Origin of the sequence: Sorangium sp. So ce119 (genome assembly GCF_051524405.1) — a bacterium.
GTDB classification, from domain to species: Bacteria; Myxococcota_A; Polyangia; order Polyangiales; family Polyangiaceae; genus Sorangium; species Sorangium cellulosum_G.
In genome coordinates this window covers 1089258-1204600 of record NZ_CP150310.1, presented here as the reverse complement: position 1 = coordinate 1204600, position 115343 = coordinate 1089258, and the positions used below count along the sequence as shown (strand labels likewise).

At 72.3% G+C, this 115343-nt stretch carries 88 protein-coding genes and 1 pseudogene (2 of these 89 cut by a window edge); 29 read left to right on the top strand and 60 right to left on the bottom strand.

What is annotated here, in order from left to right:
* Window positions 1-339 carry the start of a hypothetical protein gene (locus WME76_RS04790; protein WP_437959021.1) on the bottom strand. Its footprint begins 795 nt before the window's first position, so only the first 339 of its 1134 coding nucleotides appear in the window; it begins with the start codon at window positions 337-339; its stop codon lies beyond the left edge, outside the window.
* Window positions 340-601: 262 nt separating this feature from the next.
* Here WME76_RS04790 and WME76_RS04785 point away from each other — a divergent pair, with 262 nt between their 5' ends.
* The gene (locus tag WME76_RS04785; protein ID WP_437959020.1) at window positions 602-1984 is read left to right on the top strand and encodes a sigma-54-dependent transcriptional regulator; all 1383 of its coding nucleotides are present in this window, start codon (window positions 602-604) and stop codon (window positions 1982-1984) included.
* A 495-nt stretch (window positions 1985-2479) separates the two neighbouring features.
* On the opposite strand, the gene WME76_RS04780 is transcribed toward WME76_RS04785, so the two are convergent.
* Window positions 2480-5293: a tetratricopeptide repeat protein gene (locus tag WME76_RS04780; protein ID WP_437959019.1), complete on the bottom strand. Its 2814-nt coding sequence runs from the start codon at window positions 5291-5293 to the stop codon at window positions 2480-2482.
* 201 nt (window positions 5294-5494) lie between these two features.
* Here WME76_RS04780 and WME76_RS04775 point away from each other — a divergent pair, with 201 nt between their 5' ends.
* Window positions 5495-6310, top strand: coding sequence for an SDR family oxidoreductase (locus tag WME76_RS04775; protein ID WP_437959018.1), 816 nt, complete (start codon window positions 5495-5497; stop codon window positions 6308-6310).
* 10 nt (window positions 6311-6320) lie between these two features.
* Here the strand turns inward: WME76_RS04775 and hemH are convergent, their stop codons facing one another.
* Together hemH and WME76_RS04765 are read right to left on the bottom strand one after the other, a co-directional pair.
* The gene (gene hemH / locus WME76_RS04770) at window positions 6321-7223 is read right to left on the bottom strand and encodes a ferrochelatase (RefSeq protein ID WP_437959017.1); all 903 of its coding nucleotides are present in this window, start codon (window positions 7221-7223) and stop codon (window positions 6321-6323) included.
* Window positions 7224-7306: 83 nt separating this feature from the next.
* Window positions 7307-7687, bottom strand: a complete 381-nt coding sequence (locus tag WME76_RS04765; RefSeq protein WP_437959016.1) for a hypothetical protein — start codon at window positions 7685-7687, stop codon at window positions 7307-7309.
* A gap of 211 nt (window positions 7688-7898) precedes the next feature.
* Between WME76_RS04765 and WME76_RS04760 the strand changes: the two genes are divergently transcribed.
* Complete coding sequence (locus WME76_RS04760) at window positions 7899-9071, top strand: hypothetical protein (RefSeq protein WP_437959015.1); 1173 nt, start codon at window positions 7899-7901, stop codon at window positions 9069-9071.
* A 24-nt stretch (window positions 9072-9095) separates the two neighbouring features.
* Here WME76_RS04760 and recO read toward each other — a convergent pair whose 3' ends face one another.
* From recO to tsaB, 5 genes are all read right to left on the bottom strand, one after another.
* Entirely contained in the window at window positions 9096-9818 is a 723-nt protein-coding gene (gene recO, locus WME76_RS04755) for a DNA repair protein RecO (RefSeq protein ID WP_437959014.1), read from the bottom strand.
* Between the two features lie 57 nt (window positions 9819-9875).
* Window positions 9876-10310 (bottom strand): helix-turn-helix domain-containing protein, encoded by a 435-nt coding sequence (locus WME76_RS04750; protein WP_061608668.1) that lies wholly within the window; start codon window positions 10308-10310, stop codon window positions 9876-9878.
* Between the two features lie 107 nt (window positions 10311-10417).
* Window positions 10418-11257, bottom strand: coding sequence for a tetratricopeptide repeat protein (locus WME76_RS04745; RefSeq protein WP_437959013.1), 840 nt, complete (start codon window positions 11255-11257; stop codon window positions 10418-10420).
* Window positions 11258-11490: 233 nt separating this feature from the next.
* Window positions 11491-12318, bottom strand: a complete 828-nt coding sequence (locus tag WME76_RS04740; protein ID WP_437959012.1) for a Crp/Fnr family transcriptional regulator — start codon at window positions 12316-12318, stop codon at window positions 11491-11493.
* The gene (tsaB, locus tag WME76_RS04735; protein WP_437959011.1) at window positions 12315-13133 is read right to left on the bottom strand and encodes a tRNA (adenosine(37)-N6)-threonylcarbamoyltransferase complex dimerization subunit type 1 TsaB; all 819 of its coding nucleotides are present in this window, start codon (window positions 13131-13133) and stop codon (window positions 12315-12317) included. Before tsaB ends, WME76_RS04740 begins: the two co-directional genes overlap by 4 nt.
* 125 nt (window positions 13134-13258) lie before the next feature.
* On the opposite strand from tsaB, the gene WME76_RS04730 reads away from it, so the two are divergent.
* From WME76_RS04730 to WME76_RS04710, 5 genes are all read left to right on the top strand, one after another.
* The gene (locus WME76_RS04730; protein WP_437959010.1) at window positions 13259-14203 is read left to right on the top strand and encodes a hypothetical protein; all 945 of its coding nucleotides are present in this window, start codon (window positions 13259-13261) and stop codon (window positions 14201-14203) included.
* Window positions 14204-14323: 120 nt separating this feature from the next.
* Window positions 14324-15736: a trypsin-like peptidase domain-containing protein gene (locus WME76_RS04725; protein ID WP_437959009.1), complete on the top strand. Its 1413-nt coding sequence runs from the start codon at window positions 14324-14326 to the stop codon at window positions 15734-15736.
* Window positions 15737-15818: 82 nt separating this feature from the next.
* Window positions 15819-16058 (top strand): DNA gyrase inhibitor YacG, encoded by a 240-nt coding sequence (locus WME76_RS04720; protein ID WP_437959008.1) that lies wholly within the window; start codon window positions 15819-15821, stop codon window positions 16056-16058.
* Entirely contained in the window at window positions 16055-16930 is an 876-nt protein-coding gene (locus tag WME76_RS04715) for a hypothetical protein (protein WP_437959007.1), read from the top strand. The genes WME76_RS04720 and WME76_RS04715 overlap by 4 nt, the downstream gene beginning before the upstream one ends.
* Before the next feature lie 40 nt (window positions 16931-16970).
* Window positions 16971-18137: a PrsW family intramembrane metalloprotease gene (locus WME76_RS04710; protein ID WP_437959006.1), complete on the top strand. Its 1167-nt coding sequence runs from the start codon at window positions 16971-16973 to the stop codon at window positions 18135-18137.
* A gap of 143 nt (window positions 18138-18280) precedes the next feature.
* Here WME76_RS04710 and dnaJ read toward each other — a convergent pair whose 3' ends face one another.
* The 24 genes and pseudogenes from dnaJ to WME76_RS04590 all read right to left on the bottom strand — a co-directional run bounded on the left by dnaJ (window position 18281) and on the right by WME76_RS04590 (window position 47161).
* Window positions 18281-19366 (bottom strand): molecular chaperone DnaJ, encoded by a 1086-nt coding sequence (gene dnaJ / locus WME76_RS04705; protein WP_437959005.1) that lies wholly within the window; start codon window positions 19364-19366, stop codon window positions 18281-18283.
* Window positions 19367-19519: 153 nt separating this feature from the next.
* The gene (ftsZ, locus tag WME76_RS04700) at window positions 19520-20782 is read right to left on the bottom strand and encodes a cell division protein FtsZ (RefSeq protein WP_437289676.1); all 1263 of its coding nucleotides are present in this window, start codon (window positions 20780-20782) and stop codon (window positions 19520-19522) included.
* A 244-nt stretch (window positions 20783-21026) separates the two neighbouring features.
* Entirely contained in the window at window positions 21027-22346 is a 1320-nt protein-coding gene (gene ftsA, locus WME76_RS04695; protein ID WP_437959004.1) for a cell division protein FtsA, read from the bottom strand.
* A 141-nt stretch (window positions 22347-22487) separates the two neighbouring features.
* Window positions 22488-23510, bottom strand: coding sequence for a cell division protein FtsQ/DivIB (locus WME76_RS04690; protein ID WP_437959003.1), 1023 nt, complete (start codon window positions 23508-23510; stop codon window positions 22488-22490).
* Entirely contained in the window at window positions 23507-24919 is a 1413-nt protein-coding gene (murC, locus tag WME76_RS04685; RefSeq protein ID WP_437959002.1) for a UDP-N-acetylmuramate--L-alanine ligase, read from the bottom strand. The genes WME76_RS04690 and murC overlap by 4 nt, the downstream gene beginning before the upstream one ends.
* Window positions 24919-26133 carry an undecaprenyldiphospho-muramoylpentapeptide beta-N-acetylglucosaminyltransferase gene (murG, locus tag WME76_RS04680; RefSeq protein WP_437959001.1) on the bottom strand — a complete coding sequence of 405 codons (1215 nt, stop codon included), beginning with the start codon at window positions 26131-26133 and terminating at the stop codon, window positions 24919-24921. The genes murC and murG overlap by 1 nt, the downstream gene beginning before the upstream one ends.
* Complete coding sequence (ftsW, locus tag WME76_RS04675) at window positions 26130-27449, bottom strand: putative lipid II flippase FtsW (RefSeq protein WP_437959000.1); 1320 nt, start codon at window positions 27447-27449, stop codon at window positions 26130-26132. The genes murG and ftsW overlap by 4 nt, the downstream gene beginning before the upstream one ends.
* Window positions 27449-28819, bottom strand: a complete 1371-nt coding sequence (gene murD / locus WME76_RS04670) for a UDP-N-acetylmuramoyl-L-alanine--D-glutamate ligase (RefSeq protein WP_437958999.1) — start codon at window positions 28817-28819, stop codon at window positions 27449-27451. The genes ftsW and murD overlap by 1 nt, the downstream gene beginning before the upstream one ends.
* Before the next feature lie 4 nt (window positions 28820-28823).
* Window positions 28824-29954 (bottom strand): phospho-N-acetylmuramoyl-pentapeptide-transferase, encoded by a 1131-nt coding sequence (mraY, locus tag WME76_RS04665; RefSeq protein ID WP_433934727.1) that lies wholly within the window; start codon window positions 29952-29954, stop codon window positions 28824-28826.
* Window positions 29951-31555 carry a UDP-N-acetylmuramoyl-L-alanyl-D-glutamate--2,6-diaminopimelate ligase gene (locus WME76_RS04660; protein WP_437958998.1) on the bottom strand — a complete coding sequence of 535 codons (1605 nt, stop codon included), beginning with the start codon at window positions 31553-31555 and terminating at the stop codon, window positions 29951-29953. Before WME76_RS04660 ends, mraY begins: the two co-directional genes overlap by 4 nt.
* Entirely contained in the window at window positions 31552-33639 is a 2088-nt protein-coding gene (locus WME76_RS04655) for a penicillin-binding protein (protein ID WP_437962074.1), read from the bottom strand. Before WME76_RS04655 ends, WME76_RS04660 begins: the two co-directional genes overlap by 4 nt.
* Window positions 33636-33989, bottom strand: a complete 354-nt coding sequence (locus WME76_RS04650) for a hypothetical protein (RefSeq protein WP_437289668.1) — start codon at window positions 33987-33989, stop codon at window positions 33636-33638. Before WME76_RS04650 ends, WME76_RS04655 begins: the two co-directional genes overlap by 4 nt.
* Window positions 33946-34909: pseudogene (gene rsmH, locus WME76_RS04645) on the bottom strand (16S rRNA (cytosine(1402)-N(4))-methyltransferase RsmH); the annotation flags it as partial. The gene WME76_RS04650 and the pseudogene rsmH, both read right to left, overlap by 44 nt.
* A gap of 20 nt (window positions 34910-34929) precedes the next feature.
* On the bottom strand, window positions 34930-35478 hold the full coding sequence (mraZ, locus tag WME76_RS04640; protein WP_437958997.1) for a division/cell wall cluster transcriptional repressor MraZ: 549 nt from the start codon (window positions 35476-35478) through the stop codon (window positions 34930-34932).
* A 460-nt stretch (window positions 35479-35938) separates the two neighbouring features.
* The gene (locus WME76_RS04635) at window positions 35939-36343 is read right to left on the bottom strand and encodes a cobalamin B12-binding domain-containing protein (protein ID WP_437958996.1); all 405 of its coding nucleotides are present in this window, start codon (window positions 36341-36343) and stop codon (window positions 35939-35941) included.
* A 96-nt stretch (window positions 36344-36439) separates the two neighbouring features.
* Window positions 36440-38608, bottom strand: coding sequence for a GYF domain-containing protein (locus WME76_RS04630; RefSeq protein WP_437958995.1), 2169 nt, complete (start codon window positions 38606-38608; stop codon window positions 36440-36442).
* Window positions 38609-38683: 75 nt separating this feature from the next.
* The gene (locus tag WME76_RS04625; RefSeq protein ID WP_437958994.1) at window positions 38684-40345 is read right to left on the bottom strand and encodes a response regulator; all 1662 of its coding nucleotides are present in this window, start codon (window positions 40343-40345) and stop codon (window positions 38684-38686) included.
* Between the two features lie 322 nt (window positions 40346-40667).
* Window positions 40668-41789: a tRNA guanosine(34) transglycosylase Tgt gene (gene tgt / locus WME76_RS04620; RefSeq protein WP_437958993.1), complete on the bottom strand. Its 1122-nt coding sequence runs from the start codon at window positions 41787-41789 to the stop codon at window positions 40668-40670.
* The gene (queA, locus tag WME76_RS04615) at window positions 41786-42907 is read right to left on the bottom strand and encodes a tRNA preQ1(34) S-adenosylmethionine ribosyltransferase-isomerase QueA (RefSeq protein ID WP_437958992.1); all 1122 of its coding nucleotides are present in this window, start codon (window positions 42905-42907) and stop codon (window positions 41786-41788) included. The genes tgt and queA overlap by 4 nt, the downstream gene beginning before the upstream one ends.
* Before the next feature lie 9 nt (window positions 42908-42916).
* Window positions 42917-43324 (bottom strand): response regulator, encoded by a 408-nt coding sequence (locus WME76_RS04610; RefSeq protein ID WP_437958991.1) that lies wholly within the window; start codon window positions 43322-43324, stop codon window positions 42917-42919.
* 438 nt (window positions 43325-43762) lie between these two features.
* Complete coding sequence (locus tag WME76_RS04605; RefSeq protein ID WP_434046283.1) at window positions 43763-45118, bottom strand: sigma-54-dependent transcriptional regulator; 1356 nt, start codon at window positions 45116-45118, stop codon at window positions 43763-43765.
* 208 nt (window positions 45119-45326) lie between these two features.
* Window positions 45327-45797, bottom strand: a complete 471-nt coding sequence (bfr, locus tag WME76_RS04600) for a bacterioferritin (RefSeq protein WP_437958990.1) — start codon at window positions 45795-45797, stop codon at window positions 45327-45329.
* Window positions 45798-45989: 192 nt separating this feature from the next.
* Entirely contained in the window at window positions 45990-46205 is a 216-nt protein-coding gene (locus WME76_RS04595; protein ID WP_437958989.1) for a (2Fe-2S)-binding protein, read from the bottom strand.
* Between the two features lie 191 nt (window positions 46206-46396).
* Complete coding sequence (locus WME76_RS04590; protein WP_437958988.1) at window positions 46397-47161, bottom strand: SDR family oxidoreductase; 765 nt, start codon at window positions 47159-47161, stop codon at window positions 46397-46399.
* A 152-nt stretch (window positions 47162-47313) separates the two neighbouring features.
* On the opposite strand from WME76_RS04590, the gene WME76_RS04585 reads away from it, so the two are divergent.
* Window positions 47314-47736, top strand: coding sequence for a hypothetical protein (locus WME76_RS04585; protein WP_437958987.1), 423 nt, complete (start codon window positions 47314-47316; stop codon window positions 47734-47736).
* Window positions 47737-47785: 49 nt separating this feature from the next.
* Here WME76_RS04585 and WME76_RS04580 read toward each other — a convergent pair whose 3' ends face one another.
* The 3 genes from WME76_RS04580 to WME76_RS04570 all read right to left on the bottom strand — a co-directional run bounded on the left by WME76_RS04580 (window position 47786) and on the right by WME76_RS04570 (window position 49286).
* Entirely contained in the window at window positions 47786-48454 is a 669-nt protein-coding gene (locus WME76_RS04580) for a sigma-70 family RNA polymerase sigma factor (protein WP_437958986.1), read from the bottom strand.
* A gap of 1 nt (window position 48455) precedes the next feature.
* Window positions 48456-48707, bottom strand: coding sequence for a hypothetical protein (locus tag WME76_RS04575; RefSeq protein WP_061614075.1), 252 nt, complete (start codon window positions 48705-48707; stop codon window positions 48456-48458).
* Between the two features lie 84 nt (window positions 48708-48791).
* On the bottom strand, window positions 48792-49286 hold the full coding sequence (locus WME76_RS04570; protein ID WP_437958985.1) for a hypothetical protein: 495 nt from the start codon (window positions 49284-49286) through the stop codon (window positions 48792-48794).
* A gap of 248 nt (window positions 49287-49534) precedes the next feature.
* On the opposite strand from WME76_RS04570, the gene ftsH reads away from it, so the two are divergent.
* Window positions 49535-51355, top strand: a complete 1821-nt coding sequence (gene ftsH, locus WME76_RS04565; protein WP_437958984.1) for an ATP-dependent zinc metalloprotease FtsH — start codon at window positions 49535-49537, stop codon at window positions 51353-51355.
* Window positions 51356-51379: 24 nt separating this feature from the next.
* Here ftsH and lepB read toward each other — a convergent pair whose 3' ends face one another.
* A complete protein-coding gene (gene lepB / locus WME76_RS04560; RefSeq protein WP_437958983.1) occupies window positions 51380-52114 on the bottom strand; it encodes a signal peptidase I in 735 nt (244 codons plus the stop codon).
* 116 nt (window positions 52115-52230) lie between these two features.
* Between lepB and WME76_RS04555 the strand changes: the two genes are divergently transcribed.
* The 3 genes from WME76_RS04555 (at window position 52231) to WME76_RS04545 (ending at window position 56408) form a co-directional block, all read left to right on the top strand.
* A complete protein-coding gene (locus tag WME76_RS04555; protein ID WP_437958982.1) occupies window positions 52231-53007 on the top strand; it encodes a shikimate dehydrogenase in 777 nt (258 codons plus the stop codon).
* 144 nt (window positions 53008-53151) lie between these two features.
* Window positions 53152-54195, top strand: a complete 1044-nt coding sequence (locus WME76_RS04550) for an arginine N-succinyltransferase (protein WP_437958981.1) — start codon at window positions 53152-53154, stop codon at window positions 54193-54195.
* A gap of 125 nt (window positions 54196-54320) precedes the next feature.
* Window positions 54321-56408, top strand: coding sequence for an FAD-dependent oxidoreductase (locus tag WME76_RS04545; RefSeq protein WP_437958980.1), 2088 nt, complete (start codon window positions 54321-54323; stop codon window positions 56406-56408).
* Here the strand turns inward: WME76_RS04545 and WME76_RS04540 are convergent.
* The 7 genes from WME76_RS04540 to WME76_RS04510 all read right to left on the bottom strand — a co-directional run bounded on the left by WME76_RS04540 (window position 56397) and on the right by WME76_RS04510 (window position 65143).
* Window positions 56397-57131 carry an ABC transporter ATP-binding protein gene (locus WME76_RS04540; RefSeq protein WP_437958979.1) on the bottom strand — a complete coding sequence of 245 codons (735 nt, stop codon included), beginning with the start codon at window positions 57129-57131 and terminating at the stop codon, window positions 56397-56399. The genes WME76_RS04545 and WME76_RS04540 overlap by 12 nt on opposite strands.
* Before the next feature lie 8 nt (window positions 57132-57139).
* The gene (locus WME76_RS04535) at window positions 57140-58867 is read right to left on the bottom strand and encodes an FtsX-like permease family protein (RefSeq protein WP_437958978.1); all 1728 of its coding nucleotides are present in this window, start codon (window positions 58865-58867) and stop codon (window positions 57140-57142) included.
* Window positions 58851-60533, bottom strand: coding sequence for a lysine--tRNA ligase (gene lysS / locus WME76_RS04530; protein ID WP_437962073.1), 1683 nt, complete (start codon window positions 60531-60533; stop codon window positions 58851-58853). The genes WME76_RS04535 and lysS overlap by 17 nt, the downstream gene beginning before the upstream one ends.
* 44 nt (window positions 60534-60577) lie before the next feature.
* A protein-coding gene (gene prfB / locus WME76_RS04525; RefSeq protein ID WP_437958977.1) for a peptide chain release factor 2 occupies window positions 60578-61721 on the bottom strand; the annotation gives its coding sequence in 2 pieces (ribosomal slippage) (window positions 60578-61651 and window positions 61653-61721; 1143 coding nt in all).
* A gap of 263 nt (window positions 61722-61984) precedes the next feature.
* A complete protein-coding gene (locus tag WME76_RS04520; protein WP_437958976.1) occupies window positions 61985-62461 on the bottom strand; it encodes a hypothetical protein in 477 nt (158 codons plus the stop codon).
* A 294-nt stretch (window positions 62462-62755) separates the two neighbouring features.
* Window positions 62756-63292 carry a hypothetical protein gene (locus WME76_RS04515; RefSeq protein ID WP_433934702.1) on the bottom strand — a complete coding sequence of 179 codons (537 nt, stop codon included), beginning with the start codon at window positions 63290-63292 and terminating at the stop codon, window positions 62756-62758.
* A 108-nt stretch (window positions 63293-63400) separates the two neighbouring features.
* Window positions 63401-65143, bottom strand: a complete 1743-nt coding sequence (locus WME76_RS04510) for a DUF885 domain-containing protein (protein WP_437958975.1) — start codon at window positions 65141-65143, stop codon at window positions 63401-63403.
* Between the two features lie 95 nt (window positions 65144-65238).
* Between WME76_RS04510 and WME76_RS04505 the strand changes: the two genes are divergently transcribed.
* On the top strand, window positions 65239-66396 hold the full coding sequence (locus WME76_RS04505; protein WP_437958974.1) for a S1C family serine protease: 1158 nt from the start codon (window positions 65239-65241) through the stop codon (window positions 66394-66396).
* Window positions 66397-66471: 75 nt separating this feature from the next.
* On the opposite strand, the gene WME76_RS04500 is transcribed toward WME76_RS04505, so the two are convergent.
* The 12 genes from WME76_RS04500 to WME76_RS04445 all read right to left on the bottom strand — a co-directional run bounded on the left by WME76_RS04500 (window position 66472) and on the right by WME76_RS04445 (window position 88072).
* The gene (locus WME76_RS04500; protein ID WP_437958973.1) at window positions 66472-69693 is read right to left on the bottom strand and encodes an efflux RND transporter permease subunit; all 3222 of its coding nucleotides are present in this window, start codon (window positions 69691-69693) and stop codon (window positions 66472-66474) included.
* A gap of 43 nt (window positions 69694-69736) precedes the next feature.
* A complete protein-coding gene (locus tag WME76_RS04495; RefSeq protein ID WP_437958972.1) occupies window positions 69737-70828 on the bottom strand; it encodes an efflux RND transporter periplasmic adaptor subunit in 1092 nt (363 codons plus the stop codon).
* 685 nt (window positions 70829-71513) lie between these two features.
* Window positions 71514-73112, bottom strand: a complete 1599-nt coding sequence (locus WME76_RS04490; protein ID WP_437958971.1) for a glycoside hydrolase family 57 protein — start codon at window positions 73110-73112, stop codon at window positions 71514-71516.
* A 112-nt stretch (window positions 73113-73224) separates the two neighbouring features.
* Window positions 73225-74121, bottom strand: coding sequence for a hydroxymethylbilane synthase (gene hemC / locus WME76_RS04485; protein ID WP_437958970.1), 897 nt, complete (start codon window positions 74119-74121; stop codon window positions 73225-73227).
* Window positions 74122-74126: 5 nt separating this feature from the next.
* On the bottom strand, window positions 74127-75725 hold the full coding sequence (gene hemA / locus WME76_RS04480; protein ID WP_437958969.1) for a glutamyl-tRNA reductase: 1599 nt from the start codon (window positions 75723-75725) through the stop codon (window positions 74127-74129).
* Between the two features lie 6 nt (window positions 75726-75731).
* On the bottom strand, window positions 75732-76634 hold the full coding sequence (locus WME76_RS04475; RefSeq protein WP_433934694.1) for a cytochrome C assembly family protein: 903 nt from the start codon (window positions 76632-76634) through the stop codon (window positions 75732-75734).
* Window positions 76635-76805: 171 nt separating this feature from the next.
* Window positions 76806-77207: a hypothetical protein gene (locus tag WME76_RS04470; protein ID WP_061609196.1), complete on the bottom strand. Its 402-nt coding sequence runs from the start codon at window positions 77205-77207 to the stop codon at window positions 76806-76808.
* Between the two features lie 69 nt (window positions 77208-77276).
* Window positions 77277-78095 (bottom strand): CDP-diacylglycerol--serine O-phosphatidyltransferase, encoded by an 819-nt coding sequence (gene pssA, locus WME76_RS04465; protein WP_061614979.1) that lies wholly within the window; start codon window positions 78093-78095, stop codon window positions 77277-77279.
* A gap of 237 nt (window positions 78096-78332) precedes the next feature.
* Window positions 78333-81848: a hypothetical protein gene (locus WME76_RS04460; protein ID WP_437958968.1), complete on the bottom strand. Its 3516-nt coding sequence runs from the start codon at window positions 81846-81848 to the stop codon at window positions 78333-78335.
* Entirely contained in the window at window positions 81845-83017 is a 1173-nt protein-coding gene (locus WME76_RS04455) for a hypothetical protein (RefSeq protein WP_437958967.1), read from the bottom strand. The genes WME76_RS04460 and WME76_RS04455 overlap by 4 nt, the downstream gene beginning before the upstream one ends.
* Window positions 83018-83077: 60 nt before the next feature.
* Entirely contained in the window at window positions 83078-83872 is a 795-nt protein-coding gene (locus tag WME76_RS04450) for a hypothetical protein (protein WP_437958966.1), read from the bottom strand.
* 192 nt (window positions 83873-84064) lie between these two features.
* Window positions 84065-88072 carry a protein kinase domain-containing protein gene (locus tag WME76_RS04445; RefSeq protein WP_437962072.1) on the bottom strand — a complete coding sequence of 1336 codons (4008 nt, stop codon included), beginning with the start codon at window positions 88070-88072 and terminating at the stop codon, window positions 84065-84067.
* Between the two features lie 376 nt (window positions 88073-88448).
* Here WME76_RS04445 and WME76_RS04440 point away from each other — a divergent pair, with 376 nt between their 5' ends.
* The 11 genes from WME76_RS04440 to tnpC all read left to right on the top strand — a co-directional run bounded on the left by WME76_RS04440 (window position 88449) and on the right by tnpC (window position 107976).
* Window positions 88449-92789 carry a tetratricopeptide repeat protein gene (locus WME76_RS04440; RefSeq protein WP_437958965.1) on the top strand — a complete coding sequence of 1447 codons (4341 nt, stop codon included), beginning with the start codon at window positions 88449-88451 and terminating at the stop codon, window positions 92787-92789.
* Window positions 92786-93382 (top strand): hypothetical protein, encoded by a 597-nt coding sequence (locus WME76_RS04435; protein ID WP_437958964.1) that lies wholly within the window; start codon window positions 92786-92788, stop codon window positions 93380-93382. Before WME76_RS04440 ends, WME76_RS04435 begins: the two co-directional genes overlap by 4 nt.
* Entirely contained in the window at window positions 93370-94452 is a 1083-nt protein-coding gene (gene tsaD / locus WME76_RS04430) for a tRNA (adenosine(37)-N6)-threonylcarbamoyltransferase complex transferase subunit TsaD (RefSeq protein ID WP_437958963.1), read from the top strand. Before WME76_RS04435 ends, tsaD begins: the two co-directional genes overlap by 13 nt.
* 317 nt (window positions 94453-94769) lie before the next feature.
* Entirely contained in the window at window positions 94770-95801 is a 1032-nt protein-coding gene (locus WME76_RS04425; protein WP_437958962.1) for a hypothetical protein, read from the top strand.
* Complete coding sequence (locus tag WME76_RS04420; RefSeq protein WP_437958961.1) at window positions 95791-97746, top strand: hypothetical protein; 1956 nt, start codon at window positions 95791-95793, stop codon at window positions 97744-97746. The genes WME76_RS04425 and WME76_RS04420 overlap by 11 nt, the downstream gene beginning before the upstream one ends.
* An 11-nt stretch (window positions 97747-97757) precedes the next feature.
* Complete coding sequence (locus WME76_RS04415; protein ID WP_437958960.1) at window positions 97758-98798, top strand: PEGA domain-containing protein; 1041 nt, start codon at window positions 97758-97760, stop codon at window positions 98796-98798.
* Between the two features lie 33 nt (window positions 98799-98831).
* The gene (locus tag WME76_RS04410; protein WP_437958959.1) at window positions 98832-100418 is read left to right on the top strand and encodes a PGRS family protein; all 1587 of its coding nucleotides are present in this window, start codon (window positions 98832-98834) and stop codon (window positions 100416-100418) included.
* Between the two features lie 148 nt (window positions 100419-100566).
* The gene (locus WME76_RS04405; RefSeq protein ID WP_437958958.1) at window positions 100567-101664 is read left to right on the top strand and encodes a tetratricopeptide repeat protein; all 1098 of its coding nucleotides are present in this window, start codon (window positions 100567-100569) and stop codon (window positions 101662-101664) included.
* Window positions 101665-103955: 2291 nt separating this feature from the next.
* Window positions 103956-105116 (top strand): serine/threonine-protein kinase, encoded by a 1161-nt coding sequence (locus WME76_RS04400; RefSeq protein WP_437958957.1) that lies wholly within the window; start codon window positions 103956-103958, stop codon window positions 105114-105116.
* Window positions 105117-105338: 222 nt separating this feature from the next.
* Window positions 105339-105662: an IS66 family insertion sequence element accessory protein TnpB gene (gene tnpB / locus WME76_RS04395; RefSeq protein ID WP_437954403.1), complete on the top strand. Its 324-nt coding sequence runs from the start codon at window positions 105339-105341 to the stop codon at window positions 105660-105662.
* Window positions 105663-105933: 271 nt separating this feature from the next.
* On the top strand, window positions 105934-107976 hold the full coding sequence (tnpC, locus tag WME76_RS04390) for an IS66 family transposase (RefSeq protein ID WP_437954404.1): 2043 nt from the start codon (window positions 105934-105936) through the stop codon (window positions 107974-107976).
* Between the two features lie 514 nt (window positions 107977-108490).
* Here tnpC and WME76_RS04385 read toward each other — a convergent pair.
* Together WME76_RS04385 and WME76_RS04380 are read right to left on the bottom strand one after the other, a co-directional pair.
* Window positions 108491-109342, bottom strand: a complete 852-nt coding sequence (locus WME76_RS04385; protein WP_437958956.1) for a Hint domain-containing protein — start codon at window positions 109340-109342, stop codon at window positions 108491-108493.
* 9 nt (window positions 109343-109351) lie between these two features.
* A complete protein-coding gene (locus WME76_RS04380; RefSeq protein ID WP_437958955.1) occupies window positions 109352-109795 on the bottom strand; it encodes a hypothetical protein in 444 nt (147 codons plus the stop codon).
* 358 nt (window positions 109796-110153) lie between these two features.
* Here WME76_RS04380 and WME76_RS04375 point away from each other — a divergent pair, with 358 nt between their 5' ends.
* Window positions 110154-110792 (top strand): hypothetical protein, encoded by a 639-nt coding sequence (locus WME76_RS04375; RefSeq protein WP_437958954.1) that lies wholly within the window; start codon window positions 110154-110156, stop codon window positions 110790-110792.
* A gap of 126 nt (window positions 110793-110918) precedes the next feature.
* Here the strand turns inward: WME76_RS04375 and WME76_RS04370 are convergent, their stop codons facing one another.
* Window positions 110919-111860: a cupin domain-containing protein gene (locus WME76_RS04370; protein WP_437958953.1), complete on the bottom strand. Its 942-nt coding sequence runs from the start codon at window positions 111858-111860 to the stop codon at window positions 110919-110921.
* A gap of 183 nt (window positions 111861-112043) precedes the next feature.
* Here WME76_RS04370 and WME76_RS04365 point away from each other — a divergent pair, with 183 nt between their 5' ends.
* From WME76_RS04365 to WME76_RS04355, 3 genes are all read left to right on the top strand, one after another.
* Complete coding sequence (locus tag WME76_RS04365) at window positions 112044-112535, top strand: nuclear transport factor 2 family protein (RefSeq protein ID WP_437958952.1); 492 nt, start codon at window positions 112044-112046, stop codon at window positions 112533-112535.
* Window positions 112532-113440, top strand: a complete 909-nt coding sequence (locus tag WME76_RS04360; protein ID WP_437958951.1) for an ergot alkaloid biosynthesis protein — start codon at window positions 112532-112534, stop codon at window positions 113438-113440. The genes WME76_RS04365 and WME76_RS04360 overlap by 4 nt, the downstream gene beginning before the upstream one ends.
* A 224-nt stretch (window positions 113441-113664) precedes the next feature.
* Entirely contained in the window at window positions 113665-114075 is a 411-nt protein-coding gene (locus tag WME76_RS04355; RefSeq protein WP_437958950.1) for a PAS domain-containing protein, read from the top strand.
* A gap of 142 nt (window positions 114076-114217) precedes the next feature.
* Here the strand turns inward: WME76_RS04355 and WME76_RS04350 are convergent, their stop codons facing one another.
* Window positions 114218-115343 carry the 3' portion of a hypothetical protein gene (locus WME76_RS04350; RefSeq protein ID WP_437958949.1) on the bottom strand. The gene runs 1547 nt beyond the window's last position, so 1126 of the gene's 2673 nt are visible here — the last part of the coding sequence; its start codon lies off the right edge, out of view; the stop codon is at window positions 114218-114220.

The following is a 115343-nucleotide window of genomic DNA, read 5'->3' as shown; positions in this document are numbered from 1 at the left end:
GAACTGGACCTGCGCGAGCGAGTCGAGCGTCGGGGCGTCGAGGCACCCCGAGAGCAGCAGCACATCGCCGAGGAGGCCCCTCGTCGCGAGCGCGTCCGCCAGGATCTCGGCGGAGATCGCCCCCTCTTCGAGCAGGATCTCTCCGAACCGCGCGTAGCCGTCGCTCGGACGGATCTTGACGGGGGCCCCCCGGACGATCCGCACCGTGTGCTCGGCGCCCGTGGGCTCCACCAGGATGAGCGCGCCGGTCAGCCGGTGCTCGACGGCATACACAAAGAGATGGGCGAACGGCGTGCGCTCCAGATCTCCTTCCGCCGTCGCGGGGCCGTCGGCAGACATCCCACGCCAAGCTATCATAGCGTCCGCGGGCCGGAGCCCCTTTCTCCGCGCACAGAGGCGCCGAGGCGGCGCAGATGTCGCGCTCGTCCTCATGGAGCCGGCGGCGCTTCGGCGGCGGTTGTCGCCTTCGTTTCTTGCCGGTTCCGACGCGCGCTCGACGCATTCCCTTCACCTCCGGGTGCGCGCGGCGGCGTCGGGGCGGGGCGCGCGTACCCGGGCCAGCGCCCCTCCGCCGCGGCGGTTCCGCGCTACGGTGGCAGACATGCCGCGCGGACATGTGCTGGTGCTCGACGACGAGCGGGCGATCTTGACGACCCTGCAGAAGGCCCTGTCGCTGGAGGGCTACACGGTCGACGTCGCCGGCGGCGTCGGGGTGGCCGAGGAGAAGCTCGCGAAGCGGAGCTACGACATCGCGCTCTTCGACGTCTCGTTGCCCGACGGCGACGGCGTCGAGCTGCTCCAGCGGATACGCACCGCGGGGTCGGAGCTGCCGGTCGTCATGATGAGCGGCCACGCGACGATCGACGCCGCCGTCCGCGCGACGCGGCTCGGCGCGATCGACTTCCTGGAGAAGCCGCTCTCGACCGATCGGCTGCTGCTCGTGCTCGACAACACGCTGCGCCTCGTCCGGGCGGAGGCCGAGGCGAAGGCGCTGCGGACGCAGACCGGTCAGGTCGGCGAGCTCATCGGGGAGAGCCGGGCGATGCTCGATTTGCGCGAGCAGATCGCGCGCGCGGCGAGGGCGACCGCGACGGTGTTCGTGACGGGCGAGCGCGGCACCGGCAAGGAGCTCGTCGCGCGCGCGATCCACGGCGCGTCGAAGCGGGCGCGCGGGCCGCTGGAGAAGATGAACTGCGCCGCGGTGCCGAGCGAGCTCATCGAGAGCGAGATGTTCGGCCACGAGGCGGGCGCGTTCACCGGCGCGACGAAGCAGCGACGGGGGAAGTTCGAGCGCGCGAGCGGCGGCACGCTGTTCCTCGACGAGGTCGGGGACATGCCGCTCGCGATGCAGGCGAAGCTGCTCCGGGTGCTGCAGGAGCGGGAGATCGAGCGCGTGGGCGGGCACGAGACGATCAAGGTCGACGTGCGCGTCGTGGCGGCGACGAACCGCGACATCGAGGCGGCGTGCCGCGAGGGGCAGTTCCGGCCGGACCTCCACGACCGGCTCAACGTGCTGCCGCTGTCGCTGCCGCCGCTCCGGGCGCGGCGCGAGGACATCCCGCTGCTCGCGCGGCACTTCCTCGCGCTCGCGACGCAGGCGAACGACAGGCCGGGGATGGCGTTTACGAGCGGCGGGATGGGGATGCTCGTCGCTTACAGCTTTCCGGGCAACGTGCGGGAGCTGCGCAACATCATCGAGCGGCTGGTGATCCTGACGCCGGACGACACGATCGACGAGGGCGACGTGAAGGTGTGCCTCGGCGGGCAGCAGGCCTCGATGAAGGGGGGGCTCTTCCGTCCGGGCGTGCCGTTCCGGGTGCTCGCCGAGGAGGCGGAGCGGGCCATCCTGGAGGAGGCGCTCGGCCATCACGGAGGGCAGATGGCCGCGACGGCGCGGGGGCTCGGGCTCGAGCGGAGCCACCTCTACAAGAAGTGCAAGGCGCTCGGGTTGCGCGGGGACAAGGGGGAGGCGGAGGACGAGTAGCCGGAGAGGAGGCCCTGCCGGGGGCCGCGCCGAGGGGAGGGTCTGCGCGGCGGCCGCGGGTGGGCGCTCGGCCATCCGCCGAGGCGGGAGCGTGGAGCTTGCGCATGCACCACCGCCCGGCATGTCTCCCTTCGGGCCTTGCCACCTGGGACGTTTCGTCGCGCGCCACAAAGGCGCGCCTGAGACGTGGAGCCCCCTGGGACCTCATGGCACCTCGGTCGGTGCTCGCCGCGCCCACCCGCGGCCGCCGCGCAGACCCTCCCCTCGGCGCTTCGGGTGTCGAACGACAGGCGTACCGGCAGCGCGATACATGCCAGGTACTGGCAACCGCTTCCGGTCCCTCGAGGGCTCCCGGGTGCCTCCCTCGGACCGTTTCCGGTCTGCCGGCGGGGCGGGGACCACGAACCTCCAGCCTATCGCGCGGCGAATTGACCTGACACCACGCGAGCGCCGGAGGGGGTCTCCGCGTCCTCCCCTCGCCCCGAGCCCCGAGCCTCAGTCCGGCATGGCCCGCGGGGCTGGCGGCGACGCCCCCCGCATCGCCTTCTGGTACTCCAGCGCCTGCTTCGCGTAGTCGTCCCGCTTCATCTTCGCGTACGCCTTGGCGAGCTCCCCGTAGATCTCCGCCGCGTCCGCGGGCCTCGCCCCGGACAGCAGCGCGCTGTTCAGCTCGTAGATCGCCGACACGTGCCGCCCCGTGCGCGCCAGCGCCCGCGCGTAGAGCCGGTGGATCTCCGGGTTGGCCACGTCGACGTAGATCGCGCTCTCGCCGACCTTGCGCGCCTCGTCCCACGCGCCGCGCCCCACGAGCAGCCGGAGGAGCCGCCGCCACACACGGCGATCGTGCTGGTCGAGCAGCGCGAGCCGGCGCAGCGCCGAGAGCTCCCCCGCGGCGTCCTTCTGCCGGCGCGCGAGATCGTAGAGCCCCTGGAGCGGCTCGGCTTGCGACGGATCCAGGCGGGACGCCGCCTCGAGGTTCGCCTTCATCCGCGCCGCGTCCTTCTTCAACTCGGCGAGATCCGCGAGCTTCATCCGCACGACGTAGCCGTCGTGGCCGTCGGCGATCATCTTGCTGAGGAGCCTCGCCGCCTCGTCAGGCTTCTTCTCGGCGAACGCCGCCCGCACCTTGAGGTACGCGGCGTCCGGCTGCTTCGGGTCGACCCGGAGCGCCTCGGCGAGCACCGCCTCGCCCTCCTGCCGCTGCCCGTCCTCGAACAGCGCGAGCGCGAGCTCGACGAGCCGCTTCGCGTCCTTCGGGGCGCGCGCCGCCGCCTTGCGCGCCTCGTCGAGCGGCGGCGCGTGCAGGTCGGGCACGTACTGCTTCTCGTAGCGCTCGAGGCGGGGCTTCAGCCACGCGCGGAAGCGCCGATCCAGCTCCTCGGTGCCGATGGCGAGGGACTCCTTCACGACCTCCGGCGTCCGCTTGCCAGCGGCCCACCGGGGCAGCATCGACACCACCTTCGGGAAGCCGAACTCCTCGACCATGAAGACCACGATCTGGCTCGCCGCGAAGTAGGCCATCGTCACGTCCTCGATGCTGTCGACGTGCGTGAAGGCCCGGTTGAACCCCTCGACCGCCGGGACCCTCCCGCCCTTCAGGGCGGCGAACAGCGCGGGATCTTCCTCGCGGTGCCACTCGGGCCGCCGCACGATCGTCTCGTACTCGCTGAGCCCCTCGGTGAACCAGCGCGGGACGTGGTTCTTCGAGAGCTGGATCGCGAAGACGTGCCCGAGCTCGTGCCACAGCACGTTCCCCCAGTTGAACTCCGCCGCCGCCGGGCTCAGCGCCGCCAGCGTCTGGCCGAAACAGACGCCCTGGATGCCCACGTTCGGCAGGCCGCTCGTCCTCACGCTGAAGTTCTCCGTCGACGCGTAGAGCTCGATCGAGACCGGCACCTTCGGCGTGAAGCCGTAACGCTTCACCATCGAGCCCCACGCCTCCTCGAGCATGCGCGGCACGTACCGCTCGAGGATCGGCTTCTCCTGCTTGTGATAGCGGACGCGGAACGTCTGCCCCTCCACGGTCACGTACTGGGTGGCGATGTCCTTCTCGTAGAGGTTCAGGGTGTTGAACACCCGCACGTTGAAGCGGTCCTTGTCCCACGCCTTCTGGAGCGCGACGAGACCGCTCTTCTCGTCGCCGGCGCGGATCAGGTTCAGCCCGAGCGTGGCGTACGCCTTGGCGTCGTTGGGATCGACCTTCGTCGCCTCCTCCATCATCTTGACGATGTCGTCGTAGCGGTGCTCCCACTCCGCGAACTCGCCGACGATCTGGAAGAACCGCGAGAACTCCGGGTTCAGGCCGAGCACCTTCGCCTTGAGGGCGTCGAAGCCCGCCGCGTCGTCGGCGAGGAAGCGGGCCGCCGCCTTGATCGAGAGCAGCTCGAGGTCGTTCGGGTTGACCTTGAGCCCGCGGTCCGCCGCGGCGTCCGCGGCGTCGATGTCCATGTCGCGGAGCGCGAGCCCGGCCCGCACGAAATAGGCCTCGGCGAGGTTCGGGTTCACGGAGAGCGCCTGCGCGATCTCGCTGTCGGCGCCGCCGAAATCCATCGCGCTGTCGAGCTTGACGCGCGCCATGGCGACGCGGACCAGCGGGTCCTTCGGGGCGAGCTTGAGCGCCTCCTTCACGACCTGCCCGCCGTGGCCGGGGTCGTACTTGTCGAGGAACAGCTCGGATCGCCAGAGCAACGTCTCCACCCGCTGCTTGCCGCCGACCTTCTCCGCCGCGTTGAACGCGTCGTTCGCGTCGCGCGCGCTCCGGAGCAGGTGCGCCGCGCGCCCGACCAGCGACATCCCCTCCGCGTCGCTCCCGGTGATCTTGTCGTCGTTGTAGTCGTCGATGATCGTCATCAGCGGCGCGCGCGCCTCGCCGCGCTTGCCCGACTGGATCAGGAGCTCGCCGAGCACGAGCCGCGCGCGGCGCGCCTCGTCTTCCCGCTCGACCTCGCGCGCGGCCGCGATCGCCTCGGCCATCTTCCCGCGGCGCGCGAGCGCCTCGGCCCGGAGCGGCGCGGCGGCGATCCTCGCCTCCTTGCCGATCGCGGCGGCCGCCTTCGCCGTCTTCGCGGCCTCGTCGTAGCGCCCCGTGAGCAGCTCGATCCGCGCCTTCGCGATCAGCGCCGGGGCGCGCTCCGCGCCCCCCTGGAGGGCGGTGAGCACCTTCTCGGCGCCGGCGTAGTCGCCTTGCGTGAGGAGCGCCTCCGCGCGCGCGAGCGAGGCGGGCGGCTCGGCGGAAGCGGGCGCCTGGGCCGCGCAGGCGGCGGCGACGAGGAGAGCGGAGAGAGAGCGGCGGATCGAGTGGCTTCGCATGACACCCCGTACGCGACCGCACGTAACCGTGCGTAACCCTGCGTAACTACGCGTGACTGTTGCGTGACAGCGCTGATGAAGAGCGGCGCCCGGCGAGGCCGGGCAAGCCGATCCTAGCCGAGAGAGGAAGGGCCGAGCATGAGCGAGCGCCCGAGGGCGCGCCAGGCCTGGCCCCCGCGCGATCGTGGTATGCGGGGGTCCATGGAAAGCGGGCTCGCAGGAAAGGTCGTGCTGATCACGGGCGCGTCGTCGGGCATCGGCGAGGCGCTCGCCCGGGAGGTCGCCCGGCGCGGCGGCCGGAGCGTCCTCGCGGCGCGGCGGACCGAGCGGCTCGAGGCGCTCGCGGCGGAGGTCCGCGCGTCAGGCGGCGAGGCGATCGCGGTCCAGTGCGACGTCACGCGCGACGGCGACGTGGAGCGCGCCGTCGAGGAGGCGCGCAAGACGTTCGGCGGCCTCGACATCGCCATCGCGAACGCGGGGTTCGGCGTGGCGGGGCGCGTCGAGGAGCTCTCGCTCGACGATTTCCGCCGGCAGCTCGAGACGAACGTCTTCGGCGCGCTGCGCACCGTCAAGGCCGCGCTGCCGGAGCTCAAGCGATCGCGCGGCGGCGTCGCGCTGATGGGCAGCGCGAGCGGCTACCTCGCGTTTCCCGGGATGGGCGCCTACAGCATGAGCAAGTTCGCGGTGCGCGCCCTCGCCGAGACGCTGCGCGGCGAGCTCCACGCCGATGGCGTCGCGGTCACGCACGTCGCCCCGGGGTTCGTGGCGAGCGAGATCCGTCGGATCGACAACCTGGGCACGCTGCGCGACGACGCCCGGGAGCCGGTGCCTCCCTGGCTCGTCATGCCGACGCCCAAGGCGGCGCGGCAGATCATGGACGCCATCGCCGAGCGCCGCGCCGAGGCCATCATCACCGGGCACGCGAAGCTCGGGGTGTCGCTCGCGAGGCACGCTCCCGGGCTCCTCAACGCAGCCTTCTCGCGGCTCGGGGGCAGGAGCAGGGGCGTTCGCCGCTGAGCCGGTCCGCCTACGGCGCGTCCGCCCCGAGCTCGCGCCGGACGAGCGCCTCCAGGGCGTCGATGAAGCGACGGCGCGTGTTCACGGCCGGCGCCCGCTCCAGCCGAGCGAGGCCCGCGTCCCGGGCCAGGACGTGCGCCTCCACGTCGAGATCGTAGAGGGTCTCGACGTGGTCCGCGACGAAGCCGATCGGCGCGATCAGCGCCTCGCGCGCGCCGCCCGCGGCGAGCCGCTCGAACGTCGACCGGAGATCCGGGCCGAGCCACGCATCGCCGGTCATGCCCTGGCTCTGGAAGGCGACGAGCACGGGGTTCCCCCGCGGCGCGACGCGGCGCTCCACCTCGGCGGCCATCGCGCGGAACTGGCGCTCGTAGGGATCGCCCGCTTCGATGATCCGCTGCGGCAGGCTGTGGGCCGAGAGGATGACCGTCACCTTCGCCCGGCTCTCCTCGGGGAAGCGCGCGAGCGCCTCGTCGATCACCTCGACGAAGGCGTCGATCAGCGCCGGCTCTAGCCCCCACGCCGGCGCGCACCGGACCTCCATGCCGTCCAGCCTGGCGGCCGCGTCGCGCACGACGGCGTGGTAGACGTCGACGGACTGCGGCGCGAGCGGCAGCGAGACGACGCGCCGCACGCCGCGCGCGTGGAGCGCGCCGAGCACCTCCGCCGGATACGGGTGCCAGAGCCGCCCCGCGATCGCGACCGGGAGACCGAGCCGCTCGGCGAGCGCGTCCGCCTGGGCCCGCGTGATGCGCAGGAGCGGCGAGCCGCCGATCGTCTCGAAGCGGCGCCGCACCTCCTCGACCAGCTCCGGCGGGGCGGGCCTGCCGCGGCGAATGTTGGACAGGAAGGCGGGCAGATCGTCGAGCCGCTCGACGGTGCCGTGGCAGCTCAGGAGGACGGCGGTGGTCACGGCGCCACTCTACATCGCCTGCGCGCGAGCAGCGCGGCCGTCGCCAGCGCGCGGCCACGGCGCGGCCGCTCGCCGGCGAAGGCTCACTTCGCGTCCCAGACGACCACGACGCGGTCGTGGCCGATGAGGCCCCCCTTCTTGCGAGCCAGGTGCTGGGCGACCACCCGATCACCCGCGGCGTAGACCCGCACCTCCATGAACGCCAGCCCCTCGTCGGTCTCGATGCCGTCCACGATCTCCGTGGCGTCGAGCTGGCGCGACCACCCCGAGACGGGATCGTGGAAGAGCTCGTTCTTGAGGTGCTCCAGGATGGCCTGCCTTCCGCTGGTGACGCTGGGGTGGGCCGGAGGATTGCGGTTGCTCACCACCTCGATGACGGCGTCGTCGGCGTAGATCCGGGACAGCGCCTCGATGTCCTGGCCCCGCAGGGCGCGCTCGATCTCCGCGAGCAGTCCATCGCGCACCCGGTGAGCCAGAGGTCGCGTCCGTGCCGAGCCTTCCATACATGCTTGCATGGGACGCAGCGGCGCGGTCGTCGAGCCCGGACAGCGGCGCGCTCGCGGCGATCGCGGCGCACAAGGGCCGAACTCGGCGGGCTGCCACCCTCCGCCCCCGACGTCGCACGGCGGGTGGCGAGTTGCAGCGCCCGGACGGACGTGATGAATATGGTGGGTTATGACGCAGCGCCGCACGGTCGTTCTCGCCGATCTCCACCTCGTGCGCCAGACGCCGCGCGACGTGACCGCCGACCTCGCGCGGTTCGTGGCAGCCCACCGGGGAGCGCGCATCGTCGTGGCGGGCGATCTGTTCGACCTCTCGTCCGAGTCGCCGCGGATGCCCCGGCCGCTCGCGCTGCGCGAGGCGCTGTTCGCTCACCCGACCGCGCGGGCGGCGCTCGCCGAGCACCTCGACCGGGACGGCGAGCTCTGGCTCTCGGGAGGCAACCACGACGCCGAGGTCGGCGCGCCCGATTTCCCCGAGGCGCTGGCGGAGGCGCTCGGCGTGGGCGGCGAGGCCCGGGCCCGGATCCGGACGACGCCCTGGTTCTTCCGCGACGGGGCGATCCACATCGAGCACGGGCACCTGTACGATCCGGACAACGCGCCGGCTCACCCGCTCGTGGTCGGCGAGCGCAGCCTCGGCGTCCACTTCGTCGAGGAGTTCATCGCGCCGACCGGCGCGCACCGCTACCTGCAGGCGAACGACCAGACGCCGCTCCACCTGTTCCTGTCCGCGTTCACCTGGTACGGCCCCCGGGCCCCCTACGTCATCTACCGCTACTTCCACGCGGCGATCGGCGCGATGCTGAAGAGCGGGCCCCTCTACCGCGCGCGAGGCGAGGCGACGGTCGGCGCCGCGGTCATCGAGCGTTTTGCGCACGAGCTCGAGGTGCCCCGCGCGATGGCCGACGAGCTCCTCGGCCTCGCGGCCACGCCGACGCTCGAGAGCGCGGCGAGCACGTTCACGCGGCTGTACTTCGACCGCGTGATCGCGACCTTGTCGATGGGGGCGGGGATCGCGGCGCTCGGGCTCGGCGCGCGGGAGACCGGCGCCGCGGCGCTGGGGCTCGGCGCGCTGCTGATGGGCGTGAGCTGGGCGAACGGCCACAACCGGTACGCCGGCACGGTCGCGGAGCGGCTGGCCGAGAGCGCCGGCCACGTGGCGAAGGCGACCGGCGCGAAGCTCGTCGTGTTCGGCCACACGCACCGGGAGGCGCTCGGCGACGGCTACGCGAACACCGGTAGCTTCTCGTTCCCACGCAACGCGCCCGGCAGGCCGTATGTGGAGATCGAGGGGTCTCCGGAGGCGCCGCGCGCGGTGAGCCGCTTCTGGAGAGCCGTGGCGTGAGGTGACGCGCGGGATCTGCTGGCGCTAGCTCCCGCTCGCGTGCGCGGTGAGCGCGCCCTCGACGAGATCGAGCGCGATCGGGGCGTCCTCTTCCGGGATCTCGGGGGCGTCGCCGAGCATCGCGGCGAGCAGGCGCTCTCGCGGCTCCGGCCGCAACAAGAGGGGCCCTCCCCCGCACGCCCGGCACACGAGGCCGCCCCGCGCCGGGTCGACCTGGGCCGACTGCGTCGCGTCACAGGCGCGCCCGCACCGGACGCACTGCGTGAGCTCGAGGCCCCAGCCGAAGGCGACCAGCAGCCGCAGGCCGGTCTCCGCGAGCAGCGCCTGCGGGGACGCCGTCGAGGCGCCGTCGAGGCGGTCGAGGAGCCCGTTCAGCTCGCTCCAGGCCGCCTGCTCGGCCGTGTGCGCCGGAGCGATCTCGCGCACCCAGCGCAGCGCGCGCCCGGCGACCTCGAGGCGCGCGAGATCCCCCGCGAGCCGCAGGCGCGGGCGCTCGATCGCGGCCTCGGTGAGCTGGGCGAGCTCGGCGCCGGGCCGCATCTCCAGCGTCACGCGGAGCAGGTGCATCGGCTCGAGCGACGGGAATCGCTTCGCCGAGCGGCGCGCGCCGCGCGCGGTCGCGGAGAGGAGACCACCCTGCTCGGTGAAGAGCCCGACCAGCAGATCGGCCTCACCGAAAGGGATACGTCGGACCAGGAGCGCCTCGGTGCGGAGCCGCTCCGTCCGCGGACGAACGGATCGAGGCATGGCGGGTTCGAGGGTGACAGCGCGCGCCGCGACGAGCACGCGGCGAAAATTTGGCCCTCAGGTCGAGAGGGAGGTACGAGCCCTCGAAAGGGTGCCCTCCGACAGCTCCGGCGGCATGTCGTGGCCGCGCGGCCGGAGCACGATGCTGAGCGCCAGCGTGAACAGGATGAGCAGCAGCACGAACGCGATCGCGACCCCGAAGCGCCTGCTCTGCGTGCGGCGCGCGGGCGCTGCGATGGGCAGCGGCGTCACCAGCGCGATCCGGCGGCTGGCCGTGTACCGGGCCAGCACCTCCTCCATCGGAAGCGAGACGGCGCGAGCATACGCCTTCAAGAACCCGCGGACGAACACCTCGCCCGGCAGGTCATCGAAATGATCGGCCTCGATCCGTTCGATGGAGATCACGGGGATGCGCGTGGCGCGGGCGACCTCCTCCACGCTCATGGCCCGGGCCTCACGCGTGCGTCTCAGGTAGCGTCCGATCGACTCCATCCCATTCCACCCATCGTCATTCGGTCGTCACTCTACTCACCCCGAGAACCGTTGCTCAAGCCCTAGCGCGCCCCGAAGTTCCTCTCGGAGGGAGAGGCGCCGCGAGCCTATTGCAACGTCTGTAACTGTGCAGCGCAGCGCTGCCCGACCGGCGTCGTCGCGGCGATCTCGCGGCACCGCTCGAGGTCGGCGCGCGCTTCGTCCAGGAGCCCTCTCTTCTCGGCGACGCGGGCGCGCGCATCGAACGCGTCCTGAAGCCGCTTGCACTCCGGCTGGTCGGTCTCGACCGCCCTGGTGAACGCCTCGCGCGCGAGATCGAGCTCGCCTCGCTTCTCGTAGGCGAGGCCGAGGCGGTACTGCCCCACGCAGAAGAGGGGCTGCGCGGCGACGGCGCGGCGGAGCGCGTCGATCGCCTCGTCGTTGCTGCCCTTGAGCAGGTACGCCCAGCCCAGGTTACCCCACGACTTCTCCGGCGAGGCGTAGAGGATATCCTCGGTGAGCGGCCTGAGCACCGCGATCGCCTCGTCGTAGCGCCCCTGATGCACGAGGACGACCCCGAGCGTGTTCTTCGCGTCCCGCATCTCCGGGTTCGCCTCGAGGGCACGCCGCGCCATCTTCTCGGCGCTGTCGAAGCGGCAGTCGCTCGAGCGCGCGTCGCTCGCGCAGAAGCCGAGCAGGATCACCGCACCGAGATAGGCCGCCTCCGCGTTGTCCTCGTCGAGCGAGAGCGCCTCCTCGATGTGGCCCAGCGCCTCGCGCAGCCGGCCGTGCTGGAAGGCGTCGCGCGCGAGATCGTACTCCGCGACCGATCGCGCCTCGCTCGCCTGCGCCGCAGGCTGCGCGCCGCCGCACGCGGCGAGCGAGAGCGACGCGAACGGCAGCAGAGACCCGAGCGACAGGACAACAGCCGCGCCGCGGATGCACCCCGCGCGGGTCGCTGCTGTCATGTGTCGCTGCGATGTCATGTGCGATTGGAGTCCGCTGCTGAGCAATGCCGCAGCGCGGCAACACGTCAGGACGGGATGTCACCTGCCCTGCGGGGACCCCTGAGTAAACCAGGCCGCTGGTCACGTCAACCCGCGAATCCGCCCTGAAGACGCAGCGCGTTCTCGGGATCTCGATTCGGCTTCCCGCAAGCATCAGGTCGGCCTAGGATGGAGAGCAAGGGGGCTCCCGCTCGTCACTGTTCGCCGCGGATCTCGTCCTTGAGTCCAAGGAGGCTGAACAACCTCCGCAGCGCGTCGATGTCGGGGATCTCGAGGCGCTCGTCGGCGACGCGCAGGTACTGCCCCTCGCGGAGCTGCTGCACGGCGCGCTTCACGGTGTCGACGTCGAGGCCGACGCGGGTCGAGAGCTCCATCGGCGAGATCGCGAACGAGGCGCCGTTCGAGGAGGAGCCGCTCGCGGCGCGCGACTGCTGCGCGAGCTTGAGCAGCGCGTTCACCACCTTCGACTGCGTGTCGGTGAGCATCATGATCTCGATCTGGTCCTCCGCGTCGCGGAGCCGACCCACGAGCTGCTTGATGATGCGCAGGGCGACGGCCGGGTTGCGCTCGACGAGGTTCTGCAGCGTGCCCTGGTCGAGCGCGAGCGCGACGCCGCGGGACAGCGCGATCGCCGTCGACCAGCGCGCAGCGCCGCCGAGGAGCGCGGACTCGCCGAACAGATCGCCCGGCTTGAGGACCATCAGGCTGCGCTCGGCGCCGCGGACCTTCTTGATGAGGCGGACCCGCCCCTCCTCGAGGAGGTACGCCTCCGTCCCGGGCTCGCCCTCGCGGAAGATGACGTCGCCCGCCTCGAAGGGGCGGCCGAACCGGGCACGGAGCCGCTCGGGATCTGGCACCGACTCGGCCGGCTCGGCGCGGCCAGCGACGTCGTCGGGCTCCTCGGGCGCTCCGGCGACGTCGGGAGAGCGCGCGGCGTCCGCGGCCGCGGCGGGCTCCGCGTCGCTGGAGGCCTCGCGCTCCGCGTCGGGTGCGACGCCGTCCCCTTCAGGCGAGCTGGTCATCGGGGCGGAGTGTATCCCAGCTCGGCTGGCTTCGCGTCCGGCGCGCGCACGTAGAGCGGCTCGAGGAGCGCCGCATCGTGCTCGGTGACCGCTCGCCCGCGCTCGCCGCCCGCGGCGGCGGTCCGGAGCCGACCGATCGCGATGCGCCCGATCCAGACCGCGTCGGGAAAATCCAGCGCCTCGCCGCGGGCGGCGAGCGGCCGGAGCGCCTCGATCTCCTCGGCGACCGCGCCGACGACGACGATCCGGCGCCCGGCGGCGAGCGCGGCGATGGCGTCGAAGGCCGCGTCGCGAGGCAGGTGACGCGGCGGGCCCTCGGGCGGCGCCGAGGGCCGGTCGAACGCGGCGAGGAAGACCTCTCCCTTCTTGGCGTCGATCAACGGGACCAGCAGATCCCCGGGGCTCGCCGCGCCTGCGGCGAAGGCGGCGGCGGCCATCGCCTCGAGCGAGGTGACGCCGGCCGTCGGGACGTCCAGCGCGAGCGCCACGCCCTTGGCCGCCGCGACCGCCACCCGGACCCCGGTGAACGAGCCGGGCCCCACGTCGCAACCGAGCGCTCCCACGGCCGCGGCCGGCACGCCCGCGGCGGCGAGCACCTCGTCGATGGCCCCGAAGATGCGCTCTGCGTGCCCGTGCAGCTCGGCGTAGGTCGTCGCCGCGAGCACGCGCGCGCCTGCGTCCGGCGCCGACGCGAGGCCGGCGGAGGAACCGCCGCTCGGGGGCGCGGCGGTCGAGGCCGGGCCGTCCAGGTCCGCGGCGTCGAGGAGCGCCGCGCTGCCGCGCGGGGTCGAGGTCGAGAGGGCGAGGAGCTTCAAGGCGCGCTCGGGAACGTTGCAGCCGCGGTGCTGTCTGGCAGAACCTCGAGCCACGGGCAACGAGCTTCAGCGAAATGAACGGGGCCGCGGCCCCTTCGTGTAACCCGAGGGCGGAGTGCGAGCCGATGCGCGATCAACGAGCGATGCTGCCGGCGCTCCTCGTCTCGGCGCTCGTCCACCTGGGCGCATGGGAGTCCGCGGGGCTGTCGCGGAGAGAGGCAGCGGCCCCGCCCGCGTCGCCGCCGGAGGAGCGCGATCCCATCGACATCTGGACGGGGACCACCGCCGCCCTGCCAGGCAGCGGCGATTCCTCGCGTCCGGTCGACAACCCCAGCCGGCCGGACGGCGCCCCGGCCACGCGCGCTCCGGCCGATGCCGCCCAGCCGTCCGCGGAGCGCCGCGCAGAAGCCGACCGCGAGCCGGCGCCGCCCGCGACCGCCGCGCCGCGTAGCCAGGCAGCGCCGCGGCCCAGAGCGGCGCCCCGGCGCGAAGAAAAGCGCGAAGCGCGCGCGGCCGACGAGCAGGCCGGCGCCCCGTCGCGCTCCACGACCGTGCGGACGAGCCCTGGCGCGGGCGAGGGCGGCGAGGGCGATTTCGGGGCAGCCGGCAGCAGCGCGGTGCGCAGCCTCGGGCGCGCCTTCACGAGGGCCATTCCGCCTGCATGCCAGGCGGATCCGATCTGGGCGACGCTGCCGCTGGGCAGCGCCGGCAAGGCGCGCATCGTGATCGACATCGACGACGCCGGGCACATCGCGTCGTGGCGTCCAGAGGGGGAAGAGCCGCTCGCTCGGCACCTCGGCAACCTGGCGAAGCGGACGATCGCGTTGCTCGGGAGCGGGACGTTCGCCGTGGCGCGCGGGGCCGTGACGGCGGGGAAGCAGACCCTGGAGGTCAGCGCCGTCATCCGCGCCGGGGCGGAAGACGGGGAGACGGGCGCTCCGGCCGATCTGGCGTGGCGCTTCGAAGGCGGCCGCGGCAAGGCGTCGTTCGCCCAGTCCGGCGGCCGCGTCGTGGAGGTCGTCGTCCTGGTGGTGCGCACGGAGGTCGCGCGACGCGCGCCGCCCGGCTGATCGCCCGGCGCCCCGCGCCGTGCAGGCGGACCGTCGTGTCACCCGCCCGCCCGCGAGGCGCCTTCCAGCGCGGGTCCTGGCGCTCCTTGCGGTCGCGCATCGAGGCTCTACGTCCGGCGCGTGGGACGGCTCCGCGCTGCCGCATGGGCGTGTGTCGGGTTCCTCGGGGCCGCACCGCTCGCCGCCTGTGGCGACCGGGCGGCCGCGCTCTCACCGCCTGCAGCGCCACACCGCGAGGCGAGCGCGCCGTGCTCGATCCTCCGCGCGGAGGCGCCGCTGGCCGCGGCAGCCGCGCCGACCCTGCCCGCGCTGATCGAGCAGGTGCGGCCCGTGGTGGTGACGGTCGCCACCCTGCGCGTCTCCTCGCTGCCGGACGGGCGCGCGACCCCGAGGTTTCCCTTCCGGGGCGGGGCGTCGCGGGTGGAGCGGGCGATCGGATCCGGGCTCGTGATCGCCGCGGAGGGGCTCGTGCTGACGAGCGATCACGTGATCGGCGACGCGCTCGCCATCGAGGTGCAGCTCTCAGATGAACGCGCCTTCGAGGCGAGCGTGGTCGGGCGGGATCCGACGCTCGACGTGGCGCTGCTGAAGCTGCTCGGGGCGGAGTCGCTGAGCGTCGCGTCGCTCGGATCGAGCGCTCCGGTCCGGCCCGGCGACGACGTCATCGTCCTCGGCAACCCGTTCGGGCTCGGGCCGACGGTGACCCGGGGCATCATCAGCGCGACCTCGAGGCCGATGGGCACGGGGAGCCTCGACGGCTTCCTCCAGACGGACGCCGCCATCAACCCGGGGAACAGCGGCGGGCCGCTCTTCAACGCGGCGGGGCAGGTGATCGGCATCGCGACCGCGATCCACGCCGACGGCCGCGGCATCAGCTTCGCCCTGCCGATCGACGAGGTCGTGGAGATCCTCCCCGAGCTGCGCGAGACGGGCCGCGTGGACCGCGGGCGCATCGGGATCACCTTCCAGGAGGTGAGCTCGCCGCTCGCGCGGGTGCTCCGGCTGCCAGGCCGGATGGGCGCGCTGATCACGGAGGTCGAGCCGGAGAGCCCCGGGTCGCGGCTGGGCTTCCAGCCCGGCGACGTGATCACCTCGCTCGAGGGGCGCCGGGTCGAGCACGCGCGCGAGCTCGCGCGCGCGCTCCGCCGCTCGAAGCCCGGAGACGAGGTGAAGCTCACGTACAAGCGCGGCGGCGCCGATCGGCGGGCCACCGTGAGGCTCGAGCGATCGGCAGCACAAGAGCGTCCGAGGCCGCTCTTGCGAGGCGATGGCGCGGAGAGGGACGCCGAACAGCCGCCGCTCGGCGTGCTCGCGAGCGACGCGCCGGAAGGAGCGCGCATCGAGTCGATCGCGCCGCAGAGCCCGGCGGCGGGCCACCTCGATGTGGGCGACGTGGTGCTCGACCTGAACGGCGTGCCGGTGCGCGGCGGCGCCGATCTGGCCGAGCGCCTGCGCGCCGCGGGGCGCCAGGACCTGCTGTTCCGGGTGCGGCGCAACGGATCGGCCCGGTACGTCGCTGTCCCGGCGCGCTGAGCGAACGTCGCTCCCACGCGCTCGGCTCGGCGCGCCGAGCGCGGGCTACATGCCCGCGATGGACGCTGCTACGTTACGCCGCATGGGAGCTTCGGCAGGCGCAAGGTGCCCGATTTGCCGCAAGTCGGCGGGGCCCAGGCCCGAGAACCCGGCCTTTCCGTTCTGCTCGCCGCAGTGCAAGCTGGTGGACCTCGGCCGCTGGCTCGAGGGCAGCTACCGGGTGCCTGGCCCACCCGTCTCCTCGTCAGAGGATGCCGAGCTCCTGGAGTCGAGGGGACGGATGGACGGGCTCGACGGGAACATTCAGGAAGAGGACGAATGATCGCTCGCCGCGCGCTTTGTCTCCTCACGGTTCTCACGGCAGCCACCACGGCGTCCCTCGCCGCGGCGCAACAGGGCCAGCCGGCCCCGGGGACGACGCCCTACGGCGCCGCCTCGACCCCCGGCGCCGCGCCTGCCCAGCCGAACCCCTACGACCCGTCGATGCAAGCCGGAGGGCTGGCGCCGCCTCCCCCGATGACGACGCTCGAGCCGGAGCCCGTGCCGCCCGACGGCGGCACGGCGCGGCGCCTCGACGAGGCGAAGGAAGAGGACTCGGGGCGCGGTCTCGAGATCGTCTGGTTGAACTTCGAGGGAGGCTACGAGAACGTCGGCCTCCAGACGTTCAACATCGACGAGGACGAGTTCACGGCCGGGTTCATCTCGAGCGCGGCGAACGGCGGGGTCATCGGGGCCGGGGTCGGCGTCCGGCTCCTCTACTTCACGCTGGGCGCGCGCGGGCGGGTCGGGCTCTTCAACGACTGGCAGCTCTTCAGCGCCGGCGGCGAGGTCGGCATGCACCTGCCGCTCGGCAGGCTCGATCCGCACGTCGACCTGGGCTTCGGGTACGCGGGCCTCGGCAGCTTCAAGAGCGCGGTGCGCGGCGCGGCCGACGCCATCGCGATCCGCGGCTTCTACGGGAGGATCTCCGGCGGGCTCGACGTGTACCTGTCGCCGGTCTTCTCGATCGGCGCGAACGCGAGCTGGGAGCTCCTGGCGCTCACCAGGCCGGGGCTCACCTCCGCGCAGATCGATCGCATCAGGAGCGAAGCCGCCACCACGCCCCAGCAGGCCAAGGCCGATCTGCTCGCGGCCGAGGGCTCGAGCGTCGGCTCGGCGCTCGCCCTGACCGCGGTCGCCGGGCTCCACTTCTAGCGGCCGCCGAGCGAGCGTCGCCTCCCCTGCCCTCCCGCCCATGACCGCAGTCGACGCGCTCATCTGGCTCGCCACCGTCGCCGCGCCGCTCGGAGGACTGGCCGCGCTCCTCCTCGGGACCCAGCGGCTCTATGGCAGGCGCCGGTTCGTGGTGGGGACCGCGCTGCTCGGCGCGATCGCGTTCGTGCCAGCGCTGCTGCTCGAGGGCTTCCTCCAGCGCTGGCAAGGGCTCGACAAGGCCGCCGGCACGCTCGACGCCGTCACGCTGATCTACCTCTTCGTGGTCGTGGCGCCGCTGGAGCAGGGGCTCAAGGTGGCGGCGGTCGCGCCGATGGCCCGGCTGCGCACCGTCGACGAGCCGTTCGACGGGCTGGTCTACGCCGCCGCCGCGGCGCTAGGGTTCGTGTCGGCCCACAACGCCGTGTACCTCTGGGGCCGGCCGCTGTCGTCGATCGACGTCGTGCGGGCCGCGCTCGCCGTGCCGGCGCACCTCTTCTTCGCGTCGCTCTGGGGTTACGCGCTCGGTCGCGAGCGCAAGCGGCCGCTGGGAGGCCGCCGCTTCAACGCGGCGTGGCTCGCCGCGATGCTGCTCAACGGCGCCTACGACTACATCGTCTTCGCGTGCCGGCCGGTCGCGCTCTTCATCGCGGCGCCGATCCTCCTCGGCATCGGCTTCGTGACGTTCCTGGCCGCGCGCGATCTGCTCCGCCGGAGCGCGTCACCGCACAGCTCGCAGCGGCGGGAGCGCCGCTTCCTCCCGCACCTCTCGCCGCCGTCGCTCGGCACGATGCGCGAGGCGCTGCGGCGCACCGAGCGGCCGCTGATGCTGAGCTGGATCGCCTTCGGCGCGCTCGTCACGGTCGGGGTGATGACCACCGCGCTCGCCCTCGCCGTCGCGCTCGGCCATCGCTTCGGCGTCGATTTCGCCGCGGTGGATCGGGGGGACGCCTCGACCGCCGCGGCAGCGCCGCTCCTGCTGCTCGTCGCGGCGGCGATCACGGCATTCCCTGTTGCCGGCTACCTCGTCGCCCGAGCCTCCTCGACGGGCAGCGTCCTGGAGCCGGCCGCCTCCGCGGCGCTCGCCATCCTGGGCTCGCTGGTGCTGCTCGGCCTCGCCGCGCCCGTCGCCGTCGTGTTCGCGACCGCGCTCGCCCCCATCGCCTTCAGCCTCGCGTGCGCGGGCGCCTGGATCGGCACCACGCGCTGAGCGCGATCGGCACGACGCGCTCAGCGCGCCGGTCACCCGACGCCGCGCCGCGGCGCACCAGCTGGACGCTCCGCGCCACGCGGCGTGATGCGCGCGGCCCCTGTTCTCGCCGGTGCTGGACCTCGTCCCGAGCCCGGCGATCGCTACGCCGTCGCCGCCTTTGCCGCGGGCTGGTGCTTCGCGACCTCGTCCTGGAACCTGCGGAGCAGCTCCTGCGCCGCGGGCGAGAGGTTCCTCGGCACCTCGACCTGGACGATCACCTGGAGCGCGCCGCGACCGCGGCCATCGATCCGGGGCGCCCCCTTGCCCTTCACCGAGATCACCTCGCCAGGCTGCACGCCCGCCGGGATCTCGACGTCGACCGCCGTGTCGTCCGGCAGGTCGATCTTCACCGTGCTGCCGAGCGCCGCGTCGACGAAGGAGACGGGCGCTCGCGTGATGAGGTCGAGGCCGTCGCGCTCGAAGCGCTCGTCGGCGGCGAGATCGACGTCGACGTACAGATCACCAGGCGGCGCGCCCTGGGCGCCCGGCATCCCCTGGCCGGGCACCCGCAGCCGCTGGCCGCCGTCGATGCCGGCCGGGAAGTTGACAACGACCTTCCGCGTCTTCTCGACCGCGCCGAACCCCTTGCAGGCGGCGCACGGCGTCTTGATGACCGACCCCTCACCCGAGCACTCGGGGCAGGTCTGGGTGAACATCACGAAGCCGCGCGAGGTCGAGACCTGACCGGCGCCGCCGCACGTGCCGCACGGCTTGCGCTTCGTCCCCGGCTTCGCGCCCGAGCCGGAGCACTCCTCGCACGCGACCGGCGTGCGAAGGACGACCTCCCGCTTGCAGCCGAGCAGGGCGTCGCGCAGCGAGAGCCGCTGCTGAACCCGGATGTCCTGGCCGCGCGCCGGGCCGCGCCGCCGGCGCTGCCCGCCGCCGAAGCCGCCGAAGAACTCCGAGAAGATGTCCTGGAAGTGAGAGAAGATGTCGCTGTCGACCCCGGCGCCCATCCCCTCGAGCCCGGCGTGCCCGAACTGATCATACCGCCGGCGCTTCTCCTCGTCGGAGAGGACCTGGTACGCCTCGGTGGCCTCCTTGAAGCGCGACTCCGCCGACGCATCACCGGGGTTTCGGTCCGGGTGGTACTTCAACGCAGCCTGACGATAGGCCTTGCGAATGTCGTCAGGCGTCGCGTCTCGCGCGAGGCCAAGAACTTCGTAGAAGTCGCGCTTTTCACTCATGAATGGTGGACCGCCGCGTCGATCCTGCCCGACAGGGGGCATAGGCGCCGGCTGACCATAAGTCCTCGCCCGCGCCTGTCAACGCGCAATACAGCGTGAACGCCCAGGATGGGCCGTGGCTTCGCGAGGTCTTCCGTGCGGGCCGAGACGCTGCTACTGGCCCCGGCGCTGGAACGCGGGCGTGTCCCAGTCGGAGTCGAGCGGGGGGACGAAGCTCGCGCGATCGCGCGGGCCGCCGCCTGCCGACTGGACCTGCGGCGCGGGCCGGCGGGTGGTCGGGTACGCGACCTCTTCATGACGGTGCGGCTGGCGCTGCGTCATGGGAGGAGCGCTCGGGGCGGAGCGCGCCGACATCGGGCCGGCCGCGGCGGCGAGCGACGCGCCGATCGAGTGCGCGGTCGCGCGGGGCTGCGCGGCGCTCGCGAGCTGGTGGGGGACCTCGGCGACGAGGTGATCGAAGCCGGTCGCGATGACCGTGACCTTGATCATCTCGCCCATGTTCTCGTCGATCGTCGCGCCGAAGATGATGTTCGCGTCCTCGTGCGCCTGCTCCTGCACGAGCGTCGCGGCCTCCTCGATCTCGCGCATCCGCATGTCGGGTCCGCCGACGATATTGATGAGCACGCCCGTCGCGCCCTCGACCGAGATGTCGTCGAGCAGCGGCGAGCTGACGGCCATCTCCGCGGCGAGGCGGGCGCGGCCCTGCCCCTTCGCGCAGCCGGTGCCCATGAGCGCGCGGCCCATGTTCGACATGACCGTCTTCACGTCCGCGAAGTCGACGTTCACGATCCCGTTCTGCGTGATGAGATCGCTGATGCCCTTGATCGCCTGATAGAGGACCTCGTCCGCCTTGCGGAACGCCTCGACGAACGAGAGGTCCTCGTCGCCCAGCGAGAGGAGCTTCTGGTTCGGGATCGTGATGAGCGTGTCGACGTGCTCCGCGAGCATCGCCAGGCCGAGCTCGGCGCGGCGCGAGCGCTGCTTGCCCTCGAAGAAGAACGGCTTCGTCACGACGCCGACGGTGAGGCAGCCCTCCTCGCGCGCGAGCTGCGCGATGACCGGCGCGGCGCCCGTGCCGGTGCCGCCGCCCATCCCCGCGGTGACGAACACCATGTCCGCGCCCTGGATGCACTCCTTCACGCGGGTCACGTCCTCGAGCGCCGCCTTGCGCCCCTTCTCGGGATCGGCGCCGGCGCCGAGACCGCGCGTGACGCTCGCCCCGATGTGGAGCTTGGTCGGAGCGAGGCTCGCGCCCAGCGCCTGGGCGTCCGTGTTGACGACGATGAACTCCACGCCCTCGAGGCCGAAGTTGATCATCGTGTTGACTGCATTGCCGCCAGAACCGCCACAACCGATGACCTTGATCCGGGCGTCGTACCCGGTGTGTTCGTCGGCAAACTCGATGGAGAAACTCATGAACTCCTCCCGGGGATGTACAGCTAGCCGCTCGGCCCGGCGCCGACCCCCGCGAAGGTCGAGCGGCACGGAACCCTAATGCGCGAGGACGTCCTCGCTCCGGACGGTGCTCAGAGGGGCGCCTCTTCCCCTGTGAACGCCGTTTTTCAAACCCTCTTGACTTCGTCTTCAAGAGGGATCGCCGGTGCGCTCTTCGACCCTCTCAAACCCAATTCTCTAACAACTTTCTCTTGCTACGTCATGCCTAGAATGCAGCTCGGAGCCAGTTCCAGAACCTCCCGCTCGACCTCTTTTCAATCGGCATTTCTTCGACGATTTCTCGGCGCGACTCGCGCTCACGGACCTTCTCGCGGCGGCCCTCGCCGCGCCCAGCGTGACCGATGTGGCCGACGTCGAGCGCCACCGGCGTGAGCGCGCGCGCCTGCGCGAGCGCGTTGGCGCCGTACTGCACGAGGCCCACGCCGGTCGCGTACTGCGGGCCGGCCACGAGCTGCGTGATGCCACGCACGCCGACCGGTACACCGAGGCGCACCGGCATCCCTAGGATCTCCTCGGCGAACTCCGTCATGCCCTCCATGAGGACGCCGCCGCCGGTGAGCACCGCGCCGGCCGAGAGCTGCTCGAGCATCCCGGTGTCCTCGATCCGCTTGCGGATGACCGCGAAGATCTCCTCGACGCGCGGCTCGATGATGTCCGACAGGACGCGGCGCGCCGCCTTGCGCGGCATGTGCCCGCCGACGCCGGGGACCTCGATCTCCTCCTCGTCGCCGACCATGCGGCCGAGGGCGCAGCCGGCGTTGCGCTTCAGGCGCTCGGCCTCGCCCATCGGCGTGCGCAGCCCGGCGGCGATGTCCGCGGTCACGTTGTTGCCGCCCGCCGGGATCACGCTGGCGTGCGCGATGCCGCCGTCGACGTAAAGAAGCAGGTCGGTCGTGCCGCCGCCGATGTCGATGATGGCGACGCCGATCTCCTTCTCGTCCTCCGAGAGCACCGCCTCGGCGCTGGCGAGCGGCTCGAGTACCACGTCGGCCACGGTGAGGCCGCAGCGCTCCGCGCAGCGGACGACGTTCTGCACGCACGAGGTCGCGGCGGTGATCAGGTTCACCTTCACGCCGAGACGGACGCCGCTCATGCCGACCGGGTCGCGGATGCCGTCCTGGTTGTCGACCGTGAACTCGCGCGGCAGGACGTGGAGGATCTGACGATCGGCGTCGACGGGGATCGCCCGCGCGCCCTCGAGGACGCGCTCGACGTCCACCCGCGTGACCTCGCCGCCCGAGACCGCGGCGACGCCGTCCGACTGCTGGCAGCGGATGTGGCTGCCAGCGACGCCGGCGTAGACGGTGCGGATCTCGACGCCGGCCATCGTCTGCGCGGCCTCGATGGCCTCGGCGATGGAGCGCACCGTCCAGTCGATGTTGCTCACCACGCCCTTTCGCAGGCCGCGGCACGGGACGTTGCCCACCCCGAGGATGGTGATCCCATCAGCGTCGATCTCGCCCACGACCGCCGAGACCTTGGTCGTCCCGATGTCCAGGCCGACGACGATCTCAGAAGTCTCCATCCGGCTCTTCATTGCGTGCACCACCTCATGCGGGGACGAGCCCCCTGCGCGTGTCAGGCGGGCACGACGCTGCCATGAGCCAGCGGAACCGGCCAAGTTTTGCTCGGCGAACGCCGGCGACGGTGACGAGGGCGGCGGCGCTCATTTCATCCTCACCACGACGCGCTCGGGGTGCGCGTCGTTGTCCAGGAAGATGACCGACGCGCTCGCCTTCCGCTGGGCGAGCTCGGTGAGCACCCGCGACGCCTGGCCGACCTTGTCGCGGTAGGGCGGCTGCCCGAGGTGGAGCGCGATCCCCTCCTTGCCGATGGTGACGACCACCGACCCGTCCCGTTCGATGTGGAGCTCCTGGATCGGGTAGCGGCGGGCGACGCCGGCGCGCGCCATGTCCTCGACCACGTCGAGCAGGCGCCGGACCGCGATGACGACGCCGGCGCGATCCCGCGCCACCTGCTCGCCGGTGATCCCCGTGACGACGGGGAGGTCGACCGGATCGTCCTCGGCGAGCTCCTTGAAGAGCTCGCCGTCGCGCGTCGCGAGGTAAAGGTCGCCGCCGATCGCGACCAGGGCCTGCGCGTCCCGCTCGACCACGTTGACGTGGACGGTCGAGGGGAGCGTGCGGGTGACGGTCGCCTTCTCGATCCAGGGATCGGCGGCGATCGAGGCGCTGGCGAGCTCGAGATCGAGCGTGAAGATGTTCTTGCCCACCTCGATGCCGCCGGAGCTCGCCACCTGCTCGGCCGTGCGGCGCTGGACGCCGTCGACGAGCACCGTGCGGACGGCGAAGCGCGGGCTCGACACGATGTAGCGACGCGCGCCCCACGCGACCGCGGTCGAGGCGACGAGCACGACGGCGGCGCCGGCGAGGAGCTGCAGCGCGCGGAAATGGCGCGACAGCGGCCGCGCGGAGCGCGCCGCCCCCGGCGAGCCGCCCTTGCCAGGCGGGCGCGGGGGGCGCACCGAGACGCTCGTCGCGGGCGGGGCAGGCGACTCGTGCGGCGGGGTCGTCGCGCGCACGCGCTCGTTCTTCGGCGCCGGCGCCGCGGCCACGGGCTCCGGCTTCGAAGCGCGCGCGGGCGCCGCGCGGTTGGGCGGCGCCGCGGCGGACGGCGACGACGCGCGGCGGCGGTTCGGCGGCGGCGGGGCGCTGGGGCGCTCGGTCATGAGCTGCCCTCCTCGGGCGGCAGCCCCTTGGCCTCGAGCCGCGCCTTGAGATCCCGCACGCACGCGTTCACGTCGCCCGCGCCGAGCGCGATGACCACGTCGCCCGGCCGCACGATCTGCTCGAGCGCCTCGGGGAGGTCGGCCTTGTCCGCGACGAAGCGCGCGTCGTGGTGGCCGTGCTCGCGGATCGACTGGACGAGGCGCTCGGCGGTGACGCCGGGGATCGGCGGCTCGCCCGCCGCGTAGATGTCGGTGACGAGCAGCACGTCGGCCTGATTGAAGGCGCGCGTGAACTCGTCGAAGAGATCGCGCGTGCGGGTATGGCGGTGCGGCTGGAACGCCACGACGATCCGGTGATCCTCGCCGGGGAACGCGCGCCTGGCGGCGTCGACGGTGGCGCGGATCTCGGCCGGGTGATGGCCGTAATCGTCGACCAGCGTGATGCCGCCGATCGAGCCGACGACGGTGAAGCGGCGCGCGACGCCGCCGAACGTGGCCAGCGCCTGCTTCGTGACGTCGAGCGGGACCTCGAGCTCGTCCGCCACCGCGATCGTGGCGAGGCAGTTCAGGACGTTGTGCGCGCCGGGCATCCTCACCGTGAAGCCGCCGAGCGGCTCGCCCCGGCGGTAGGCGTTGAAGCTCGTCTCGAGGCCGCGGAACTGGATGCCGCGCGCGGAGTAGTCGGACTGCGGCGAGACGCCGTAGGTCACGTGGCGGCGCGGGATGCGCGGGAGCAGGTCCTGGACGTGCGGGTGGTCGAGGCAGAGCACGGCGAGCCCGTAGAACGGGACGCGCGCGGCGAACTCGACGAAGGCGTCCTTGATGCGCTCGTGCGTCCCGTAGTGATCGAGGTGCTCGGGATCGATGTTGGTGACCACCGCGATCGTCGGCGTGAGCCGCAGGAACGATCCGTCGCTCTCGTCGGCCTCGGCGACGAGCAGATCGCCGGCGCCGAGCCGGGCGTTCGTGCCGAGGGCCGCCATCTTGCCGCCGACGACGACGGTGGGATCGAGGCCGGCGGCGCGCAGGACCGTGGCGACCAGGGAGGTCGTGGTGGTCTTGCCGTGCGAGCCCGCGATCGCGACGCCGTATTTCACGCGCATCAGCTCGGCGAGCATCTCCGCGCGCCCGATCGCCGGGATCCCGAGCGCGCGCGCCTCGGTGAGCTCGGGATTGTCGGGCCGGATGGCGCTCGAGTAGACGACGACGTCCACGCCGCGGACGTTCTCGGCGCGGTGGCCGATGTCGATCCGGACGCCGAGCGACGTGAGCCGCCGCGTCGTCGAGCTCTCCTTGAGGTCCGAGCCGGAGACCTCGAACTCGAGCGAGCGCAAGATCTCGGCGAGGCCGCTCATCCCGACGCCCCCGACGCCGACGAAATGGACGTGGCGAACGCGACCGCGGAACATCAGCCTGCCTCCTCCCAGCCGAGGGGAGCGCCCGGCGGCGCGGCCCCTCTCATCGCGGCGCGACGCGGCGCCTCCTCTGCTGCGCGCTTCGCGCGAGCGCCGCCGATGGGGAAGCGCAGCGCGCGGTGGCGCGGAGCGCGCGCGAGCTCGAGCAGATCGGCGGCGACGCGCGCGGCGGCGTCCGGCGTGCCGAACGCCGCCGCGGCGTCCGCCATGCGGGCGCGGAGCGCCGGGGCCGCCGCGAGGCGGGCGAGCTCGCCCGCGATGCGCGCCTCGGTGGCGTCGGCCTGGGCGATGGCCACCGCGGCGGAAGCCCGCTCGAGGGACTGCGCGTTCTTCATCTGGTGATCGTCGGCCGCGAACGGGTACGGAATCAGGATTGAGGGGCGGCCCACGGCGCAGAGCTCGGCGAGCGTCGACGCGCCCGCGCGGGCGATCACCACGTCGGCCGCCGCGAGCGCCTCCGCCACGTCATCGATGAACGGGACGACGCGAGCGTGTTCGGAGAGGCCGAGCTCGGCGTAGAGCGACCGCACGGCGGGCTCGCGATCCCTGCCCGTCTGGTGCACCACGACGAGATCGAGGCCGCGCTCGCGTCCCTGCGCGATGGCGCGAGGCACGACGTCGTTCAGCGCCAGCGCGCCCTGGCTGCCGCCGAGCACGAGCAGGCTGAGCCTGCCCTCGCGCGGAGCGTACGGCGCGCGGGCGAACGCGCGCCGGAGCGGGACGCCGAAGAGGCGCACCGTGCTCGGGCGCAGCGCGCGCCCCGCCTCCGGGAACGCGACGTACGCCCGATCGACGAGGGGCGAGAGGAGCCGGTTCGACAGCCCGAGGACGCTGTTCGGCTCCAGGATCGCGACCGGCACGCCGAGCGAGCGCGCCGCGAGGGACACCGGGCCGCCGGCGTAGCCTCCGAGCGAGAGCACCACGCGGGCGTCGAGCCGCTCGACCAGCCGCCTCGCCTCCGGGAGGACGCGGCCCGCGCGGGCAGCGCCGCGCACGAAGCCGGAGAGCCCACCCCCGCGGAGCGGCAGGACGTGGAGCAGCTCGAGGTCGTCGCCGCGCTCGCCCATCACGCGCACCTCGATGCCGCGCGCGGTGCCGACGTAGACCACGCGCGCCTCGGGCGCGGCGGCGCGGACGGCGTCGCCCACCGCGACCATCGGGAAGACATGGCCGCCAGTGCCGCCTCCTGCGATCAGCACGGTCGTCACGCGCCGCCCTCCTCGGCCGACGCGGCCACCAGGGCCGACGCGCTCGGCGCGTGCGGGACGGGCGCCCCTCGCCCCTCGCCCCTCGGATCGGGAGCGACCACGGTCCGCGATCGGCTGATGCTCAGCAGGATGCCCGCGGCCGCGGCGTTCACGAGCAGCGACGAGCCGCCGTAGCTGAGGAACGGCAGCGTGAGCCCCTTCGTCGGGAGGATCGCCATCGCGACCGCGAGGTTCGTCATCGCCTGCACGCCGAAGAGCGTCGCGATGCCGAAGGCCATGAAGCTGCCGTAGTCGTCGGCGGCCTCGAGGGCGATCTTCACGCCGCGCGAGACGATGACGAGGTACGCCGCGCAGAGGCCGACGATGCCGACGAAGCCGAGCTCCTCGCCGACGATCGCGGACACGAAGTCGGTGTGCGCCTCCGGCAGGTAGAGCACCTGCAGCCCACGCCCGAGGCCCAGGCCGAACACGCCGCCGGAGCCGAAGCTCATGACCGACTGGAACGGCTGGTAGGCGAGGTCGGCGCGGTTGTTGTCCATGTCGATCCACGCGAGGTAGCGCGCGTAGCGGTAGCCGCTGAAGCGCACGAGCGCGGCGCCGGCGAGCGCCAGCAGCATGGAGAACGCGGCGATGTACGGGACGCGCGCGCCCGCGACGAACAGCAGCGTGAAGGTCAGGAAGAGCAGCACGACGGCGCTGCCGAAGTCGGGCTGCTTGAGGCAGAGGAGCATCAGGAGCCCGACCACGATGAGGTGCGGGAGGAAGCCGACCGAGAACGACTTGATGCGATCGGCCTTCTTGGAGAGCGAGTACGCGAGCCAGAGCACGATACCGAGCTTCGCCATCTCGGCCGGCTGCACGTGGACCGGGCCGAGCGCGATCCACCGGTAGGCGTTGCCCGCCCTGTGGCCGAGGCCCGCCACGCACGCGACGAGCATCCCCGTCACGGTGATGAGCACCGGGTACGTGAGGACCTTGAGCCGCCGGTAATCGATGCGGCTCGTGATCCACATCGTGGCGATCGAGAGGACGGCGTAGGCGGCCTGGCGCTTGAGGAAGAACTGGGCGTCCTTGTAGCGGACCGTCGCCTCGACCGCGCTCGCGCTGTAGACCATCACCACGCCGAAGCCGATGAGCGCCGTGACGACCGCCGCGAGGAGGGCGTCGACCGGGCCCGAGGGGCTCGATCGCACCTTCCAGAACGCCTCGGCCGCCGCCGCGACCCCGCCCGGCTCGGCCTTTTCCTGCTCCGGGGGACCGATGTGCCGGTTCCTGGGTGCATCGGCGCGCGCGCCGAACCCTCCGCGCCACGACATCACGACGCCACCTCCCCGGCGACCCCGCCGGTCGACCTCTGGAGCTCGCGGACCGCGCGGACGAAGGCGTCGCCGCGGTCCTTGTAGTCGCGGAACATGTCGAAGCTGGAGCACGCGGGGCTGAGCAGCACCGCGTCGCCGGGCTGCGCGAGCGAGCGCGCGGCGAGCACCGCCTCGTCCATCGAGCTCGCCCGCGCGATCGGCAGGACGCCGCTCGCCGCGGCCGCGATGCGCTCCGCGGCCTCGCCGAGCACGACGAGCGCGCGGCCCCGGTCGCGCAGCGCCACCACGAGCGGCGCGTAGTCGCCGAGCTTGTCGCGCCCACCCGCGATCAGGACGGCCTTCTGCTCGCGCAGGCCGGAGAGCGCGGCGACGGAGGCGCCGACGTTCGTCCCCTTGGAGTCGTCGTAGTAGCGGACGCCGTCGACGTCGGCGACGAGCGCGGTCCGGTGCTCGAGCCCCTCGAACCGCGCGAGCGCCTCCGCGATCGCCTCGGCGGGAGCGCCGAGCCCGGCGGCCAGCGCCACCGAGGCGCAGGCGTTCGCGAGGTTGTGCGCGCCCGTGAGCCGGACGCGCTCCAGCGGGTAGCTCGCGCCCGCGACGCGATCGACGATCGCGCCGCCCGCCACGGCCACGTCGGCGCGGGGGTCGCTCGCGCTGAACGTCACGACACGGGCGCGCCCCCGCGCCGCCTGCCGCGCCACGAGCTCGTCGCCGAGCGGGACGACCGCGACGTCCTCCGGCGTCATGCGCACGAACGGGTTGCCCTTCGCGTCCGCGTACGCCGCGAAGCTCGGGTAGCGGTCGAGGTGATCGTCGGTGATGTTCAGCAGGGCATGCGCGCGGGCGTGCAGCGTCGGGACGCGCTCCGCCTGGAAGCTCGAGATCTCCAGGACGAGGACATCCCACGCCTCGCCCACGACCTCGGCGAGCGGGGTCCCGAAGTTGCCGCCGACGAAGGTGCGGAGGCCGGCGCGCTCGAGCATCGCGCCCGTGAGCGCCGTCGTCGTGCTCTTGCCGTTGGTCCCCCCGACTAGCACGATGGGCGCCGACACGAAGCGCGACGCGAGCTCGAGCTCGCCGATGACCTCGCGCCCGGAGCGCTCGACGGCGTCGAGCGCGGGGAACGACGGCACGCCCGGCGAGACCACCACGAGATCGGCGCCCTCGAACAGCGCCGGGTCGTGCCCGCCCGGCGCGAGCACGACGCCCTCCGCCTCGAGCGACGCAGCCGCTGCGGAGAGCCGCTCGCGCGGCGCGCCGTCGTTCGCGATGACGCGCGCGCCGCGCTCCATCAGGAGGCGCGCGGCCGCGACACCGCTCCGGCCGAGACCGACGACGATCACTGTTCGCCCGCGGACGTCCATCATGCCCTCAGCGCAGCTTCATCGACGCCAGGGAGACCAGCGCCAGGAGGATGGAGATGATCCAGAAGCGGACGATGATCTTGGGCTCCGCCCACCCCTTCTTCTCGTAGTGGTGGTGGATCGGCGCCATCAAGAAGACGCGCTTGCCGGTCAGCTTGAACGAGAGGACCTGCGTGATGACGCTGACCGTCTCGATGAAGAAGATCCCCCCGAGGATGATCGACAGGAGCTCGTTCTTGGTGAAGACGGCGAGCATCCCGAGCCCGCCGCCGAGGGCGAGCGAGCCGACGTCCCCCATGAAGACCTGCGCGGGGTACGTGTTGTACCAGAGGAAGCCGATCCCGGCGCCGATGACCGAGCCGCAGTACACCGAGAGCTCGCCGGCGGACGCGATCGCCGGGATGTCGAGGTAGGTCGCGAGCGAGAAGTTCGCGATCGACGCGCCGACGATGTACGCGAGGATGAGGTACGTCCCCGCGTTGATGATCACCGGGCCGATCGCGAGGCCGTCGAGGCCGTCGGTGAGGTTCACGGCGTTCGACGTCGCGACGACGACGAACACGGCGAACGGGACGTAGGCGTAGAGCGGCAGCTCGATCGGGTACTTCGAGAACGCGACGAACGGGATCGAGAGCCGCGTCCTGATCTCCGCCCAGTCCGGCGGGAGCTTCGAGGCGATCAGGAACGTGTAGGACACGGCCGCGCCGCCGATGAGCACCTGGCCGATGAGCTTGTAGCGGCCGGGCAGGCCGCCGCTGTTCCGCCGCTTGATCTTGAGGAAGTCGTCCAGGTAGCCGATGACGCCGTAGCCCGCGGTGACGGCCGTCGTCGCGAGGACGAAGGGGTTCCTGAGATCGGCCCACAGCACGGTGGGGAGCAGCAGCGAGAGCAGGATGAGCGCTCCGCCCATCGTCGGCGTGCCCGCCTTGATCTTGTGCGTCTCCGGCCCCTCGGCGCGGACCACCTGCCCGATCTGCTTGCGCCGGAGCTCGCGGATGAACCACGGCGCGAGCACGAACGTCAGCACCATGGCGGTGATCGTCGCCATGATCGTGCGGAACGGGATGTAACGCAGGACGTTGAGCCAGCTCAGCCAGCCGTAGTGGAACTTGAGCGGGTAGAAGAGCTCGTAGATCACGCCGCACCTCCGCGCGACTGCCGCGCGGCCATGGACCGGTCGCGGCGGGCCGCGAGCGCGCGGCGCGCCTCGTCGCGGTCGTCGAACGGCAGCGTGACGCCGCCGATGATCTGGTACGGCTCGTGGCCCTTGCCGGCGATGAGGACGAGGTCCCCGGGCTCCGCCTCGAGCACCGCGCGCTCGATCGCGCGCGCCCGGTCGAGCTCCACGACGACGCGCGCGCGCCCGGCCGCGAGGCCCGGCAGGATGGCGTCGGCGATCGCGCGCGGGTCCTCGCTTCGTGGATTGTCGTTGGTCACGACGGCGACGTCGGCGCCGCGGCCGACGGCCTCGCCCATCCGCGGCCGCTTCAGCGGATCGCGGTCGCCGCCGCACCCGAAGACGCAGAGGACGCGCCCCTCGCTGAGGGCGCGGACGCTCGCGAGCACCCGCGCGAGGGCGTCCGGCGTGTGGGCGTAGTCGACGAGCACGATCACGTCATCGGCGCCCGGCGTGTCGCAGCGCTCCAGGCGACCCGCGACCTGGATCGGCGACGAGAGCGCCGCGGCGGCGTCCTCGACGTCGAACCCGAGCAGGTACGCCACGGCGAGCGCGGCGAGCAGGTTCGACGCGTTGTGCGCGCCGAGCAGGTGGGAACGGATGGCGACCTCGCCGGCGGGCGTGCGCGCGCGGAGGAAGATGCCGCTCGCGGTATGCGCGAGCTCGACGGGGGCGATCTCCGCCGTGTCCGGGCCCGCGCCCACCTCGGTCGAGTAGCGCGCGAGCGTCGACGCGGCCGGCCGCGAGAGCCCGCCCGGCGCGATCATCTCGACGAGCTTCCGACCGAACGGATCGTCGACGTTGATGACGGCGGCGCCGGGGCCGAGATCCACGAACAGGCGCGCCTTCGCCGCCGCGTACACGTCCATCGTGCCGTGGTAGTCGAGGTGATCCTGCGTGAGGTTCGTGAAGACGGCGATCCGGAAGCGGGTCGCGTCCGCGCGCTTCGCCGCGAGCGCGATCGACGACACCTCCATCACGAGGTGCGTCGCGCCGCGATCGACCATCCCGGCGGCGACGCGGGCGAGCTCGTCCGCCTCGGGGCTCGTGTGCGACGCGGGGACGTCGAGATCGCCGAAGCGGTAGCCGAGCGTCCCGACGATCCCGGCCCGCCCGCCGCACCGATCGATGCAGGCCTGGACGAGGTGGGCGGTCGTGGTCTTGCCGTTGGTGCCGGTGATGCCGACGACCTCGAGCGTGAAGGTCGGGTGCCCGTAGACGACCGCCGCGGCCTGGGCGAGCGCGAGCGGCACGTCGGGCACCTCGACGCGGGCGGCGCCGAGCGTGTCGGCCGCGCTCCCGCGGGCGAGGATGACCGCCCGCGCGCCGCGCGCGACCGCCTCGGCGATGAACTGCTCGCCGTGCGCGCGCGCCCCCGCCCGCGCGACGAAGATGTCCCCCTCCGCCACCTTGCGCGAGTCGAGGTGCACGCCCGTCACGAGCAGGCCCGCGGCCTCCGCCGGCGAGAGCGCGGCGCCCGGGGTCTCGCGCAGCACGTCGCCGAGACAGAGCGCGAGCTCGGTCTCGGCGACGGCGGCGTCTCTGGGGTCGCGCTCTGTCATGTGGGGGGCTCGAAGATGAGCTTCAGGGGCGATCCTTTGGGCAGCACGGTCCCCGGCGGAGGCTCCTGGCGCGTGAGCCTGCCCGTGCCCTCGACGCTCGGGTCGAGCCCGAGCGTCGCGGCGCTCTTCACCGCCTCGCGCTGCGGCAGCCCGGTGAGATCCGGGACGCGCAGCTCCCCCGTCTTCAGCGGCGCGGAAGGCGTGACCACCGCGGTCGAGATCGGCGCCGCCGCGGATCGCGCCTCGTTGAGCACCTGGTAGGTGTTCGCCGCGATGTCCTCCCCCGACTGCTCGCCGATCTCCGACAGCTTCATCGGCACGCTCCCGCGCGGGGTGACGCCCAGGTAGCGCAGCGCCATCTCGCCGACCCGCCGGAAGATCGGCGCGGCGACGGAGCCGCCGGCGTAGGTGCCGCCCATCGGCTCGTCGAGCACCACCGCGATGACGAGACGCGGCTTCTCGGCCGGGATGAACCCGACGAACGACGCCACGTAGTGGGTGTCGGTGTACTTGCCCGTCGCGGGGTCGATCTTCTGCGCCGTGGCCGTCTTGCCCGCCACGCGGAACCCCGGGATGGCCGCCTCGACGCCGGTCCCGTCCCCCTCGGTCACCGCGACGAGCATCTCCGACAGCATCCGGGCGATCTGCGCGGGCACCGCGTCGCGGCGCACGCGCGGCGAGGGCTCCGACAGCGTGACGCCCGTGCCGTCGGTGATCCGCTTGACCAGGATCGGCTCGAGCAGCCGCCCGCGGTTGGCGATCGACGCCGTGGCCATCGCGAGCTGCAGCGTGGTCACGCTGATCCCCTGACCGAACGACGCCGCCGCCGTCTCGACCTGGACCCACGGGCGGCCGCGCGGCCTGAGCACGCCCACCGACTCGCCCGGCAGCGGCACGCCGGTCAGATCGCCGAAGCCGAACCGACGGAAGCCCTCGTAGAGCCGCTGCTCGCCGAGCCCGAGCGCGATCTTCGCCGTGCCGATGTTCGATGACTGGCCGAGGATCTGCGGGATCGTCAGCCACTTGTGCACGTGCGTGTCGTGGATCACGACGTTGTCGATCGCCATGTTCCCCTCCTCGCAGTAGATGGTCGCGCTCGGGGAGACGCTCTTCGCCGCGAGCGCGCTCGCGATGGCGAACACCTTCATCGTGGACCCGGGCTCGAAGCGATCGACGACGCAGCGGTTGCGCCGGGAGCCGGGGTCGCTCTGCGAGTAGTCGTTCGGGTTGAACCCCGGCGCGCTCGCCATGGCGAGGATCTCGCCGTTCTCGGGATCGACGACGACGATCGATCCGCCGAGCGCCTCGTACGTCTTCATCGCCGCCTCGAGCTCGCGCTCGGCGGTGAACTGGATGCCCTTGTCGATCGTCAGGTGGACGTTGTGCCCGGCGAGCGCCTGCTCGTCCGCGATCCCCTCGGAGAAGATGAGCCGGCCCGATCGATCGCGGAGCCCGCGCACCTCGGACGCGTTGCCGCGGAGCTCGTGCTCGAGGCTGAGCTCGATCCCCTCCTTGCCCTCGCCGTCGGTGGCGACGAAGCCGAGCAGCGGGCCGGCGAGCTCGCGGTTCGGGTAGAAGCGGCGCCCCTCGCCCTCGATCACGAGCCCGCGCACCGGGTAGCGCTGCCGCCGCTCCGAGAGCGCGCGGATGTTCTCGACCTCCTGCTCGGAGATGCGGCGCTTCAGCCACGCGAAGCGGCGCCGCCGGCCGAGCTTCTCGGCGACCTCCTCGACGGGCAGCGAGAGCGCCTGCGCGATGCGCTCGGCGTACTGCTGGATCTGCGTCGGGATGTACTTCTCCTCGATGCCGCGGAGCATCTCGACCGCGTCCACCGAGACGCTGGGCACCTCCACGCTCTCCGCGAGCGGCGCGCCGTTCCGGTCGTAGATCGTGCCGCGCTTCGGCGTGATGTGGAGCCGCCGCTGGCGCTGCCGCTCCGCGAGGTCGTACCAGGCGTCGCCGTCCTCGACCTCGATGCGGTACGCGCCGGACACGACGCCGCCGAGGCCGAGCGCCATCAGGCCGCAGAGCAGGCCCATGCGGATGCGGATCCACCGCGCGCGCCGGGGGTCGAGGTTCTTCATTCCTGCCGCCCCTCGCCCGGCGCCGCGCTGCCCGTCTCCCCGCTCGCCGCCTCGCGATCGCCGGAGGGCGCCGCGTAGCCCCGCACCGGGATGACCCGCTCGGGCGGCGGCGGCGTCATGCCGAGCAGCGTTCGGGCGACCATCTCCACGCGCTGCGGGGTCTCGTAGCTGGCCGCCTCGAGCGACAGCACCCGCTTGACCTCGCGCAGCCGCGCCTGCTCGGCGCGCGCCCGCCCGAGCCGGTAGCCGAGGTCGACCGTGCGCCCCCGCAAGGCGAGGTGCACGACGAACGCCGCCACCGTCGCGGCCACCGCGAGCGTCCAGAGCGCGAGGAACGGGCGCTGCGTCACGCGTGCGCCTCCGGGGGGCCGACGCGCCGCGCGGCGCGGAGCTTCGCGCTGCGGGCCCTCGGGTTGTCGGCGATCTCGTCGTCGCCCGCGGTCACCGGCTTCTTCGTGAGCGGCTGCCACACGTCCGGCTCGCGCAGCGCGCGCTTGACGATGCGATCCTCGAGCGAGTGGAAGGCGATGACGGCGAGCACGCCGCCGGGCGCGATGATCCGGGGCGCCGCCGCGAGCAGCGCCTCGAGCTCGTCGAGCTCTCCGTTCACGGCGATGCGCAGCGCCTGGAACGTGCGCGTCGCCGGATCGACGCCGCCGATGCGCGCCGGCCCCACGGCGCGCACCACGGCGCGCCGCAGGTCGAGCGTCGTCTCGAGCTCGCCGCTCTCGGCCGCCTGCTTGATGCAGCGGGCGACCCTGCGGCTGCGGCGCTCCTCGCCGTAGCGGTAGATCAGATCCGCGAGCTCCTCGTCGCTGAGCCGCTCGATCAGCTCGAGCGCCGTCTCGCCGCGGCTCGAATCCATCCGCATGTCGAGCGGCCCCTCGGCGCGGAAGCTCATGCCGCGGGCCGGATCGTCGAGCTGCATGGAGCTCACGCCGACGTCGGCCACGAGGCCGTCCACCTGCGCGACGCCGAGGGCCGCGAGGTGCCGCTCGATCTCGGAGAACTCGCCGTGAACGTAGGTCACCCGCTCCCCCATCCGGGCGAGCCGGGCGCGCGCGATGGCGAGGGCGCGCTCGTCGCGGTCGATCCCGATGACCCGGGTGCCGGGCGTCTCGAGGATCGTCTCGGCGTGGCCGCCGGCGCCAAGGGTTGCGTCGACGTAGATGCCCTCGCTGACCGGCGAGATCGCGGCGAGCACCTCGCGGCCGAGGACGGTGACGTGCGGCTCGCCGCGCGGGCGGGGCGGCGGAGGGGGAAGGTGCATGGGGACTACATTGACGACGTTCATAGGCGGAACTGCTCCGCGATTGCGGTCTTGAAGCTCTGGAGCTCGACCTCGCTCATCTGCTGAGCGGCCTGCCACCGCTCCTTCGACCAGAGCTCGATCGTCTGTCCCATGCCCGCCCACAGCACGTCCTTGGTGAGGCTGGCGTGCTCGCGGAGGGACGGCGGGATGAGGATCCGGCCCTGCTTGTCGAGGTCGCACTCGACGGCCGCGGACAGGTAGCGGCGCCGGAACGCGACCACGTTGGAATCAAATTGCGGCAATGCTGCAATTTTGGCCTCCAGCTCCTCCCAGGCCTTCATCGGGTAGGCATGTAGGCAAGGGTCGAAGAGGGCCGGTGTGATGACCATGCGCAGGTCGTTCGCGGCCGCGAGCACGTCGCGAAAACGCGAAGGGAGGCTCGTGCGCCCCTTCGCGTCGATCGCGTGCTCGAAGTGACCGCGAAACATCGTGCTCATCGACCCCAGCTGCGGCTGGCCTGTCCCGCCGAGGGCTTGCTGACGCGTTGCTGCACCGGGCGCGCACCGCGTCGTGACATTCTCTGCCACTTCTTCCCACGAAGCTCCGCCACGCTACGGAGGGAGGCGCCGAGTGTCAACAGATTGGGAGATTTCTGGACCCCGATGGCCACCTATGTAGGACATTCACCTCCAGGGTCGCACCCGTAAAAACCGCGGGGAATACCGCAACTTCCCGGGCCAGCGGGGTCCGTGGGAGGAAGTGGGGAGTGTCTCGGGGGTGGTGCGGGCACGTCAGGCGAAGGTCTGGCAAGTTCGAAATGAAGCAAGGCGGATCGCTGCCCACGGAGGCGGCCTTTCGCGCCCCGAACGGCGGAGGAACCCGCGCAAACCGGACGGGCTCAGCGGCTCAGCGGCCGGGGGAGGTCCGGTGGGAGCGGCGGGTGGTGGAGGAGAGTGGGGAGACCCCCGGCGCCGGCGGTCAGCTCGGGGAAGCCCGGCCGGGGAGGCGGGCGGTGGGGGAGAGTGGGGAGACCCGTTGCCCCGGCGGTCAGCCGTGGGGGGTCACATTGGTCTGGACCCACTCCACGATGCTCTTCAGGGTGGTCCCGGGGGTGAAGACGCCCTTCACGCCGGCGTTCTGGAGGCGCGCGATGTCCTCGTCCGGGATGATGCCCCCACCGAACACCACGATGTCCTCGGCGCCGTGCTTGCGGAGGGCCTCGATGACGGCGGGGAAGAGGGTGTTGTGCGCTCCGGACATGATCGACAGCCCCACGGCGTCGACGTCCTCCTGCACCGCGGCGGAGGCGATCATGTCCGGCGTCTGGTGCAGGCCCGTGTAGACCACCTCGAAGCCCGCGTCGCGGAGGGCCCGGGCGACCACCTTGGCGCCGCGGTCGTGGCCGTCGAGGCCGGGCTTCGCCACGAGGATGCGGACTTTGCGCTCTGCCATGATCGCGTCGATTACCGCCTGCCCGGGCAGGCGTAAAGCGCAGCGCCCCGGCGATGCGGCCTCCCCTCCCCTGCGCCGGCGCCGCAGGGGGCGCGCTTACTGGGCGGCGAACACGAACGGGATGGTCACCGGCGTGGAGCCCGACGAAGGGGGGAACCGCCAGGACTTGATCCGCGAGGCGATACAGCTCGACAGGCCGGGGTAATCCTTCTCCGACCCGGCGGCCGAGGCCGACTGGACGGCGCCCGAGGCGCCGATGACCACCGAGGCCGAGACGCGGGCCGTGGTGGACGCATTGCGATCGCGCGCGTCGAGGGCGGGCTGCCAGCAATGGCGCCGGACGCTGGGGCGGTTCCCCTCGACGACGCTGGAGATCTCCCCTTGAGAGAGCTGGCTCAGGCCAGCGCCGGCGCCCTGGCTGCCCGGCCCCGACGAGGGACCGGGGACCCCCGCGCCGAACCCGGACCGGTCGAACGGCGCAGGGCTCGCCGAGGCGACCGGCTTTTCGGGCTGGGGGCGCTGGCTCGCGGCGCCGCCTGGCTTGCCCGGCGAGGCGACCTCGGGTTTGGCCGACGCGGTGTCGGCCGGCGGAGGTGCGTCCGGCTCCACGCTCGGCGGAGGCGGAGGGGCCGCTGTCGGCAGCAGGTCGGCCGGCTGGAGCTGCGGGACGGTCACGACCTGCACGGGCTGCGGCTTGGGAGAAAGGAGGACGTACGCGGAGACGCCGCCGAACGCCGCTGCCATGGCGATGAAGGCATAGGCGAGCGGGCTCATGCCCGACCGGCGCCTCGGCGCGACCGTCTCCACGAGGCTGCCAGGCGTGGCCACCAAAGGGGCGGGCTCCGCAGAAGCGAGCGCGCTCGCCGGCGCCGCCGCCTGCGGTGAGGCGACCGCGGCCAGGCCGCCCGTGCGAGCCGCGCCGGAGGGCGGTCCGCCCACCGCCAGGCCGGCAGCGGACGCCGTCGCAGGCGGCGAGCCGCCCGCGGCCAGGCCACCCGCGGCAAGACCGGCGCTCGCCGAGAAGGGCGCCGCCAGCTCGGGCTGCGGCGCGGAGGCGACGTGGGCCGCCGGCGCGGTCGAGAAGGGATCGGCGAGCACCGCGATCGGCGCGCCGCCCGCGGCATGGGCCGCCGCGGCGCCCCCCGAGGCGCCCGGCCACGCGCCCGGCGCGCTGCCGGTCGGCGTGGCCGGCGTGACGCGCCCAGGGGACGCGGCCGGTGAGGTCGATGTGGCGGGCGTCCCCGCCGCCGTGAAGGCGGCGACCGAGCCGGCGACCGCCGGGGGCTGCTCCCTCACGCCGGGAGGCTCGGGCTCGCGCACCGCCGGGCGCGCTGGCGCGGCCCCGGCCAACGGGGGGACCCTCGCCGAGGAGGGGACCTTCGTCGAGGGCGGGACCTGCGCCTGAGCGACCGAGAAGCCCGTGCTGCTGGTCCGGCGCGCGGGCGTGGACACCCGGGTGGACTGGGCCTGGGTGACGATCTCGAGCAGCTCCGGGAAGTTCTTGAGCGGCAGCCACTCGTCGAACCCCTCGCGCCAGACGAGCGAGTCGCCATCCACGGCGCCCACCTGCGCCTTCTCGCGGATGACGGAGAGCCGCACCGGGCCGAGCGGGACACCGCCGACCCCGACGTACCAGTCCTCGCTCGACGCGGCGCGCGCGGTCGGCGCCTTGGCGAGCGGGCGGTCATCGGACATCGTCCGCTTGAACGCGCCGGCGACCCCGGACGGCGACGGCGTGGGATCCGCTCCCCTGGCGGCGGACGTGGCGGGCACCGCCGGCCTCGCGGGCGCCGGCTGGGCGGGGCGCGCCTCCGGCGGCGGCTGCGGCGCGGTCGCAGGGCGCGGGCTCGACGCGGGCGACGCGCTCGACGCCGGCCGCGCGACGGGCGCGGGCACGGCGCGCGGCGCGACCGGAGGTCGAGGCGCTCCCCCGGGGCGCGGGAGGGGCTGCGACGCCGGCCGGGGCGGCGACGGCGCGGCGCCCTGGGCCGAGGCCGGCGGCCTCACGGGGCTCGCGGCGCGGGCGGCCGGCGCGCCTGTCCCGGCGGACGGCGCCTCCTCGCTCGAAGGGGCGAGGTGCGCGTCGTCGCCCGCCGCGCGCGGCGGCTCGACGGGGAGCGCCTGCGCCACGGAGCTCTCGGTGACGCTCGCGCTGACCTGAATCAGGTGCCCGCAGCGCCGGCACTGCATCCGTACCGACTTGCCGGCGACCTTCTCGTCGCCGATCTGGTACTTGGCCTTGCAGTTATCGCAGATGAATTTCATCCAGGAACGCGCCTGCGGGTTGGAATCCGCGCACTCTACGACAGCTTGACCCCAAACGACATGGGGTAGGCGCGGTCAGAGCAACCCGAGCAGGTGTTCCTTGATGGATTGCCGCGTCGGGTCATCGGGCGCGACGCCCAGGGCGCGCTCCCACGTCTCGATCGCTTTGTTGCGGAACCCGGCCTTCTGGTACAGCACGGCGAGGTTTTTCAGCGCCGGGAAGTGCTTGCCGTTGATGTGCAGGGCGGTCTCCAGCTCCTGGATGGCGTCGTAGAGCTGGCCCTGCTTGCCGTAGAGCAGGCCGAGGTGGAAGTGCAGCCGGTACGCGAGCGGGTCGATGGCCGTGCCCTCGCGCAGGTGCCGCACGGCCTTGTCGAAATCGCCGGCGCGGTACGCCGCGATCCCCGCGGCGAGGAGGCGCTCCGCCTCGGCCGAGATCCGGTCCTGATCGCCGCGGATCGAGCGCGCCTGCAGGGCGTTCTCCACGGCGGCGACGACGTCCGCGACGCGGAAGGGCTTCTCGATGTAGGCCTCGACGCCGTAGCTCGACTTCAGGTCCTCGGCGAACCGCCACCCGCGGTACACGGCCGAGATCATGATGATCGGGATGTGGCCGTAGCGCTGCGTGCCCTTCATGCGGCGGGCGATGTCGAAGCCGTGCACCTCGGGCAGCATGGCGTCCAGGATCATCACGTCGGGCGGATTCTCCTTGACCATGCGCAGGGCGAGGAGCCCGCGGTCGGCCTCCTCGACGCGGTACCCGCGCTCCTCGAAGATGCGGCGGAGCAGCTTCCGGATCTCGGGCTCGTCGTCGACGACAAGGATCGTGGTCTGATCGCCCTGCGGCGCCTTGCCCGCGCCCGGGAGCGACTCGACGACGGACAGATCGCGATCGGCGGTGCCGAAATCCGTGTCCGTGAGCTCGTCGGCCGCCGCCGCCCTCCGCATGGCGTCGTCGACGACGAGCGGCGGGCCCGCCGAGGAGATGCGCGCCGGCGAAGGGGCCGCGGGCGGGCTCGGCTCGTCGGTGAGATCGGCGAACGAGATCTCCGCGTCGTCGCGCGGGCGCTCCGGCGCGCGCGCTGGCGGGGCGGCGCTGGGCGCAGGCGGAGCAGGCGCAGGCGCCTGGGCCACCGTCGACGGGGGCACGGCGGACGGCGGACGGCGCGCCGGCTGCGCAGGAGCAGGCGCGGGCGCGGGCGGCGCCTCGGTCGTCGACGCGGCGGCGCCGAGGCCGGCGCGCTTCAGCACCTCGGGCGGGCACTTCGCGCCGACGTAGAACGGCTCGCCCTGCTCCTTCATGTCGTAGGCGGCCGCGATGGTCCGCACGAGAGGGCCCGCGAGCGCGATGTACGGGAAGACGCGCTTGCCGGTCACGAACTCGAGCTCGTCGATCACCTTCTTGTCGGCGGGCGCGGCCATGGCCACGAGGATGCGGTCCTCGCGCACGAGCACGGGCAAGAGCTTGTGCTTCGCGGCGATCTCGCGGGGCAGGATCGAGAGGTCGCTCAGCTTGATGCAGACCTGGTTGAGGTCGATGCCAGGAACGCCGCTCTGCTCGGAGAGGGCCTTCAGCGCAGCGACCTCGGAGACGGTGCCGCTCTCGATGAGGTTCGTGGCGAGGGGGACCCCCTTCGCACGCGCCTCGAGGAGCGCCTGTTCGAGCTGGGGCTGGGTGACCGCCCTTTGCTGCAGGAGGATGCGTCCGAGCGGCTTCTTGTTGGCGTCTTGCGTCATTCCGCGGGCCGACTCCGAAGGCTAATGGACGAGGAATGCGCGGGCAAGCACGCGACCCGCGCGCAGAGACGGCCGTTCGGCTGGCACCACCGGCTCGGGCTCCTGGACCGGCGGCTCGAGCCCACGGCCTGGTCGAGCGCCCCCGAAGCACCGCTGGTGGCGCGCGGATGCCGGCGCGCGGCGCGAGGCGAACGGCCAGATATCACCATCCGCTCATCGTACCCCGGAACCCTCGGGACAGCGCGGACGTTGCGCTCGCCGGCGCGCGTGCCACGGCGCCTGCGCCGGGCGCCGTGGAGGAGCCCATGGCGACGATGTAGGGTCACTCGCTCGCGTCGGGCGCGCCGAGCCACCCGCGGGCGAACGCCGCATACCGCCCCTCGGCGATGGCCGCGCGCGCCTCGCGCATGAGGCGGCCGTAGAGGTGCAGGTTGTGCTCGGTGAGCAGGCGCAGCACGAGGATCTCGCCCGCCATGTAGAGGTGCCTCAGGTACGCGCGGCTGTAGCCCCCGGCGCAGGTCGGGCAGGCGCACGTCGGGTCGAGCGGCGACGGGTCTTCCTTGTAGCGCGCCTGCTTGATGACGATCTTGCCGTGCTGCGTGAGCGCCTGCCCGTTGCGGGCGTTCCGCGTGGGGAGCACGCAGTCGAACATGTCGACCCCGGCGCCGATCGCGTGGACGAGGTCGAGCGGCGTGCCCACGCCCATGAGGTAGCGCGGGCGCGCAGGGTCGAGGCGCGGCGCGATCTGCGCGACGACCTCGTGCATCATCGCGATCGGCTCGCCCACGGAGAAGCCGCCCAGGGCGAGCCCGTCGAACGGAAGGGCGCCGAGCTCCTCCGCGTGCGCCGTGCGCAGGGCGACCGAGGTGCCGCCCTGCACGATGCCGAAGAGCGCCTGCGTGGGGCGCTTGGCGGCGAGGCAGCGCTGCCCCCAGCGCGTCGTCAGGCGGCACGCCTCCTCGACCTCGGGGAGCGGCGCGCCGCCGGGCGGGCACACGTCGAGCTGCATCGCGATGTCGGCCCCGAGCAGCCCCTGCACCTCCATCGCGACCTCGGGCGTGAGCGCCTTGCGGGCGCCGTCGAGGTGCGACCGGAACACGAAGCCGTCCTCGACGAGGGTGCGCCGCTCGGCGAGCGAGAAGGCCTGGAAGCCCCCGGAGTCGGTGAGCATCGCGTGCGGCCACCGGGAGAACGCGTGCAGGCCGCCGAGCTGCGCGACGAGCTCGGGCCCCGGGCGGAGCCACAGGTGGTACGTGTTGCCGAGGACGATCCTCGCGCCGGTCGCGGCCACCTCGGCGGGGGTCAGCGTCTTCACGCTGCCCTGGGTGCCGACCGGCATGAACGTCGGCGTCGGAACCTCGCCGTGCGGCGTGGAGAGCACGCCCGTGCGGGCATGACCGTCCCGCGCGAGCTCCGTGAACGAGAAGCCAGGCGTGCGGCTCATGGCGCGCTCGCCCCGCGGATCAGCATGGCGTCACCGTAGGAATAGAAGCGGTAGCTGGCGTCGATCGCCGCGCGGTAGGCGCGCAGCGTGCGCTCGCGGCCGGCGAAGGCGAACACCAGCGCGAGCAGCGTCGATCGCGGCAGGTGGAAGTTCGTCAGCAGCGCGTCGATGACGCGGAACTGATAGCCGGGCTGGATGAGGAGGCGCGTCTCCCCGGACTGCGCCCGCACGAGGCCGGCGCGCGCCGGATCCGCGGCCGTCTCCAGCGCGCGCACGACGGTCGTGCCGATCGCGACAACCGGCGCGCCGCGCTCGCGCGCCCCCGCGACCGCGGCGGCTGTCGCTTCCGGGACGGAGTAGACCTCGGCGTGCATGGCGTGCACGTCGAGGTCGTCGACCGTGACCGGCTGGAACGTGCCGAGGCCGACGTGCAGCGTGACGCTCGCGATCTCGACCCCGTTCGCGCGGAGCCGCTCGACGAGGGCGGGCGAGAGGTGCAGGCCCGCGGTGGGCGCGGCGACGGCGCCCGGGACGCGCGCGAAGATGGTCTGGTACCGCTCGCGATCGGACGCGTCGTCGCCGCGGCCCAGGTAGGGAGGGAGCGGGATGTGCCCGTACGCGTCGATCGCAGCGGCGACGGACAGCCCTGCGGGCGACGAGAGCTGCACCGTGAGCACGCCGTCCTCCGCGCGCTCCAGCACCTCCGCCACCAGCGCCCCGTCGCGCTCGAGATCGAGCACGGCGCCCGGGCGGATCGGCTTCGACGCGCGGCCCATGGCCCGCCAGCGCTCGGGCCGCGCCGCGCCCTCCGGAGGGCCGGCGAGGTCGTCCCCGCCGGCCGGCGCCTCGTCCAGCCGGTGCAACAGGAAGAGCTCCACCTGCCCGCCCGTGCCGCGCTTGTTGCCGAACAGGCGCGCGGGGACGACCCTCGTGTCGTTGACGACCACGAGCGCGCCGCGCTCGACGTACCGGTCGAGATCGCGGATCGCGGCGTGCTCGATCTCGCGGTCGCTGCGGCCGCGATCGACCAGGAGGAGCCTCGCGCCGTCCCGCTCCTCGGGGGGCCGCGACGCGATGAGCGCTTCAGGGAGTTCGTAGTCGAGCAGCTCGCAGCGCACGCCGCGCTACTAGCACGACGCGGGCGAGAGCACGCTCGTCTTGGCGCGGAGGAAACGACAGATCTCCCCCACCTTGTAAGGCTTGGGGACGAAGGCCACGGCGCCGCAGTCGGCGCGCTCGACCTGGCGCGCGGAGAGGTGATACGCGCTGGAAAGCACGACGCGCACCCTCGGGAAGGCTTGCCGGATATGGCGGGCCAGCTCGAGGCCGTTCAGGTCCGGCATCATCAGGTCGATCATCGCGACGTCGATCGAAGACGAGCCGAGGATGCGCAGCGCATCCTGGAACGAGGCCGCGAACGCGACCTCGAACCCCTCGACGCTCAGCCCGGCCGAAAGAGCGCGACGCTGGGAATTCTCACCGTCCACGATCAGCATGCGGGCCATTAAGCGTCCTCCTGCGGCGGTCGCCGCCATCCATTACGCCTACCGGTTTAGCAATCGCCGGGCCAAGTTACCGAATCGTCGAGTTGCGGTTTCCGACGCCGGAGTGAAACGGAAGAACACAGTCTACATCAGCCGCCCCATTGCACTAAGGCAAATCCCGACGCTCCTACATTGCAGGGATGCAATCCATCGTGGGCTAGCTGCCCTGAATTGCTGCTGAGTCAGGTGGTTTGCTCTGTCCGGCCGTATGTGCCGGATGAACCCGGGTCGGTGGGCAGTTGCTGAGCCTGGTGGGCAGCAGGTAGCTCGGCCGGCGAGCACCGGCGCGCTGAGCAGGTTGGTTCGCGCTGCTGTACCCCGCGGATACGCGCTGCTGAGATTGCCTGACAGGCCGGTCGCGCTGCCCGGCACGGGCGGTCCGCTGCCCGGCGGAGCGCGTCGCGCTGCCCGGCACAGGAGAGAGCTGGCTCAGCCCGGCGGGTAGGTGATGGCCAGGCGGGTCATCTTGCGCCACAGCGTGGTCGCGCTGATGCCGAGCACCTCGGCGGCGCGCTCGCGGCTGCCGTCGCACTCCCGCAGCGCGGCCTCGATCGCCTGGCGCTCGGCGCAGTCGACCACGTCGGCGAGCAGCCTGCCGCCGCCCTCGGGCGGACGCTTCGGCTGCACCGCGGCGGGGAGCACGTCGTCGACGCTGATGACGCCACCGCCCGAGAGGGCGACCGCCTGCTCCACCATGTTCTCGAGCTCGCGGATGTTGCCGGGGAAGTCGTACTGCGTCAGCGCCTCGACGACGCCGTCGGCGGCGCGCGCGCGGCAGCTCATCTTGCGATTGTACTTCTCCAGGAAGAACTCCCACAGGATCGGGATGTCCTCGCGCCGCGAGCGGAGCGGCGGGAGCACGAAGCGCGCGACGTTCAGCCGGTAGTAGAGGTCCTGGCGGAACCGCTTCTCCGCGACCGCGGTCAGGAGCTCCTGGTTCGTCGCGGCGATGATGCGCACGTCGACCTGGATCGGCTTGTTCTCGCCCACCCTGCGGATCTCGTTCTCCTGGATCGCGCGGAGCAGCTTCGCCTGGAAGGTGAGCGGGGTCTCCGCGATCTCGTCGAAGAAGAACGTGCCCCCGTCGGCCTCCTCGAACAGCCCCTTTCGCGCCGCGACCGCGCCCGTGAACGAGCCGCGCGCGTGGCCGAACAGCTCGCTCTCGAGGAGCGTCTCGCTGATGGCGGCGCAGTTCACCGGCACGAACGGGCGGTCCGCGCGCTTGCTGTTGGCGTGGATGGCCTTGGCGACCAGCTCCTTGCCGGTGCCGCTCTCGCCCGTGATGAGCACCGTCGCGTCGGTGGGGGCGACCTTCACGATCCGGCCCAGCACCTCGCGGACGGCCTGCGAGCGGCCCACGATGTTCTCGAACCGGTAGCGCTCCTTGAACTCGCTGGCGAGCAGCTGCACCTCGCCGGTGAGCTTCCGGTTCTGGATCGCGCGCTCCACCTTCACGAGGAGCTCCTGCTCCGAGAACGGCTTCTGGATGTAGTCGAAGGCGCCGAGCCGCATCGCCTCGACCGCGCTCTCGATGGTGCCGTACGCGGTCATCACGATGACCTCGGTGTTCGCGTTCGACTCCTTCACCGCGCGCAGCACGCCGATGCCGTCGAAGCCGCCCATCCGGAGGTCGGTGAGCACGGCGTCGTACGCGCCCTTGGCGCCCAGGTCGGCCCCCTGGCTGCCGTCCGCCGCTTCATCGACGTCGTACCCGGCGCCACGCAGCATCATCGCGAGCGTGGTCCGCATGTTCCGCTGGTCATCGACGACAAGAATCTTCGACATGGATTTCCCCCGCCGTCCTCATCCCCCTGGTGGGACGAGGGCGGCGCGACGATCACGACCGACGCGCGCCGAGCTGGCGCAACACCGCACGAGCGCGGTCGTCCGCGGCGTCTTGGACATGCGTCCAGCGTATCGTACGTCAAGCACGGCCCCCGCCGCCAGGAGGCACGCGGGGCGCCGGCGCAGCGGGGGCGAGCCCTACCCTGCCCTACTCGCGGATCTGCTGGGACAGGTAGGCCGTCTCCCCAAGCTTCTCGATCAGCCCGATTTGCGTCTCGAGCCAGTCGATGTGCTCCTCCTCGGACTCGAGGATCTTGGCCAGGAGCTCCTCGGTCGTGCGATCGCCCTTGTCGCGGCAGAGGGCGATCGCCGTGTTGAGCCGCTTGACCGCCTGGTACTCGAGCTCGAGATCGCTCTTGAGCTGCTCCGGCACGCTCTGCCCGATGCGAAGCGTGTCCAGGCGCTGGAGGTTCGGCAGCCCCTCCAGGAAGAGGATGCGGTCGATGATCGCGTCGGCGTGCTTCATCTCGTCGATCGACTCGGCCCGCCCGTGCGCGGCGAGGGTGACGAACCCCCAGTGCTGGCACATCTTCGCGTGCAGGAAGTACTGGTTGATCGCGACGAGCTCCCCCGCGAGCACCTCGTTCAACGCGTCGACGATATCTTTCGCACCCTTCATCGGATCCTCTCGCGCTCGTGCCTGTCGTGCTCGCCCCGCCTCTCGGGGCGAGGGCGCGCCGGCTGGAGCGCCAGCGCCCAGGTCAAATGCGCAAGGTCGACGGAGGTGCGCAAGAAATTTCGAAGGAAACACGCGGCGACATCGGTCGCCTCACACGGGAAACCAGGGCGACGCCGGGTAACCCCCGGAGAATCAGGCTGCGCTGGAGACCGGCGCCATCGTCAGGCGGCGCGGCGTGGGAGCGGACTCACCATCGCCGCCGACGAGCTTGGCGATCGTCGGCCGGCAGGAGCCGCACCGCGTACCGGCGCCCGTGCATTCCATCACCTCCGAAACGGAGCAGGCCCCCTCGTTCATCGCTTCGCGAATCTCTCGGTCACAGACGCCCATACAGAGGCAGACGTACATGCAGACCCCCGGCTACGTTGACGGCCACGGTTGATATTGAACATAGCTTTCAATATCGACGCGTCAAGCACGAACGTCCTGCGGACGGATCGTCGGGCTGCCTCGCGGTCAGGAGCACGCTCGGATCGAGCGCGTCGGCGGCGCTGGGGAAGCGCCGGGGAGAGGGGCGGGCGGCAGGGCCGCCGGCGGCGTCACATCGTCAGGCCGCCGTCGACGTCGATGCAGCGGCCGTTGAAGTACTCGCACTCGATCACGAAGCGCACCGCCTGCCAGATGTCCTCGGGCACGCCGATGCGGCCGACGGGGATCATGGCGACCAGGGCGTCGCGGGCCTTCTGGTGCATGCCCTGGGTCATGGGCGTCTCGATCATGCCGGGGGCGACAGCGCCGACGCGGATGCCGAACGGCGCGAACTCGAGCGCCCAGGTCTTCGTGTTCGCCGCGAGGGCGCTCTTCGCGGCGGTGTAGTTCGACTGGCCGCGGTTGCCGTGGCGCGCGATGGAGCTGATGTTGACGATGACGCCCTTCTGCTCGGTCTCGACCATCTTCGCGACGACCTCGCGGACCATGAGCGTGGCGCCCGTCAGGTTGACGTCGATGACCGCCTGCCACTGCGCGGCGCTCAGCTTGACGACCGCGCCCGTCTGGCGGTCCTTCTTGACGAGCAGGCCGTCCCGCAGGATGCCGGCGTTGTTCACGAGGCCGTTCAGGCCGCCCATCGCGTCGTACGCGAAGCGGACGAACGCCTCGACCTCCGCCTCCACCGCCACGTTGAACGGGCGGGCGTGGATCTTCCCGGGGAGCCCCTGGGCCGCCTCGATCAGCGAGGCGAGCCCCTCCTCGTTCACGTCGCCCGCGGCGACCTGGCCCCCGAACTCCGCGAGCCGCAGCGCATAGTGGCGACCCAGCCCCTGGGCGGCGCCTGTGACGACAAACTTCGTGTCCTCGAGTCGCATGATCGCATTCCTCCAGGGATCGCTCCCGACCGCTGTCTCGGAGGCGCCGTCTACCACGAGGCAGCGCGGCGGCGGGAGGCGTTGCGGAGCGGAGATCCGCGCCGCCGCGGCGAGGCGCTTGCGCGGGGTCGCAGCGATGTTATTCAGCGCCCATGAGGTCGATCGCGCTCGCCGCCGCCGTGTGCGCCGGCACCCTGACGCTCGCGCCGGCCTGCGACCGCGCGCCCCCTGTTCCCGAAACCTCGGACCCGACGGGCAAGGATCTCGTCATAGGCGCCGTCGTGGCGGCCGCCGAGAAGAGCGGAGGCATCCGCCTCTACAAGATCGTCGAGGTGGAAGACCTGCCCCCGCCGTTCGGACGTGATCTGCACATGATCGCCTACGATCCCAAGGTGCAGACCTTCCAGGAAGCCGCGGAGCTCCGCCGCAAGGGGAACATGACCGTCGCGAAGGACCACATGACGGTCCGGCTCGTGAACTTCATGCCGCGCGATCACCGGGTGCTCAGCAACGAGCCGGTCAGCGACGAGGAGCGGGCCCCGTACATCCGCTCGTACCAGAGCCGGCAGCGCTAGCCGTCATCGCGGGTGGGACGTCGGCGCGGGCGGCGCGCCCGCGGCGCGATCAGCGCGCCGCGCGGAGCCGCTCGCCGAGGCGCTCGATGGCCTGGCTGTGCAGCCGGCTCGCCCAGCTCTTGCTGATCCCGAGATCCTGCGCGATCTGGTCGAAGCGCTCGCCGTCGAAGTAGTGGCGCTCCACGAGGGCGCGCTCGCGCTCGGGGAGCTCGCGGACGGCGTCGCGCACGACCTGCGCGAGCTGGGCGCGCGAGGCGCACTCCTCGGGGCTGTCCGCGGCGTCGGGGACGGCGGCGACGTCGCCGTGGGCCGAGACCAGGCCGAGCGCCATCGCGGCGGCGTGCCCAGCCAGCAGGCCGCTGAGCCGCGCGGCGTAGGCCTCCTGCGTGGCGGGCACGTCGGCGTCGTCGTCCGGGCCGCGCCCCTCCGCGAACCGCGCCGACGCGGCGAGCGCGCTCGCGCGCGCGGCCGCGGAGCGCCAGCGCGTCTCCCGCCGGATGCCGTCGAAGATCGCCCACCGGATCTTCCGCTTGGCGTACGCCTCGAACGTGGACCGGCTCGGGTCGTACGTCCGCGCCACATCGAGCAGCGCCGGGTGCCCGAGCGCGACGAGGTCCTCGACCGGGATGCGGCGACCCAGGCGGCGCGCGATGCGCTTCGCGACAAGGTCGAGGAGGTGGATCCCCTCGGCGACCAGCCGGTCTTCCGGAGCGCGCACGCTATCCCGCCTTCGTCGCCCTGGCGCGGCCCGCGGCGCCGAGCACCCCGAAGGCGCGCTCGCCGCTCTCGTCGACCTCGCGCGGATGCGCGCGCCGGAGCAGGCGGCTCGCCTCCTCGTCGTGCACCAGGACCTCCGCGAGCTGCTCGCGCATCCACGCGACCTCATGCGCCGGCAGGCGGCCCACGTAAGGCGCCACGGCGGCGTCGACCTGAGCGGCGATCCAGGGGTCATCGAGGAGCGAGGCGTCCATGCTGGCGGCCATTATATCTGCACCGGGCGCGCCGTCATCTCGCGCGCAGCCGGCGCGCGTTCGACGCGCGCCGGCGCGGGGGACTCACCTGGCCGGCGGCGACGCGTTGAGGCAGTCCTCGAACGCCTTGACGGTCCGCGCGTCGAAGGCGCACTTGAGCGACCTGGGATCGACGTGCTTGCCGACGTTCTGCTCGCACATCTGCGAGTACTGCTCGCCGAGCTTGGCCGCGACCGCGTCGATCTTCTTCTCGGTCTCGCCGCGCTGCTCCGCCGTGAGCTTGGCGCTCAGCGCCGCGACCTGCTCCGTGCGCGTGAGCACCGTGAGCTGCTTGCCGAGCTCCACGCAATCGCCGTGCATGAGCGCATAGTCGTCGGGCACGGAGTCGTCGCGCCGCGGCGCCGCCGGCGTCGCCGCGGCGGGCTCCGCTCCCGGCGCCTCGTCGCTCAGGGCGGCCGCTGGCGTGGGCTCCACGGGCGGCGCGGGCTCCTCCTGCGGCGCGGGCTCGGGCTGCTCGGCCGGAGGCGGCGGAGCCCCCGCGCACCCGAGCAGCACCATCGATACAGGACCAGTGATCAAGACAAGAGCTCTCCCCATGCGCCGAGACTTGATCGGTTCGCGCCGGGCGTCCATGCCGCGCCGGGCGCGCTCGGCGCTGTGGAGCTGTGAATGTGAAGCTGTGAAGACGAGCGTACCGCCGCCTGCTCGCCCTGCTCCGGAGTTGCCCCGGAGGTGCACGAACCGCCTTGGCAGGCTCCGTGCAGGGCGAACGAAGGCGGCAGGCCCGGCTTGCCGGCGAGGTCGCCTGTCCACGCGGAGGCGGGCACATGCGGTCGCTCTGGATTGTTCTCGTCCTGGTGCTCGGCGCGGCGCTGCTGCTTCAGGTGGTGGTCGCGGCCGACAGGCGCATTCCGTACGCGCGCTTTCGCGCGCTCGCGGAGAGCGGAGAGCTCGCCGAGGTCGAGATCGAGGGCGACGTGTACATCGGGCGAACGGTGCCCGGCCTGAGCACGCACGCGCAGCGGAGCTACCGCACGGGGCGCATCGAGCAGACCGAGAAGGATCTGCTCGCCGACCTCGACCGGCGCCGCGTCCCGTACACGCGCGTCGCGGACGAACGAGGGCTCTTGCCGCACCTCTGGCTCGTGCTGCCGCTCGCCGGCCTGATCGCGCTGATCCACCTCGCGTCCCGCCGGGCGACCGCGGCGGGGAACATCCCGACCGCCGCGACGACGTTCGGCAAGAACAGGGCGCGGCTCCACGAGGAGCGGGGGTCGACGGCGACGTTCCGCGACGTCGCCGGCAGCGCCGAGGCGAAGGCCGAGCTCGGCGAGGTCGTCGACTTCCTCAAGGCGCCCGAGCGCTACGAGAAGCTCGGCGGCCGGATGCCGAGGGGGGTGCTCCTCGTGGGCCTGCCCGGCACCGGCAAGACGCTGCTCGCGCGGGCGATCGCGGGAGAGGCGGGCGTCCCCTTCTTCAGCGCGTGCGGGTCGGAGTTCGTGGAGATGTTCGTCGGCGTCGGCGCCGCGCGCGTCCGCGATCTCTTCGCCCAGGCGCGCGAGCGGGGGCCATGCATCGTGTTCATCGACGAGCTCGACGCGGTCGGAAAGGCCCGGGGGCCGGGCGGCTCGGTCGGCGGCAATGACGAGCGCGAGCAGACGCTCAACCAGCTCCTGACCGAGATGGACGGGTTCGACGCGCGCGCCGCCATCGTCGTGATCGCCGCGACGAACCGCGCCGAGATCCTCGATCCGGCGCTGCTCAGGGCGGGGCGGTTCGACCGCCGGGTGCACATCGACAGGCCCGATCTCACCGAACGGAGGGAGATCCTCGCGGTGCACGGGAGGAAGGTGGTCCTCGATCCGGGCGTGGATCTGGACGCCATGGCCGCGCAGACCGCCGGGCTCGTCGGCGCCGATCTCGCGAACATCGTCAACGAGGCGGCGCTGCTCGCGGCGCGGCGCAGGGCGAGCGCGGTGGCGCAGGGCGACCTGGAGGCCGCGATCGAGCGTGGGATCGCGGGGCTCGAGCGGCGCGGGAGGCGGCTCGGCGCGCGCGAGAAGCGGGTGGTCGCCTACCACGAGGTGGGGCACGCGCTGACGGCCACGCTGCTGCCGACGCAGGACCCGGTGCGCAAGGTGTCCGTGGTGCCGCGCGGGCCGGGGGCGCTCGGGTACACGATGCAGCAGCCGCGCGAGGACCGCTACCTGTGGAGCCGGCAGGAGATCCTCGACCGGCTGGTGGTGCTGCTCGGGGGGCGCGTCGCCGAGGAAGAGGCCGTCGGGGATCTGTCGACCGGCGCGCAGGACGACCTCATGAACGCGATGGATCTCGCGCGGCGCATGGTGCGCGAGCTCGGGATGGGCCGCGGGGTGGGGCTCTCGGCGCTGGACCCGCGCCGGCCGCTGTCGTTCCTCGACGAGGCGCGCGGCGCGCCGCCCGGCGCGGGGGCGCGGGAGTGCAGCGACGCGACCGCGCGCGAGGTCGACGCGGAGGTCGCGCGCATCCTCGCGGACGCGGAGGCGCGGGCGCGGGCGATGATCCACGGGCACCGCGCGACGCTCGAGCGCATCGCCGCGCGGCTCCACGAGGTCGAGACGCTGAGCGGCGACGAGCTCAGGGCGATGATGGCGAACGGCGGTGCGTAGCGCGGGCGGGCGCTCAGTCGACGCTCAGTCGACGCTCAGCAGGGCGCGGGACAGATCGAAGCCCGCGGCGTCGTGGTGGTAGACGACCCGGAGCACGCGGCCGCGGAGGAGCTCCCGCGGCACCGCGCCCATCACCCGGCTGTCGAGCGACGCGGCGCGGTTGTCGCCCATCACGAAGAGGTGGTCCGCTGGCACCACGACCGGGCCGAACGCGGCGAAGTCGGGCTCGCCCGCGGCGTGCGTGACCCCGCCGAGGTGCTCCACCCGCGTGCCGTCCCCGAGCTGCTCGATCGGCTGCGCCGCGCCGTCGACGTACAGCACGCCTGCCCGGAGCATCACCGTCTGGCCGGGGAGCGCGATCACCCGCTTGACGAGGAGGGTGGAGCCGCCGCGCGGATCCGCGAAGAGCACGACGTCGCCGGCGCGGGGCCCGCTGCGCTCAAGCACGTAGCCATCCACGAGCGGGACGCGGAGCCCGTAGGCGACCTTGTCGACCAGGATGCGGTCGCCCGGCGCGATCGTCGGCCACATCGAGCCGGTGGGCACGTGGTACTGGTCCGCGAGCGTCGAGCGGCCCATCGTGAGGATCACGAGCGCCGCGACGACCTTGAGGAGGCTGCGCGCGAGCGGCGCGACCGTCTGGTAGGCGCGCCGGGTGAACGCGCGATCGGATCGAGGAATGAACAGATCGGCCTTGTCGGGCTGGAGGCACGCTGTCGCGACCTCCGCCGCGGGCCGGGGGGAGCCGGGCTCGCTCATCTCCGGCGGGGCTAGCATCCGCGCTCGAGACAGGCCAGCTTCGCCGCATGCACCGCTGTACTTCATCGACTGCACCATTCTCCCAGGCTCTGGGCCGCCTCACACTCTGCGGATCAATGTCGCGTCATCCGGTATCGACAGGGGCCGCGATGCACCTCGCCGGCTACCGCGCGCTGGGGCTCGATTTTACCTATATCCCTTTTGCGGTGACCGATGTTGAAGGCGCGACGCGCGGGATGCGGGCGCTCGGAATCCGCGGCCTCGGTGTGTCGATGCCCTACAAGCAGGCGGTAATTCCGCTCCTTGACGAGATCGACCCCGTGGCCGCGCGGATCGGCGCGGTGAACACCATCGTGAACGACGAGGGGCGGCTCCGGGGCTACAACACCGACTGGATCGGCGCGGTGCGGGCGCTCGAGGAGGTGACGCAGCTCGAGGGCGCGCGGGTGCTGCTCCTCGGGGCCGGCGGCGCGGCGCGCGCGGTCGCGTTCGGGCTCGCGGAGCGCGGCGCGGCGGTCACGATCGCGAACCGCGACGTCGAGAAGGCGCGGCAGCTCGCCGCGGCGGTCGGCGGGACGGCGGCGCCCCTCGACGGCGCGGCGCTCTCGCCCGAGCACGGCATCCTCGTCAACGCCACCTCGCGCGGCATGGCCGAGGTCGACCCGCGGAGCCCTGTCCCGGAGGAGGCGCTGCGGGAGGATCTGCTGGTCATGGACATCGTGTACAAGCCGATGATCACGGAGCTCGTGGAGGCGGCGCGGCGGCGCGGCGCGACCGCGGTTCACGGCGGGAGGATGCTCCTCCACCAGGCGGCGGAGCAGTTCCGGCTGTACACGGGGCGGGAGCCGCCGCTCGACGCCATGGACGAGGCGCTGCGCGCTCAGCTCGGCTGATTCACGCGCCTGCGGCCGCGACGCGCTGTCCGAGGCAGCTCCGCGGCCGGCGAGCGCGAGGCGACCTCTGTTGTACGCCGCGCGCGCCCCGCGCGCCGCCCCGGGTAATGGCCAACCGCGTGCGCCACGCGTAGGCTTCTGCCGATGATCTCGTTCGAAATTCGCGCAGCCGTGACCGGCGACGAGGAGCAGCTCCTCGATGTCGCGCGCCACCTGAACTCGGTCAACCTGCCGAACAACCGTGACGCAATCCACGAGATCGTCGCCGAGAGCTACAAGAGCTTCAGCGGGGCGATCCAGGACCCGCGCCTGCGCCAATACGTCTTCGTGCTCGTCGACCTGACGAAGGGGGGCAAGGGGACGATCGTCGGGACGTCGATGATCATCGCGCAGCTCGGGCGGCGCGGCGTCCCTTACATCTTCTTCGACGTGCTCGACGAGGAGAAGTACTCGGGCACGATCGACAAGCACTTCCATCACACCGTGCTGCGCATCGGCTACTCCTACAACGGCCCCACGGAGATCGGCGGACTCGTGCTGATGCCGGGCTACCGGCAGGGGCCGGAGCGGCTCGGCACGATGATCTCCTATGTTCGCTTCCTCTACATGGCCGCGCGTCCGGAGCTCTTCCAGGAAGAGATCCTCGCAGAGCTGATGCCCCCGCTCGAGCCGGACGGGACAAGCCACCTCTGGGAGGCGCTCGGACGCAAGTTCACCGACATGAGCTATGCCGACGCAGACCTGCTCTCGAAGAAGAACAAGGAGTTCATCAAGGGGCTCTTCCCGGAGGGGACCCTCTACGCCTCGCTGCTGCCCGAGGACGCGCAGCGCGTGATCGGGAAGGTGGGCGCGCAGACTCGAGGGGTCGAGAAGCTCCTGCGCCGCATCGGCTTCCGCTATGCCCACCGGGTCGATCCGTTCGACGGCGGGCCGCACTTCACCGCCCGCATGGACGAGATCTCGCTCGTGAGCGACACGCGCCGGGCGAAGGCGGGACGCCCGTTCGCGCCGGGCCCGTCGGACCCGAAGGGCATCGTCGCGCTCGAGCGCCCCGACGCCCCCTATTTCCGCGCGGTCACCGCGACCTTCCGCGATGAGGGCGCGCGCGGCCTGGCGATCGCCGAGGACGCCTGGCAGCACCTCGACCTGCAACCCCTCGCTTCGATCTGGGTCCTGCCCATGCCGTGACCACGGCCGGGGACGCCCGCGCGCTTCGTCCGGAACGCGCGGCGCCAGTGGCTCAGGCCGCCTTGCATTGTAACGATTCTGTTGCTACAGAATTAACAGAAGTCTCGAAGGAGGTTCGAACGGCGATGGCCCTGGGACTGGACCTCGATTTCAGGCGCTTGCCCGCGCTGGAGCGAAGGGAGCTCCGGGCCGGGGCGGCGAAGCACGACGAGCGCGGCGACGAGGGCGCGCCGGTGGCAGCGGGCGGCGCGGGCGCGGAGCCAGGGCTCTCGGAGCGGGAGAGGCGCATCGCCGCCGCGCTCGCCGAGGCGGCCATGCCGCCCGGGCGCTTCCTCGAGGGCGCGGGCGCGGCCACCGCCAGCCGCCTCGCGGGCTGGCTCGGGTCGATCCCGCCGCACCTCGCGCAGGGGCTGCGCGCGGCGCTGTGGGCCATGGAGCTCGCCCCGGTGCCGACGCGGCTCAGGCCGCTGTCGGCGCTGCCGCTGGAGGAGCGGATGGAGGTGCTCCGCGGCTTCGAGCTGAGCCGCGCGCGGGCCCTGCGCTCGCTGCTCCGCGCGGTGCTCACGCCGCTCCGGTTCCTCCACTACGACCGGCCCGAGATGTTCCAGCACGTCGGCTGCCGCTACGAGCTGCCCACGGTGCGCAACGAGGAGCCCCGCTGGCTGGCGCAGGTGACGAACGGCCGCGAGGTCGAGGAGGACCTGGAGCTCGAGTGCGAGGTGCTCGTGATCGGCACCGGGGCCGGCGGGGCGGCCGCCGCCTACGAGCTCGCGTCGCGGGGGCACGCGGTGCTCATGCTCGAGGAGGGCGACTACCACCGGCGGGCGAGCTTCACCGGACGGCCCGCGCGCGCGTACCGGGACATGTACCGCGATCACGGGCTCGACATGGCGGTCGGCAACGTGAGCATCCCGGTGTTCGCGGGGCGGGCCGTCGGCGGGAGCACGGTGATCAACTCCGGCACGTGCTACCGGGCTCCGGAGACCACCTTCGCGTCGTGGCGAGACGGGATGGGGATGCCCGCGGAGTTCTCGTCCGGTGGGCTCGCGCCGTACTACGAGCGCGTCGAGCGCATGCTCCAGGTCGCCCCGGCCGACCCGCTGCACCTCGGGGCGATCGGGCCGATCGTCCGGCGCGGCGCGGAGCGGCTCGGCCTGCGGCACGGGCCGCTCCAGCGGAACGCGCCGGACTGCGACGGCCAGGGGATCTGCTGCTTCGGCTGCCCCACCGGGGCGAAGCGCTCGACCGACGTGAGCTACGTGCCCGAGGCGCTGAAGCGCGGGGCGCAGCTGATCACGGCGGCGCGCGTCAGGACGATCGACATCGTGGCCGGGCGGGCGCGGGGGGCGACGGCGGTCCTCGGCGGCGACACGCGGGCCGGGAGCGGCGGCGGGCGGGCCAGGCCGGGACGGCGGCGGCCGCGGCTCGTGGTCAGGGCGGAGGCCGTCGTCGTGGCGGGGGGCGCGCTCATGACGCCGCTGCTCCTGCGCCGGAGCGGCGCGTGCCTGTCGAGCGGGATGCTCGGGAAGAACCTGTCGATCCACCCGGCCTCGAAGGTGATGGCGCTCTTCGACGAGCGGATCGACCAGTGGCAGGGCATCCCGCAGGGCTACCAGATCGATCACTTCGCCGACGAAGGGCTGATGTTCGAGGGAGGCTCGCTCCCGTTCGACGTCGCCGCGCTCGCCGTGCCGTGGACGGGGCACCGCTACACCGAGCTGATGGAGCAGTATCCGCACCTCGCGACGTTCGGGTTCATGATCAAGGACACGAGCCGCGGAGAGGTGAGGCCCGGGATCGGGGGCACGCCGCTCGTGCTCTACACGATGAACCAGGAGGACGTCGCGAGGATGCAGCGCGGGATCGAGCTGCTCTGTGAGGTGTTCCTGGCCGCGGGGGCGCGGCGGGTCCTGCCGCTCGTCGCCGGCTGCGACGAGGTGAACGGCCCGGGTGACCTGGAGCGGCTGAGGGCGCAGCCGATCAAGGCGGGGGACCTCGACATCGCGGCGTTCCACCCGCTCGGGACGTGCCGGATCGGGGTGGATCCGCGCTCGTCGTGCCTCGGGCCGGACCACCAGGCGCACGACGTCGCCGGGCTCTACGTGTGCGACGGGAGCGCGATCCCCTCGTCGCTCGGCGTGAACCCGCAGATGACCATCATGGCGATGTCGCTGCGCGCGGCCGAGCTCCTGAGCGAGCGGCTATCCGGCTGAGCCGGCGCGGTAGCCGATGGCCGCGGCGCGCTCGTTGCCGATGCGGTCGCTCTCGACGGCGCCGTCGCGCATGGTCACCACGCGCGGCATCGACTCGGCGAAGCTGAGGTTGTGCGTCACCACGACGATCGTGGTGCCGTGCTTGCGGTTCATCTCGAAGAAGAGCTGGTGGATCGAGTCGCTCGTCGCGGTGTCGAGGTTCCCCGTCGGCTCGTCGGCGAGGAGGAGCTTCGGCGACAGGACGAGCGCCCGCGCCAGGGCGACCCGCTGCTGCTCGCCGCCGGAGAGCTCCCCAGGGCGGTGCGTGGCGCGCTCGGCGAGCCCGACCTCGGCGAGGAGCGAGCGCGCGAGCGGCTCCATGTCGCGGCGGGTCTTCCCCTGGATGAGGCCCGGCATCATCACGTTCTCGACCGCGTTGAACTCGGGGAGCAGGTGGTGGAACTGGAAGACGAAGCCGATCGTCCGGTTCCGGATCGCCGCGAGGCGCGAGCTCGGGAGGCCGGTGAGCTCGTCGTTGCCGAGGCGGATGCGGCCGCTCGTCGGGAGGTCCAGCGTGCCGATGCAGTGGAGGAACGTGCTCTTGCCGGCGCCGGAGGGGCCCACGAACGCCACGACCTCGCCCTGGTTGATGACGATGTCGATGCCGCAGAGCACGTGGAGCTCGCGCCCCATGTGGACGAACGTCTTGCGGAGATCTTCGACGACGACGAGCGGAGTGGACATGGGATTGATTACTCGTAACGAAGCCCGTCGACCGGGGAGAGCTTCGAGGCGGCGCGGGCCGGGTAGAGGGTGGCGATGGTGCAGATGATCAGCGCCGCCACCGCGACCATCGCATAGTCGGAGCCGTTCACGTTCACGGGCAGCCGGTCGATGTAATACACGTCCGGATCGAGCCGGACGCCGAACCAGGACAGGCCCGTGCAGCACGCGAGCGCGGTGCCGACGCCGAAGACCGTGCCGATGGCGCCGATGATGATGCCCTCGAGCATGAACACGCGCATCACGGCGTTGTCGGAGGCCCCGAGCGCCTTCAGGATCGCGATCTCCTTGCCCTTCTCCGTCACCATGAGGAGCAGCGTGCAGACGATGCAGAAGCTCGCGACGGCGATGGCGATGGACAGGATGATGAACGTCGCGATCTTCTCGAGCTTGAGCGCGCTGAAGAGGTTCCTGTTCATCTCCATCCAGTCGCGGACGCGGAGCACCGGGGGCGGCTTGCCGCCGTCGGGCACCTCGTCCGCCGCCGGCGCGCTCGCGGCGACAGCGGCCTCGACGGCCGGGCGCACCTCCTGCACCCGCTCGGGATCCGGGACCCGGATGTCGATGTGCGTGATCTTGCCCTCGAGGCTGAAGAACCTCTGCGCCTCGTCCATCAGCACGTAGGCGTGCGTGACGTCGTACTCGTACATGCCGCTGTAGAAGATCGCCGCCACGCGGAACCTGCGGGAGCGCGGCATCACGCCGGTGGGGCCGAGCTCGCCCATGGGCGAGAGGAGCGTGATCTCGTCCCCTACGAGCACGTGGAGCGACTTCGCGAGCTCGCGGCCGATGATGACGCCCGGGTACACGCGGGTCTGCTGCTTGAGGTACTCGCGCACGGACGGGTCGACGTCCGTCGGCTGGCGGAAATCGGGCCCCTTGAAGTACGGCTCCCCGCCGGGCCCCCGGCCGATGATCTCCTCGGGGGGCAAGCTCGTCAGCTTCTCGGGATTGCGCAGGTACTCGAACTTGCCGACCTCGATGTTGTTGACGAGATCGATGACCTGGCTGATCGAGTCGGGATCGATGCCGCGCACGAGCGAGCCGGCCGTGTTCGAGGCGCTGGAGCCCATCGCCTCGCCCGCGACGACGGGCGTCGCGGCGCCGCCGCGCGAGGCGAGCGCGACGCGGACCCCCGTGAGCGTGTCCTCCCAGTCGCCGAACCCGCCGGGGCGGGTCGCGTCGATGACGATGTGCGCGTTGTTCCCCAGGATCTTGCGCTTCAGGTCGGCGCCGAAGCCGCCCATGATGCTCGTCACCGAGCAGAGCGCGCACGAGCTCACCGCCACGCCGGCCATCGAGAGCACCGAGATGACCGTGAGGAAGCCGCTCTTCGTGGCGCGGACGTGGCGCGCGCCCACGTAGGAGACGAAGCTCCGCCGCTCCAGGGCGTCGAGGATGACCGGGAGCAGCGCCGCGAGCGAGATGAGCAGGAAGATGACCCCGGTGCCGAGCGCGCCGAAGCGGACGAGCTCGTTCCGGAGGACGAACGGCGTGGAGCCGCGGGTCACCGGGAGGCGGGCCGCCATCGTCGAGAGGACGCCGAACGAGACGCCCAGCAGGCCGCCGAACCACCAGAACAGCGCGCGCGGCAGGCTCGTCTTCATGCGGCGGACGCCGCGGATGACGAGCAGCACGCTCACCACGGCCACCGCGACGAGGAAGGCGATGTAGACGGGCTTAGGTATCAGCGGCACTCGCTTCAGGCCTCAGGAGGGGGAACAGGATGACGTCACGGATGGACGTCGCGCCGGTGAGGAGCATCGTCAGGCGATCGATCCCCATGCCGAAGCCCGCCGTCGGCGGGAGGCCGTGCTCCAGGGCGCGGACGTAGTCGGCGTCGTAATCCATCGTCTCCTCCTCGCCCCGCGACTTCTTGGCGACCTGCGCGCGGAAGCGCTCGTCCTGGTCCTCGGGATCATTGAGCTCGCTGAAGGCGTTGCAGAGCTCGCGCCCGTCGATGAAAAGCTCGAAGCGATCGACCAGCGCAGGGTCGCTGTCCTTCTTGCGGGCGAGCGGGGAGACCTCGAAGGGATAGTCGATGATGAAGACGGGGACGCTCCTGTCGCCCGACTCGGTGCGGTAGTCCCTCGTCAGGAACGGCTCGACCACGTACTCGTAGGCGCAGAAGACGAGCTCGCCGGGCGACTCGCACTTCTTCGCGCCCGCGCGGAAGTTCGCCCAGTCGATCTCGCGCCCGCTCGCCTTCGCGGCCTTCGCCCACTCCTTGATCGGAGCGTCGTCCGCGGCGACGCGCTGCGGGACGTCCGCCGGGAGGCCCGACTTCGCGAGGGCGCTGGCGATCCCCTCGGCCATGGGGACGCGCGCGAAGCGCTCGAGCGAGAACGGGCGCTGCGCGGCCCAGGCCGCGTGCTCGGCCGGGAGCCGCTCGGCGAGGCGGGCGTCGACGTGGCGGAGCATCGCCTCGGTCGCGTCCATCAAGGTCTCGTACGTCGCGTACGCCTGGTAATACTCGATCATCGTGAACTCGGGGTTGTGCCGCGTCGACAGCCCCTCGTTCCGGTAACAGCGCGCGATCTCGTACACGCGCTCGAAGCCGCCGACCACGAGCCGCTTCAGGAAGAGCTCGGGCGCGATGCGCATGAAGAGCTCGAGATCGAGCGCGTTGTGGTGGGTCTTGAACGGCTTCGCTGTCGCGCCGCCGACGAGCGTGTGCATCGTCGGGGTCTCGACCTCGAGGAAGCCGCGCGCGTCGAGGAACTCGCGGAGCGCGGCGACGATCGCGGTGCGGGCGCGGAAGACCCCCGCGACGTGCGGGTTGGCCACGAGATCGACGTACCGCATGCGGTAGCGCGACTCGACGTCCTTGAAGCTCGTCTTGGTCGGCAGCGGGCGGTAGGCCTTCGTGAGCAGCCGGAGGCGCTCGGCGCGGATCGAGAGCTCGCCCTTCTGCGTCGCCATCGCGACGCCGTGGGCCTCGACGAAGTCGCCGAGATCCACGTCCTCGAGCCGCTCGAAGTCGGCGAGGCTCCCCTGCTCGCAGTAGAGCTGGAGCTCGCCGGTGCGGTCGCGCAGCCGGACGAAGGTGACGCCTCCGAACGAGCGCACGAAGAGGACCCGGCCCGCGACGCGGAACGGGATCGGCTCGACGCGCGCCGGATCGTAGCGGTCCGCCGTCGGCGCGGCTGTCCGCTCCGGCGCCGCGCCCTCCGGCCTGGGCTCGGCCGCGGCGCGCGCGCCGTCGAAGCGGGCGCGGACGGCCGCGAGCTCGGTGAGCGGCTCGCCCGCGGTGACGTCGTTGGCGAACGGGTTCTCGCCGCGGGCGCGGAGGCGCGCCGCCTTCGCCTTGCGGGTGGCGATCAGCGTCTCCTCCGCGCGCGCGGCCTCGGCGGCCTCCTTCATGAGCCGCTCGGTCTTCCTGTCGTTCGGCTTGTCTTTTTGCTGGCTCACGGAGCGTCGTCCTCCGCGACGGCGCCGCCCTTCCGGAGCGAGCCGCCCGCCGCGGCGAGCAAGTAGGCCTCGATGAATCGATCGAGATCGCCGTCGAGGACGGCGTCCACGTCGGTGGCGTCGGTGGAGGTGCGGACGTCCTTGACGAGCCGGTAGGGCGCGAGGACGTAGTTCCTGATCTGGCTGCCGAAGTTGATGGCGCTCTTCGAGGCGTTGTAGGCCTGGACCTCGGCCTCCCGCTTCTGGAGCTCCATCTCGTAGAGCTTCGCCTTGAGGACCTTCATCGCCATCGCGCGGTTCTGGTGCTGGCTGCGCTCGGCGCGGCACACGATGTTGAGGCCGGTCGGGATGTGCCGCAGGCGAACGGCTGTCTCGACCTTGTTCACGTTCTGCCCGCCCTTGCCGCCGGCGCGCATCGTCGTGATCTCGATGTCCTTCTCGTTCACCTGGATGTTGATCTCGTCGTCGCTGTCCGGGGTGACCTCGACGGCGGCGAACGCTGTCTGACGCGTATGATCGGCGTTGAACGGGCTCATCCGGACGAGGCGGTGGACGCCGGCCTCGGAGCGGAGATAGCCGTAGGCGGCGTCGCCGCTCACCGTGAAGGTGACGGCGTCGATGCCGGCCTCGTCGCCGTCCTGGTAGTCGATGATCTCCGTCTTGTAGCCCCGGCGCTCGCAGAAGCGCAGGTACATGCGGAGGAGCATCGACGCCCAGTCCTTCGCGTCGGTGCCGCCGGCGCCCGGGTGGATGCTGACGATGGCGTTGCCGCGGTCGGCGGGGCCGGACAGCATGCGATCGAGCTCGGCCTTGCGAAGGCGCGCGGCGATGGCATCGGCCTGCGCGTCGGCGTCGGCGATGACGCCCTCGTCACCCTCGGCGGCGCCGAGCTCGAGGTACTCCGCGAGATCCTCGATCTCGCGACCGAGCTTCTGCGCCATCTCGAGCTTCGCCTCGACCTGGGCGCGCTTGCGGAGGACGACTTGGGCTTTTTCCTGATCGTTCCAGAACCCCGGCGACAGCGTCGTCTGGGTCAGGTCCTGAAGCATCCGTTCGAGCTTAGGGACGTCAAAGATGCCCCCTTAGCGCCTCAAAGCGCCGTTTGATGTCCAGGACTTTCTCGCGGGTCTCGGAGAGCATGGCCGGGGATCTATTCGATCCGGGCGGCGATCGCCAGGAGAGACAGCCGCGCGCTCACGGGGACGGCGGGGGCCCCGCCGCGGCGCCGGCGGCGCCCTGCGACGCGGCGCGCGACGTGCCCGGCCCGCGTCGAGCGCTCCCCGCGCGCAGCGGTGTGGCGCGCATGACCCGGCGCCGCCGATTCCCTGGGCCCTGGTCCCGTCACCGCTGGACGCGGCGAGGCGGCGCGAGCTCCGCGCTGCCCATCAGCGGGACAGGGCCCCTCAACCCGCAGGAGCTGACACAGGGGCTGTTCTCCGGAGAACACGACGGATCCCGGACCAGACTCCGCGGAGCTCTCCACGCCGGAGCGGCCCTTCGACGGCGTCCCTGATGGTCCTCACGGAGACCGCGGGCGGTGACGCAGGGGTGCTCAGCGCGCCGTCGAGGTAGCGGGCCAGGAGCTCGGTCAGGGCGACGGCCGTGATCGCATTGGAGAAGAGACCGGCGACCGGGACGAGGCCGAGCGTGAAGTTGGCGAAGAGCCGCACGGCCGCTCCGCCCCAGATGATCTTGCTGACCTGGAGCCACGGGGCGGCGAGGAGCGGCACGCCCCGGTGCCGCGTCAGCGATACGGCAAAGTGGTAATGAATGGGAACCACGATCAGCTCATCTGCGCCGGGAATGGGCTGCGTGATGAAGCTCGTCACCGCGGCCACGGCAGAATACTTGTTGGTCATCCGGCGGATCTTCGGTTCCATCAGCCAACTATACGGCGCGTAGCCAGCCGCCGGGAGGCCGGGAGGAGCCTGTCGATGCGAGGCGCGAGGCGCCAGATCGAGGACGGATCACGCTTGCCCCGGACGAAGCACAGGAGTTCCGTGCACCGCCTCGTCGTGCAGGATCTACCGGTTCGCACGGGAGAGGGGCGATGGGAGATCTCCGCGAAGAGCGCTGATGAGATCCGTGAATCGATCCCATCGCGAGGAGACAGGAAACACCGCTCCCGATCTCCAGCCTCCTTGTTTCGGCGGCCTCCCGGGGCCCCCGGGTATCTACGGATCGAGCCCTTCCCTGCACGCGCCCCTGAGCTCATCGAGCGCGGCGACGAGCGAGGCCCGCTCGCTCCGCCATGCCGGCGACGCGTCCTCGGCGTCACGCCGGCGGAGGTGCTCGCGGGCCTCGTCCCAGAGCGGACGGGGAGGCTCCAGCGTGGGCACGCGCTGGCGCACGGCGTCCGCGAGGCGGACCACGCGCTCGACGCGGGACAGCGCCTCGCCGAGCGGCACCTCGCCCGCCTTGCAGCGCCGGAGCAGGCCGCACTCATAGCTGCTGCACACCGAGAAGCGCGTCTCGTAGACGGTGCACTTGCGGTCGAGATGGCAAGGGCACGGCAGCCTGAAGGCGTCGTGGTACTGGTTGCACGCGAGCGGCAGGCGCAGCTTCTCGGCGAGCGGAAGCTCGTGCTCCTCGAGCGGCGCGATGTCGAAGAGCAGCCCCGTGCAGCACAGGCCGCACGCGGTGCAGAGGTCCGAGCCGCTCGGCTGCGCCTCGGGGGCGTCGCTCGCTGCGCTCGCTGGAGGAGAGCTCACCCGCCTCGATTGGCACGCGCATGGCCCGGCGTCGAGCCATGAGGGCCGGCCAGGGCCACCCGGCGCCCCGGAACGAAGGCACGGCCGTGGAGCCGGGCGAAGCGCCGCTCAGGGCGCGGCGTCGTCCGCGTCGTCGCCGAGGACGATCTCGCGCAGGTGGTCGAGTCCGACCGATCCGGAGCCGATCACCCTCGCGTGGAACGCCTTCAGATCGAAGGCCTCGCCCTGCCGGCGCCGCAGCTCCTCGCGCAGCTCCAGGACGACCCGCTCGCCGACCTTGTAGCAGATCGCTTGCCCAGGCCAGCCGAGGTAGCGCGTCGCCTCGCTGTGCGCGTGCTCCGGCGTGAGGAAAGCCCGGCGGTGCATGTACTCGACGGCGGTCTCGTAGCGCCACGGCTCCCCGGCGTGGAGCGGGGCGCGCTCCGGGATCGGCAGATCGAGGTGCATGCCGATGTCGAGGACGACGCGGTAGGCGCGCGCGAGCTTGCCCGCGAGCATCCCGAGCACGTAATCGGGGCGTTCGAAGTAGCCGAGCTCGTACATCAGCTGCTCGGCGTAGAGCGCCCACCCCTCGGCATGACCGGAGTTCACCACCAGGAAGCGGTGGAGCCGGCTCAGCCGATCATCGAGGTACACCTGGAGCCCGCACTGCAGGTGATGGCCGGGAAAGCCCTCGTGGTACGCCGTGGTGATCTCCTCGTAGAGCGGGAACACGCGCTTCGAGCCAGGGGCATACCAGATGGTGCCGGGCCGCTTGAAACCGTCGCTCGGGGGCACGTAGTACGCGCCGAGCGCGCCGCCCGGCGGGGCCATCTTCACCTCGATATGGCGGATGGGCGCGGGGATGTCGAAATGGACGCCGTCGAGCTCGGCGAGCGCCTTGCGCTGGCGCTCGGACATGGTGCGGAGGAACTCATCGGGGCCTGGCGCGCACCGGGCCGGGTCGGTCTCGAGCACCTGGATCACCTCGGGCAGCGACGCGCCCGGAAGGATCTCGGCAGCGAGGCGGGCCATCCGGGCCTCGATCGCGTGCACCTCGGACCACCCCCAGGCGTAGGTCTCGATCGGGTCGATGTTCGCGCCGAGGAAGCGGCGCGCGTGGCGCAGGTAGCGCTCCTCTCCCACAGCGTCCTCGGCGCGGGCGCTGGGCAGGTACGTCTGCTCCAGGTAGCCGGCAAAGGCGCTGAACGCGGCCCGCGCCCGCTCGGCGCCGGCGGCGAGGCGCGCGCGGCCGGCGCCCGTGGCGAGCCCGGACGCCTCATAGGCGGCCGGCAGCGTGAGGAAGAACGACGCCTCGCCCGCCTGGTAGCGCGCCTGCTCGATGACGGCGCACACCTGGCGACGCGCGACGACCTTCCCCGTCCGGCGCCCCTCCTCCAGCGACGCACGGTAGCTGTCGCAGGCCTGCGGCAGGCCTTCCAGGCGCGACGCAACGGCGTCCCAGCCAGCGGCGCTCTGGAGGTCCATGAGGTCGAAGACCATCCGGAGGTGCTGGAACGCTGACTCGATGTTGTTGAGGTCGCGCAGGTGCTCGTCGTGGCGGAAATCGTCGAGCCGCTCGTCCAGGTATTCGGCCATGACACGGCGTGCGAGGCGGCCCCACCGCGCCTCCGGTCCGCGAGGAGGCGGCAGCGCCCGGAGCCGCTCCTGGAAGGACGCGATCGTGGAGGCCCAGGACGCCGCGCCGCTCGGGCTCCAGTCGTTCCACGCGCCGTCGTCGCACGGGAGGCCCGCCAGGGTGGCATGGGCAGGGCACTGGGCGGCAAAGGCTGCGACGAACTCGTCGCTGAGGGCGAAGATCGGATCGCGCGCGTCGTGGTTCTGGCTCACCGCGACAGCATATGCGGTCACGCCTCAATTTTCTCCGGGCGCGCGAGACGATCCGACGGGTCTTCGTTACGCTTGGTGGTGGGTGACCGTTCCTGAGCGGCGCCCCGGGGAGCGACATGAATCACCGCAGCCTGCCAGGCGAGCTCCATGACGACGACCGGCGCCCCTGCGCCGCTCCTCCCTCCCGCCACCGGCCCCCGCGACGACCCGGCTGGCCCCGGCTCTCCGGGCTCGTCGCCGCGGCGGCGCTCGCGGCGCTCGGCTGCGGCGCGGGCTCATCCGGCCAGCCGGCGGCTTCCGCGTCGCAGCCCGCCGCCGTGATGACGCCCGCCCAGATCGCGGCGCGCGCCACGCCGGCGGTCGTCACGATCCGCGGCGACGGCTCGCTGGGGGCGGGCTTCCTCATCCGCGAGGACGGCTGGATCGCGACGAATTTCCACGTCATCGCCGGGATCCCGGATCTCAAGGTCGTCCTCTGGGACGAGAGCGAGCACCCGGTGCTCGAGGTGCTCGCGTTCGACGAGGAGCGCGACCTCGCGATCGTCCGGATCCACGCGCCGCGGAAGCTCCCGCTGCTGCCCCTCGGCGACAGCCTCGCGGTCCGCCCGGGCGATCCGGTCGTCGCGATCGGCCATCCGCTCGGCCTCGCCGACACCGTGTCGAACGGCCTCGTGAGCGCGGTCCGCGTGGTCGATCCCGCGCTGACGCTGCTGCAGATCTCCGCGCCGATCGCGCCGGGCTCGTCGGGCGGACCGCTGTTCAACGAGCGCGGCGAGGTGATCGGCGTCGCCGCCGCGGTCGCGACGCAGGGGCAGAACCTCAACTTCGGCGTGCCCGCGGACTACCTCAAGAAGCTGCTCGTGCGCCCCGATCCCGTCCCGCTGTCGACGTTCGCGGCCGAGACGGCCGAGGAGGAGAGCGCGCTCCCGGCGGTCAAGCGGTCGGTCCCCCACCACGCCCTCACGGTGCTCCGCGGCTGCACGGAGGGCGATCTCCTCGTGCTGGCGCGGACGATGGACGGCGCGATCCAGGTCGGCTCGCCGCTCTACAACGAGGGAGATTTCGCGTCCTGCTATCACATCTACGAGGGAGCCGCGCTCGACATGGAGCGCCGGCTCGGCCGCGCGTGCAGGGGCCCGAAGCAGGCGCTCGCCGAGGGCCGCCGCAAGGCCGCCGGGCTCGACGACAACGCCGCCCAGGCCTGGGCGATGCGCGACGCGTTCGACGGTCTGCTGGATGTGATCTTGCGCAAGGTCCACGGCGACGCCGAGTGAGCGTCGCCGCGCCGCGGTCGCTCCGGGGGCCGGGCGCGGCGCGCCGCGGCCCCGGAGCGCAGCCGGCCGGCGCGGTCAGTCGAGGTGGGCCTGCGCCGGGCGGCCTCCCTCGTGCGCGACCGCGACGCGCGCCGCGGCGCCGTGAGGCTCCGCTGCGACGGGCCCCGCGCCGGGCGGCGCAGCGCCGCCCGCCCCGCGCGGGTCCCCCTGGTCGTCGCTGCCCCGCATGAAGGGCAGGACCCGCTTCAGCCACGACGAGGCGTCGTCGAAGAGCGAGTAGGCGACCGGGGTCGCGAGCAGCGTCAGGAGGAGCGCCAGCGTCTGCCCGCCGATGATCACGAACCCGGTCGCGCGGTTCGTCCCCGAGCCGGCGCCGCTCGAGGCGACCAGCGGGATCATGCCGGCCACGAACGCGAGCGTGGTCATGAGGATCGGCCGGAGCCTGTCGCGGTTCGCCTCCAGGATGGCCTGCGCCCGCGGCAGGCCGTGCTCGCGCAGCTTGATGGTGTGGTCGATCTGGAGGATCGAGTTCTTCTTCACGACGCCGAACAGCACGACGATGCCGAGCAGCGAGAAGATGTTGAGCGACTGCCGGAAGATGATGACCGCGATGAACGCGAACGGCACCGTGAGCGGCAGCGACAGGAGGATCGTGATCGGGTGCAGCCACGACTCGAACTGCGCGGCGAGCACCAGGTACATGAAGACGAGCGACAGGAGGAGGGCGACCAGGAAGCTCCTCATCATCTTGACGAGCTCCTTCGACGCGCCGACCGGACCGGCGGAGTAGCCGGACGCGAGGTTCATCTGCGACACGGCCTTGTCGAGCTCCTGGACGACGGTCTGCTGCGAGTAGCCCGCCTCCAGGTTGGCCGTGAGCATGACCTGCCGCTGGCGGTTGTAGCGCTCGATGCGCGACGGGCCGGTCCCCTCCGCGAACGTCACCACGTTGTCGAGCGTGACGGCGCCGAGCTTGGTCGAGGGCACCGTGATCTTCGCGAGGCCCTCCTTGTCGGAGCGGAAGCTCGACAGCGCGCGCGCGCGCACCTCGTACTGCTCGCCGCCCTCGTTGTAGGTCGACACCTTGTACCCGCCCACGAGCAGGCGCAGGGTGCTGGCCACGTCGCCGACCTGCACGCCGAGATCGGCGGCCTTCTTGCGGTCGATGATCACCCGGATCTCCGGCTTGCCGACGAGCAGCGACGTGTCCGGGTCGACGACGCCCGGCATCGCCTTGAGCTTCTCCAGGAGCGCGTCGGAGTACTGGCCGATCCGCTGCAGGTCGGGGCCCTGCACCTGGTAGGCGATCTGGGCGCTCTGGCCGCCGGAGAACGCGGGCACGGGGCCGATGTTCGCCCGGAGCTTCTCCGCGTCGAACTTCGGCTTGAGCTCGCGCCGGGCGCGGTCGATGAGGTCCTGCTGGGACAGATCGCGCTCGCCCGCGGGCTTGAGCTTCACGTAGATGTTGGCGAGGTTCGGCGTCTTCTGCGGGTCGTCGCCGATCGTCGTCAGCGTGTAGAGCACCCCCGGGATCTTCTCCAGGTCCGACGCGAGCCGCGTGGCGATGACGCGGGTGCCGTCGAGGCTCACGCCCTCGGGGGCGCGGATGCTGACCTGGAACTGCGACTCGTCCTCGACCGGGAGGAAGTTGAACTTCGCGAGGCCGCCCAGCACCGGGATCGAGAAGAGCGCCAGGAGCGAGGCGAGCACGATCACCCAGCGGTGCGCCATCGACCAGCGGAGCAGCGCCATGTAGCCGCGCTCGATGGGCCCGTAGAAGCGCGACTCCTTGGAGCTGTGGCCGGCGTGCTTCTCCGGCTTCTTCAGCCACCGCGCCGACAGCATCGGCGTCAGGGTGAAGCTCACGATCAGCGACACCAGGATCGAGAACGCCATCGTCAGGCCGAACGAGTTCAGGAAGCGGCCGACGATGCCGCTCATGAACGCGACCGGGACGAACACCGCGATCAGCGAGAGCGTCGTCGCGAGCACCGCGGGGCCGATCTCCCGCGTGCCCTGGAGCGCCGCCTCCCACGGGCTCACGCCCTTCTCCTCGATCCAGCGGTAGCAGTTCTCGAGGACGACGATCGCGTCGTCGATCACGATGCCGACCGCCAGGGTCAGCGCGAGGAGCGTGATCCCGTTGAGCGTGAAGCCCGCCACCTTCATCAGCGCGAACGTGGAGATGATGCTCGTCGGGATGGCGATCGCGGAGATCATCGTGCTGCGGGCGTTCGCGAGGAACAGCGCGACGATGATCGCGGCGAGCAGCGCGCCGAGCACGAGGTGCTCCTTCACGGCGTTGACGGAGTTCTTGATGAACTCCGACTGATCGCGCGCGATGACGATCTGGTAGCCCGCGGGGAGCCGCTTCTCGACCTCGCTGATGCGCGCCTTGAGCCCGTCGATGACCTGGACGGTGTTCGTCCCGCTCTGCTTGCGGATGCTGAGGAGCACGGCCGGGTCGAGGCCGCGGAAGCCGGCCGACTCCTGCTCTGCCATGCCGTCCTGGACCTCCGCGACGTCGCCGAGCCGGACGGAGTAGCCGTCGCGGTTCGCGAGCACGATGTCCGCCATCTGCTCGACCGACTGCACGCGGCCGCGCGTCCGCAGCGTGAGCGCCCTGCCCCCTTGCTCGATGCGGCCGGCCGGGATCTCGACGTTCTGGCTCGCCAGCGCCTGGGCCACGACGCCGCCCGTCAGCGAGTACTTCTCGAGCCTCTCCGGATCGATCCAGATGTTGATCTGGCGGCTGCGGCCGCCGATGACCAGCACCTGGCCGACACCGGGGAGCGACTCCAGCTCGCGCCGCAGCGTCTTGTCGGCGAACTCGGTCACCTCGCGGACGTTCGCCTTCGGGGACGAGATGGCGAGCGTGAGGATCGGAGCGGCGTCCGGATCCAGCTTGCCGACGACCGGCGGCTCGATGCCCTCCGGGAGCTCCGCGAGGACGCCCTCGACCTTGTCCCGGACCTCCTGCGCGGCCACGTCGACGTCCTTTTCGAGCTGGAAGGAGATCATGACCTGGCTCAGCCCCTCGACCGAGACCGAGCGCAGCTCGTCGATGCCGCTGATGGTGTTGACCGCGGACTCGAGCTTGTCAGAGATCTCTGTCTCCACCTCCTCGGGCGCCGCGCCGGGGAGGATCGTCGTCACGACGATGAACGGGAACTCGACCTTGGGGAACCGGTCCACGCCGAGGCCGAAGTAGGAGAACGCCCCGAGCACCGTGAGGAGCAGGACGATCACCGAGGCGAACACCGGCCTACGGATGCAGATTGCCGCGAGCCATTGCATGGTCGCTACCTTTCTTCAGTAATGAGACGCCGGTGCGCTCGGCTCACTGCGCCGCAGCGACCTCGATGCCGTCCGCGAGCTGGTCCACCTTGTCGATCGCGACCTCTTCACCCTCGGTGAGCGGGCCGATGACCTCGACGAGGCCCTCGATCTTGCGGCCCGTCTTGACCAGCCGCTCGGTCACGCGATCGCCCGACCGCACGAACACGCGCGCGCTCGTCCCGGAGGAGCCGACCGCCGCCTCGGGCACGAGGAGCGCCGTTCTTGACTCGCCGGTCAGCGCGAGCTGGCCTTGCGCGAAGAGCCCCGGGCGGAGCTTCCCCTCGCTGTTGTCGAACTCGGCCTCGACCGGGAGCGTGCGCGACGCCTCCTTGAGGCTCGCGCCGATCCGCTTCACGACGCCCGGGAACAGGCGGCCCGGGAAGGCGGCGACAGAGACGCTGACGGGCTTGCCCACCTCGATCTGCGCGATGTCCGACTCGGGCACGTCGATGCGGAGCCGCAGCGGGTTGTCGCGGACCACGACCGCGACGACGCGGCCCGGGCCCGCGAACTCGCCGACGCTGATCCGCTTCTCGGCGACGGCGCCGTCGAACGGCGCCCGGACCGTCGTGTCGGCGACCGACTTCGAGGCGAGCCCCGCCTGCGCCTGCGCGGACGTGAGCGCGGCGACCGTCGCGCGGATGCCGTTGACCGCGGCGTCGTACTGCGCGGCCGCGTTCTGCGCCTGCGTGCGCGCCGCGTCCCAGGTCGACTGCGCGACGGCGCCCTGGTCATAGAGCTGCTTCACGCGCTCCGCCTCGGACTTCGCGAGCTCCATGCTCTGCTTCGCGGCGCGGACCTCGGGCACCTGGTCGGGATCGATCCCCTTCGGCGACGCCCCTTCCTGCAGCGCGAGCCTTGCGCGGGCCTGCGCGACGGCGGCGGAGGCCGCCTGCGACTGGAGCGCGGCGTTGCGCGCGTCGAGCACGACGAGCGGGTCGCCCTTCTTGACCCGGGAGCCCACGTCGACCGCGACGCTCAGGACCGAGCCGGCCACCTGCGTGGCCACCTCGCTCGTCTCGTCGGCGACGAGCGTGCCGCTGATGTCGAGCGTCTGCGCGAGCGGGCGCGCGGTGACCTTCCCGAAGCGCACGGCGGGCTTCTCGCGCGGCGCCGCGGTGTCGCGCGCCGGCGACGCCTGAGTGCCAGCGTCCGAGTTGCGGCAGGCGGTCAACGTGGGCACCGCGAGGGCCGCGAGCAGCGCCGCGACGAGGGCGGCGCGGGAGTGATTCGAGGCGACGCTACGAGCGCCGAAAACCCGTCGAGCGATGGGGCGCTCGGGTCCGCAAGAAGGATGTGTCATGGGGAGTTCGCCCGGTTTCTTGCCAGCGCCTGCCGGTGCGGTCCAGGAGCAAAGCTGGCGGGCACCACAGTAGGGTGCTGACCGGCCAGTCATCAAGGGGGTGCTCCGGACCATGTCTACGTCCGCCTCGCACTTCATGCCGCCCCGCCCGAGGAAAATGTGCTGCGCGGCGTTCTCAGGGTTGCGTCGGCCCGCGTTCGGCAATGGGACGGGAAAGTGAATGGCCGGTCATGTTCCCGAAAAACAGCGCCGGAGGCGCTGAAAAGACGGGCAGAGAGGCGCCGGAGGGCCGACGGACGAACCGCCCGCGACCGCCACGGATCCGGCGATCGCTGCGCCCTGGAGCCTGTGGTCAGCCGCCACGGCGAGAATACCGCCACAGAATAATTCAACTCAGGTGGAATATCGATTCCCGGGGAGAGGCTCTGTGCGTGGGCCGCGCGTGCAGGGGTGAGGCGGGGCGAAGGAGAGCGACTCAGCGCCACGGATCGAAGGCGTCGCGGAGCGCGGGGCCCGTGAGCTCGGCGAGGAAGGGGTCGAGCGCGCAGACGGCGTCGAGCCAGGCGACATCGGCGGCCGAGTCCGAGGGCTGCAGGGCGAGGCCCGCGAGCCGGCGCGATCGGGCCGCGTGGGCGCGCGCGCGCGCTTCTGCGTAAGAGACCATCTCGCCCGCGGACATCATGAAGGCCCAGTCGCTCGACTGAAGGAGGAGGAGCTCGCGGATCGCTTGATCCAGCGCGCGCCCGGGCAGGCCTCCCGCGTCGCGGCGACGCGAGAGCGCGTCCAGCACCGCGCGCTCGGCGTGGTGGGCGTGACGCCACAGGCGCGCCGCGCTCGGGCCGGTCCAGAACGCGCCGAACCCGCCCTCGCCCCACGTCGAGGCGGCAGGCTCGACGACCTCCGCGGGCGGGTGGCGCTCGAGGTAGGCGCCGAGCGCGATCGGGACAGCGCGCGCCGAGGCCGCGAGGCCGCGCAGGGCGTGCTCGAGGAACTCGGGGCCCTCCAGCCACCAGTGGCCGAAGAGCTCGGCGTCGTACGGGGCGACAAGGATGGGCGGGGCGGCGGCGCCGCGGATCGACGCGAGCGCGGCCTCGCGGCGGGCCACGAACTCCGCGGCGTGCGCGCGCGCCTGCGCGGACGCGCGGCCCGGGTCGTAGGGCGCCTTGTCGGGGCCGGGCCCGGTCACGCGGTGGAGCTTGAGGCCGGTCATGAGCCGGACGCCATCGGGGCCGATCTCGCCTTCGAGCTCGCGCTCGGGCAGGTCGAGCCCGACGTCGCGGTAGAACTCGCGGTAGGCGGGGTGGCCCGGGTAGCCGGCGTCGCGCGACCAGACCTCGCGGGCGCTGTCGCGGTCGCGCCCGAAGCACGCGACGCCCGACGGCGAGAGGACGGGGACGGCGGCGCCGGCGGACGCGGGCGGCGCGGCGAGCGTCAGGGCGTGGGCGTCGAGCACGGTGAAGCGGACGCCGGCCGCGGCGAGCTCGGCGTCGATGGGCGGCGCGTAGGCGCACTCGGGCAGCCAGAAGCCGCGGGGCTCGGGCGCGCCGGTGAGGGCCGCGAAGGCGCGGCGGCCGAGCCGGAGCTGAGCCCGGATCGACGCCGGCGTGGGGAGCAGGCCGGGCAGGTAGGCGTGCGTCGCGGCCGTGGTGAGGAGCTCGACGCGGCCGGCCCGGGCGTGACGGACCAGGGCGCCCGGGACGTCGCCGCCCAGCGCGGCCCAGGCGCTCGCCGCGTCGGCGAGCCGCGCGCTGTAGAACGCGGCGGCGTGCGCGAGGGCGCTGCCGGCGAAGCGGACCTCGACCCGGGCGGCGAGCGCGGTGAGCCGGCGGAGGTGATCCTCGAACCGGCGCAGGAGCAGCTCGTCGCGCAGCATCGCGAGGAGCGACGGCGAGACGGAGACGGTCAGCGGGGCGACGACGCGATCGGCGGCGAGGCGATCGAGGACCCCGAGCAAGGGGAGGTAGCACTCCCAGAGCGCCTCGAAGAGCCAGCGCTCCTCGAGCGAACGGGCGTGCTCGGGGTGCCGCACGTACGGCAGGTGGGCGTGGAGGACGAGGGCGACGTAGCCCGGCATGGAGCGCTGGGCGGCGGGAGACCGCCGGCAGGCCCTCGTCTCGCATGGAGACGCCGGCGTGGAAAGCGCGGGGCGCTCCGGAGGCCGGGGCTCCGGGGCTCGGCTGGGCGCCTCAGCCCTGCTTGAGCTCCGCCCCGAGGTCCTCGCCGAGGCGCGCTGCCTCGCGCAGGTCGCCGGGCCACGCGACGCGACGCGCTGCCCGGCGCAGGCGGGAGCCGTCGGGCTCGGCGAGGAACGCGCGCAGCCAGAGCGCGTCGCCGTCTCGCACCGCGTAGGCGGCCACCGGGGTCCGGCAGCTGCCTTCCACGGCGGCCATCACGGCGCGCTCCGCCGTGACGCAGGTCGTGGTCTCGCGGTCCGCGAGCGCCGCCAGGATGTCGCGCACGGTGCTGTCGTCCGTGCGGCACTCGATGCCGAGCGCCCCCTGGCCGATCGCCGGCAGCGACACCTCGGGCGACAGCACCTCCGTGGCGCGGTCCGCGAGGCCGAGCCGCTTCAGGCCGGCGAGCGCCAGCACGATCGCGTCGAAGGCGCCGTCGACCACCTTGCGCAGCCGGGTGTCGACGTTGCCGCGGACCGGCTCGATCTGGAGGTCCGGGCGCGCCTCCCGCAGCGCGACAGCGCGGCGGAGGCTCGACGTGCCGACCCGGGCGCCCGCCGGCAGCTCCGCGAGCGGGGCGCCGCTCCGGGTGACGAGCGCGTCGCGCGGATCCTCCCGCGCGGGGATGCACGCGAGGCACAGCGACGGGGCGATCTCGGCGGGGACGTCCTTGATCGAGTGGACCGCGAAGTCGGCGCGCCGATCCAGCAGCGCCTCCTCGAGCTCCTTGATGAACAGCCCCTTGCCGCCGATGTCCTGGAGCGATCGATCCTGGGTCCTGTCGCCCGAGGTCACCACCTCGAGCTCGCGGAGGGTGAGGCCGGGCACCGCCGCCTCGAGGGAGCGAGCGAAGGCGCGGGACTGGGCGAGGGCGAGCGCCGAGCGGCGCGTGGCGAGGGTGAGCTCCATGTAGGTCACGCTCCTTTTAACCCAGCCGCGCGCACGGCCGCGGCTGGATTCGCGACGGCCAGGACGCTGGCCTCGCAGGGCTGGGGGCGCCCGCCGGGCTGCCGGGCATAGTGGCCGTTGTCCTCCGCGGCATGGGGGCGCGGCCCGGCCTGCCGGAGCGCCGGGTCGCCGCTGCGGTCGCCGGAGGCGGGCGGCTCCGCCCCGCGGGCGGACACCGGCGTGCGCCGATCGTCCGCGGCGTCGCGCAGCTCCCCCTCGGCGATCGCCCGGGCGACGCCGCTGTCGATCGGGGCGTCGTCGACGTCGAACAGCTCCCGGAGCGAGTCGACGTGCTCGGCGACGCGGGGATCGCCGGCCATCGCGCGGAGGCGGGTGGTGGGCACGTGGAGCAGCTTGTTCGTGGCGGCGTCGACCATGAGCGCGAGCGCCTGGCGCTCGGCCGGGCCGAGGTGCCGGAGCTTGCCGGAGAGGCTGCGCTCGACCTCGGCGGCGAGGATGGAGCGCGTGCGGGACCGCAGGCCCACGATCGTGGGCGTCAGGGCGCGCTCGAGCGTCCACGCCTCGAACGCCTGCGCCTCGTCCACGACGATCGCCTCGGCCCGCGCGGCCTCGGCGGCGCGCCCCTCGACGGACTGCGCCACGATCTGCGAGAGGTCGTCGACGTCGTACAGGTAGACGTTGTCGAGCTTGTTGACGGCCGGGTCGATGTCGCGCGGGACCGCGATGTCGATGAGGAAGAGGCTCCTGCCCTTCCTGGCCTTGCGGGCCCGGCGGACGAGATCGAGCGTGACCACGTAGCTCGGGCTCGAGGTCGACGAGACGACGATGTCGGCCTCGACGACGGCGCGCTCGAGCTCGGCCCAGGGGCGGGGCTCGCCGCCGACCTCGCGGGCGAGCGCGGCGGCGCGCTCCGGGCTCCGGTTGACGACGACGAGGCGGGCGCCGGCGCGGACGAGGAGCTTCGAGGCGGCCTCGGCCATCTCGCCGGCGCCGATGAGCAGCGCCGTGTGGCCGGCGAGATCCGTGAAGATCTGACGGGCGAGATCGATGGCGACGCTCGAGACCGAGACCTGGCCGGCGCCGATCGCCGTCTCGGTGCGCACGCGCTTGCCGACCTTGATCGCGCGGTGGGCCGCGCGGCCGAGCCGGGCGCCGAGGGTCTTCGCGCCGCGGGCGATCTCGATGGCCTCCTTCATCTGGCCGAGGATCTGCGGCTCGCCGACGACCATCGAGTCGAGCGAGGCGGCGACGCGGAAGAGGTGGACGACGGCATCGCTGCCGACCCGGCCGGCGAGGTGGCCGCGGACGGCGTCCCCGCCGATGCCGACGAGGACCGAGACGGCGGCGCGGAGCGCCTCGTTGTCGAGCGAGAGCTCGTCTTCAGGCGACGGCGGCGCGCCCCCGGCGCGGGTGAGGCCCGGCGCCGGCTGCCGCGGTGAGGCGTAGACCTCGACGCGGTTGCAGGTGGAGAGCACGAGCGCCTCCGCGATGGCGGGGTGTCCGGTGAGGCGCTCGAGCACCTCGGGGAGCTGGTTCCGCCCGATCGCGAGCCGCTCGCGCACCTCGATGGGCGCGGTCTTGTGGGAGAGCCCGACGAAGATCAACTGCCGCTAGCCTCCGAGCCCCGCGGCGGGGCGGACGAGATAGATGACGAGCACCGCCGCGGCGCAGGCGAGCCCCGCGATGGTGCCGTACGCCGCGCGCCGGCCGCGCCAGCCCGCGGCGGCGCGCAGGAGCAGCACGAGCGCGATGAGGAGCCAGGTGGCGTAGCCGAAGATGGCGCGCATCACCTCCTCGGTGTTGCCCATCTCGAGCTGGTGCGCCCAGTACGTGCCCGTGACGATGCCGAGCGTCAGCAACGGGAAGCCGGCGATCAGGAAGCGGTGGACGGCGCGGTCGAGGGTGTCGAGCGGCGGGAGGCTCCCCATGCGCTCGACGTGCCGCTTCTTCTTGAGCCGCTTCTCCTGGACGAGGTAGAGCGCGGCGGAGGCGCCGGCGAGCAGGAAGAGGGCGATGCCGAGCAGGTTCGCCATGACGTGGGCCGCGATGAACAGCGGGCTGAGCTTCGGCTCCGGGTGCGGCTTTCCGAGGAAGAAGGTGCCGAGCAGGAAGGCGAGCCCGAGCGGCCCGATGAGCAGCCCGAGCGCGTCGATGCGGAAGCGACGGCGGGCGACGAGGTAGACGGCGATCGCGAGGAGGGACGCGACCGAGAGCATGAAGTGAACGGAGTGGACCGGGCAGACGCGCGCGACGAAGCTGGCGAACGTGACGTAGGTCGCGTGCCCGAGGGCGCCGAGGCCGAGCAGCAGGGGCGCGTGCCGCGAGGGAGGCGCGGCCGCGGCGCTCGGCCGCGCGGCGGGATCATGGTGGTGCCCCGCGCCGAGCCCCGCGAGATCGGTCGCGGAGGGGAGCCGCGCGCGGCTGCGGGCGACGTCGAGGAAGAAGAGGGCGCTCGCGGCGCCGTAGAACAGCAGCGCGAGCACAAAGCTGATCCCGGAGAGGACCTCGGGCATGGCCCCCGTTATAGCCTGCCTCACCGGGGATGGCCCGCCGGCCGCAGAGGCGGCGGCTTACTCTCGTAAGAACGGGCCCGACAGCGCAGAAGAGCCGGGCCGAGCGCCCTGGAGCTTCCGCTGCCCCGACCCGCGCCAGCAGCGGCGCCGCCGGGGCGCGATGCGACACGGCTACATGTCGCTCGTCAGGAACGCGGCGAGGAGCTCCTCGTCGGTGGTCAAGCTGCTGTTGGTCGCGGTCGCCGCCGGCGCGGCCTTGCGGTGCTCGGCGAACGTGCCCACCGGCGCGCCGATGAACCCCGGGATCACGTCGTAGGCGTTGTCGCCGATGATCATGGATCCCTCGAGGATCTCCGCGCCGAGCTCCCGGAGGAAGGCGCGCGTCTTGACCCTGCCGAGGACCTCGTGGATGTCGGCCGAGCCGGTCACCTCGCGGAGCACGCGGATCGCCTCGATGATCTTGTAGCGGCGCCCCTCGGTCTTGATCAGAAGCTCGTCGTTGTTCAGATCGACGCGGTCGCTCGCGATCCAGTCGTCGAGCGCGGCCTGCGGAAAGAACACGCGGTTCTTCATCGCGCCCAGTCTACTCAAAAACAGGCCCGAGCGGTGGGGCCGCGACGGGCGGGCCGGAGAAGACGGGCGTCAGGCCGCCGGGGGCACCCTGGGCGGAGGCGCCGAGTCCCGCGGCAGGCCGCGGAGGCGCGCCGGCAGGTGCCAGAGCGACTCGAAGATCCCGAGCAGCACGTAGAAGCCGAGCAGCCACACGAGCACGAACGCCGGCTGGAGCTGCGTCGAGATCACCGCGCTCGACCCGATCGCGAACGCGACGAAGAGCACCGTCCGGACGTTGAGGCGGAGATCCTTGAACGAGCGGAACCGGATCGTCGAGACCATCAGCAGCGACAGGATCGTCGTGGTGGCGAGGATCGCCGACGCGTAGCGCTCGCCGCCGATCGCGCCGGCGGCGGCGTGGTTCGCGACCACGATCGAGACCAGGATCCCCGCCGCGCCCGGGATGGGCAGGCCGACGATGTACTTGGAGGGCTTCGTGGGCTTGCCCGCCTCGCCCATCGAGAGGACGTTGAAGCGAGCCAGCCGGACCGCGCCGCACGCGGTGAAGAAGAACGAGACGAGCAGCCCCGCGAGGTCGAAGCGGTGCAGCGTCCACTGGTACACGAGCATCGACGGCGCCACGCCGAACGAGACGATGTCGGCCAGCGAGTCGATCTGCAGGCCGAAGGCGCTCTGGGTCTTCGTCATCCGCGCGACACGCCCGTCGAGCGTGTCGAAGAACATCGCGAAGACGATCAGCAGCGCGGCGCGGTAGAAATCGTCCTCCGACTGCGCGGTCGCCGAGCGCCGGATCGAGTCAAAGCCGCAGAATATCGATGAGAGCGTGATCAGGTTCGGAAGCAGGAACAGCGTCTTCCTGAGCTCGAACCGCCGTCGCTTCCGGATCATGCCGCCTCCCTTTCAGGCAGGCGAGGCTATCGCCGTGGAGACCACGAACGCAAGCACCGCGGCATGGACGAGAGCCGTTGGAAGCTTACCGCGAGCTCGGATTCGAGAGCGTTTCATCGCACCCTCTGCTGCATTTCATTCATCGCGTCGGATCGGTCTGCGGCCGAGCGCCGCATCGACCGCTCCGCGGCATGCTCATCGGCTCGACCGCTCAGCGGCCCCATCACCGCCGACCGCTCAGCGGTCGGGGCGCGCGGTGGCAGGCTCGTTCCATACCGCCTCCGGCACCCTGGCGCCCGGATCGAAGCGGCACGCCATCGGGCGCACCTCGACGGCCACGCCGCTCGCCTCGGACGGGCCCGCGGCGGCCCGGAACAGCCACGAACGCGCGAGATCGCCCGGGACAATCGCCGAAAGAGGAGCCCGCCCGATCGATCTCGCCTCCCAGCCGGCCACGCACGGCGCGGCAGGCGTGCCGTGGAGCACCGCGGACGAGGTCAGGAGCACCATCACCTCGGCCGCGCCAGAAGAACCGGCGGCGTCGGTGACCAGGACGGGGTGGCGCGTGCCCGGGAACAGCGCCTCGCTCCCGAGGAAGAGCGGCGCCTCATGGCGCGCTGTCGCGGCGCGCTCGGCGGCAGAGCAAGGGCGCGGTACATCGCCGAGGTCGAGCGGCGTCGGGATCGGCTGCGCCGGGCCGAGCGTTCCATCCCCGCGGAACGGCTGGAAGATCCCCCACGCCGCCCCGTGCCCCGGATCCGCGACGAGCGTCGTGACGCCGATCGATTTGCCGGCGTAGGTCCAGTCCGTGTGCACGACGCGATCGCGCCCCGGCGGCGGCGCGACCGTCACGGCGTCGATCACCCACGCGGCGCCGGGATCGGGCGGGGTGGCCCCGCCGGGGGACGCCGGCGCCGAGCGGTGCGCGAGCAGCATCGTGGTCACCGGGCCGTTCGACGCCTGCCGGACCATGCCCACGCCGACAGGCTGGCCGTCCGCGAAGACGGCGTCGGCGCGCACGTCGAGGCTGCCGCGGGGGCCCGACTCGGGCCAGGGCGGGAACTCGAAGCGCTGGAGCCTGCCGGAGGGCTCGTAGAAGAACGTGAGCGCCGAGTGCGCGCTGCCGGAGTGCGGGCGGACGAAGAGCCCGCGCATCGAGACGGAGAGGAGCGCGGGATCGAAGAAATCGTCGGGGGGCGGCGCGGGCGCGCGGCGCGGGGGCGCGCCGGGCTGAGGGCGCGCGCCGGACGACGGCTGGCGCGCCGCGTCCGGGACGACCTTCACGTCGCCGAGCTCGAACGGGCCGGCGTCGGGGATCACGCCGCGCCCCGAGGTGCCATCCATCCAGTTCTCCCAGGCGACCTCGACGTTGCGCATCGGCGTGCCCGGCTTCGCCGCGCCGCCGGGGAGCCGCACGCGGGCCGCGGCGTAGCCTTCCATCTGGGTGGTGACGTTGGTCGCGACGCGCGCCCTGCCGAGCCCCGACGGCACGGCGGGCAGGAGCGAGCGCGTGACGACGCGCGCCTCGCCGGCGCCCGACTCGGGGAGCATCGCGGAGACGACGTCGACGGCGCCGCTCGGCGCGCGCGTGAGCAGCGACCAGACCGACCGGCCGCGCAGGAGCTCGTCGGCGTCGGGGAGGCCGAGGCCGCTCGAGTCGACGTGGTCGATGCGCGTCCACTTCGAGGACGGCAGCGTCTCGCAGACGATGGGCGTGCGCGCCGCGGGCTGGGCGCGCGGCGCGAGGTCCGGCGCGCGCGGCGGCGCGCCCTCGGCCTGGCCGCCCCAGCCGACGCGGGTCGCCACGTCGCCGAAGAGGCAGCCGCTGGCGCCGCACGCGATCGCGACAGGGGCCTGCGCGAGTTCGCGCGAGAGCGCCAGCATCTCCGGGAGCTCCGCCCAGCTCACGCCGCCGTCGAGCGACTCCCAGAGCACCGCGACGTCCTCCGCGCCGGCGCGCGGGGCGCGGGTCGCGAGCGCGACGACGCGCCGACCGAAGCCGGCGAGCGCCGCGCCCTCGGCCGGCGGGGCCGCCGCCGTGAGCACCCGGCCGTCCTCGTCGGCGGTCAGGTACGTGAGCGCGCCGCGGTCCGAGAGCAGGAGGCCGACGGCGCCGTCGTCCGCGGGGCGCAGCGCGCTCTCCTCGACGATCTCGAGCCCCTCGGACGAGGGGCCGTCGCCCGGCCCGCCCTCGGCGTCCTCGGCCTCGGCGTCCTCTTCGGGCGGCGCCGGCGCCGTCGCGGCGGTCGCGTCGAGCGATCGCGGCGCGAACGTCTCGCCGCCGTCGTGCGAGACGAACAGCGCGAGGCGCTCGTCCTTGCCGCGGTAGCCGAGGAAGTAGGCGGAGCGCCCGTCCGCCGAGAACGCGGGCAGCGCGGCCGGGGCGCTGAGCGTGGGGGCCGCCGTGAGGGCGACCGTCGCGCGGGCGTCGTCCCCGGCGCCGTCGTGGGTCAGGAGCAGCGGCGCTGTCGGCTTGCAGCCGCCGGCGCCGTCGCTCGGCTTGCAGACGCCGGTCAGGAGCGCCGCGCCCTCGGGCGCCACCGCGACGCCGACCTGGTCGATGTCCGGCGTCTCGAGCGTGGCGGCGGGCGACCACGTGCCGCCGCCGTCCTCGCTGCGGAGCACCCGCGCGAGGATGCGGTCGCCGTCCGGCTCGGAGCACACCGCGACGATGCGCCGGCCGTTCGCGCCGTTCGCGCCGAGCTTGATGCTCCCGCACTCGCCGGTGCCCGGCAGGGGCGCCTCCCTGAGCGGGCCCTCGATGGGGCCGCTCGCGAAGCGCCACGGCGCGCCGGCGTCGTCGGGCCGGACCGCCTCGAGGTAGCGACCGCCGGTCATCGCCGCCCGCCCGAGCCACACCGAGGAGGCGGACGGGGCGCGCGGGGCCGCGACGGCGAGCTCGACGTCGGCGCGCGGGAGCACCGCGGCGCTGCGCGAGAACGCGGGCGCGCGCCGCGGATCCCAGGTCGCGGATGCGAGGAGGCCCTCGGCGAGGAGCTCGCCGCCGAGGACGCCGACCCGCGAGAGGCCCATGGCCGGGAGCGGCGCGCGCGACCAGGTCGCGCCGCCGTCCTCGCTCGCGAACAGCGCCTCGGGCAGCGCGAGCGCGAGCGCCCGGCCGCCCTCGGCCATCGCGACGCCGAACGCGCGCGGCGGCGGGGAGCCGCCCTGCCCCGCGGCGCCGTCGAGCGGGACCGGCTTCCAGCCGAGATCCTCGCGCCAGCGGAGCACGCCGCCGCCCCGGGTCACCCCGAGCAGCGCGCCGCCGGCGCCCGCGACCTGCGCGAGCGGCTCGGGCGGCGTGAGCGTGCGCGTGAACTGGCCGAGCGGCGAGGAGGCCTCGTAGATCGCCCCGCTGGCGCCGACGAACATCCACGAGGCCGGCGAGCGCCGCACGATCGCGGTGAGCTCCTCGGGCGCAGGCGAGGCGCTGGTCCTGCCCTGGCCCGCGCAGCGCGCGGCCGGCGCGGCGGCGGGCGCCTGAGGGTCGGGCGTGACCGTCCAGCGCTGGCCCCCCTGAGCGACGACGACGCAGCCGGCGCCCGCGGGCGCCCACGCGACGGCGGCGTCGGGCGCCGCGGGGTGGTAGCTCCAGCGCGCCGGCGAGGTGTAGGCAGCGCCCGCGATGTCCGCCGACGGGACGGCGGCCTCGGCCGGGCGGGGCGGCTGGGCCGGGGCGCCGGAGCAGCCGGCGAGCGCGCACGCCGACGCGAGGGCGACCGGCGCGCGGGTCCGCGACGGCGGCGCGGTCATTCGACCCAGCGGGCCACGAACAGGTTGGTCTCGCCCGGCTTCTCGCCGTACCGGTTCGAGGCGAAGACGACGTGCTCGCCGGTCGGCGAGAACATCGGGAAGCTGTCGAAGCCCTCGTAGAAGGTCACGCGCTCGACGGGCGGCACGCCGTCCGCCGACGGGGGCGCCTCGGAGTCGACCAGGTAGAGGTCGAAGTTCGGCATGCCGCGCGCGCCCTGCGGGGTGCTGAAATCCGAGGCGAAGAGGATGCGCCGCGAGTCCGGCAGGAAGTAGGGCGCGAAGTTGGCGCGGCCGTTCCTCGTCACCGCGCGCGGGTTCTGCCCGTCGGCGCTGGCGACGAAGATCTCGAGCGCGCTCGGGCGCACGAGCCCCTTGGCGAGCAGCGCGCGGTAGTCGTCGAGCGCCGCGCCGGTCGGGCGGCTCGCCCGCCACACGAGCTTGGTGCCGTCAGGAGAGAAAAATGCACCACCATCGTAACCAGGCGTGCTCGTGATGCGCCGGACGTCGGAGCCGTCGAGCTTCGCGGTGTAGAGCTCGATGTCCCCGTCGCGGTTGCTCGTGAACACGAGGCGCGAGCCGTCGAACGCGACGGTGGCCTCGGCGTCGTAGCCCTTGCCCTGGATGAGGGGGCGGAGGTCCGAGCCGTCGACCTTGGCCGTGTAGATGTCGAACTCGTCGAGCGGCCAGACGTACCCCTGCGAATGATCGGGCTTCGGCGGGCACGCCTCGCCGGCGGCGTGGGTGGAGGCGAAGAGGACGCGCGCGTCGGCCGGGGCCGCGGGCGCGGGGAACAGGAAATAGCCGCAGGTCGTCTTGCCCTGGCCGTTCGAGACCCGGCGGACGTCGCCGCTCTCCAGGTCGATGACGTACTGCTGGTCGCACTTGTTGCCGTCGCGGGTCGACTGGAACACGAGCTTCTTGCCGTCGGGCGACCAGTACGCCTCGGCGTTCTCGCCGCCGAAGGTGAGCTGCCGGAGATCGGCGAGGTGCTTCTCGCGCGGGTCGGCGGCGACGCTCTTGCCGGCGCGGACGCGGAACGGGAGCCACTCGGGCTTCGCGGTGGTCGTCGCCTCGGGGATCTGGCCGAGGGGCTCCTTCGGCCGGGGTTCCGGGGAGGCGCAGGCGGCGAGGAGCAGACAGGCGAGGGCGGCGGTCGGCCTTCGGTTCATGGCCGCGCGACTCTAGTACGAAAGCGGGGAGACGTCGCGCGCGCCGCTACGGGCGGGAGATCACTGCCGGAAGATCGTCACCGTCGTCGGAATCGTATGGCCACCACCGACGCAGTTGGGGAAGCTGCCGTCCTCCGTCGGTCTGCCGCAGAGATCATCGCATTCACCGAGGACGTCGATGATGCAGCCCGACGCGTCGACCCCCGTCCCGCCGCAGACGCGGGAGATGAGCGTCGACCCGGGCGACCTGCACGCGAACCGGAGCGGCTCCGGGGCGAAGAGATCGCCGAAATAGGCACCCTCGCGGTGAGGGAAGCTCTCCCGCTCCGCGGCGTCCGCCTCGAGGGCCTTGTTCCTGCCCCGCATCGAGATAGGGATGCTCTCCCCGAGGTAGTTGACCCTGGCCAGCATGCAGGCCGACACCCATCCTTGGCAGTGCGCGTTGCATTGTCCATGGGCGCGGCCCCACTCGGGCGCGAGGCCGACATCCCCCTTGAACACATGCTCCTGGCCGTCGAGCGACACCTGCACGGCTTGCCCCGCCGGGAGCGCGCAGCCCGCCACGTAGGTCAAGAACTCGCGCGCCAGAGGGTCCCGCAGCGCGCTCAGGACATGGCTGCTACCCGCGACGCCATCGTTCGTCAGCGGGTTGCCCGTGAGCGCCTCGGTCGCGAGCCGGTCTGTCGTGAGGGCGCTGGCCTTCAGCGCGTTCTTCGTGAACGCGTTCTTCGTGAACGCCTCTTGCGCAATCTCATCGACATACTCCTCCGGAGACTCAGCGTCGCCGACACAGGCCGGCAAACAGACGCTCAGCAGGCCCAGGATCGAGGTCGCCAGTTCGAGTTGATTTCGCATAGCCCCCTCAACACGAATGAAACATGCATCAGGAGTTTCCTCAATCAATTTTCAGGCAGAATCTGAGAATTCTGCGCCTCCGGTGACGTCGTGAGGACAGCGCAAGAGCGGTAGGACAGGCGCGCTCGTGGGCCTCATGCGGACTCCTGGAGAGCCGCAAGCAGGGAATCCTACGTACGGCCGATCACCGAATTACGGCGATTCGTGATCGCCGAGCCACCGCGCCGCGAGCGCGAGCGTCTCGCCGTTGTCGAGCGCGGAGAGGAACCGGTCCCGGTAGCGAGGATTCGAGATCTGCGCGGCGCGGGAGAGCACGCTGCGGCGCGCCTTCGCGATCGCGGCGAGCGCCTCGGCCTGCTGGCCGCTCGCGAAGAGGGCCTCGGCCCGGACGAGCCGGATCAGCGACTCGCCCTCCTCCACGGCGCCGAGCGACTCGAGCAGGGAGAGCGCCTCGCCGGACAGCGCGAGCGCCTCGTCGGCGCGGCCCTTCCGGAGCAGCACGCGCGCGGAGAGGGCCCACGCCGCGGCGCGCAGCGGCGGCGCGCTCTGCAGGAGCTCCGCCGCGGCGCGGGCCTCGGCCTCGGCGGCGGCGAGATCCCCGGCGAGCAGCGCCGCCTTCGCCAGGTAGGCGCGGGCGACCCCCTCGGCCCTCGGATCGCCCAGCCGCTGGAACGTCGCGATCGCCTCCGCCTCCAGCCGGCGCGCCTCGTCGAGATCGCCGCGGGCGATCATCACGCTCCCCAGGTTGCTGCGGGTGAACGCGGCGAGGTCCGTGAGCTCCATCTGCTCCGCCGCGCGCAGCGCGGAGCGAAGCGCGGCCTCGGCCCCGTCGTAGTCGCCGAGCTCCATGGTGATGGCGCCGAGGTTCACCCGCAGCGAGCAGGCGTTGCGGCGATCGCCGCTCCGCTCGAACACAGCGAGCGCCGCCTCGACGCCCTCGAGGCAGGCGCCGGGGTCGCCGGAGGTCATCGCGCGGATGGCGCGCGCCTCGTAGAGCCTGGCGAGCACCTCGACGTCGAGCAACCGGCCCTCCGCCTCGCTGCGCTCGAGCGCCTCGATGATCCCGTCCGCCGCGGCGTAGCGGCCGCCGAAGACGAGCCAGTGGGCCCCCTCGACGAGGCAGATGTCCCTCCTGGTCAGCGCGCCGCCCTGGGGCGACGCGCCGCGCGCCGTCGTCACCCAGGACTCGACGCGGTCGAGGGCGCCCTGCTTGCCGGCGGCCATGATCACCTCGGTGACCGCGGAGTACCAGGACGGCGAGCCGGGCTCGAAGAGCGCGGCCGCCTCGAGCGCGCGCTGCTCGGCCGCCGCGAAATCGCCGCGCCAGACGCGGGCCTCGGCCTCGACGAGGAGCAGCCCGCCCGCCTCGACGCCGGACGCGCCGCACGCGAGGCCGCGCCCGGCGTGGCCGATCGCGGCGAGGAGATCGTTGCCGCGCAGCGCCTGCTCGGCCGCGCGCCGGTACCACGCCGCCGCCCGCCCGGGCTCGGCGCCGCGCTCGAAGTGCTCCGCGAGCTCCGCCGCGTCGCCCTTCCCCTCCCCCTCCAGCCACTCGCCCGCGAGCCGGTGGCCGAGCTTCCGGTCGTAGTCGGTGAGCGCCCCGTACGCCGCCTCGCGGACGAGCCCGTGCCGGAAGCTGTACTCGGGCTCGTCCGCGCCCGCCTCGCTCGGCGGACCCTGCTCGATCGCGTCGCCGTCGCTGACCGGCGGCGCCTCGCGGGCCTCGGCGTCGGCGGCCATCCCGCGCGCGGACGTCGACGAGAGGAGGCCGGCGCCGCGCGCGCCGCCCCGGCCGGGCTGTCGCCGCGGGACGATGACCTCGCGCTCGACGAGCTCGGCGAGCCGGTCGGCCACCTCGGCGTCGGCGCCGCCGAGCAGCGCGGCGACGCCGCGCGAGCGGAAGCTCTGGCCGAAGACGCTCGCCGCCCGGAGGACGCGCCGCGCCTCGGGATCGAGCGCCTCGAGCCGCGCCTGCACCATCGCGAGCACCGTCTCCGGCAGCGCGGCGCCCCGGCCCTCGGCGGCCGCGCGGATCTGCTCCTCCAGGAAGAAGGCGTTGCCGTCGGCGCGCTCGACCAGCGTGGCGACGACGTCCTCGGAGACGGCGCTGCCGAGCGCCTGGCGCACGAGCCGCTCGCTCGCGCGGCGCGAGAGCCCCGTGAGCTCGACCTCCTGCACGCCGCGGCCGGCCCACAGCTTCGGGAACATCTCGCGCACCTCGGGCCGGCCGAGCGCCAGCACCATGAACGGCGCGTCGCGCAGGTTGCGGAGGGCGCTGTTGATCATGGCGACCGTGGGCAGGTCGCCCCAGTGCATGTCCTCGAGGACGAGCAGCACCGGCTGCGCGGCGCACTCGGCCCGCAGGAACTCCTCCCAGACGAGGTGGAGCTGGTCGCCCATGAGCATGGAGCTCCGGCGCGCCGCCCGGAGCGCCTCGCTCGCCTCGTCCGGGAAGGGCGCCCCCACGATCTCGCCGAGGAACGGCGCCATGCGCTCGCCGTCCTCGCCGTGGCGGGCGAGGCGCTCGCGGATCCTGCGCTGCACCGCCGCGGCGGGCGCGCCGTCGGCGACGCCGAGCGCGCGCCGGAGCACCTGCGCCAGCAGGCCGAAGGCGGCGCCGGCGCTCATCGGGTCGCCGCGCGCGATCCAGACCTCCATCGGCTCGCCGCGGGCCCGGAGGCGCCGGAGCAGCTCGCTCCGCAGGCGGGATTTGCCCAGGCCGGCGGGGGCCGTGACCAGCACCGCGGAGGGCGTCTGCTCCTCGATGCACTGGACGAACGTCGCCTCGAGGAGGGACAGCTCGCGGTCGCGGCCGACGCACGGCGTGGGCTTGCCGAGCAGGCGCGGCACGGCCTCGAGGTCGTCGCGCTCGCCGCGCAGGAGGTGGCCGGCGTGGTCGGCGCCGACGTCGAACCGCGCGCCGAGCAGGCCGGCCGTGACCTCGTCGATGCGGACGACGCCGGGCCGCGCCGCGTCGCCGGCGAGGAGCGCGGCGGCCTGATCGATGAGCTTGCCGATCGGCGAGCGGGCGGAGATCTCGGTGCGCCCCGCGACAAGCGCGACGGGCGCGCCGCCGAGCAGCACCTGCATGGCCAGCGCGCAGCGCGCGCCGCGGGCGGCGAGATCGGTCGGCGCGACGGCGCCGGACAGCACGACGACGGGCGAGCGCGACTCGATGATCTCGAGGCGGCCCTGGTGGCGCTCGGCGAGGGCGCTGAGCGCGCGCACCCGGAGCGCGTCCTCGCCCTCGGACCGGGTCGCGTCGCTGTCGAGCGCGCCGTCGCGGGCGAGGAGGAGGCAGATCATCCGGCGCTCGCCGGTCGTGAGCTCGGGGGTCGGGCCGCCGAGGGGCAAGGGCACGCGCCGCGAGCCGGGCGCGAGATCGCCGAGCGACGAGAGCTCGACGGCCACGGCCGCGCCGTCGCGGGGGCGGTCGCGCGGCGCCTTCGCGAGCATGCGGAAGACCAGGTCGTCGATCGCGGCGGGGATCTCGCCACGGAGCTCCCGGAGCCGCGGGGGCTCCTCGAGGAGGACCTTCACGAGCACGGAGAGGCTGTCGTTGCCGACGAACGGGGGCCGGCCGGTGAGGCAGCGGTAGAGGACGCAGCCGAGGGCGAAGACGTCGGCGCGGGCGTCGATGGCGACCTCGCCGCGCGCCTGCTCGGGGGCCATGTAGCCGGGGGTGCCGAGCATCACGCCGGGCATGGTGAGCTCCTGGCCGGCCTCGGCGACGTGCGCGACGCCGAAGTCGAGGAGGGTGACCTCGTCGACGGAGCCGCCGACGAGCAGGAGGTTGCTCGGCTTGAGGTCGCGGTGGACGATGCCGAGCCGGTGGAGGGCGCCGAGGGTGGACGCGACGCGCACGCCGAGCGCGAGGCTCTCGGGGACGGTGAGCGGCTCGCGGAGGAAGCGCTCGGCGAGGGTCTCGCCGGAGAGCCACTGCATGGCGAGGTAGGGGTCGCCGCCCTCGGTCGTGCCGTGGGCGACGTACCCGACGATGCCGGGGTGACGGAGCGCGGCGAGCGCGTGGGCCTCCCGGAGGAAGCGGTGCGTCTCCTGGGGGCCCCTGCGCTGGAGGACCTTGAGCGCCACCGGCTCGCCCGTGAGGCGATCGCGGGCGCGGAAGATCTGCGCCATGCCGCCGGCGGTGGCGTGCCCCTCGATCTCGAAGCGGTTGCCGACGAGGTCCCCTGCAAGCATCAGCACCACCCCCGCCGCGGCTCAGGGAGCCGCATCGCTCGCCTGTGCAGCGCGTCGCGAGCCCATCGCAGTGGCCCAGGATAGCCAGAACCCGGAGCTTTCCAGACAGCAAATGTTGCTGTGAGCGGGGCAACGACGACAGGCTCTGTGGAACGTCTGTCGAACGCCTCGCAGGAGCAGGTCTTGCGTTCGTCGAACCTGAGAGCACAGGCGACTGTCCCTGGCCGCATTCTGCGCCTCAAGCGCTCCGCCGGGATGGCAGGAGCCACCTGCCGAGCTTACCCGCCTGGCGACCGCCCCCCGGATCGCGCGACCGGTCGAGCCCCCGCCCCCGCTCCGCGTGGCCCCCCGCGCACCGTCGATCTACCCTACCCCGGTGCGTTCCCACGTTCTGGCCGGCTGCCTCGCGGTCCTGATCCCCGCGGCCGCGACGCTCGCGATCCCGCACGCCGAGGCCGCGGACTTCGATCCGTCCGGCCGCGGCAAGCGGCCCAAGCCGAAGCCCCCGAAGGCCGGCGGCAGCAAGCCGGGCGCCGCCGCCAGGCCGCAGCCCGGACCGCGGCCGCAGCCCGGACCGCGGCCGCAGCCCGCCGAGCAGCCGCAGACGAAGCCCGACGCGGCCGAGGCCGGCGATGGGAAGCGGAGCGGCCCGTCGAACGACGCGCTGATCGCCCGCTACACGGCGATCGTCATGAGCCAGCCGAGCGCGCCGTTCCCGCTCCAGCGCCTCGCCCAGCTCTACCGCGAGCGCGACGGGAACCTGAAGAAGCTCGTCGAGGAGTTCGAGCGCCGCGCGGCGCAGCCCGGCGCCGACGCCTGGGCCTCCAAGGTCGTGCTCGCCGGCATCTACAAGCAGGACGGGCGCTACGACGACGCCATCAAGACGTACGAGGCCGCCATCGCCGACCGGCCGCAGGATCCGGCGGCGATGATGGCGCTCGCCCAGCTCGAGGCCGACCGCGGCGACAAGGCCCGCGCGCGGGCGCACTACGAGAAGGCGCTGCCGCTGCTCAAGGTGCCCGCGGACGTCGAGCAGACCCGGCGCACGCTGCTCGCGCTCTGCCTCGACCTCTCGGATTTCCAGGGGGCCAAGGCGCAGCACGACGCGCTCGTGAAGAACGCGCAGGGCTCGCTCTTCGTGAAGGCGGAGCTCGGGCGCGAGCTCGCCGCGCGCGGGCACCACGCGCGCGCCGAGGCCGAGTTCCGCGAGCTCGTGAAGGCCGCGGCCGGCGACAACCGCGCGCTCGCGCCGGCGCTCCGCGACCTCGGGCAGTCGCTCGCCCGGCAGAAGAAGATGGACGAGGCGATGGCCGTGCTGAAGCGGGCGTTCGCCATCGCCGGCAGCGCCGCGGGCGTGCGGGCCGAGATCCTGCTCATCATGACCGACGCGTTCCGCGCCGAGGGGAAGCTCGCGGAGCTCATCGCGATCCTCGAGGCCGAGCGGGGGCAGGACTTCCAGCGGCTCGCCACCCTGGGCGCGCTGTACGAGGAGACCGGCGACGTCGAGAAGGCGATCGGCATCTACAGGAGGGCGCTCGCGCTCGACGGCAAGCACATCGACACGCGGCTCCGGCTCGTGCACCTGCTCCAGACCGCCGGCGACCTCGACACGGCGATCCGCGAGTACGAGCTGCTGATCAAGGCGGCCCCGAGCAACGCGGACTTCGTGTTCGAGCTGTGCGAGACGCTCATCCAGCGGGGCGACCGGCCCAAGGCGCTCGCCCTGCTCACCCAGCTCGAGGGGCGCGTCGCGAACGAGCCCGAGACGCTCGCGGCCGTCGCCGACTTCTACGAGCGGGTCGAGGAGAAGGACCGGGCCCTGCGGGTGCTCCAGCGGCTCGCGGCCGCCGGGGGCGGCGATCCGAGCCACCTCGTCGACCTCGGCGACAGGTACTTCCAGGCGGGGGACAAGAAGAAGGCGCTCGAGACGTGGGCGCGCATCAAGCAGGTGGTGCCGAACCGGGCGCGCGCCGCGGCCACCCTCGGCGAGGTGTACCTCGACCACGACATGGTGGCGGAGGCGCTCGCCTCGCTCCGGGAGGCCGCGCAGCTCGAGCCCGCGAACAGCCGATACAAGAAGGCGCTGGCGATCGCGCTGGAGCGCACGGCGAGCTCGCTCGGCAACGCGGGGCCGCGCTACGTCGAGGCGCGCGAGCTCTGGGAGCAGCTCCTCGCGGGCGCGGGCAACGACAAGCTGCTCGCGCGCGAGGCGCGGGCGCACATCGTCGGCCTGTGGTCGCTCACCCGCGAGCTGCCGAGCCGCGTCGCGCCGCTCGCCGCGCGGTTCAACGCGACCCCGCCCGATCTGGACGCGGGGCGGCTGCTCGCCGAGGTGCAGCGCAAGCTGCACCGGCTGCCCGACGCCGAGGCCACGCTCCGGAAGCTCGTCCAGGCCGCGCCCGGCGACGAGGACTCGCTGCTCGCGCTGGAGCGCGTGCTCGTGCTCCAGCAGAACCTCCTCGGCGCCATCGACGTGCTCGGCAAGCTCGTCGAGGTGAACCCGAAGCGCGCCCGCGAGTTCTACCAGCGCATGGCGCAGTACGCCGCGGAGCTCTACCGCGACGACGACGCGATCCGGTACGCCGCGCGGGCCGTCGAGCTGTCGCCCGAGGACGCGAGCGGCCACCAGAAGCTCGGCGACATGTACCGGCGGCGGCAGGACTTCCCGCGCGCCATCGCGGAGTACCGGCAGGCGCTCGCGAAGAACGACCGGCTGTTCCCGGTGTACTTCGACCTGGCCGAGCTGCTGCTCACGGCGGGGCAGTCCGACGAGGCCGACCGGCTCTTCCGGCGGGTGGTGCGGGCGTCGAACGACGAGGAGCTCGTCGCGCGCGCGGCGCGGATGTCGATGCAGGTGAACCTCGGCCGGGGCTCGCTCGAGGTGCTCGAGCGCGAGCTCTTGCCGGTCGCGGTCGGCAACCCGCAGAAGCCGCTCTACCGGCGGCTGCTCGTGGAGCTGTACGGGGCGATGACCTTGCCGCTGATGCAGAAGGCCCGCGCCGAGGGCCGCGGGGCGAGCGCGGGCGCGCGGGCGGAGCTCGCGAAGATCGGCGCGCGCGCCGTGAAGCCGCTGCTCGACGCGCTCGCCGACGAGAAGGAGTCGCAGCAGAAGATCGCGATCGAGGTGCTGGCCTACGTCGAGAACAAGAGCGCCGGGCCGGCGCTCTACAACTTCGCGATCGGGCAGGCGGACAAGGGCCTGCGCGCCCGCGCGATGATCGCGTGCGGCGCGCTGCGCGACCCGGCGATGCTGGAGCGCTACGAGCAGATGCTCGCGCCGAGGGACGCGGCGGCGAGCGTGCTGCCGAACGACGCGGTCGCCGTCGCGGCGACCTGGGGCGTGGCGCGGCTCGCGGCGGGCGGCGGCCGGCCCGCGGCGAGGGCGGAGGCGCTGCTCGCGCGGCTGCTGTCGTCGCCGGCGCCGGAGGTGCGGGCGCTCGCCGCGGTCGGCCTCGGGCTGACGCACGACCGCAAGCACGCCGCGGCGCTGTCCGCTGTCGCGAGGGCGCCCGAGGCCGGCTCGGTCCCCCGCGCGGCGGCGGTGAGAGCGCTGGGCGAGCTCGGGGGCGGCGGCGAGGGGCCCGCGCTGTTCATGTCGCTCGCCGACTCGAGCGAGCCGGAGCTCCGCCGCGCGGCGCTGATCACGCTCGCGCGCCTGGGCAGCGGCAGCGGCGCCGGGCCGAAGGGCGGCGGCGGTGCGGGCGAAGCCGAGGCGTTCGCCGCGGGAGGGGCCGCGCAGGCGATCGCGGCCGGCGCGTTCTCGTCGGACGAGGGGCTGCGCGCGGCCGCGGTGTCGGCGGCGGTCGCGCTCACGCGGCGGGTGTACCCGCGCACGCGCGAGCCGCTGCCCGTGCCGGACGGGGCGCTGACGGTGAAGGACGTGCTCGCGGGGCTCGATCCGGACCCGTTCGGCCCCGAGGACCGCGCGGCGGCGCTCGTGGCGCTCGGCCCGGCGCTCCAGAGGGCCGCGGTCGCCGCGGTGGCGACGTCGCCCGAGCGGGCGCTGGTCGTCGCCGACGCGATCCTGTCGCGCGGCGCGCGCCACGTTCCCGACCTCGCGCGCGGCGCGGGCGCGACCGGGGCGGGAGGCGAGCGCGCCGGAGGCGGCGTGGCGCTCGGGCTCGCGCCGTTCACGGACGGGCGGGCAGAGCTCGCCCCGGAGCTGAAGAAGCAGGTGGAGGCCGCCGTGGAGGGGATCGCTGCCGCGGTCGTGGGCGGGTTCGTGGCGCTCGTGCGGCACCCGGCGATCGAGGTGCGCACGCGCGCTGTCGAGCTGCTCGCGACCCGGCCCGAGCCGGAAGCGCAGGCCGCGGTGGTCGACGCGCTCGGCGATCCGGAGGAGAGCGTGCGGCGGGCGGCGCTGTCGGCGCTCGGCGCGGTGAGGCACGGGCCGACGATCGCGGCGGTCTCGGGGCTCCTGCGGAGCTCGTCGAGCTGGCCGCTCCGCGTGCGCGCGGCCGAGGCGCTGGGCCGGCTCGGCGCGCCGGGCGCGGGCGGGGCCAGCGCGGGCGCGGGCAGGCCGAGCCAGGTCGCCGAGACGCTCGGCGCGGCCGCGCGCTCGGACGCGTACGCCCTGGTCCGCGAGGCGGCGGCGCGCGCCCTGGCCTCGGCGGACCGCGCGGCGGCGGCGCCGGTGCTCAAGCAGCTCGCGGCGCGCGACCCCGAGCCGCGCGTGCGCCAGGCCGCGGTCGAGCTGATGCGGAGCGCCGCGCCTTGAGCAGCGGCGCCCTGCCCGGGCCGCGGCGCGTCGCGCTGCGGCGCGCGCCCCGCTTCCTCGTCCTCGCCGGCGCGATCGCCGCGGGCGGGGCGGCCGGCTGCGACGACGTGAGCCGGTTCTCGACGGCCGAGGGCGAGTCCTACTGCGGCGCGGTCACGCTGGGCGGCGCGTTCCGCGCCGGCCTGAGCCCCCGGGTGCAGATGCGGCTGTCGCTCGACGCGGACGCGCTCGACGGCCCGGAGCCGCCGGGCGCGCTGTGGACCTACGAGGCGCCCGACGCCGCGGTGCCCGAGCGGCGCCTCCTCGACGGCGCGCCGCTCCGGCCGATCGGCGCGCTCGCGCACGATCCGCTGTCGCGGCTGGAGTTCGGGGAGGGCCGGGAGCGCAACGCGATCTACGCGGTCAGCGCGTCGGATCCGGAGGCGGAGTCGCTGCTGGCGATCCTGTCGCTGCGCACGGACGAGTCGGTCGAGGTCCGGCTGCTCCGGCCGGGCCAGGCGCCGCTCCCTTCGGGCGAGGCGCCCGCGGCGGGGCAGCGGCAGGTGTTCGGCAACTTCAGGCTGACGCGGCGGACGGGGACATGCGGGTTCTAGGGATCGAGACATCGTGCGATGAGACGGCGGCGGCGGTGGTGACCGAGGGCGGCGACGTCCTCTCGGACGTCGTGCGCAGCCAGGTGGCGCTGCACGCGCCGTACGGGGGTGTCGTGCCCGAGGTCGCGGCGCGCGATCATGCGCGCGCGGTGGTCCCGGTCGTGCGCGAGGCGCTGGCGCGCGCGGGCGTGGCGGCGGCGGACCTCGACGGCGTGGCGGTGACGTCGCGGCCGGGGCTCGCGGGGGCGCTGCTCGTCGGCCTGCAGGCCGCGAAGGGGCTGGCGTGGGCGGCGGGCAAGCCGCTGGTCGGCGTGGATCACCTCGTCGGGCACCTGCTCGCGGTGTTCCTGCGGCGGGACGGCGCGCCCGCGCCGCCGGCGCCGCCAGCGTCCGATGAGCGGCCGGCGTTCCCGTACGTGGCGCTGCTCGCCTCGGGCGGGCACACGGCGATCTACCGGGTGGACGGGCCTTCGCTCGGCGCGATCCGGGAGCTCGGCGCGACGCGCGACGACGCGGCGGGCGAGGCGTTCGACAAGGTGGCGAAGCTGCTCGGCCTCGGGTATCCGGGCGGCCCGGTGGTCGACCGGCTCGCGGCCGAGGGGGACGCGGCGGCCGCGGCGGAGGCGGTGCCCGCGGTGATGGCGCGCAAGGAGTCGCTGGAGTTCAGCTTCTCGGGCATCAAGAGCGCGGTGGCGCGCCACGTGGCGAAGCGGGGGCGGCCGGAGGGGCAGGCGCTGAACGACCTGTGCGCGGCGTTCCAGGGGGCGGTGGTCGACGCGCTCGTGCAGAAGACGGTGCGGGCGGCGCGGTCCGAGGGGGTGGAGCGGGTGGTGCTGGCGGGGGGCGTCGCCGCGAACCGGGGGCTCCGGGCGAAGATGGCGGCGGCGTGCGCGCGGCGGGGGCTCGCGCTGTTCGTCCCGCCGTTCGCGAGCTGCACGGACAACGGGGCGATGATCGCGTATGCGGGCGCGCTGCGGCTCGCGGCCGGGGAGCGGGACACGCTGGATCTCGCGCCGGAGACGAGGACGGCGCTGCCGCGGGTGACCCGCAAGGGCGGCGGCCCGCGGTGAGCGGGAGAGGCCGGTAGCGGGGCTTGGCGGAGAGGCGGCGTGGGCCGGAGAGGCGGCGTGGGCTGCGGGGCTGCGATCCTCGCGGGTTCTGCGCGGGTTCTGGGGGATGGGAGCTCTGCGAGGCTGCGGTGTGTGGGGCCATGCGGGGCGGTGCAGGGATGGCTCGTGGCGGGGATTACCTCGGACTTGTACGCTGCGGCGAGCCGTGGTCTGATGAGATCTCAGGATACAGGTCGGCCCGCGCTGGCCGTTCTTCCGGCCGCACGGGACAGGCCAGCTTGGGAGAGCCGCCCGGCGGGGCGCGAGGATTGTAAGCCATGCAGGTTGTTCTACCGATCGTGCTCGGGTTGATTGCGGTGGCGTGCGGCGCAGGCGCCGTGTTCCTGCTGATGCAGGCCACGCAGCTCAGGCGGCAGCTCCAGGACGCGAACCAGCACATCGAGGCGCTCCGGCAGGCCAAGAGCCAGCTCGATCAGATGCGGGCGCAGTTCGGGCAGGTCCAGCAGGCGCTCGACATCGCGAGGAGCGAGGACCGGCAGAAGGTCGACTGGCTCGACGCCCAGCAGAAGGAGATCGACTGGTACAAGGCCGAGCTCGAGAGCCGGCCGAAGATCACGCAGAAGCGGTACAAGATCCTGACGCTCGGCATCAAGTGGACCGGCAAGACGTCGCTCACGCTCAAGTGGGCGAATCCGCTCGTGGATCTCGGCACGCTGCAGGGGACGAAGATCGAGCGTTACGAGCGGACGGTGAGCCATGTGCTCACGAAAGAGGTGCTGACGGAGCACGTGTTCGAGATCGGCGACTGGGGCGGCGAGCACATCGTGGACGCCCAGCAGGAGCTCATCATGGAGGAGATCCATGGGCTCTTGATGGTCGTGGATCTGGCGGGCAAGGACGGGCAGAAGCTCGAGCCGGCGCGGATCCAGGAGCAGCTCCGGGAGTTCCAGGCGCAGTCGCTGCAGTTCTTCTTCAGCCCGAAGACGCTGGCGTCGTGCAAGGCGGTCGTGCTGTTCATCAACAAGTCCGATGTTCTGTCGGGGACGCCGGCCGAGGTGGAGAAGGAGGCGCGCGGGTATTACAAGCCGCTCATCGACAGCCTGGAGCGGTACAAGAACAACATCGATATTCGCGTGCTGGTCGGGTCGGCGAGCTACGGGCACAGCACGCATCACCTGTTCTCGCACTTCGTGGAGCGGATCCTCCCGAAGAACGCGTATGACCCGCAGCTCTTGCAGCGGATGAAGCAGGACATGGGCCCGAACCCGGCGCTGGCGCGGACCGCGCAGCTCCCTTCCCCGCAGCTCCCGCAGCCGCTCCCGCAGCAGGTCAGGCCCAATGTACGGTAGCGAGGGCGCCTCGGGGTATGTGATCCCGCGGTACCGCGCTCCCGGGGACGCGCCGTGGTATCACGTGCTGCACGGGAACATCCCGGGGCATCAGATCGACTTCATGTACTGCCCGGAGGTGCCGCAAGGGCCCCTCACGACGACGCACTTCAGCCACCTGGCGCGGCTGATGAAGTACATCGAGCCTGCGACGGGGGCGACGCACGCGTTCGCGATCGGGAACCTGTCGCGCGACGACACGCAGCACGAGCCCGGGCATGGGGCGGTGGGTCTCATCTTCGGGTTCCGGATCGGCGGGACGCTCGACCACGCCGGGCGGGGTAATCCGCCGTTCGCGCACGGGCTCGTCGCGGTGGATCGGGACCTCGGGTATGCGACGCTGCTGGAGGCTTCGGCGACGTTCTACCGGCACGTGATGAACGCCACGGAGGTCAACTCGTCGGCCGGCATGTTCTACCGCGAGTACGTGGCCGCTGTGCGGGACGCGCCGGAGCGGGTGGCGCACGTGCTGGAGCGGTACGTCGAGGAGTACGGGGACCTGCCGTACCTGCGGCGGAGCGGCGCGACGTGGGACTGGAAGGTCGACGACGGGGCGGCGCCGAAGCGGGTGGTGATCGTGCACAAGCACGATGAGCCGTTCGGAGCGATCGCGCATGCCGCGGCGAGGATCGCGTCGGTGCTGTACCGATCGAACATCAAGTGGACGTCGATCACGAGCGGGCGCGAGGCGGACATTCCGGGTGGGGTGTCGGTGCGGTTCGTGAGGGAGCGCGACGTCACGATGGAGGACCACCGGCACGGGGTGATGCTCCGGATCGAGGATGTCGCGGAGGACGAGGGGGAGATCGCGCGGGGGATGTTCGGGGCGCGGCCGCAGGGCGAGCTGGAGGAGAAGCCGCAGTTCGGCGGGTGGCGCGAGCGGTTCGCGGCGCAGCAGGGCGGGACGGCCCCGCTGGGGGCGCCGGCGCGGTACGGCGGGGCTGCGAGCGCTGGCCCGACGATACCGGCACCGGCGGGGGCGCTGCAGGAGCTGGATCGGCGGGCTGCGGGGGGTGCGCCGCCGTCGCAGCGGGCCGTGGGGCTCCGGTGGAATGACGCGCCCGGCAGGGCGGGCGGCGGGTTGGCGGAGGCGGGCGCCGGCGCCGCGGCGGGGCTTGGGGTGACGGGGGCGGCGGGCGGGCCGGCGTCGGTGTCGGCGGCGCAGCAGGTCGGGCCGAAGGGGACGCTGGTCATCGACACGGAGAAGCTCCTGGGGGGCGCGGCGCTGTCGGCGGGGGTGGAGGCAGGGAGCACGGGGCCCGTGCGGATGGGCCAGGCGGGCCTGGGGAACGCCGTTCCTGGGCAGCCGGCGGGCGGCGCAGCGGGGCTGGCGGCGAGCGGGGCGTGGGGGGCGTGGGGGGCGCCGGCGGCGGGGGCGCCGCTGCCGGCCGGCGGCGCGGGGGAGGAGCGCGACGAGATCCCGGTCATCGTGGAGAAGCCGGCGGCGTCGCGGAAGTGGATGTGGGCCGTCGCGGGGCTCGGCTTCGCGGCGGTGGCGGGCGTGGTGGCGGTGCTGGTGACGCAGAGGGTCCCCGGGGTGGGGTCTGCCGTGCCCGACGCGACGGGAGCGGGCGTGACGCCGCCGTCCTCGGGGAGCACAGCACCGCCGGAGCCGAGCGGCGAGGCCAGCGCGGCGGCGACCGGCGCGGCGGCGACCGGCGCGCCCTCCGCGACGGCGCTGCCGTCGCCGTGGGCGCTGCCGGCAGAGACAGCGAAGCCGCAGGCGGGGCAAGAGCAGCCGCAGCAGGACGAGCCGCAGCCGAAGACGCAGTCATCGGGGCGGACCAGGAATACCAAGGCGGGTGGGGCCGCGACGGGGCGCTTTGAACCAAAACCCCGAGGGGGTAAGGTGCCCGCGTCGAGCACCGCCGAGCCGCCTCTCCCCGAAGGGAAGCCAGACTTCTGATGACTCTGACGATGAAGAAGCGTCCGCTGCTGTGGGGCTTGGGCGTGGCCGTGGCGTTGACGGCGCCGGCGGCCGGCGCACAGCAGGCGGCCACGCCGGCCGTCTCTGAGGAGACTGACGCGCTGACGGACAAGGCGCGGCAGCTCTATGAAGAGGGGAGACAGGCGGCGGCGGCAGGGAAATGGGCCGATGCGCACGCGTCGTTCCTCGCGGCGTGGGCGATCAAGCCGCATTACCAGATCGCGTCGAACCTGGGGGTGACCTGCCTGAAGCTGGGCCGGAACCGCGAGGCGGCAGAGTACCTGACGCGGTATCTTCGCGAGGCGCCTGCCACCAAGGTGAAAGAGCGGCAGAGCGCGGAAGCCTCGTTGAAGGAGGCGCTCGCGAAGGTCGCGTCCGTCACGGTGCAGGCGGCGCCGGCAGGGGCCATGGTGACGGTCGACGGGACGGCCGTGGGGAAGGCGCCGCTCGCGGATCCTCTGTTCCTCGACCCGGGGAGGCACGAGGTCGGCGCGAGGCTCGACGGGCACGTGTCTGTCACACGACCTATTGTCGCCGCAGCGGGCGGGACCGAGAAGGTGGTGCTCCAGCTCGAGCGCACGCCGGCACCTCAGGTGGTGATGGGTCCCGGCCCAGTGGGGACGACGGCGCCAATCCAGCGGCAGGACAACGTGCGGACGGTGGTGCTCGTCGGGGGTGGCGTCGTGGCCGGCATCGGCGTGGGTGCAGGCGTGCTCTTCACGGTGCTCGCCAACGGGCGGGCCAGCGACGCCAGGCGACTGAGGGCCGAGTTGGTCGCCGAAGATGAACGAGGGGAGAAGTGCCCCACGGTGAATCAGACGAAGTGCGCAGATCTGAGCAACGCGGTGGACGCCAGGATAGACCACAGCAACTCGGCGTTCTGGAGCTTTGTGGCGGGCGGAGCGGTCGGAATTGGCACGCTCATCTATGGCCTCGTGACGATGGAATCTACCGGGCCGAGCCGGAGCGTACAGGTGACGCCCCTCTGGGGGCCGCACACGGCCGGGGTGTCTGCCAGCGGATCTTTTTGACCTCACCAGAGTCGACAGGGAGAAGACTGCACCATGCGCCGCCGTGCCCACCTCGCTTCCATTGTCTTTCTAACAGCGATGGCCATGGGCGCCAGTCACGCTGGATGCATCGACTTTCCGTTCCCGCAGGGCGACTCGAACGAGAAGTACTCTGGGGCTCCTGTCGAGAATCCAACGCCTGAGGGGTGTGACCCCAGCGACCCCGCGACCTGGACCGCAGCAGAGACCTGCGGCGTGTTCGTATCGGACGGGCAGGGTGACGACGACAACGACGGCACGTCTCAGATGCCGGTGAAATCTCTTGCGAGAGCGCTCATCCTCGCAGAGGCCAGGTCGAAGCCCGTGTACGCATGCCGCGAGGAGTTTGATGGGGCGGTCGAGGTCCCAGCCGGAACAACGCTGTACGGTGGCCTCACCTGCGACAAAGGCGAGGATGGCCTCGTCTGGCAATGGGTGGACGACAAGACACGAACGACCATCACGGCGCCAGCGGGGACGATCCCGCTGAAGATCACAGGAGGGAATAGCCAGAAAGTCGTTCACCTGGAGAATGTCGATGTCATAGCAAGGTCGATCCCGCAAGATGACTCGGCGGAGCCAGGGATGTCATCGATCGCCGCAGTGGCAGAATCCGTGAGCCGGGTAGAGCTGAGGCACTGCACGCTTGAAGCCGGGGATGCGGCACCTGGCTTCGATGGGGAGGCCTACGAGAAGCTTGCCAGCGCGGGTGCAAACGGTAACCCAGGGAAGAATGCGTGCGAAGGGAGCACCGTTGTCGGCGGCGACGCGGCGATCAATGATTGTGGCACCCCCGAGGACACCGATGACTCCATCGGCGGCGCCGGGGGGGCGGGTCGGCATGCCAGTGGTGATCCTGGAGTATCAGGGTATCCCGAAGTAGCGATGAACGGCGGTCTCGGGCAAGTAGGCGCGGCCTCCTGTGCGCCCGGTATCGCGGGAGAAAACGGCAGCGACGGCCAGCCGGGCAGCGGTGCCAAAGACGACGGCAGCATCTCATCCGAGGGCTACATCGGTGTATCCGGCGGTCCCGGTGCTCCCGGAACCACGGCGCAAGGTGGCGGGGGCGGGGGCGGCGCGCGCGGCGTTCCGACGACGCCAACCAGTCCGCCGCGTTCGTGCGCAGATGGCACGCCGCCGCTCGGTGGAGCCAGCGGCGGTTCTGGCGGCGCGGGCGGCTGTGGCGGGGCCGGCGGCAGAGGAGGCGGCCCGGGCGGCGCCAGCATTGCTCTCATCAGCATCCGCTCCGGGCTGTCCTTCGATGACGTCACGATCAAGACGGGCAACGGGGGCAAGGGCGGCGACGGCGGCCCTGGACAGGACGGCGGAATGGGGGGAATGGGTGGCCCGCGCGGGGAAGCCCCTCGTGACAGCACGAGCAACCTGCTGCACGGATGCGACGGGGGTCCGGGCGGCACGGGCGGCAAGGGCGGCCCTGGTGGCGGAGGACGCGGCGGTCACTCCATCGGGATCGCATTTCAGGGCGCGGCGCCCGTTCTGCAGGGGGTGACGTTCGAGCTGGGCGCGGCCGGCCTCGGCGGTTCCATCGAGGAAGCTCACGCCGGCGCGAACGGGGAGAAGGCTGACAGACTCCCGTTGTAGAGCAGGGTTATCCTGCGCCAGCGATCCGCTCGAAGATTGGGACAAGTCTGCGCTGCGAGAATGATGCCGTGCCATGCCATCGCGATGCGATAACGACACCCGGTGCTCCGGTCGTCATGCATGAGCCCTTCCTACAATCGAGGTTGAGATGAGGCATGGTTCGGTAGGATTCTACCTGCTCCTCGCCGGCATGCTTTGCGCATCCTCTGCGGCGGCGCAAACGGCGCAGACCTCGTCGCAGCAGGACAAGGCAGTCGCCGTCGCGCTCGCCGAGCGGGGCTGGGAACATTACGAGGCTCACCGCTACACAGAGGCGCTCCGCGCCTTTCGTGAGGCCGAGGCGAAAACCCATGCGCCCGCGTTCCTGCTCATGATGGCCCGCTGCCACGTCAAGCTGGGACGCTTGCTCGACGCCCGAGCCGCATATCAACTCGTCGTGAATGAGAAGATTGCCACCGGCGTGCCCCCCGAGTTCATAGAAGCCAAGACGGATGCCAAGAAGGAGCTCGCTGCCTTGGAGCCGCGCATACCGACCGTGGAGGTCGTGTTAACTGGGGCCGCGCTTCAGGCATTAGACATAACGCTTGACGAGGAACTAGTCTCGCTTTCAGGTCCCGTGCAACGTGATCCAGGCCGACACACCTTGGTTGTTCGTGTGCCCAGGCGTACCCCGCTAACAAGAGTAATTTTCTTAGTGGAAGGGGCACGAGAACGAGTTGAGATCAACGAAGCGGAGGTAGATGCGCTGCCACTAGTAGCGGCACCGCATGCCGATGCTGGACAGAATTTTCATCTCGACGACAAGAAGAACGGTCGGTCCGGTGGGGGACCTCATGGTGCAGCTATATCGCACGAGGCCGCGTTGCCTAGGACTGCGGTACTTATCGGCGGTGGCGCAGCTGCTGGGCTCGGGATTGCGACAGGAGTCGTCCTCACCCTTATAGCCAATGAACGAGCGAGCGACGCCGAGAAATTGAGGCATGAACTCATCGCGCAAGGCGATGGTTTTGCGATATGCCCCAATATAGATCCATCAAAATGCGCAGAGCTAAAGAGCACTGTGCTCACCAAAGTCGAACTCACAAATTCGGCATTTTGGAGCTTCGTAGCGGCGGGCGCGATCGGCGCAAGCACACTGATCTATGGAATTGCAACATCCGGAACTCCGACAACAATCTCCGGCGTAAAGGTGGCACCGCTTTGGCAAGAGAACGCAACCGGGCTCTCGCTGAGTGGAACATTTTGATCTTGCGAGCACGCAATCCTGGGGAGTCACGATGCGTCATCGTCGCCATCTAGCTTCTGTGTTCTTTATAGCCACGGTATCAGTGGTCACAAACGGGGCCGGATGCATACCCGACCGCTATGAGCTAGGCGACACCTGTGAGAGCGATAGTTGCACCTGGCATTGCGAGCCAAGCGAAAACGGCGAATCTCCAGACGACAGATGTGGCATCTTCGTAAATCCCAATGCCGCCCTTGGCGGAACAGGAACAAAAGCGCAACCTTTCCAGCGCTTCGCCGAGGCGGCCACAGCAAGCCCGAAGCGAGTCTATGCATGCGCGAAGCTATACACCGAGGACGCTGGCGTAGTCTTCAGGGATGGAGTTAAGATCTACGCTGGCTTCACGGACTGCGAGAACACCTGGAGCTGGTCATCACGGACGAACGCGGAACTCAAGGGACCACCCGACACAATTCCTCTGACACTAAACGGCGGCGAGAGCCGGATCGAGAATCTCCATATCACCGCAGAGAACGCCAGCGCTACAGACGACAATTCCCCAGGGAAGTCGTCGATCGCGCTATTGGTGAATGGGGGGAATGTCACCATCGTCAATGGAACTGTCATCGCGGGTGATGCGACAAGCGGAGCGCAGGCGGGGACCATGGCGAAGGATCCGATGCTCGACGGCATCGATGGCAAGGCAGGCCTGGCGGCATGCAGCCCAGGAGTTACGCACGAGGGTCCAGCAGGTCCAGCCATACGGTGCGCTGGCGGGCAATCCGAAGGAGGGAAAGGGGGCGATGGCGGGCAGGCGACGGGCACTGTCGAAAATCCCATACTCTCCGCTGCCAGCAACGGCTCGTCTGGGAAGCCGGCCACATCACAGCCGGCCCAAGGAACAGGCGGCACCGGCGAAAAAGCTGGCCAGGCGTGCACCGGTGGGGCCGCGGGAGCGCCAGGTGCTCCCGGTGAACCAGCCGTTCCTTCCGAAGGCCTGGGCACCATCGACGCGAATGGCTACACCGGAGCGCCCGCAGAGCGAGGTGGCGCTGGCAAGCCCGGTCAAGGCGGGGGCGGCGGAGGTGGCGCCAGGGGCGGAGCAGCGACGTGCGGGGGCAGCAACGAGGTTCTGCTGCCTGGCGCCAGCGGCGGCTCGGGCGGCAGCGGGGGCTGTGGGGGTCAAGGGGGCCACGGGGGACATCCCGGGGGCTCCAGCATCGCGTTGGTTGTCGTCGACGCTACGGTCTCCCTCGAAGGAGTAAGCCTTGTTGCTCGCAACGCTGGGGACGGCGGTCCCGGAGGAGGAGGCCAGCCAGGCGGAGAGGGGAGCGCGGGCGGCGAACCGGGGGCCCCTGCAGGTGATGCCAAGATCGGTTGCGCGGGCGGGCGCGGCGGCGCAGGCGGCAATGGCGGCCCGGGTGGCGGTGGCCACGGTGGTCACTCGCTCGGCATCGCCTTTCGTGGGGGAGAGTTGCGGAAAATCAGCAACAGCTCATTCACGCTCGGCAATGCAGGTACAGGCGCCCCGGGAGGAGGCACCGCACCGGACAACGGGGCAAGTGGTGCCGACGGCCTTGTCGCCCAATGTTGGAACTTTGCCGAGAGCACGGCTTGCCCGATGACAGCTCAGCCGTGATCGGTATTCATGACGCATGAGTGATGCAGAACCGATCGGGTCGTCTCAGTTCGACGCCCGTGGCGCGTACCACCTCATCGTACACGAGAAACGATCGCAGGATGCGCCATCGGCATTTGGACAATGCCGAAGCGTACATCGCGAAAGCTCCGTCAGCTTCGGAGTTCCGTGCACATGCCGTGAAGATCACGGTCCCGGCGACGGCTCTCATCAACCCCAAAACCGGTCTGCTTCGACGACGTCACGCTCAAGAACTGCGCCTGCGGCAGATCCGGTAACGGCGGCCTCCACAAGCCGCCGAAGTGACACAGGGGGATAGAGTAGCAGCGTCCCAGACGGACGACTCGACCAACTCCTCTACCGACGTCTGCTATGGCGGTTCCGAGCGCACAGGCAGCGATGGCGGAAACGACGACGGACTCAGCGGGAACCGAAGTGGATTGGCGTTCCACGGAACCGAGCTCTCGCTGCACGGCGTGACCATCGCTGCCGGAGCCCCGACAGAGGCGGCTCCGGCAGCGGCCGCGACAGGGTCAATAGACCGCCCTCCTCGAATGCCGGCGCCAGGCCCCCCGCCCTCCCTCACACCAAAATTCCCCCCGCCCATCCCCATCCCCTCCTCCCCCGCCCCCGGATCCGCTAGGCTGCTCCCGCCCTCTCCTCCCGCCTCCCTATGCACCTCGGCGCCGGCTCCGTCCTCATCGGCAAGTATCGCCTCGAGCGCCCGCTCTCTCGCGGCGGCATGGGCTCGGTCTGGGTCGCGCACCATCTGCAGCTCGGCACGCCGGTCGCCGTCAAGTTCATGGACCCGGCCTACGCCAGCTCCCCCGCGTTCCGCACCCGCTTCGAGCGCGAGGCGCGCGCGGCGGCGCAGCTCAAGACGCCGCACGTCGTGCAGGTGCACGACTTCGGCATCCACGAGAGCGTCCCCTACCTCGTCATGGAGCTCCTTCAGGGCGAGGACCTCAACACGCGCCTCCAGCGGCGCCGCCGCCTCCCGCTCCTCGAAGCGCATCGCATCCTCGCCCAGACCGGCAAGGCCCTGCGCAGCGCGCACGACGCTGGCCTCGTCCACCGCGATCTGAAGCCCGCCAACCTCTTCCTCGCGCGCGTCGACGGCGAGGACGAGGATATGGTGAAGCTCCTGGACTTCGGCATCGCCAAGGAGACGACCTCCAAGCTCGTGGCCGATGCCTCGACGACCGGCGAGGTGATGGGCTCTCCCCACTACATGAGCCCGGAACAGCTGCGCGCCGAGCGCGACCTCGACGCGCGCAGCGACCTCTGGGCCCTCGGGGTCATCCTGTTTCGCATGGTCACGGGATACCTCCCCTTCCCGGGCGACGTGCTCGCGCATGTCATGACCAGGATCCTCGTCGACCCGATCCCCTCCGCGACCCAGCTCGCCCCCGACCTGCCCCCGGCCATCGACGCCTTCTTCCACCGGGCGCTGGCGCGCGACCGGACCCACCGGTTCCAGACCGTCCGCGAGATGGTCGCCGAGTTCGCGCGCATCGCGGGCGTAGCCGCTCCGCAGACCGCGTCTTTTCCCTGGCCAGCTTCGGTTGCACGCTACGCGGCGTCCGATGAGGGCCGTGCCCTCGTCGAGCGAAGAGGAGCGAGCGATGCCAGGAAGCAGGGAGCTGGTGCAGCTGCGTGCGGAGCTGTCGAGGTATCGAGAGCAGAAGAGCCGTGGGAAGTACCCGGGCGAGCTGCGAGAGCGAGCCGAGGCGTACGCCAGGGAGCGTTCCCGGGCGGGGGCGACGCCGACCGAGATCGCCACGGAGCTCGGTGTCCACAAGATGACGGCCGACCGATGGGTGGCTGGCGGTGAGCGCGCAGATGAGGGGGCGTTGCCAGCGACCATCAAGGCGGCTCAGCATGTTTCGTTCCTACCCGTCGTGGTGCGCCCGGAGCGCCGAGAGGCGCCGCCTTTGCGGCTCAACGTCGCATTTGCCGATGGGACACGGATGCAGGTACGTGGGATAGGCGCGCGCGACCTCGTGGAAGCGATCGAAGCGTTGCGGAGGGGGCAGTGACGCCCGCGACGATAGCCGTGTATCTGGCGGTCGGACCAGTGGACTTGCGTGGCGCGTTCGACCGGCTCGCCGCGATCACCCGGCAGGTGCTGTGCCTGGACCCGGCCAGCGGCGCGCTGTTCTTGTTCCTTAACAAGAGGCGCAACCGGCTGAAGGCACTTTGGTGGGACCGCAACGGATACACAATTCTGTACAAGCGTCTCTCGAAGGGTGCGTTTGCTCTGCCCTCGTTCACCGAGGCCGACGGCAAGTGTATAGAGCTGTCAGCACAGGACTTCGCGCAGCTGCTCGCCGGTCTACCCGTGGAAGAGCTGGCAAGCCGCCGCCGCGTGGTGCACTGAGGTGTCTGCGCCGGCGCTCGTCCACCGCGCTGCCGGACACCGCGCTACGGGCGCCAGCGCGGCCCGATGGCGGCCGGCTCAGCCCGATGCCGAGGTGGAGCAGGGCGCGAGTTGCATCATCCCGAAGACCTCGCGACAGCGCAGCGCCGAGGGCGCATCACGCTTGTTCCGCGTTCCCACTTTCGACAAAATATTCTCATCAAAAAACAGCGGAAAGTGTCTACGTAAGGTACTTGCCAGGAGCAAGCGGAGCGGGCATCCATGGCGCGCTTTGACCTCGACGACACGACCCGGTGGGACCGAGCTGCCGCAGTCGGCGGAGACAGAGCGCCTTGACGGCGCGGCGCTCGTGCTCGGCTATCTCCAGGCCAGGGGACAAGGACAGGGGAGCCCCGCCGACCCCGCGTCGGCGGTCGACGCGCTGCTCCGGCGGGTGCAGGAGCTCGAGGCGAGGCTGACCGAGCTCTCGACGGCGGAGCAGCAGGCCCAAGAGCTCGCTCGCTCCGTCGAGTCGCTCAAGGCGTACAATCGACAGCTGCAGGAGACGATTCGGACGTTGGAGATCGGGTTCCGGCGCCACGTCTCCGAGCAGATCTCGCCTGACCAGCTGCGGCTTTCGCTGGCCGGTGAGCCAGGCGCCTGTCCGGCTCCCGCGTCGCAGGCCGAGAGCCTCGGCACCTCGCCCGAAGCGGACCCGAGCGAGGGCAGCAGCCCGCCGCCGGACCCCGCGAGGCCGCCGGAGCGTGGGGGGACGGCAGAGTCCTCCTCCGGCTCCGATCCCGGAGGTGGCAAGCGAGTTAAGCGCCACGAGCACGGGCGCCGTCGCATCGGTGTCATCCCGAGGGTGATCATCGAGACGCTGCCGCCGGAGGTGCTGCTCCAGGGCATCGAGCGCTTCGAGCGTGTGGGCGTCGAAGACAGCTCGGTTATCGGCCACCGGCGCGGCGGCCCCGTGGAGATCGTCTGGCGTCGACCCAAGTACGTGGCCAAGGCGGAGGTACCGGCGGCGAGCCGCGCAGCGGGCCAGGAGCCTGCTTCTTTGCCAGCCGTAGGGTCGGCCTTCACGCGCGAGCTCGACGAGCCCCTCGTCCTGCGGGAGCACGAGTTCCTGGGGATCCCCACGGACACGGGCTTCAAGCAAAGCCCCTTCGTCGACGGCGTCCTCGTACGCTACACGCCCGAATCGGACGCTGAGGAGGACAGCGGCGGACCGGTGAAGATCGCCTCGCTGCCGGAGCGCCCGATCGACAGGTGCCTTGCCGATCCGAGCCTCTTGGCCCACCTGTTCGTCCACAAGCTCGACTACCACATGCCCTACTACCGGCAAGAGGTGGAGTCGGATCGCCACGGCTTTCGCATCGGCCGCAGCAACATGACACGCTGGCAGTACGATTGCGGCGGCATCGCGATGCGCATTGCCGATGCCATGTGGAGCGACGCGCTTTCGAGGTCGTGGTTCGCCATGGACGCGACGGGCACCGCCATCCGGGCCAAGGAGAAGCACCGCTATGGGCATGTCTTCGTCCTGGTCGCGCCAGGCGATGGCGTGCTGTTCCGCTATACACCGACGTACGACGGCCTCACCGTCGCGAAGCTCTTCGGCGGCTACCAGGGGACGCTCGTCGCCGATGCTTCGGCCAACCACAACGTGCTGTTCGGGCCGGGCAAGGCCCGCGAGGCCGGCTGCTGGAGCCATGCACGGAGGCGCTTCTTCAAGGCGTTCAAGGCCGGGGCGGGCAAGGAGGCGGCGTTCGCGCTCCAGACCCTCCAGGCGCTCTTCCGCGTCGAGGAGGAATGCGCCCTGTGCAGCCCGGACGAGCGCCTCGCGATCCGGCAGCGCGAGTCCGCACCGCTGATCGAGAAGCTCTTCGCCTGGGCCGAGGCGCAGCGGCAGGTCGTCCCGGAGCATTCGCCGTTGCGCGAGGGGCTGGTCTATTTGCACAACCAGAGGGAGGCGCTCTGCGAGTTCCTCTCCAACGGGGAGATCCCCATCCACAACAATGCCAGCGAGAGGGCTCTGCGCCGCGTCGTCAAGGGACGGCGCAACTGGCTGTTCCACGGCAGCGACGAGCATGCTGTCCGGGCGTGTGCCATCACGTCGCTCATCGCGACCTGCCAGATGCACGGGCTCGACCCCGAGCTGTACTTGCAGGAGATCCTGACCGTGGCTCCGAGCTACCCGCTCCGTCGCATCCTCGACCTGAGTCCCAAGAACTGGGTCGCGACGCGACAACGCCTCATCGCCGAGGGGCGGCTCAAGTACCTGGACCTGGCTCGGATCACCGGCTCGCGGCTCGCCTTCCGCGACCGCTGATCGTGCGGCGTTGCCCGCTTCCGTCGCGCCCACAGCGCTCGTCGCGTCCGGAGCGGCCGAGTGGGGCGCGCGTCCTCTCCGCGCCGAGGTGCGTCGGCTCGTCGAGCCGGTGCTGTCGTCGCTTCGCCCCGCCACCGTCGAGTTCGTCTTGGCGGGGCGCCTTCGGGTCGCTTCGCTTCGGCGCGGCTTGTCCGCGCCTCCGGTCGGCGGCCGTTCGCCCACCTCCTCCGCGAACGGCTGGGCGGCGGTCTTGCGGCGCCGCACGCCGGCGGCCTCGGCAACTCCCGCGCGCTCCTGCTGCGAGGCCGCGCGACGCGGGCGCCCCTTCGCGCGGGCGGGGGCGTCCTCGCGGCCCTGCCACGCGACATGCGGCGCCGACAGCTTCAGCACCGCCGTCGTCAGGCTCGGGACTTCGGCGCCTGCGTCCCCGCTCCGTCGCTTCGTCATCGCATCGCGACTCTACGCACGTGGCCGCCCTCCACAAGCACGCTTCAGAACGCGCTCTGCGGAGCGGCTACGCTTCACGTGACTCGCGCTCGGACAGGCGCAACTGCCACGTCAAATCTCCCATGCGCAGGCCGTTTACCGCGATGACGCCGCCCTTCCCCGATTCGTCGCCGGTGCGTAAGTTGAAAACGAGGTTGTCGCCTTCGGGCAGCATCAGCTCGGTGATGCTCGTCACCTCCGTGAGGCCTCCATCGACCGCGACGAGCAGGTCGCCCGTCTTCACGCCCTTTGCCTGGATCATCTTCCTGGACCCATCACGCACGACGAGCACTGGATGCTTGGTCGTGAGCGTCACTTGCTTGCCCAGCGAGGTCGCGATCCGCAGAACCGGGACCTTCTCCGGCCCCTGGGTGAAGTTATGCGGCTGGCGCGGCGCTGAGAGTCGTCCCTCGCCGAGCTCGGGCAAGACGACGCGCACGTCTGCTCGCGTCGTGTGCTCGAGCACGGTCTGGATCTCACGCCAGCCTTGATTTGTGAGGATTTCCGTCTCGCCGGCGAAGCAGCCGCAGGTACAGCGGATCATCCGGGTGTTGTTGATTCCCGGGTAGGCGAACCAGTAGATGCCGCCATTCGGCACGTCGGCGGGCTTCGTGATAGATCGCACCTGGTTCTCGCAGAACACGGCTTGCGCGTCTGCGCAACGCGATTCCGTGACGTTGGCGGCTTTGGCCGTCGGGAGCTGGCATATCTCGTTGAACTCCGGATCCGGCTCGCCACCGTCAGTGACGGCGTAAGCCGTAGGACCTTCTCCGACACAGCGGGTGTAGGCCGTATTTCGCTCGCCCCAGCGGGCGATCGCGGCCCCAGGCAGAAGTGGCACGACAATAGCAAAAAGCGCCGCTCGGCTCATCTTTTTCATGACACCACCTCATTCATCGCTGTCGTACCCGGGCAACGCCTCGATACTGAATATGGTTTTACGAAGGACCTTGGAGTACACGCTACGCCCTTTCACATCGATCGGTCGGAATGGGTTCAGCGAGCTTGTGTTCGTGTACACCGTGATCAGCGCGCACTTGCCGCTGAACGTATTTTGCAGCTTGCCCACCAGAACGCTCTGCGCGCTGAGCGCGCCGATCACGTTGTGTATATGGTAAAGCAGCTTCTTGCGCCTGTTCGGCGAGCGGATCGACTGTAGTTGCTCCTCCGGCGCGTTGGTCTCATGGAGCTTCTCCTTGGCAACATCGCAGTCTGTGGCGTCATAGAGCCCGAAACCGAACCAGCGCTCATTCCCCCTCGGCTCGACGAGACCCCAGCCGCCCTGCACGATGTAGAGGGGCAGGCCAAGCTCTTCGCCCTCGATGACGCGCATGTCGTTCAAGCTACCTTGCGAGTCAGCCGGAAAACTCAGCGTGTAAGGACCGGCATGTAGCTCATTCCAACCGACCGGTCGCGCATTGTAGGTCGGTCTCTCGCCGGGCGTCCGCGCTCCGCTCAGGTTCAGACCGGTCGCGGGAGCATCCTCGCCTGGAGCCTTCCAGTGCTCGGAGCCGCATGCGACGGTGCAAGTCGTGAGCCCGGCTGCCAAGAAGACTCGTTTCACTGTGCGCTGCATCTTGTGACTCTCTTTCTCACGGTTCGTTGCTCACGCGAACGCACGTCGCTCAAGCAAGAGATGTTCCACACGATCGTGCGGAAGCACTGGTCCGTGCTTCGTTCATCGAGTGCACGTGCGCAGTGCACGTGCGTGGCCGACGTACGTCACGGTCGTGCGCGCCAGGAAGCGCTGCGGCACGGTCGTCCTCGTGGTCGCGCCGGACGCGGGCGTGGCGGCCTGGGCGGCGGAGAACATCGACCTCGGCCTGGGCCTCGGCAACGTCGCGCCGCTGGTGCTCGGTCCGGCCGTCGTCCCCGAGATCACCGATGCAGCCGACGCGGAGATGGAGACCGATCTCGCCGTCCTCTCGGCGGTGGCGCACGGCAACGGACCGAACGGGCTCACCGTGATCCAGGCGGCGCTCGTTGCCCTGGGCCGGCTCGACCAGGGGCACGCCAGGGTCTACTTTCAGCTCATCTGGAACGGGTTGCGCGAGCCCATGCGTCAGGCTCTGGAGGCATTGGTCATGGAACGGCAGATCGAAGACGAGGCGACCTTTCCCCCGTTCGTGCAGAAGCTCATCGATCGCGGCAAGCTCGAGGGCATGCGTGAGGGCAAGAGGGACACGCTGCTCCGGCTGCTCGCGCGCGCGGGGATCGCGCTCACCGAGGACGAGAGCGCGCGACTCCAGGCATGCACGGACATCGCGACCCTCGACCGCTGGATCGATAACGTCCTCGGGGCGAAGACTGCCACCGAAGTGCTCTCCTGACGGACGACGATGCGGCCCGACGAGACGATGAATCCGACCGGCCTTAACCGCTGATCATCGCCCGGGCGTCCCCCCGCGCTCCCGCCCATCACCCCGCGCTCCCGCCCATCACCCCGCGCTCCCGGCTCATCCCCCCGCGCGCCCGGCCGCGAGCGCGCCGTCCTCTCGCCGCCTCGCCTGCCGGTACGCGGCGGGGCTCACGCCGTGGGCGCGGGCGAAGGCGCGCGCGAACGCGGGCTCGCTGTCGTAGCCGACGCGGGCGGCGACGACCTTCACCGGGAGCGTCGTCTCGCCGAGCAGCACCGCGGCGCGCGAGAGGCGCAGCCGGCGCAGGTGATGGCCGAGCGGCTCGCCGAGGAGCGCCGTCGCGCGCGCCGCGAACGCCGAGCGCGAGAGCCCGGCCTGGCGCGCGAGGTCCGCGAGCTCCCACGCGCGCTCGGGCGAGGCGCGCACCCGCGCGAGCGTGGCCGCGATCGGCTCGTCCCGTAGCGCCTCCCGCCGCGGCAGCGCCGCCTCGGGGTCGCGCAGCGCGCTCGCGAACAGCGCGTGCCCCCACGCCTCGCCGACCGCGCGGCGCAGCGCCGGCGACAGATCCGGCGCCCCGGCGAGCAGCGCCAGCGTCTCGTTGAGCCAGCGCGCCAGCCCCGGCGTCTCCCCCGTGACATGCACCGCCGGCGGCAGCAGCGCGAGCCACGGCGCGCCCGCCGCGTCGAGGTGCAGGTCGACGATCACGAGGCGCGTCTCCGGCTCGGCCGCCGTCTCCAGGGCGCCGTCGCCGACCGCGCGCATCCCGACGCAGACGGCCTCCGGGTGCGCGAGCGACGTCGACGGCCGATCGCGGATGGCGTGCTCATCGGCGCGCGGCAGGAACACGAGCTCTCCCGGGCCCAGCGCGAGCCGCCGGCCCGTCACGTCGACCCAGCAGCCGCCGTCGGTCGCCGCGTACACCCGGGCGCACGCGCGCTGCGCCGGCCGCCGCTTGCCCCAGCGGTCGCCGAGCGCGAAGCGCAGCACCTCGGTCTCACGGACCACGACGCTCCGGGCCAGCTCGTCGAAGGCGGCGGACATGGCGCCATCGACTCTACTGCGCGCGGCGGCCGGCGCCAGCCCTGGACGCGCGGATCGCGGAGCCGGACTCGCGGCAATCGCGGCGTCCCTACGCTGGGCCTCGTCACCACGAACGATGGCGTCACCACGCACGATGGCGTCACCACCCACGATGGCCTCGCCGCCACGAAAGGAAGGATCCCGATGGACCACCTCGGCCCGCAATCCCCGCCGCATGCCTCACCGGAGGCCCCGCCGCTCACCGCCGCGCAGGCGCTCGACGCGCTCCTCGCCCTCGTCGGCCGCGACATGGAGCGCTGGCTCGACCTCTTCGCCGACGACGCGACCGTGGAGTTCCCGTATGCGCCCGCGCTCGGCGCCCCGGCCGTGCTCGAGGGCAAAGCGGCCATCCGGGGCCACTTCGAGGGCATCCTGGAGCGCTTTCGCGACCTCTCGTTCCGGGACGTGCGCCGTTACGCGACGACCGATCCCGACGTCGCGCTCGCCGAGGTGCACGGCTCGGCGATCATCCTGCCCGCGGGCAGGCGGTACGAGCAGGACTACGTGATGCTCGTCGCCACGAGGAACGGCAAGGTCGCGCGGTACCGCGAGTACTGGAATCCGGCGCCCGTGCTCGAGGCCTTCGGCGACGCCAACGCGCCCTCCGGCGCGGCCTCCGACGCGGTGACGCCGTGAGCGCGCGCGCTGACAGCGGCGCTCCGCGCGTCCTCTTGACCGGCGGGACCGGCACCACCGGGCGCGCCATCGCCGCGCGGCTCGAGGCCGCCGGCGCGCGCGTCCGCGTCGCGAGCCGCTCGGCGCCTGCCCCGCGCGAGGGCGTGGAGCACGCGCGCTTCGACTGGGCCGACCCCGCGACGCACGACGCCGCGCTCGGCGGCGTCGACCGCGCGTACCTCGTCGCGCCCGCGGTCGTCGAGGACCCCTCGACGCTCATGCTGCCCTTCATCGACCGCGCGCTCGCCGCCGGGGTTCGCCGCCTCGTGCTGCTCAGCGCGTCGGCCGTGCCGGAGGGGGCCCCCGGGGTCGGCGTCGTCCACCGCGCGCTGCGCGAGCGCGCGCCGGAGTGGACCGTCCTGCGCCCCTCGTGGTTCATGCAGAACTTCGTCGACCCGCGCCACCCGCACTTCGCCGCGATCGCCGCGCGCGGCGAGATCACGACCGCGACCGGCGGCGGCCGCGTCGGCTTCGTCGACGCCGATGACATCGCGGAGGTCGCCGCGCGCGCGCTCCTCGACGACACACCGCATGACACGGCGCACGTCATCACCGGTCCGGAGGCGCTCAGCTACGATGACGTGGCGGCCATCCTCTCGGAGGTCGCCGGCCGCGCGATACGCCACGTCCGCGCCGACGAGGACGCCGCCCGCGCGCACCTCGTCCAGGGGGGCATCCCCGCGCCCTACGCCGCTTTCCTCGTGCGGCTCGATCTCGCCATCCGCAATGGGGCGGAGGACCGCGTGACCGACACCGTCCATCGCGTGACCGGCCGCCCGCCGCGCGCCTTCCGCGACATCGCGCGCGCCCACGCGCATGTCTTCCGCGATCTGCCCGCCGCGCGCCGCGGCGGCGCGACGGCGTGAACGCCCCGGTCAGCCGAGCCGGGGCGTGCGCCATGGGCGCGCTGCGCGCCCCGCGAAGCAGCCTTGCGGGCTCCGCAGGACAATCGTCCTCGCGCCGTGGATCACACCTCTCGTCCGCATAGCCGATCTCTTGTAATGTGGTCCGGTGCTGGCTGGACGGCGGCTCTCCGGAGGCCGACCGGCCTCACGGGATCGAGGGGAAGCACCGCCCGGGGAGGTGAGCGATGGGCACGACACGGAACCGCTTCGAGGACTGGCAGGAGTTCCTGGACAACGCCTCACTGGGCGTCCACCTCGTCGACGCGAACGGCAAGATCCTGTGGGCGAACAAGCTCGAGCTGGAGCTGCTCGGCTACCGGCCCGAGGAGTACATCGACCGGCATGTCGCGGATTTCCATGTCGACCAGGACGTGGTCGACCAGATCCTCTGCACCCTCTGCGGCACTGGCAAGCTGCTCTCGTACCCGGCCCGCCTCCGCGCGAAGGACGGCAGCGTCAAGCACGTGCTGATCAACTCCAACGTCTACAAGCGAGACGGTCGGTTCGTTCACACGCGGTGTTTCACGAGCTGTATCTCGGAGCTCGTGTATGAGCAGCTCAGGAGCGAGCTGCTCCGGGGGCGCCGCGCCGGGTGAGCGCGTCCGCTGCGGAGCTCCCTCGGGTAGGCGCCGCGCCGCCCAGGTTCGTCCTGGTGCGGAGGAATTCTCTCTCTTTCTCTCTTCTTCCCTCTGTGACTCATTCTCTCCTGAGACCACGAGATCCACTGGCCCGGATCGCTCAGTCGAGCCGCACGGGCCAGAAGGCCGAATCGACCAGGTAATCGCGCGCATCGACACCCCGCTCGCGCGCGAGGGCCAGCGGGATTGGGCGGTAGAGCAGCGTGGCCGTGACGTTCGCCACGTCGCAGCCCGCGGGGATCGCGAAGCCGTGCGAGGTCACCGCGAAGCCCCCGGGCGCGATGCGGTTGTCGCTGGCGATGTCGACGGCGCGGTGCTGCGGCGCGTGCCGCGCGCCCGCCGGATCGACCAGCACCTTCGCGAAGGTGTAGCCCGCGGCCCCGGCGAACGCGGCCGCGGGCTGGCCGTCCTCGTGCGCCGCGGGGAGCGGCGCGCCGAGGTAGACGATATCCCCGTCCTGCGCCGGGATCTCCCCGCTCAGCGTGATCGAGCCGCCGCCCGCGGAGACCACCCGCGCCTCGCCGACCGGCGCGCGGATCTCGAGCCCCTTGTCCGCCGGGTCGAGCGACGGATCCGCGAAGCGGCCAACGCCGCTGTAGTCGTCGTAATCGCCGGTCGGCCGGACGACGCGCACCACGTCCCCCGCCCTCGCGCTCGCCGCCCCCGCCGGCCAGGTGAGCGCGGCGCCCGCGAGGCGCGCGTCGCCGCCCACGCGCCCCTCCGCGAGCGCGCCGCCCGTGTCGTTCACCGTCATGCCGCGCGACGGCGCCATGGGCGCGCCGCACGCCTCCGCGGTCACGAGCAGCACCACCGCCCGCATCGGCTCCCCGGTCGGGACCGCGTGGCCCGCGAGCTCGCTGACCACGGCGACCTCGACCGCGAGCTCGCCCGACGCCGCCGTCGCGGCGGCGACGCGCACCTCGAGCGCCTCCCCGAGGAGCCGCGGCGTGCCCTCGAGCGGCCCGAGGAAGGCGTGCGAGAGCACCGTCCCCGGCGGGCGGACGAAGCCGAGCTCGACGCTCGCGTTCGTCTCGTCGGTCAGGTCCACGCTGCTCTTCAGCGAGGACACCTCCGGCATGTGGCACGACTGGCACTGCGTCGCCCGGCGGTTCCACGAGCTCCCGGCCCACTCGGAGAACGTCTCGTGGATCGGCAGCCCGTCGGGCCAGCGCGCCGGGTCGAGCGCCGCGCCCGGCAGGAGCGCCGCCTGCTTCTGCTCGTGGCAG

Bases quoted from the DNA above. Each gene is read 5' to 3' on its own strand.
- WME76_RS04785 (WP_437959020.1), top strand. From the start codon at position 602: ATGCCGCGCGGACATGTGCTGGTGCTCGACGACGAGCGGGCGATCTTG.
- WME76_RS04780 (WP_437959019.1), bottom strand. From the start codon at position 5,293: ATGCGAAGCCACTCGATCCGCCGCTCTCTCTCCGCTCTCCTCGTCGCC.
- WME76_RS04775 (WP_437959018.1), top strand. From the start codon at position 5,495: ATGGAAAGCGGGCTCGCAGGAAAGGTCGTGCTGATCACGGGCGCGTCG.
- WME76_RS04760 (WP_437959015.1), top strand. From the start codon at position 7,899: ATGACGCAGCGCCGCACGGTCGTTCTCGCCGATCTCCACCTCGTGCGC.
- recO (WP_437959014.1), bottom strand. From the start codon at position 9,818: ATGCCTCGATCCGTTCGTCCGCGGACGGAGCGGCTCCGCACCGAGGCG.
- WME76_RS04750 (WP_061608668.1), bottom strand. From the start codon at position 10,310: ATGGAGTCGATCGGACGCTACCTGAGACGCACGCGTGAGGCCCGGGCC.
- WME76_RS04745 (WP_437959013.1), bottom strand. From the start codon at position 11,257: ATGACAGCAGCGACCCGCGCGGGGTGCATCCGCGGCGCGGCTGTTGTC.
- WME76_RS04740 (WP_437959012.1), bottom strand. From the start codon at position 12,318: ATGACCAGCTCGCCTGAAGGGGACGGCGTCGCACCCGACGCGGAGCGC.
- WME76_RS04730 (WP_437959010.1), top strand. From the start codon at position 13,259: ATGCGCGATCAACGAGCGATGCTGCCGGCGCTCCTCGTCTCGGCGCTC.
- WME76_RS04720 (WP_437959008.1), top strand. From the start codon at position 15,819: ATGGGAGCTTCGGCAGGCGCAAGGTGCCCGATTTGCCGCAAGTCGGCG.
- WME76_RS04715 (WP_437959007.1), top strand. From the start codon at position 16,055: ATGATCGCTCGCCGCGCGCTTTGTCTCCTCACGGTTCTCACGGCAGCC.
- WME76_RS04710 (WP_437959006.1), top strand. From the start codon at position 16,971: ATGACCGCAGTCGACGCGCTCATCTGGCTCGCCACCGTCGCCGCGCCG.
- dnaJ (WP_437959005.1), bottom strand. From the start codon at position 19,366: ATGAGTGAAAAGCGCGACTTCTACGAAGTTCTTGGCCTCGCGCGAGAC.
- ftsZ (WP_437289676.1), bottom strand. From the start codon at position 20,782: ATGAGTTTCTCCATCGAGTTTGCCGACGAACACACCGGGTACGACGCC.
- ftsA (WP_437959004.1), bottom strand. From the start codon at position 22,346: ATGGAGACTTCTGAGATCGTCGTCGGCCTGGACATCGGGACGACCAAG.
- WME76_RS04690 (WP_437959003.1), bottom strand. From the start codon at position 23,510: ATGACCGAGCGCCCCAGCGCCCCGCCGCCGCCGAACCGCCGCCGCGCG.
- murC (WP_437959002.1), bottom strand. From the start codon at position 24,919: ATGTTCCGCGGTCGCGTTCGCCACGTCCATTTCGTCGGCGTCGGGGGC.
- ftsW (WP_437959000.1), bottom strand. From the start codon at position 27,449: ATGTCGTGGCGCGGAGGGTTCGGCGCGCGCGCCGATGCACCCAGGAAC.
- murD (WP_437958999.1), bottom strand. From the start codon at position 28,819: ATGATGGACGTCCGCGGGCGAACAGTGATCGTCGTCGGTCTCGGCCGG.
- WME76_RS04660 (WP_437958998.1), bottom strand. From the start codon at position 31,555: ATGACAGAGCGCGACCCCAGAGACGCCGCCGTCGCCGAGACCGAGCTC.
- WME76_RS04655 (WP_437962074.1), bottom strand. From the start codon at position 33,639: ATGAAGAACCTCGACCCCCGGCGCGCGCGGTGGATCCGCATCCGCATG.
- WME76_RS04635 (WP_437958996.1), bottom strand. From the start codon at position 36,343: ATGGCAGAGCGCAAAGTCCGCATCCTCGTGGCGAAGCCCGGCCTCGAC.
- WME76_RS04630 (WP_437958995.1), bottom strand. From the start codon at position 38,608: ATGAAATTCATCTGCGATAACTGCAAGGCCAAGTACCAGATCGGCGAC.
- WME76_RS04625 (WP_437958994.1), bottom strand. From the start codon at position 40,345: ATGACGCAAGACGCCAACAAGAAGCCGCTCGGACGCATCCTCCTGCAG.
- tgt (WP_437958993.1), bottom strand. From the start codon at position 41,789: ATGAGCCGCACGCCTGGCTTCTCGTTCACGGAGCTCGCGCGGGACGGT.
- WME76_RS04610 (WP_437958991.1), bottom strand. From the start codon at position 43,324: ATGGCGGCGACCGCCGCAGGAGGACGCTTAATGGCCCGCATGCTGATC.
- WME76_RS04605 (WP_434046283.1), bottom strand. From the start codon at position 45,118: ATGTCGAAGATTCTTGTCGTCGATGACCAGCGGAACATGCGGACCACG.
- bfr (WP_437958990.1), bottom strand. From the start codon at position 45,797: ATGAAGGGTGCGAAAGATATCGTCGACGCGTTGAACGAGGTGCTCGCG.
- WME76_RS04595 (WP_437958989.1), bottom strand. From the start codon at position 46,205: ATGTACGTCTGCCTCTGTATGGGCGTCTGTGACCGAGAGATTCGCGAA.
- WME76_RS04590 (WP_437958988.1), bottom strand. From the start codon at position 47,161: ATGCGACTCGAGGACACGAAGTTTGTCGTCACAGGCGCCGCCCAGGGG.
- WME76_RS04585 (WP_437958987.1), top strand. From the start codon at position 47,314: ATGAGGTCGATCGCGCTCGCCGCCGCCGTGTGCGCCGGCACCCTGACG.
- WME76_RS04575 (WP_061614075.1), bottom strand. From the start codon at position 48,707: ATGGACGCCTCGCTCCTCGATGACCCCTGGATCGCCGCTCAGGTCGAC.
- ftsH (WP_437958984.1), top strand. From the start codon at position 49,535: ATGCGGTCGCTCTGGATTGTTCTCGTCCTGGTGCTCGGCGCGGCGCTG.
- lepB (WP_437958983.1), bottom strand. From the start codon at position 52,114: ATGAGCGAGCCCGGCTCCCCCCGGCCCGCGGCGGAGGTCGCGACAGCG.
- WME76_RS04555 (WP_437958982.1), top strand. From the start codon at position 52,231: ATGTCGCGTCATCCGGTATCGACAGGGGCCGCGATGCACCTCGCCGGC.
- WME76_RS04550 (WP_437958981.1), top strand. From the start codon at position 53,152: ATGATCTCGTTCGAAATTCGCGCAGCCGTGACCGGCGACGAGGAGCAG.
- WME76_RS04545 (WP_437958980.1), top strand. From the start codon at position 54,321: ATGGCCCTGGGACTGGACCTCGATTTCAGGCGCTTGCCCGCGCTGGAG.
- WME76_RS04540 (WP_437958979.1), bottom strand. From the start codon at position 57,131: ATGTCCACTCCGCTCGTCGTCGTCGAAGATCTCCGCAAGACGTTCGTC.
- lysS (WP_437962073.1), bottom strand. From the start codon at position 60,533: ATGAAGGAGGCCGCCGAGGCCGCGCGCGCGGAGGAGACGCTGATCGCC.
- WME76_RS04520 (WP_437958976.1), bottom strand. From the start codon at position 62,461: ATGGAACCGAAGATCCGCCGGATGACCAACAAGTATTCTGCCGTGGCC.
- WME76_RS04505 (WP_437958974.1), top strand. From the start codon at position 65,239: ATGAATCACCGCAGCCTGCCAGGCGAGCTCCATGACGACGACCGGCGC.
- WME76_RS04500 (WP_437958973.1), bottom strand. From the start codon at position 69,693: ATGCAATGGCTCGCGGCAATCTGCATCCGTAGGCCGGTGTTCGCCTCG.
- WME76_RS04490 (WP_437958971.1), bottom strand. From the start codon at position 73,112: ATGCCGGGCTACGTCGCCCTCGTCCTCCACGCCCACCTGCCGTACGTG.
- hemC (WP_437958970.1), bottom strand. From the start codon at position 74,121: ATGGAGCTCACCCTCGCCACGCGCCGCTCGGCGCTCGCCCTCGCCCAG.
- WME76_RS04475 (WP_433934694.1), bottom strand. From the start codon at position 76,634: ATGCCCGAGGTCCTCTCCGGGATCAGCTTTGTGCTCGCGCTGCTGTTC.
- WME76_RS04470 (WP_061609196.1), bottom strand. From the start codon at position 77,207: ATGAAGAACCGCGTGTTCTTTCCGCAGGCCGCGCTCGACGACTGGATC.
- pssA (WP_061614979.1), bottom strand. From the start codon at position 78,095: ATGATCCGGAAGCGACGGCGGTTCGAGCTCAGGAAGACGCTGTTCCTG.
- WME76_RS04460 (WP_437958968.1), bottom strand. From the start codon at position 81,848: ATGACCGCGCCGCCGTCGCGGACCCGCGCGCCGGTCGCCCTCGCGTCG.
- WME76_RS04455 (WP_437958967.1), bottom strand. From the start codon at position 83,017: ATGAACCGAAGGCCGACCGCCGCCCTCGCCTGTCTGCTCCTCGCCGCC.
- WME76_RS04450 (WP_437958966.1), bottom strand. From the start codon at position 83,872: ATGCGAAATCAACTCGAACTGGCGACCTCGATCCTGGGCCTGCTGAGC.
- WME76_RS04445 (WP_437962072.1), bottom strand. From the start codon at position 88,072: ATGCTTGCAGGGGACCTCGTCGGCAACCGCTTCGAGATCGAGGGGCAC.
- tsaD (WP_437958963.1), top strand. From the start codon at position 93,370: ATGCGGGTTCTAGGGATCGAGACATCGTGCGATGAGACGGCGGCGGCG.
- WME76_RS04425 (WP_437958962.1), top strand. From the start codon at position 94,770: ATGCAGGTTGTTCTACCGATCGTGCTCGGGTTGATTGCGGTGGCGTGC.
- WME76_RS04420 (WP_437958961.1), top strand. From the start codon at position 95,791: ATGTACGGTAGCGAGGGCGCCTCGGGGTATGTGATCCCGCGGTACCGC.
- WME76_RS04415 (WP_437958960.1), top strand. From the start codon at position 97,758: ATGAAGAAGCGTCCGCTGCTGTGGGGCTTGGGCGTGGCCGTGGCGTTG.
- WME76_RS04410 (WP_437958959.1), top strand. From the start codon at position 98,832: ATGCGCCGCCGTGCCCACCTCGCTTCCATTGTCTTTCTAACAGCGATG.
- WME76_RS04405 (WP_437958958.1), top strand. From the start codon at position 100,567: ATGAGGCATGGTTCGGTAGGATTCTACCTGCTCCTCGCCGGCATGCTT.
- WME76_RS04400 (WP_437958957.1), top strand. From the start codon at position 103,956: ATGCACCTCGGCGCCGGCTCCGTCCTCATCGGCAAGTATCGCCTCGAG.
- WME76_RS04385 (WP_437958956.1), bottom strand. From the start codon at position 109,342: ATGAAAAAGATGAGCCGAGCGGCGCTTTTTGCTATTGTCGTGCCACTT.
- WME76_RS04380 (WP_437958955.1), bottom strand. From the start codon at position 109,795: ATGCGCGTCATCGAGGGCGAAGAGCTTGGCCTGCCCCTCTACATCGTG.
- WME76_RS04370 (WP_437958953.1), bottom strand. From the start codon at position 111,860: ATGTCCGCCGCCTTCGACGAGCTGGCCCGGAGCGTCGTGGTCCGTGAG.
- WME76_RS04365 (WP_437958952.1), top strand. From the start codon at position 112,044: ATGGACCACCTCGGCCCGCAATCCCCGCCGCATGCCTCACCGGAGGCC.
- WME76_RS04355 (WP_437958950.1), top strand. From the start codon at position 113,665: ATGGGCACGACACGGAACCGCTTCGAGGACTGGCAGGAGTTCCTGGAC.